Raw genomic sequence first — 113,057 nt, 5'->3', positions numbered from 1 at the left:
CGCCGGCTCGAGCACGAGCACGGCACCCGGCTCGGAGTCGGAGCCCCAGCCGGTCAGGTGCGCGAACGCGGAGTGCGCCCGGAACGGGTAGTCGGTGTCGTTCGCGCGCTGCTTCATGTCGCCGGCGGGGATCACGAGCCGCCGGCCCGGGAACTCCGCCGAGACCTTCGCCCGACGTGCGGCCGCGTACGCCGCCTGCGGGCGCGCCTCGGGCAGCCGCTCGTCGCGCTCGGCCCAGCCGCTGCTGATGAAGGCCTTGAAGCCCTCGGACTCCGGCGTGGTCGAACGGTTCGCGTTCCGGCCGGTCTCCTCAGCGGTGGTCTCGTCGGTGGGGGCCTCGTGGGCCGTCGCGGTCGCGTCGCCGGTGTTCGTCATGGTCTCCATTCTCGCACCGCCCCGCCGCCGTGCCGAGCGGTGGAGGATCAGCCGCCCGCCCGCGAGAGGGTCGCCACGATCGGCCGGTGATCGCTGCCCGCGCCGTCGAGCGCGTCGAGCACCCGGAACGCGTCGACCGACCAGCCCGGCGTCGCCAGCACGTGGTCGATGGGGCTGCCGAGCAGCTCGGGCAGGCTCGTCGGCCAGGTTCCGAGGCCGCCCGCTCCGCCCGCGACCGCCGAATCGGCGCATCGGCCGAGGTCGCCGCCGTCGACGCCGCGACCGGCGAAGTGGTCCACAGTGGCGTTGAAGTCGCCCGCCATGATGACGTCGTCGCCCGCGCACTGCTCGGCCAGCCAGTCGAGGTCGCTGCGCCAGTTGCGCAGCTCCCATCGGATCGGCGCGACGGCGTGCACGGCGACGATGCGTGGACCGTCGCCGTCCGCCGGTTCGGCGACCACCGAGGGCAGCGTGTTGGTGTTGCCCGGCGGGCCGGGCCACGGATCGTTCACCACGTCGTAGTCGCCGAGTTCGGGGGAGATGAGGATGGTCGTCGAGCGCGCCTTGGCGACCTCGTCGAAGAACTGCGTGTGCACCCACATCGGCCGACCGCCCTCGCGCATCGCGATCGCGATCTCCTCGCCGAGCGACTCCGTGGTCTCGGGGAGGACCACCACGTCGGCCTCCTGCTCGAGCGCGAGGCCGGCGATCGTCGAGGCGTCGGGGACCTCGCCGAGCGTGTTCCACGACAGCACGGTGACCGAGTCGGATGCCGCGACCGCGTCGCCGCCGCCCAGCCCGCGCACCGCGAGGATCCCGAGGTTGCCGAGCGCGAACAGCACGAGGATCGCCAGGACCGCTCCCAGGAGGCGACGCCCGGGGCCGAGGAGCAGGGCGATCGCGAGCACCGCGGCGAGGAGGCCGGCGCCGGCGGCGGCGACCCCGCGCAGTGCGACGACGTGCGCGGCGATCCACTGGTTCTGCAACCCGAACGCCTGCGGCCACAGCAGCGCCGCGGCGAGGGCCGTGGTGCCGAGCACGACGACCCAGCCGAGGATGCGGGGGAGCATTCAACACAGCGTAGGCGAGCGGGCGCGGACCGGGCGGAGCATCCACGGGGCGTCCGCTGGGAGTCCGCGGGGAACCGGCTGACTCCGCGCGCCTACGATGAGGGAATGGTCGACGCCCCGTTCGCCGTCGCAGCGGACCTGCACGCGCACACCACGATCTCCGACGGCACGGACACGCCGACGGAGCTCGTCGCCGCGGCATCCGCAGCGGGCCTCGCGGCGCTCGCCATCACCGACCACGACTCGACGGCCGGCTGGGCCGAGGCGTCAGACGCCGCCCGTCGCCGCGGCATCGCCCTCATCCCGGGCATCGAGCTCTCGACGCGCGAGCAGTTCACGAGCGTGCACGTGCTCGGCTACCTCGTCGATCCCGACGACGAGCCCCTCCTGGCCGAGATGTCGCGCATCCGCGACTCCCGGATGACACGCGCCGAGGCGATCGTGCGGCGCATCTCCGCCGACTACGACCTCACGTGGGACGACGTGCTCGCGCAGACCAGCGCCGGCGCGACGATCGGTCGACCGCACATCGCCGACGCGCTCGTCGCCCGCGGTCACGCATCGACCCGGTCCGACGCCTTCGCCGGCATCCTGCACTGGCGTTCCGGCTACGCGCAGCCGCACTACGCGCCCGACCCGCTCACGGGAATCCGCCTGATCCGCGCCGCGGGCGGCGTGCCCGTGCTCGCGCACCCCGGCACGCGCGGCGCCGAGGACGTGGTCCCCGACCGCCGGCTCGGCAGGTTCGCCGACGCGGGCCTGTTCGGCCTCGAGGTCGACCACCCCGAGAACACGGATGCCGCGAAGCCGCGCCTGCGCGAACTCGCACGCCGCCACGGGCTCGCGATCACGGGCTCGAGCGACTACCACGGGCGCGGCAAGGTCAACCGCCTCGGCCAGTACACGACCGCGCCCGAGGTCGTCGCGCGCATCCTCGCCGAGGGGCACGGGAGCGAGCCGGTCCTGCCGTGACGACCCGCTGAGGCGGGCGAGACGCGGAACGGGCCGGATGCCTCGTGGTGAGGCGTCCGGCCCGTTCCGACGTTCGTACGGGTTCGCGGCCGTCAGGCGGTGGGCGCCGTCGAGGGCGCGCCGGCGGCGCTGCCGCCCGAGCGACCGCCGCGGCGTCGACGGCGGCGACGCGGGGCCGCGTTGCCGTCGTGGTGCTCCTTGCCCTTGCCGTCGTGCGTGCCCGCGCCGGGCTCCTTCTCCTGGGTGGCGGAGTCCGAGGCGGCGGTGTCATCCGTCGCGGCGCCCTCGCCGACCGGCCGGCCGGACCGCGTGCGGCGGCGCGATCGCGAGCCGCGCTCGCCGGAGGCATCCGTTCGCCCGCCGTTCTCACGCCGGCCCGCGGTGCTCGACCGCGACGGCGCTGCGGTCGGAGCCGCGGGCTTCAGGCGGCCCTTCGTGCCCTCCGGGATGTCGAGGTCGGTGTAGAGGTGCGGGCTCGACGAGTACGTCTCGGTGGGCTCGGGCTGGCCGAACTCGAGCGCGCGGTTGATGAGCGCCCACTTGTGCAGGTCGTCCCAGTCGACGAACGTCACCGCGATGCCCGTCTTGCCCGCGCGGCCCGTGCGGCCGGCGCGGTGCAGGTAGGTCTTCTCGTCGTCGGGGATCGTGTGGTTGATGACGTGGGTCACGTCGTCGACGTCGATGCCGCGGGCCGCGACGTCGGTGGCGATGAGGACGTCCTTCTTGCCTGCCTTGAAGGCGGCCATCGCGCGCTCGCGCTGGTCCTGGTTCAGGTCGCCGTGCACGGCGGCCGCGTTGAAGCCGCGGTCGTTGAGCTCCTCCACGAGCTTGGCGGCCGCGCGCTTCGTGCGCGTGAAGATGACGGTCTTGCCGCGGCCGTCGGCCTGGAGGATGCGCGAGATGACCTCGTCCTTGTCGAGCGAGTGCGCGCGGTAGATGAGGTGCTTGATGTTCGCCTGCGTGAGGCCCTCGTCGGGGTCGTTCGCGCGGATGTGGATCGGGCGCGACATGAACCGGCGCGCGAGCGCGACGATCGGGCCCGGCATGGTCGCCGAGAAGAGCATGGTGTGGCGGGTCGGCGGGGTCTGCGCGAAGAGCTTCTCGATGTCGGCGAGGAAGCCGAGGTCGAGCATCTTGTCGGCCTCGTCGAGCACCATCTCGGTGACGTTCTTCAGCGACAGCAGGCGCTGGGACGCGAGGTCGAGCAGGCGCCCGGGCGTGCCGACGACGATCTGGGCCCCGGCCTTGAGCTGCTCGATCTGCCCCTCGTAGGCCTTGCCGCCGTAGATCGAGACGATCTTGGTGGGGCGGTTGGACGTCGCGAGCTCGAGGTCTTCGGTCACCTGCACGCACAGTTCGCGCGTGGGGACGACGACGAGCGCCTTGACGCCGGGCTCGGGGTCGTCGCCGAGGCGCTGGATGAGCGGGAGTCCGAAGCCGAAGGTCTTGCCGGTGCCGGTCTTTGCCTGGCCGATGATGTCCTGCCCGGTGAGGGCGAGGGGGATGGTCTGCTCCTGGATGGGGAAGGCATCGGAGATGCCCTTCCCGGCGAGGGCCTCGACGATGTCGGGCGCGATGCCGAGTTCGGTGAAGGTGGTCAAGTGTCTGCCTGTCCGTGATGCGGAAAACGGGTGCGCCCTGTTCCGATCGACAGGCGCACGGCCGCGGTTCCATCGCCCGCGGCGGGTCCCAGCCTATCCGAGCGGGCTGCGAGGCCCCGGATATGCTGTGCTCGTGGTCAATTGGTCGATGTCGCGCCGTCCCCGTCCGGAGACCCCGAGGCTGCGTCCGAGGGTCGCGCCGACCGACCTCACCCGCATCGACTTCACCGAGTTCACGCCCGAGCCGATCCCGTTCCTCGGACAGGCCGCGTACATCCAGCTCGAGTTCTTCGAGAGCCTCGCGAAGGCCGTCGCCACGGCCCCCGACCTGGCGTCGAAGGAGGGGCTGAGCGCGGCGGCGGGCGTCGCCCTGCGCAAGCACCACGAGCTCATCGCCGAGCTGCGCCGGCTCGACGCGGAGCCCGCCGACGTCATGGCGCCCTTCGCGCCGGCCGCCGACCGGTTCCGCCAGGTCACCTCGGGTGCCGACTGGTTCGAGCTGCTGCTCGGCATCCACATCACCTCGGGGATGCTCGACGACTACTTCATCCGCCTCGCGGAGGGGCTGCCGCACGAGCTCCGCGCACGGGTGCGCGCGATCCTGGGCGAGTCGCGCTCCGCCGAGGTGATCGAGCGCGAGCTCGAGCGCGCCATCGCGGCCGACCCGACGCTCGACGACCGGCTCGCGCTCTGGGCGCGGAGCCTCGTCGGCGACACGCTCCTCATCGCGCGATCCGCGGTGCGCGCAGCCGGGTCCGGCGAGCACGGACCCGACGTCGAACCGGTCTTCACCGAGCTCATCGCGGCGCACACGCGCCGGATGGACGCGCTCGGGCTCACGGCCTGAGGCGCCTTCGGGCGTGCGGTCCGAGGCGTGCCGGATGCCGCGGCCCGCGGTTCGCGCGAGGGGCTCGGATCAGCCTCGGGCGAGGCCGAAGCGGGCGAGGTGCGCGAACGTCCGGGCGTCGTCCTCCTCGCGGCGACGGCCGACGAGGTAGCCGGTTCCGGCCGCGGCGGCGGCGGATGCCACGAGCGAGATCACCCAGATCCATCCGCCGTCCCACGGCATGCCGAGCCAGGTCAGTGCGACCCACACGACCGCGGCGACGCCGGCGCCGACGGCGGGGACGAGCACGACGCCGCGGAACTCGCGGCGCGGGATCGCGTAGTGCGCGGCGAGGCCGAGGATGGCGCCGCCGAGCGCGACGAAGAGGAGCTCCATCAGCCGACGAAGCCGATCTTGCGCGACTCCTCGGTGCCGATCTCGACGTAGGCCAGGGCCGCCGCCGGCACCACGTACACCGCGCCCTTCGAGTCGGTCAGGCGCAGCACGGGCGACTGCCCGCTGAGCGCCGCCGAGACGGCCTGCTCGACCTCCGCCGCCGTCAGCGAGGTCTCGAAGCCGAGCTCGCGGGGGGAGTTCTGGATGCCGATACGAAGGTCCACGGTGCGCCTTTCTGTCGTTGACAGCACCCTACGACACGCGGGCGTCGCGCCCTGACGCGTTCACTGTCGGCGGACACGGATACCGTGGGCCGCATGCAGCACGAGACGACCACCGCACCCGCCGTCGTCGACCTCGTGCCGACGCTCGCGGCGGGCGGCCACGCCGCGGTCTTCGGGGCCCCGGGCTCGGGCAAGAGCCGTCTCGCCGTCGAGCTGGTCGCGCACCGGGTCGAACTCGGTCTCGACCCGACCGAGGTGCTCGTGCTGTCTGCCTCCCGGCGCACCGCGGCCGCGATGCGCGACGCGATCGCGCTGCGGCTCGACCGCACCACCCGCGGTGCGCTCGCGCGCACCGCGAGCGCCGTCGCCTACGACCTGGTGCGCGCGCGCACCGGGCGATCGGTCACCCTGCTCACGGGCGCCGAGCACGACCAGGTGATCGGCGAGCTGCTCGAGGCCCAGGCGATCGACGGCGGCGGCCCCGACTGGCCCGAGGCGCTCGCGCCCGACGTCCGCGAGCTGCGCGGGTTCCGTTCCGAGCTCCGCGACCTCATGATGCGCGCGGTCGAGCAGGGCGTCGGCCCCGACGGGCTCGCGCGGCTGGGCGTCGCGGCGTCCCGACCGGAGTGGACCGCGGCCGCGGCCTTCCTCGCCGAGTACGCCGAGGTGAAGGAGCAGCTGCGACCGACCCAGTTCGACTCGGCCGAGCTCGGCGCGTTCGCTGCGTCGATCGTGCGCCGCAGCGTCCACGATCCCGACGACGAGCGCGCGCTCGGCGCGCTCGCGGGCCTGCGGCTGCTCGTGGTCGACGACGCGCAGGAGGCGACCGAGGCCACCGCGGCACTGCTCGGCGCGTTCGCGGAGCGCGGCGTCGAGGTCGTCGCCCTCGGCGATCCGGATGTCGCGAGCAACGGGTTCCGCGGCGGTCGCGCCGACCTGCTCGGCTCGCTCGGCCAGGTGCTCGGGGGCGCCGCCGTGCGGCGCGTCGAGCTGCCGGTCGTGCATCGGGGCCGGCCGGCGCATCGCGAGCTGCTCGGGCAGGTCACCGCGCACGTCGGCACGGCGCTCGGCGGACTCCACCGGTCCGCGGCGGTGGCCGACGCGGGCGACGACGACCCGCTCGAGGCGATCGTCGGCATCGAGGCGTCGTCGCCCGGCGCCGAGGGGGCACAGGTCGCCGCCCTGCTGCGCGAGCGCCACCTGCTCGACGGCGTGCCGTGGTCGTCGATGGCGGTCGTGGCGCGTTCCGGCGCGGAGCTGCCCGCGCTCGCGCGCGCCCTCGCTGCGGCCGAGGTCCCCGTGTCCGGCGGTGCCGGGCGCACCGCGCTGCGCGACGCCCCGGGCTCGGCGGCCCTCATCGCCGCGGCGGCCGTCGTGCTCGACCTGCATCCGCTCGACCCCGAGACCGCGACCGCGCTGCTCACCGGTCCGCTCGGCCGCCTCGACCGCGTCGGGCTGCGCCGACTCCGACTCGCCCTCCGCCACGAGGAGCTGGCCGAGGGCGGCGTGCGGAGCGCCGACGAGCTGCTCGTCGAGGCGCTGGGCGCCGCGGGCGGCTTCGCGACGATCGACGCGCCGCCGGGGCGGCGTGCGTCGCGCCTCGCGCGACTCCTCGACTCGGCGCGGCGATCGGCCGCGCGCGGCGCGACGGTGGAGGAGCTCCTGTGGCTGCTCTGGCACGACAGCGGGCTCGAGGCCGAATGGGCCGGGCAGGCCGCGGGATCGGGCGTGCTCGCCGACGAGGCGAACCGGTCGCTCGACGCGGTCGTCGCGCTCTTCGCCGCGGCGCGGCGGTTCGTCGAGCGCGAGCCGGGCGCGCCCGCCCGCCGATTCGTCGACGAGGTGCTCCAGAACGCCCTGCCCGAGGATTCGCTCGCCCCGGAACGCGGGGCCGAGTCCGTCGTGCTGGCGACCCCGCCCGCGCTCATCGGCCGCGAGTTCGACGTGGTCGTGGTCGCCGGCCTCCAGGAGGGCGTCTGGCCGAACCTCCGGCCGCGGGGCACGCTGCTGCACGCCGGGGCGCTCCCGCGCGCGGTCGCTGCGGCCCGCGCGGGCGATCCGCTGCACGAGGAGGAGACCGCGGCATCCGTCCGCGCCGCGGTGCGCGCCGACGAACTGCGCCTGTTCGCGCTCGCGGTGTCGCGGGCCGCGCGCCAGGTCGTCCTGGCGTGCACGTCGAACGACGACGAGCAGCCGTCGGTCCTGATGGGGCTCGCGCCCACGCGACTGCCGGCACGACGCCGGCGGCCGCTGCACCTGCGCGGCATGGTGGGCGCGCTGCGGCGCGATGCGGGCGCGGGCGACCGCGAGGCGGCGGCGGCGATCGCGATGCTCGCCGAGCAGGGCGTGCCCGGCGCGCACCCCGACGAGTGGTACGGGATGGCCGAACCCACCACCACCGCGCCGCTCGTCGACCTCGACGGCGACCCCGAGGCGCTCGTCTCCGTGTCGCCGTCGCAGATCGACCGCGTCGAGGAGAGCCCGCTCGGCTGGTTCGTCGACCACGTCGCGCAGCCGCCCTCCGGGCTCGCCGCGTCGATCGGCACGATCGTCCACGCGGTCGTCGAGGAGGCGGCGCAGGCGGGCGACACCGACGTCGAGACGCTCTGGGCATCGGTCGAGCGACGCTGGCGCGACCTGCGGTTCGAGGCGGGGTGGGTCGCGGAGCGCGAGCGGCGCGGCGCACGGAAGATGACCGAGGGCGCCGCCGACTACCTCCGCAACGCGGAGGACGACGGGGTCGTCGTGCTCGGCGCCGAGGGGCGGTTCACGCTCGTGAGCGGGCGAGTGCGCGTCACCGGCACGATCGACCGGGTCGAGGCGTCGCCCGACGGCACGACGGTGATCGTCGACCTGAAGACCGGGCGCACCCCGCCCACCGCCGCGAAGACGGCCGAGCATCCGCAGCTCGCGGCCTACCAGCTCGCGGCCCGCGCGGGCGCGCTGCCCGACGCGGGGCGCCTCGGCGGGGCGAAGCTCGTCTACGTGGCGCGGCCCGTCGGCGGGCGGCTCTACACCGAGCGCGCCCAGCAGCCGTTCGACGACGATGCCGAGGCGGCGTTCCGCGACCGGCTCGACGCGGTCGCGCGGGTCATGGCCGGGGCCCGGTTCGACTCGCCGGTCGAGTTCGCGCACGGCTCGCGGTTCGGTCACTGGCAGTACCGGGTCCACCTCGTGCCGGCGGTGTGCGCGTGAGCGCGGTCCGGATCGGCGCCGACGAGATCGCCGCCCGACTCGGCCTGCACGCCCCGACGCCCGAGCAGCGCGCGGTCATCGAGGCCGACCCGCGCGGCCGGAGCATCGTGGTCGCGGGTGCCGGGAGCGGCAAGACCGAGACGATGGCGAACCGAGTGGTCTGGCTCCTCGCCAACGGCGCCGTCGACGTGCCCGAGGTGCTCGGGCTGACGTTCACCCGCAAGGCGGCCGGCGAGCTCGCCGAGCGCGTGCGCGAGCGCGTCGGGCAGCTCGTCGCCGAGGGCATCGCCGATGTGCGGCTCGATCCGCTCGAGTCGGCCGCGGTGTTCACGTACAACGCGTTCGCGGGTGCGATCCACCGCGAACACGCGATGCGGATCGGGCGCGAGCCCGACGCGTCGATCCTCGGCGAGGCGGCCGCGTGGCAACTCGCCCGCGGCATCGTGTCGGCGTCGGCCGACCCGCGACTGGTCGAGCTCGACGCGTCGCTCGACCGGGTGACGGGCGCCGTGCTCTCGCTCAGCCGCGCGCTCGCCGAGAACGTCGCCGACAGCCGCGACGTGCGCGCGTTCGCCCGCGAGTTCCTCGCGATGCACGACCTGCCGATCGAGGCGCCCCGCAAGCGGACCCCGTTCGACAGCTTCCTCTCGGCGCTCGGCGTGGTCGAGGCGCTGCCGCCGCTGCTCGAACTCGCCGACGCGTACGCGGCCGAGAAGCAGCGCCGGGGCGTCGTCGAGTTCTCCGACCAGGTCGCGCTCGCCCTGCAGATCTGCACGGCGCACCCCGAGGTCGTCGCCGGGCTCCGCGAACGGTACGCGACCGTGCTGCTCGACGAGTACCAGGACACGAGCGTCGTGCAGACGCGACTGCTCTCGACGCTCTTCCGCGACCACGCCGTCATGGCCGTGGGCGACCCCGACCAGTCGATCTACGGATGGCGCGGCGCGAGCGCCGCGAACCTCGCGCGCTTCGGCCGCGACTTCTCCGAGTCGGGAGAGGCCGTGGCCTACGACCTCTCGACGAGCTGGCGCAACCCGGTGATCGTGCTCGACGCGGCGAACGCGCTCATCGCGCCGCTCGACGGCGGGATCCCCAAGGCGCCGCTCCGTCCGTCGCCGTTCGCCGGCGCGGGCCGGCTCGAGGTCTCGTGGTCCGAGACGATCGACGATGAGGCGGCGGCCGTCGCCGACTGGCTGGCGCTCCGCATGCGTCCGGGCGGCCGGACCGGTGCACTGCTCTGCCGCACGTTCGCACACGTCGACCTCTTCGCGACGGCGCTCCGCGATCGCGGGGTCCCGGTGCACGTGCTCGGGGTCGCCGGGCTGCTCGACCAGCCCGTGATCGCCGACCTCGTGTGCGCGCTGCGCGTCGTGCACGATCCGACCGCGGGGTCGGAGCTCCTCCGACTCCTCGGCGGAGCTCGGTGGCGCATCGGTCCGGCCGACCTCGCCGCCCTCGGAGCGCTCGGGAAGTGGCTGGCCGATCGCGACCTGTCGACGCGGCGCCTCGCCGACGAGGTGCGCCGGGGCATCCGCGGGTCGATCGCGCCCGACGAGTCGCCGTCGATCGTCGACGCCCTCGACTTCGTGCTCACCGCACCCGACGACCATCGCGCCCTCGGCGGGCTCAGCGAGCAGGGCCTCGCCCGCCTGCGCCGCGCGGGCGCCCAGCTGCAGGCGCTGCGCCGGCGCGCGGGCCTCGGGCTCGTCGACTTCGTCACGCTGGTCCAGCAGGAACTGCTGCTCGACATCGAGGTCGCGGCGAACCCGGCGCAGCCGCTCGGCTCGGCGAGCCTCGAGTCGTTCGACGACCTCGTCACGAGCTTCGTCGACTCCGCCGAGCACGCGACGCTCGGCGCGTTCCTCGGCTGGCTGACCGAGGCCGAGCAACGGGACCGGCTGAGCCCGCGCCAGGACGAACCCGAGCCCGGGGCGGTGCAGGTGCTCTCGATCCACGGCTCGAAGGGGCTCGAGTGGGACGTGGTGGCGATCCCGCGCATGGTCGACGACGAGCTCCCGTCGAAGCCGCGCAGCAACCGCGGCTGGCTCTCGTTCGGATCGTTGCCCGACGAGTTCCGAGGCGATGCCGACGAGATCCCGCAGCTGACGTGGCGGGGCGTGCAGAGCCAGGCCGAGTTCGACGAGGCGGTGAAGGCCTACGGCGAGGAGAACCGGGAGCGGCACGCCGAGGAGGAACGACGGCTCGCCTACGTCGGCCTCACCCGCGCACGCTCGGAACTGCTGCTCTCGGGATCGTGGTGGGCGACGCAGCGCGCCCCGCGATCGCCGAGCCCGTTCCTGCGCGAGCTCGTCATGGCCGGCGTGGTGGACGGCGGTGCGCTGCCGTCGGCCCCGGCGGAGTCGGAGAACCCCCGTGCGTCCGACGCGGCGCGCGTGAGCTGGCCGCTCGATCCGCTCGGCGCCCGTCGTCCGGCCGTCGTGCGCGCCGCCGACGCCGTGCGCGAGGCCGCGGCACTGCCGACCGGCGCCGGCATCGGGCCGGTGCTCGCCGACGAGCTGCGGATGCTGCTGGAAGAACGTCGGCGCCGGACGGAGGCGCGCGGCACGGCCGGCGTGCTGACCCGCGTGCCCGCGTCGCGCTTCAAGGACTACGTCGACGACCCCGATGCGGTCGCGGCCGAGCTCGCCAGGCCGATGCCGCAGCGCCCGTACCGCGCCACGCGCATCGGGACCCTCTTCCACGCGTGGGTCGAGGAGCGTTCCGGCGGCGCCCCGGCCCTGCCCTCGGGTCCGGGCGGCGGTTCCGGTGCGCCGGGCCCGGCGGCCGCCGCGACCGACCTCGACGCGCTCGACTTCGCGTTCGACGACGCGGCCGCGGCCGACGAGCTCCTCGTCGATCCGGTCGACGCCCGCCTCGAGCGCCTGCGCGCCACGTTCGCCGCCTCCGAGTGGGGCGACCGCAGGCCGGTCGCCGTGGAACTCGAGCTGCACCTGCCGCTCGACGAGCAGGTGTTCGTGTGCAAGCTCGACGCGGTGTACGACGTCGAGCCGGGCTCCGGGCTCGGCCGCCGCGGCATCCGCGCGCAGGTCGTCGACTGGAAGACGGGTGCCGCGCCGCGCGACGCGCGCGAGCTCGAGCTGCGGCAGACCCAGCTCGCGCTGTACCGGCTCGCGTATGCGCGCTGGTCGGGGCTCCGCCCGGAGGAGATCGACGCCGTCTTCTACTACGTGGAGGACGACCTCGTGCTGCGGCCCGACGAGCTCTACGACGAGGCCGCGCTGCGCAGGGCCTGGGCCGGGGTGGCCGCGAGGGCCCGCGGCACGCGGCACGCGGGCGGGGAGTCGTCGGCGGTTCCGGAGGAGGTGCGCACCGCGATCTCGGGGCGCTGACCATCGGGCTTCCGCCTCCCGGGGCTTCCGACCGCGGAGCGGAGCGTCGCGTGCCGCCGGCTACGCCGACCGGTCCCGGGTCCCGCTCCCGCCGGCCGCGTCGGGCGACGTCCCCGCCGCCTCGGGCGCCGCGTCGCCCCAGTCGCTGAGGTCGAGCGGGATCGGCGCCGTGAGGCCTCGCTCGTCCCCGCCTGCGGCGCCGTCGTCCGCGAGGTGTCGGCGCAGCTCGGACACGTCGTAGCTGTCCGTCAGCATCGTGGCGCCCGACTCCTTCGGCAGCCCCTCGCGCGGCGTCTCGTCGAGCATCCGCTCGACGTCCGCGACGGCGAGCACCGGCCCGGTGTCGGTCGTCAGCGACTCGGACGAGTGGTCGTGCACGCTCGCCACGAGCCCGTCCAGGAGCCCCACGGCATCGTCGACGACCTCGTCGTCGTGCGTGTCGACGCCGTGCAGGAGCCACCGCGCGAGCTCGAGCTCGCCGTAGAGGAGCGCCCGCCGGGCGATCTCCGCGTCGGCGCCGCCCGCGCGCGCCTCGAGGTACGCGCCGAGGGTCCGCTCCGCGGACGCCCCGGTCGAGGTGAGGACCCAGTGCAGGTCGTGGGCCGGGTCGTCGTGGCCGAGCCCCGACCAGCCGATCACGCCGGTCACCCGGTTGCCGTCGACGAGGAACGAGTCGGCGCCGAGCTGGCCGTTGACCACGGTCGGCGCGAAGCGCCACAGGGTGTCGTCGTCGGTCGCCTCCTCCCACCGGCGGACGAGGGCGGCGGGCAGCCGGCCGGTGTCGGAGGCGCGGTCGATGATCGCGACCGCGGCCTCGCGGGCGTCGCCCGCCGAGCGGCGGGGGAGCCCGGCGTCGCCGATGAACCCCGAGGGCAGCGCGTGGATGGCGGCGATCGCACGCCCGACGTCGGCGGCGAGCTCGTCGGAGCCCGTGAGCTCGTCGGCCGTCCGCCCGGCCCCGGGGATGAACTCCGTCACGACGGCGCGCGTGGGGCCGATGGGCGCCTGGCCGACGAACTGCGGCACCGCGAACGGCAGCCGCGAGCGGATGCCCGGCGTGAGCGCGCGCAGCGCGACGAGGTCGGAGGACTGCTCGGACTCGGCCGTCTGCGACCGCGGGGCGCGGATCAGCAGGTGCCGTCCGTCGGTGGAGTGGAGCTCGACGGCATCGAACGCGCCGCCCGTTCCACGGGAGTGCGCCCGGGCCGCCCGCACCTCGAGTCCGGCCACCGCGGCCGTGGCCAACGCGGCTAGAGTGAGTGGGGGTCTGGCCATGGCACTCAGCCTAAGCAGGTCATCCGGCCTGCCCGGCGACCGCCACGCGTTCCCGACGACTCCGGCTCCGACGAGAGGTGCACCAGTGCTCCACCCCGACGCGCCGAATCCCGCCGACGTCGCGCACCCCGTCACCACCCCGCCGCTCGCTCGCGAGCACCTCGATCGCGACGCCGTGTCGCGCACCGCGACGGGTCGCGCCGACGCGTTCGACGCCGACCCGGACGCCCGGGTGCTCGCGGTGCACGCCGGCCGCGTGCTCGTCGTCGAGCCGGCGTCGGTCGACGATGCGCCGGGCCTCGGCCTGCGGCATCCGTCGACCCTGGCCGAGCCCGACGTGCGCTGCTACCTGGGGCGCACGCTCGATGCGGGGGCGGATGCCGCGGACGGCGCGCTGCCCGCCGGAAGCCCGATCGAGGCGTGGACCTACGACGCCGACGCCGCGGCCGCGATCGCCGACGAGCCGCGATGGGTCGGGCTCCGCGGCATCGCGACCTCCCTCGACGACCGCGACGCGGGCCTCGCGATCGAGGCGGTGGCGCTCGCGAACTGGCACGCGACCCATGCGTTCTGCCCCGGCTGCGGCAGCCCGACCGAGGTCGTGACCTCGGGCTGGGCGCGACGCTGCCTGGCCGAGGACCGCCTGCGCTTCCCGCGCACCGACCCGGCCGTGATCGTGCTCGTCACCGACGACGAGGACCGCGTGCTGCTCGGCTCCAACGCGATGTGGGAGCAGGACCGCTTCTCGGTGCTCGCGGGCTTCGTCGAGCCCGGCGAGTCGCTCGAGGCGGCGGTCGTGCGCGAGATCGGCGAGGAGGCCGGCCTCGCGGTCGACCGCGTCGAGTACCTCGGATCGCAGCCCTGGCCGTTCCCGGCGAGCCTGATGTGCGCGTTCCGCGCGCGCGTCGCGCACGGTGCGGCGACCACGGTCGTGCCCGACGGCGAGGAGATCCTCGAGCTGCGCTGGTTCGACCGCGACGGGCTCCGCGACGCGCTCGGCCGCGTCGCGCTGCCGGGTGAGACCTCGATCGCCCGCTGGATGCTCGAGGAGTGGTACGGGGGGCCGCTCGCCTCGTCGATGCCGTGGTCGACCTCATGACGGGCGACCCGCTCCTCACCGCCCTCGACGACGAGCAGCGCGTCGCCGCCGAGGCGCTCATCGGGCCGGTCTGCGTCCTGGCCGGCGCCGGCACGGGCAAGACCCGGGCGATCACGCACCGCATCGCCTACGGCGTGGCATCCGGCTCGTACGATCCCGCCCGGGTCATGGCGCTGACCTTCACCTCGCGGGCGGCCGCCGAGCTCCGCACGAGGCTGCGCGCGCTCGGAGCGGGGACGGTCGCCGCGCGCACCTTCCACGCGGCCGCGCTCGCCCAGCTGAACCACTTCTGGCCCATCGTCGTCGGCGGCCCAGCGCCCCGCGTGCTCGAGTTCAAGGGGCGGCTGCTCGGGCTCGCCGCCGAGCGGTCCCGGGTGAAGGTCGACACCGCGACGCTGCGCGACGTCGCCGCCGAGATCGAGTGGCGCAAGGTCGGCCTCGTCGGCATGGACGACTACCGCGTCCGGCTCGCGTCCCGCGGCGCGCCCGGCACGCTGACGGCGGAGCAGATGCTCGCGCTCCTCGAGGCGTACGAGGAGCTGAAGGACGAGCGCCGGGCGATGGACTTCGAGGACGTGCTGCTCGCCACCGCGGGCATGATCGAGTCCGAACCGGTCGTGGCGCTCCAGGTGCGCGAGGCCTACCGGCACTTCGTGGTCGACGAGTACCAGGACGTCTCCCCGGCGCAGCAGCACCTGCTCGAGCTCTGGCTGGGCGGGCGGCGCGACGTGTGCGTGGTCGGCGACGCGAGCCAGACCATCTACTCGTTCGCGGGCGCGAGCGCCGAGTTCCTCCTCGGCTTCGAACGGCACTACCCGGATGCCACGATCGTGCGGCTGGAGCGCAACTACCGGTCGACCCCCGAGATCGTCGAGGTCGCGAACCGGCTCATGCGCGGCCGGCCCGGTGCGCTCCGCCTCGCGGCGGCCGCGCCGGACGCCGGCGACCCGGCGACATCCGTTCCTGACGCTGCGGAGTCCGCGCTCGCGACCGCGCCTGGGGCCGGGCCTGCGGCCGCGCTGGCGGCGGAGCGCGTCCCGCACGGCCCGCGGCCCGAGGTGGTCGAGTTCCCCGACGAGCTCGCCGAGGCGCGCGGGGTCGCCACGCGCGTGCGGCAGCGCATCGACGCGGGGGTCGCGCCCGAGTCGATCGCCGTGCTGCTGCGCGTGAACTCGCAGTCCGCCCTCTTCGAGCAGGCGCTCGGCGACGTCGGCGTGTCGGTGCGGGTGCGCGGGGCGCAGCGCTTCTTCGACCGCCCCGAGGTGCGCGAGGCGGTGCACGCGATCCGGGCCGCCGCGCTCGCGATCGCCGACGAGCCGCTGTTCAAGTCGGTGAGCGACGTGCTGCGCTCGCTCGGCTGGACGCTCGAGCCGCCGGCCGGGCCCGGCGCGGTGCGCGACCGATGGGAATCGCTCAACGCCATCGCCCGGCTCGTGGACGACCAACCGGCCGGCACGACGTTCCGCACGTTCGCCGACGACCTCCGCACGCGCGCCGAGACCCACCACGAGCCGGCGGTCGCGGCCGTCACGATCGCGACCCTGCACTCGGCGAAGGGCCTCGAATGGGACGAGGTCCACCTGCCCGGCCTCGCCGAGGGCATGCTGCCCATCGCCTACGCGACCGGGTTCGAGGCCATCGACGAGGAGCGGCGACTGCTCTACGTGGGAATCACGCGGGCACGGCGACGGCTGTCGTTGAGCTTCTCGCGCTGGTCGTCCGGGCGGCGAGCGGAACGGGAGCCGTCGCGCTTCCTCCGGGAGCTCGACATCCGCACTCCGGGTGCATCGCGACCGGCGTCGGCCGCCGGGTCGCCGGCGCGGGCGCGTCGCTGACGACGACCGTCGCCGAGTCGAGCGCCGAGCCGCCCGTGCGCAGCAGGTCGTCGACGACGGATGCCGCGAGCGCGAGCGCCTCGTGCCTGGCGCGGCCCCGGTGCGGGGGTGGCGGTGCGACCGCGAGCTGGGCCGAGATCGCGGGCCACGCGGCATCCGCGTCGCGTCGCGCCAGGTGCACGCAGCGCACGCAGGGCCCGGAGCCCGGCCGGACGAACGGGCCGACCTCGGCGCCGCGTTCGTCGAACACGACGACGAGGTGCGGCACGTCGGCGGCGAGCCATGGCAGGTGGGTCGCCGGCGGCACGACGCGTTCGGCGACGAGCACCGCGGCCTCCGTCGTCGCGGGGTCGGCGTCGGCCGCGGCCACCGGACGATGCCCGAGCCGGAGGAGGGCGGTGCCGAGGTCGTCGACGAGCGCGGCCGGCCCGGAGAGGGCGACGACCCCGGACGTCGTCGGGTGCGGTCCGTCGAGGCACGCGGGCGCGAGTCGGTCGAGCAGTGCGTCGATCCGCTCGGGGTCGCCGTCGAGCGCGGCGCCGATGGTGTGCAGCGTCGACCGCGAGGCTCCGGCCGCGAGCGCGGCGAGGAGGCCGGTCTCGAGGCTGCCGGGGTCCTCCAGCAGGGCGACCGGGCGGACGCCGCCGAGCTGCAGCGTGCTCGGCGAGCGCCACACGAGGGGGAGGGCCGGGTCGAGTCGGGGCGTCATGCGGGAAGCATGCCGCAGGGGTCGACGGCGCGTCAGCGTGCGTCCACAGGTGCGACCCCGGGACCGGTCCGGCCCGACGCGGGGAACCCGCCCGTCAGGCCGGGCGCGGCCCGCCCTCGGGCGCCTCGCCTGGGTTGTCGTCGCCCGTGTCGTCGCCCGTGCCGTCGTCGCCGGCGGCATCCGCGGGCGGGAACTCGCCGCGCAGCAGGGCCTCGAGCGCCTCGTCGAACTCCGCGTCGGCGTCGCCGCCCGCCTCGCCGCCCGACGCGAGCCGCGCCGCGAGCGGCGCCGGGTCGTCGAGGTCGGCCGCGGTCGGCAGGAGGTCGGGGTGCGCCCACAGCGCGTCGCGTCCGCCGATGCCGACCGCGTCGGTGACCGCGCGCCACATGGCGGCGGCGTCGCGGAGGCGGCGGGGGCGGAGCTCGAGGCCGACGAGCGTCGCGAGCGCCGACTCGGCCGGCCCGCCGGTCGCCCGCCGGCGACGGATGGTCTCGGCGACGGCGTCGGACTTCGGCAGGCGGGACGTGGCATCCGCCGTGACGACGTCGACCCAGCCCTCGACGAGCGCGAGCATCGTCTCGAGGCGGCCGAGCGCCGCCTCCTGCTCCGGGCTCTTCGGCCGCAGCAGGGCGCCGTTCGCGACCGCGTCGCGCAGCTCGTCGGTGTTCGAAGGGTCGAAGCCCTCCGCGAGCTGCTCGAGGCGCTCGACGTCGACGTCGATGCCGCGCGCGAACGCGGTGATCGCGGTGATGAGGTGCAGGCGCAGCCACCGCGCGTGGCGGAACAGCCGCGCGTGCGCGAGCTCGCGCACCGCGAGGTAGAGCTCGACCTGGTCGGTCGGGATGTCGAGGCCCTCGCCGAACTCGACGACGTTCTCGGGCAGGAGGGCGGCCCGGCCGTCCTCCAGCAGGGGGAGCCCGACGTCGCCGCCGGATACCACCTCGGTCGAGAGCTGGCCGACGACCTGGCCGAGCTGCATCGCGAACATCGCGCCGCCGATGCCCCGCATCATCCGGCTCGCGCCCTGCACCATCGAGCGCAGCTCCTCGGGCGCCTGCTCGCTCATCACGCGCGTCAGCGAGTCGGCGATGCTCGTCGCGACCGGTTCGGCGAGCTGCGTCCAGATCGGCATGGTCGCCGCCGCCCACGAGCGCCGGGTGAGGAGCTCGGGCGTGCCCGGCAGGGCCGAGACCTCGACGGCCTCGTCGAGCCAGAGCGCGGCCAGGTCGAAGGCGCGGTCGAGTCGCTCCGTCTCGGCGGCGGCGATCTGGCGCTGACCGGTCGAGGCGCGCTGCTCGGCCTGGCGGAGCGCGAGCGACCAGTCGATGCCTTCCTCCTCGGAGCGCTGCATGGCCTGCTGGAGCTGGCTGAAGAGCGCCGCGATGCTCGCGGGATCGTTCGGCAGTCCGGCCGCACCGGCGAGCTTCGACGGGTCGATGCCGCCCGAACCGGACAGCAGCTCGCGCAGCATGTCGCGGAACTCGTCCTCGGGGTCGCGGTCGGGCTCCTGGTCGCGTTCGGCCACTCGGGCCACCTCCCTCGCTTCGCGCTCAACGCTACCGCCGGTCATCTGCGTCCTCGCCGGGAAATGGCCTAGGCTGACCCCTCGGGTGTCCGCCCGTCGCGAACAGCGCCGGGATCCCCCGCGGGCGCTCGGGAAGGACCACGGCGGATGACGCTCTTCGGCGGCCCTGGCGACGACCGGTCGGCGCCCGATCCGACGTCCGAACGCGTCGCCGTCGCGCGGCGCTCTCGTCGCGAGCGGATCGGCTGGACGGCGGTGGCGATCGCCGCGGTCGTCGGCCTCGGCTTCGCGCTGCTGCCCAGCCCGTACGTCATCCAGCAGGCGGGCCCGGTGTACGACACGCTCGGCACGACCGAGGTCGACGACGAGGAGGTCCCGCTGATCGAGGTCCCCGACGAGGAGACCTTCCCGACCGACGGCTCGCTCGACCTGCTCACGGTGTCGGTGATCGGGCGCCCCGGTGCGACCCCGGGGTGGCTCGACGTCGCCGCGGCCTGGGTCGACCCGCGCCGCGCCGTCCTGCCGGTCGAGGTGATCTACCCGCCCGGGATCAGCACCGAGGACCGCGACGCGGCGAACGAGGCGCAGATGGTCGACTCCCAGCAGGACGCCATCGCCGCGGCGCTCGTCGAGCTCGGCTACGACTTCCCGCGCGACGTCGTCGTGCAGGGCGTCGGCGAGGGGACCCCGGCCGAGGGCGTGATCGAGGAGGGCGACGTCATCCGCTCGGTCGACGGGGCGGAGGTGAACTCGGTCGACGAACTGCGCACGGCGCTCGGGGAGCACGGGACCGAGTCGCCCGCCGCGATCGGGATCGTCCGCGACGGCGAGGACCTCGAGGTCGAGGCGACCCCGGCCGACAACGGCGGCAACGCCGTGCTCGGCGTCGGCGTGCGCATGCGGTACGAGTTCCCCGTCGACGTCGAGATCCAGCTGAACGACGTCGGCGGTCCGAGCGCCGGGCTCATGTTCGCGCTCGGCATCGTCGACACGCTGACGCCGGGCGCGATGACCGGCGGGGAGAACGTGGCGGGGACCGGGACCATCGACTCCGACGGGACCGTCGGCCCCATCGGCGGCATCCGCCAGAAGCTCTGGGGCGCGCTCGACGCGGGCTCCCCGTGGTTCCTCGCACCCGAGTCCAACTGCGAGGAGGTCGTCGGGAACGTGCCCGACGGGCTCGAGGTCTTCGCGGTCGGCACGCTCGAGGAGGCCCGGGACATCGTCGAGACGGTCGGCGAGGGCGGGGACACGTCCGCCTTCCGGAGCTGCGACGCCGTCGTCGGCTGACCCCTCGCCGCGAGGCATCCGCCGGTCGTCGACGACGGATGCCGCGGGCCCGCGTTCGCCCGGAGCGGAGCCGCGCGGCCCGCCCCGCCAGCCCTTTCCAAGAAAGCCGACCGTAGGATGGGAATCCGATCCCGTCCCGACCCGAATGAGGCCGAGAGTGTCCACAGCACAGTCGCAGGAACCGAGGACGACGCGCCGCCGCGCGCCGATCGCGATCACGATCGGCATCGTCGGCGCCCTCGTCATCGCGTTCTTCGTGTTCGCCGGTATCTACGCGGACATCCGCTGGTACGACCAGCTCGGGTTCCTCGAGGTGCTGACGACCGAGTGGATCACGCGGATAGTGCTCTTCCTCATCGGCTTCGTCGCGATGGCCGTGCCGGTGTGGCTCTCCATCCAGATCGCCTATCGGACCCGTCCGGTGTACGCGAAGCTCAATTCGCAACTGGATCGTTATCAGGAGATCTTCGAGCCGCTCCGGCGCCTCGCGATGTACGGCATCCCGGCCGTCCTCGGCATCTTCGCCGGCGTCTCGACGGCGAGCCGCTGGGACTCGGTGCTCGCCTTCCTGAACCGCACGCCGTTCGGCTCGGTCGACCCGCAGTTCCAGTTCGACATCGGCTTCTACGTCTTCGAGCTGCCCTTCTACCGGTCGATCGTGGGCTTCGCGTCGGCGGTCGTCCTGCTCTCGGGCCTGCTCGTCATCGCGACGAACTACCTCTACGGGGCGATCCGCGTGAGCGGCCGCGAGGTCGTCATCTCGAAGGCCGCGCGCATCCAGATCGCGGTCACCGCCGGTCTCTACCTGCTGCTGCAGGCCGTGAGCATCTGGTTCGACCAGTACGCGACCGTGACCGAGACCGGTTCGCTCATCACCGGTGCCTCCTACACCGACGTGTTCGCGACGATCCCCGGTCGCCAGATCCTCTCGGTCATCGCCGCCGTCGTGGCCGTGCTCTTCTTCATCACCGCGATCCTCGGCCGGTGGCGACTGCCGCTCGTCGGCGCGGTGCTCCTGATCGTCTCGAGCCTGCTCATCGGCTCGCTCTACCCGTGGGTCGTGCAGCGCTTCCAGGTCGACCCGAGCGCGCGAGCGCTTGAGGCGCCGTACATCGACCGGAACATCGACGAGACGCGCGACGCGTTCGGCGTCGCCGACATCGAGGAGATCCCGTACGAGGCGGAGACCGATGCCGAGCCCGGCGCCCTGCGCTCCGACGCGGCGACCACCGCGAGCATCCGCCTCATGGACCCGGCGGTCATCAGCCCGGCGTTCCGCCAGCTCGAGCAGTTCCGCCAGTACTACCAGTTCCCCGAGATGCTCGACGTCGACCGCTACGAGATCGACGGGCAGTCGCAGGACACGGTCGTCGCGATCCGCGACCTCAACCTCGAGGGCCTGAACGACGCGCAGACGTGGTTCAACTCGCACCTCGTCTACACGCACGGCTACGGCCTGGTCGCGGCCGCCGGCAACCAGCGTTCGAGCGACGGCCAGCCGGTCTTCCTCGAATCGGGGATCCCGTCGAGCGGCACGCTTCCGGAGTTCGAACCGCGCGTCTACTTCGGCGAGAACTCGCCCGAGTACTCGATCGTCGGCGCCCCCGAGGGCACGGCGCCCATCGAGCTCGACTACCCGGCGGGCGGTGAGGGCGAGCCGCAGCAGACGACCTTCACCGGCGACGGCGGCCCCGTGCTCGACAACGTGTTCACGAAGCTCGTCTACGCGCTGAAGTTCCAGTCCGAGCAGATCTTCCTCTCCGACCAGGTCTCGAACGAGTCGCAGATCCTCTACGACCGCAACCCGATCGAGCGCGTCCAGAAGGTCGCGCCCTACCTCACGCTCGACTCCGACACGTATCCGTCCATCGTCGACGGACGCGTCGTCTGGATCGTCGACGGCTACACGCTCTCCGACCAGTACCCGTACTCGAACAAGGTCAGCTACAGCGAGGCCATCTCCGACAGCGAGGCCGTGCAGCAGCCGCTCGCGTTCGACGAGGTCAACTACATCCGCAACTCCGTCAAGGCCACGGTCGACGCGTACGACGGCACCGTGACGCTCTACGCCTGGGACGACGAGGACCCGATCCTGCAGACGTGGCAGAAGGTCTTCCCCAGCACGATCAAGGACATGAGCGAGATGTCCGGCGAGCTCATGAGCCACGTGCGCTACCCGGCCGACCTGTTCAAGATGCAGCGGGCCGTGCTCGGGCGCTACCACGTGACCGACCCGGTGACCTTCTACTCGCGCGAGGACGCGTGGACGACGCCGCTCGACCCGACGCAGAGCGCGGCGACCTCGTTCCTGCAGCCGCCGTACTACCTGACCATGCAGATGCCCGGCCAGGAGGCGCCGACCTACTCGATCTACTCGACGTTCATCCCCGAGGCGCGCGGCAGCGCGAGCCGCAACGTGCTGCGCGGGTACCTCGCGGTCGACTCCGACGCGGGCTCGACCGAGGGCGAACGTGCAGAGGGCTACGGCAAGCTGAGGCTGCTCTCGCTGCCGGAGGACGACAACGTGCCCGGCCCCGGTCAGGTGCAGAACACCTTCAACTCCGACCCGACGGTGTCGCAGTCGCTGAACCTGCTGAAGCAGGGCCAGTCCGACGTGATCAACGGCAACCTGCTCACCGTGCCCGTCGGCGGCGGCCTGCTCTACGTGCAGCCCGTCTACGTTCAGTCGACCGGTGAGACGAGCTATCCGCTGCTGCAGAAGGTGCTCGTGGCGTTCGGCGACGAGATCGCCTTCCAGGACACGCTCGACGAGGCGCTGAACGTGCTGTTCGGCGGCGACTCCGGCGCGGCCGCGGGCGACGAGGAGGTCGAGCCGACCACGCCCGACGGCGGCGAGACGGGCGGCGAGGGCGAGGCGCCCCCGACGACCGAGGACACCGAGCTGCAGTCGCTGCTGAACCGTGCCCGACAGGCCATCGAGGACAAGCAGCAGGCGCTGCAGGACGGCGACTGGGTGGCCTACGGTGCGGCGGACGCCGAGCTCGCCGAGATCATCTCGGAGCTCATCGTCCTCGCCGAGGACGGGGCCAGCACGACGGAGACGCCGTCGACCGAGGCGCCGTCGACCGAGGAACCGTCGAACGGCTGATGTCGGTCGATCTCGGCTCGGGGGACTGGCTCGAGGAGAACCGCGCGAACTGGGACGAGCGCGTCGCGCTCCACGTGGCGTCGCCGTTCTACGACCGGACGCGCCTCCGAGCCGGCGGCAGCGTGCTCGACCCGATCGCGCAGGCGGGCATCGACCGGATGTTCCCCGACGGCCTCGGCGGCGTGCGCGTGCTGCACCTGCAGTGCCACTTCGGCTCCGACACGCTGTCGCTCGTCAACCTCGGGGCCGAGACGATCGGCATCGACTTCTCGCGTCCCGCGGTCGAGGAGGCGCGGCGGATGGCGGGCGAGCTCGGCGTCGCCGACCGAGCGCGCTTCATCGAGGCGAACGTCTACGACGCGCGCCACCGGCTGCCCGACCCCGAGTCGTTCGACCTGGTGTTCACCACCTGGGGCACGATCGGCTGGCTTCCGGATGTCGCGGAGTGGGCGCGCATCATCGCCTGGTTCCTGAAGCCCGGCGGCCGCCTGTTCTTCGCCGACGGCCACCCCTCGGCCTACGTGTTCGAGGGCGACGCCGGTCCCGGAGGGATGCCCGCGTTCGCCTACCCGTACGTGAGCACCGGTCCGGACATCATCGACGACCCGAGCGACTACGCCGACCCCGAGGCCCGGCTGGTGAACGCCCGGACCTGGGAGTGGATGCATCCGCTCGGCGAGGTCTTCGCCGCGCTGCGCGACGCCGGGCTCAGGGTCGACCACTTCGACGAGCACTACGAGCTGCCGTGGCGGATGTTCCCGATCACGGTGCCCAAGGGCGACGGCATGTTCGGCTGGCCCGACCGCCGGTGGCTGCCGCTCGGCTACGAGCTCGATGCCTCGCGGCCGGCGACCTCGGTGGTCGAGTAGGCGCGCAGCGCCGTATCGAGACCCGCTCTCCGGTGGTCGAGTAGGCGCGCAGCGCCGTATCGAGACCCCCGAGTCCGGCGGTCGAGTAGGCGCGCAGCGCCGTATCGAGACCCCGACCCGCCCGGGATGCGGCCTCGATTCGACCGCCCTCCGAACGCGTGCTAGTGTTATCTCTTGTGCCGCGGGGTGGAGCAGTTCGGTAGCTCGCTGGGCTCATAACCCAGAGGTCGTAGGTTCAAATCCTGCCCCCGCAACCAAATCGAGAGGCCCCGGTCCGACTGGATCGGGGCCTTTCGCATGTCCACGGCGCGTCGGCCAGCCTCACGCCTTGGACCGTTCGAGCGCCGCGACGAGGGCGTCGAGCTGCGGCTTCTCCGTCTCCTCGACGGTGAGTGCCATGAATGAGGCCATGGCGAGGAGGACCTCGTAGCGGCCGGGCCGACCGCGCTTGGCGGGCTTGTGGGTGACCCGGATCTCGCGATACGTCGAGATCGGGTTCCGCGCGGCCTCGTCCATGCCGTTGTGCCGGAACTTCGCGACCGTGGCGCCGTCGTACAGGAGCCGTTCGCCGTTGGCGCCCTTGACCTCGATGGTGTCCATAGCTCACCTTCTCAGATGCGCCGGCGAACGGGCAGGCCCCGGTCCGAGGGGACCGGGGCCTGCCGACGAGGTCGGGACGGCGGTCGGGGCTAGCCCTTCCGGCCGTTGCCGGTGTTCGTCACCGTGAGCTCGTACCCCGCGTCCAGCGTGTCGAGGTCGCCGGTGGGCAGGTTCGACACGAGGGTCGCGAAGTCGCGGTTCTTGCCCTTCGCGCACGACGTGTCGAGGCCGGCCATCGTGATGTCGTCGCCCTCGAGGCGGTAGACGTGGTTGCCGGCCTCGTCGACGATCTCGTACTCGGAGTCCTCACCGGGGGTGAGGTCGCAGCTCGCGACGACCTGGAGCGTCCAGTTGTTGTCCTGGAGCCCCGTCGTCTCGATCCACTCGCCGTCGGCCGACGAGAGCGTCGCGGCCTCGCCGTCGACCATGACGTCGTCCACGAACCATCCGGTGTCGAGGTAGGCGGCGTCGGTCGAGTAGCGGAAGCGCACGTCCGTCGTCCCCGCGGGCAGGTCGGCCGAGAGGTGCACGTACTCGGGGTCGTCGACGAAGTACTCGCCGCCCGACGTGCCAGTGAGGCCGTTGCCCTCGGTGTTGTTGCCGTGCGGGTCGTCGTCCGTCGTGACGACGGCGCCCGAGTCATCCGTCAACGGCACGGTCACCCACTCGCCGCCGACGAGCGCCTCGACGAACCCGTAGTCCCAGCCCTCCTCGATGAAGCTCCAGCTCCAGAAGTCGAGCGTCGAGGCCGCGCCATCCGCCACGTCGACGTCGAGGACGTTGTCGGCCTGGCTCTCGTAGCCGCCGTACCAGTGCGTGTCGCCGGTGTGCGGCGCGATCTGCGTGGTGTCATCGCCGTCGAGCGCGACCGTGACCTGCGGGCCCGGGTTCCGGAACCGCTCGATCTGGATGCCGAACGGGAGCGCCGTGTCGGCCTGGCCGTTCTTCCGGCGGTCCCACTTCGCCTCGGGCTGCGCGCCCTGGTTCGACCCGCGGCCGTCCCAGAACTGGTCGTCGGCGATGTCGATCGTCCAGCTCGTCGAGGCCGGGTCGCCGAAGTCGACGGCCTTGATGTCGAAGCGCTCCGAGTCCTCGTCGTCGAGGTAGACGGCCACGGCCCAGTCCTCGTAGAGCTCGGTGGCCGAGCGCAGGTCGCTCCCGGTCGCCGCGTTGAACTCGGCGATCGCGGCGTCGACGCCGGCCATGCCGTCGGCCTGGTTCTCGAAGACGAGCTTGATCAGCAGGTCGCCGCCGGCGCCGTCGTACTCGAGGTCGGGCTCGTACGTGCCGTCGCCGTTGCCGCCCGCCTGCTCCCAGAGGTACTGGAAGTAGGTGTAGGCGGCGCCGTAGTTCTCGAGGCCGCCCGCCCATCGGGTCAGGGAGGTCTCGGCGTAGAACACCTGGTGGTAGGTCAGGTGCGAGCCGCCCACGTCGTAGCCGTTGAGGAACACCGCGAAGTCGGCGAGGCCCTCGTCGACCCAGCTGAGCTCGCCCGGGTCGCTGTAGTTGTGCAGCAGGTGCTCGAGCTCGTGCGCGATGACGCCCTCGTAGAGGGTCGCCTGGTCGTTCGCCGGGTCGTCGTCGCGCCACTCCGAGTCATCCGGCCCGACGCGGTTCGCCCAGTCGTAGGCATCGATCACGATCGTGTTCATGCCGGCCGAGTCGATGAAATCGGGTGCGAAGTAGCCGGCCGTGTAGCTCGTGACGTCGCAGTCGTAGTACTGCTCGTCCTGCACGTTGTAGACCACCATGACGAGCGAGTCGCTCTCGGGCACCGCCGGGTCGGCGGCATCCATCGGGCCGAAGTGCTCCTCGTCGACCGCGACGATCTGGTTCGCGAGCTGGTCGCCCATGTAGTCGACCTGGGCCTGCGTGATCGTGTAGTCGGCGACGTCGGCGTCGGCGCACGGGACGAACTCGTCGTCCGGCGCGGTGTGGTCGAATGCCGGGTCGAGGCTGTCGACGCCGACCGGCGCGCTGCCGTCGAGCGGTGTGCCCGCGGGCACGTAGATGTAGACCGGGGTGCCGTCCGGGGTCGCGCCCGCGTAGACGCGCGTGAAGTCCTGGTCGTAGGTCCCGCCGGCGGCGCTGTCGTTGATCGGCAGCGTGATCGTCGGTTCGCCGGGGAGGTTCTCGTGGTCGTCGGCCGAGGCCGGCGCCGCCGTCGCCGCGAGGAAGCTCGCGGCGAGGGCCCCCACGGCGAGTGCGCCGAGGGAGCGTCGTGGTGCTCTGAGCACAGGGTTTCCCATCTGTCGTGGCCCCGATGCCCGGAAGAGCGGGGTTGCTGGCCCGTCGGCGCAGGGACCGATCGTGCGCGGCGGCCGTTCGGGTCGCGCGCCTGAACCCCACCAGTCCAACAGGCGCCGCGGATCGACGGGAGGCACTTGCCATCGCGGCCCGGATCGGCTTGACTACGCCTCCCCGATCGTCGGCGCGGCAGGCGCGGCCCGCGCGCGGGGGCCGTAGAGTGCGGCATATGCCCGCCGACGCGGCCACGTTCCCCGCCTGGGTGACGGCGATCGCCTGGACGTCGCTCGTCATCGGCTTCGCATGCGCCGCGTGGGTCTGGCTCGACGTGCGGCGTCGACCGCAGCGGATGTCGGTGATGAACGTCGTCTGGCCGGTGAACATGCTCTTCGGCGGCATCCTCTGGCTGCTGGTGTACCTGCGGATCGGGCGGTCCGCCCGTCGCGGGGACGACCGCCCGCCGCGCAGGCGCAGCATGCCGGAGGCCGTCGCCGTGAGCACGAACCACTGCGGCGCGGGGTGCACGCTCGGCGACATCGTGGGGGAGTTCCTGCTGGTGCTCGTGCCGGTGCTCGCCGTGCTCACGGGCTACGGCTGGCTCTTCCAGGAGCGCATCTTCGCCGTGTGGGTGTGGGACTTCGTGTTCGCCTTCGCGATCGGCATCGCCTTCCAGTACTTCGCCATCGTGCCGATGCGCGGACTGGGCTTCCGCGACGGGCTGAAGGCGGCCGTCACGGCGGATGCGGCATCCATCTCGGCCTGGCAGGTCGGCATGTACGGCACGATGGCGATCGCCCAGTTCCTGCTCGCTCCGCTCTGGTTCGGCGGGATGATCCCGGTGCTCACCCCGGAATTCTGGTTCGCCATGCAGGTCGCGATGATCGCGGGCTTCTGCACGAGCTACCCCGTGAACTGGCTGCTCATCCGCGCCGGGGTCAAGGAGCGGATGTGACCGCCACGCGACGGGCCGGCCAGGCGCCACCGGCGACGCCGACGGGCGCGGCGGCGATCGGCGCGCTCGGCGTCGTGTTCGGCGACATCGGGACCAGCCCCCTGTACGCGCTGAGCGCCGCGCTCGCGCCGGCCGGATCGATCGATTCCACGACCGTCTACGGCGTGACGTCGATGGTCGTGTGGTCGATCACGCTCGTGGTGACGGTGCTCTACGTCGGGGTCCTGATGCGCTTCGACAACGACGGAGAGGGCGGGCTGCTGGCCCTGCTCGCCCAACTCCGCCGCGCCCACCCGACGGCGACGGTGCGGACCCTGGCCACGGTCGTGGCGATCCTCGGCGCGGCGATGTTCCTCGGCGACAGCATGATCACCCCCGCGATCTCGGTGCTCTCCGCCGTCGAGGGGCTCACCACGTTCGACCCGGACCTCGGGGCGGTCGTCGTCCCGATCACGGTCGCGATCCTCGTGGGGCTCTTCGTCGTGCAGCGGTTCGGCGCGGCGCGCATCGGCCGGGTCTTCGGACCGATCATGCTCGCGTGGTTCGGGCTGCTGGCCGTGCTCGGGTTCGTCGCCATCGCGGGCCGGCCCGACGTGCTGGTGGCGCTCTCGCCGCACTGGATCGTGCTGCTCGTCGCCGAGCACCCGTGGACGGCCTTCCTCGCGCTCGGCGGCGTGGTGCTCGCGATCACGGGCGCGGAGGCGCTCTTCGCCGACATGGGGCACTTCGGCCGGAGGCCGGTGACGATCGCGTGGCTCGCGATCGTCTTCCCGTGCCTGCTGGTGGCCTACGTCGGCCAGGCGGCGGCGGTCCTCACCGCGGGTGCGGCCGGGCCGAACTCCTTCTTCCTCCTCGTGCCGGGGTGGGCGACCGTGCCGGTCGTGATCCTCGCGACCGTGGCGACGGTCATCGCGTCGCAGGCGGTGATCTCGGGCGCGTTCAGCGCGGTGCACCAGGCCGGGCGGCTCGACCTCATCCCGACCGTCCGCGTCGTCCACACCTCGGCGTCGCACCGCGGGCAGCTCTACCTCCCCGCGGTCAACCTGCTGCTCGCCGTGGCCGTCATCGGGCTCGTCGTGGGATTCCAGAGCTCGTCGGCGCTCGCGTCGGCCTACGGCATCGCGGTCACCGTGACCCTGAGCTCGACGACGACCCTGCTCCTGCTGCTGCTGCGAGCCCGGGGACGCCTGTCGGCGCTCCGCGCCATCGGGATCGTCGCGATCCTCGGCGTGCTGCTCGCCTTCCTCGCCGCGAACCTGACGAAGGTCGTGACCGGCGGCTGGGTGCCGCTCGGGGTCGGCGTGCTGCTCGTGGTGACCATGTGGACCTGGTGGCGCGGGTCGCGCCGGATGGCCATCGCCCGTCGGGCGGACGAGCCCCTGCTCGCCGGCCTCGTCGACCACCTCGCCGCCGCGCCGCGCGTCCCCGGGACCACGGTGTACCTGGCCCGGAGCAGCGACACCGCGCCGGTGGCGCTCACCACGATCCTCGAGCGCTACCGGGTGCTCTCCGAGCACGTGATCGTGCTGGCGATGCGCACGACGACCTCCCCGTTCGGGGTCGAGGTCGAGAGCCGGCCCCTGGTGCCGGGCGTGACCGTCGTCGAGGCCGGCTTCGGGTACCGCCAGCGGGTGCGGGTCTCCGATGCCCTGGCGATCGCGGCCGCGCGCACGGACGCCGGGTTCGCGCCGGAGCAGCTCGAGGACGCGACCTACGTGGTCTCGTCGGATTCGCCCGTGGCCGACGCGGACTCGGCCCTCCCGCGGTGGCAGCAGCGCCTCTTCATCGCGCTCGAGCGCGTCCACGGTTCAGCGGTCGACCTCGCGCAGCTGCCCGCCGCGCGCACGGTGATCGTCGGGCGCGAACTCCGCGTCTGAGGTCGGCGGGCCCGCCTAGGCTGGCGTCATGCAGACGGATGCCGCGCCCCTCGCCGTCGCGGTCGCGCAGTTCGCGCCCGGCGACGACCCCGACGCCAACCTCGCCGAGATCGAGCGGCTCGCGGAGCTCGCCGCGCGCCGCGGCGCGCGGCTGGTGGTGTTCCCCGAGTACTCCAGCTACTTCACGCCCGAGCCGGGCCCCGACTGGGCCGAGGCGGCGCAACCGCTCGACGGGCCGTTCACGATCGCGCTGTCGGCGCTCGCCGATCGGCTCGGCGTGCACCTCGTCGTGGGCATGATCGAGCGCCCGGCGGGCGAGGAGCGTCGCGTGGCGAACACGGTCGTCGCCGTCGCGCCGGCCGAGGGCGTCGTCGCCGCGTACCGCAAGCTGCACCTGTACGACGCGTTCGGCCAGCGCGAGAGCGAATGGGTCGCCCCGGGCGAGATCGGCGATCCCGAGACGTTCGCGGTCGGCGGCATCCGCTTCGGCCTGCAGACCTGCTACGACGCGCGCTTCCCCGAGGTGACGCGACGCATCGTCGACGCCGGCGCCGACGTGGTCTGCATGCCGGCCGAGTGGGTTCGCGGGCCGCTGAAGGAGGCGCACTGGCGCACGCTCACGACGGCGCGCGCGATCGAGAACACGGCCTACGTGCTCGCCGCCGACCACGCCCCGCCGATCGGGGCGGGCAACAGCATGATCGTCGACCCGATGGGCGTCGAGGTCGCCACGATCGGCGAGCAGACGGATGTCGCGCTCGCCTGGCTCTCGACGGAGCGCATCGCCGAGGTGCGAAGGCGCAATCCCGCGCTCGCGCTGAGACGGTTCACGGTCGTCGTGCGCGAGGACGGCTGAGCGCTCGTGGCCGCCGGGCTGGCGGACCGCCCTGCCCGCACCGGCTGCCGACTCATCCCATCGCCGCGAGCCGCTCCGCGGCAGTCTCGAGCACCTCGCGCCGCTTGCAGAAGGCGAACCGCACGAGGCTCCGCACCTCGTCGCGGCGCTCCGGGTGCACGAACGCCGTGACGGGCACGCCGACGACGCCCGCGCGATGTGGGAGCTCGCGGCAGAACGCGTCGCCGTCGTGCGCGCCGAGCGGCGCGGCATCCGCCACCACGAAGTAGCCCGACGCCGGCACCGACGGCGTGAAGCCCGCGGCCGTGAGGCCCGCCACGAGCAGGTCGCGGCGTGCCGCGAGCTCGGCCGCGGCATCCGTGAAGTACCGGTCGGGCAGGTCGAGCCCCGCCGCGATCGCGGGCTGGAACGGCGCGCCGTTGACGAAGGTCAGGTACTGCTTCACCGCGAGCACGGCCGTCACGAGGTGCGCGGGGCCGGTGACCCAGCCGATCTTCCACCCCGTCGTGTTGAACGTCTTGCCGCCCGACGAGATCGAGACCGTGCGCTCCCACGCGCCCGGGTGGGTCGCGATCGGCACGTGCTGCCCGTCGAAGACGAGGTGCTCGTAGACCTCGTCGGTGACGATGAGCGCGTCGTGCCGGTGCGCGAGCTCCACGATGACGTCGAGCGTCGCCTCGTCGAGGAGCATGCCCGTCGGGTTGTGCGGCGAGTTGACCAGGATGACGCGCGTGCGGTCGGTCACGGCGGCGCGGAGGTCGTCGTGGTCGGGCCGCCAGTCGGGGAAGCGCAGGGGCACGGTGCGGTGGATGCCGCCCGCGCGCGCGATGACCGCCCCGTACGCGTCGTACGACGGCTCGAACGTGACGACCTCGTCGCCGTCGTCGACGAACGCCAGCAGGGTGGCCGCGAGCGCCTCGGTCGCGCCGGCCGTGACGAGCACCTCGTGCGCCGGATCGACCGACAGGCCGTACCAGCGGTGCTGGTGCCGGGCGATCGCCTCGCGGAGCACGGGCAGGCCCGGCCCCGGCGGGTACTGGTTCACGCCGGTCGCGATCGCCTCGCGTGCGGCGTCGAGCACCTCGCGCGGGCCGTCCTCGTCGGGGAACCCCTGCCCCAGGTTGATCGCTCCCGTCGAGACGGCGAGCGCGCTCATCTCGGCGAAGACGGTCGGGGCGACGCCGCCGTCGGGGGCGAGCAGGCCCGCTCCGGCTGCGGTCCGCTGCCACGGTGCGAGCGGTCGTGAGGGCATGGCATCCACGCTCACACCGTATGCCACGGTCCGGCGGCTACGCTGACTGCGGCGCCCGGGCGGTTCACGGTGGCGACATAGCTTCGACATAGGGACCGCCGATTCGCCGCACAGCTTGGAGCGGGATGCTGGCATCCGCTGGAAGGAGCGAAGATGACCGAGACCAACACCGGCGGGATCGAGCAGACCCCGGAGCAGCAGCCCGCGCCGACGGCGCAGGGTGCGGACGCCGCGGAGGCCACCGCCCAGGTCGAGACCCCCCGCGCCGAGGCGCCCGCCGAGCCCGTGACCGAGTCGGCCACGCCGGCGCCGCAGGCCGCCCCGGCCGCGCCCGCCGAGGCCGCTGCGCCGGCCGAGGCCGCTGCGCCCGCCGAGGCCGCCGCGCCCGCTGTGCCCGCCGCGCCCGCCGCGCCCGCGCCGCGCCCGACCGGCACCGTCTACACGCCCGGCCAGGCCCCGCAGCCGTACGTGGCGGGCCAGTACCGCCACGAGCCGGCCGCCGCGCCGACCGCGGGCCAGACGCAGCCGACCACGCCGATCGCCGGAGCACCCGGCACCGCGCAGGCCGGCGGCGCCGGAACCGTCCCGCCCGCCTTCGGCGGTGCCCCGGCCCCGGCGCCGGCCCAGGAGCCCGCGCCCAAGCAGCGCCGCGTCGGCTTCGGCGTCGCCGCCGCGATCGTGGCCGCCGCGCTCATCGGCGGCGCGTCGGGCGCCGGCATCACCGCGCTCATCACCAACGACGGCGACAGCGCCGTCGAGCAGACCTCGTCGGGCACGCAGCGCATCGTCGTGAACGACGACGGCTCGGTGAACCAGGTCGCAGCCGTCGCCGCGGCCGCGAGCCCGAGCGTGGTCACCATCGAGGTGAGTGGCGGCCAGTCGGGCGGCACGGGCTCCGGCATCATCCTGTCGGAGGACGGCTACGTCCTCACGAACACCCACGTCGTCACGCTCGACGGCGCGACCGGCGACGCGTCGATCCAGGTCAAGGCCGACGACGGCACGCTGTACTCGGCCGAGCTCATCGGCACCGACCCGCTGAGCGACCTCGCGGTCATCAAGCTGACGGATGCCTCCGGCCTCACGCCGATCGAGTTCGCCGACTCGAGCGAGCTCAACGTGGGCGACACCGCGATCGCGATCGGCGCGCCGCTCGGCCTCTCCGGGACCGTCACGAACGGCATCGTCAGCGCGCTGAACCGCAGCATCGACGTGGAGTCGTCGGCGGCGCCCGAGACCACGCCCGACGGCGGCGAGGGCGACCAGGGCGACCAGGGCGGCTCGGGCGAGAGCCCGTTCGACTTCTGGAACTTCGACGGCGAGCAGGGCGGCGGCTCGGGCTCGTCGAGCGGCGGCGGCCTGATCTCGATCCCGGTGATCCAGACGGATGCCGCGATCAACCCGGGCAACTCGGGCGGCGCGCTGCTCGACGGCGAGGGCAAGCTCATCGGCGTGAACGTCGCCATCCTCTCCGCCGGCGGCAGCTCGAGCGAGGCCGGCAACATCGGCGTCGGCTTCGCGGTGCCCTCGAACCTCGCCGAGCGCATCGCGAGCGAGATCATCGAGAACGGCTCGGCCACGCACGGCCTGCTCGGCGCCACGGTGACCTCGGCGCAGGCGAGCGGCGAGAGCTCGACGGTCGGCGCGCTCATCTCCGAGGTGAGCGCGGGCGGCGCCGCCGAGGCGGCGGGCCTGCAGTCCGGCGACGTCGTGACGGCGCTGAACGGCATCCCGATCACCGACCAGACCGACCTGACCGCGCAGGTGCGCGCCCTGGCCGGCGGCGCGGAGGCCGAGCTGACCTACACGCGCGACGGCGAGTCGAACACGGTGACCGTGACCCTCGGCACGTTCGAGGGCTGACGCCGAGCCCGCCTTCCCGGGCGATCGCTCCCACGGGGGCCGGACCAGCGGTCCGGCCCCCGTTCCCGTGCGCCGGGAACCCCGCGTCGGCACGGCGATCGCGAGGGTGCCTGCTGCTAGGCTCGATCGACCCTGTGCACGAGTGAGGACCATGCCCGACCAGCCCCATCCGGCGGACCTGTCGCCGCCGATCGGCGTCTCGTATGTCATGCCCGTGTTGAACGACGCGTCGCACGTCCGGGACGCGGTCGAATCGATCCTCGCGCAGGAGTACGACGGCCCGGTCGAGGTGCTGATCGCCCTCGGCCCGTCGATCGACGGCACGACCGAGCTCGTCGAGGCCCTGGCATCGCGCGACGCGCGCGTGCACGTGCTCGAGAACGAGGTCGGGTCGACGCCCGCCGGGCTCAACATCGGCATCCGCGCGGCCGTGCACCCGGTCGTGGTCCGCGTCGACTCGCACTCGATGCTGCCGGTCGACTACACGCGCATCGCGGTCGAGACGCTCGTGCGCACGGGCGCCGACAACGTGGGCGGCATCATGGACGCGCGCGGCGAGACGCCGTTCGAGCGTGCCGTGGCCCTCGCGTACACGACCCCCGTCGGCCTCGGCGGTTCGGCGTTCCACGTCGGCGGCCGCGAGGGTGCGGTCGAGACGGTCTACCTCGGGGTGTTCCGCAGGAGCGCGCTCGAGCGCGTCGGCCTTTTCGACGAGACGATCAAGCGCGGCCAGGACTGGGAGCTGAACCGGCGCCTGCGGCAGACGGGCGGAACGGTCTGGTTCACGCCGGAGCTCGCGGTCACGTACCGCCCTCGGTCGAGCCTCGAACGACTCGCCCGGCAGATGTTCTCGACCGGGCTCTGGCGCGGCGAGCTGGCGCGCCGGTTCCCCGCCGCGAACGGCCTCCGCTACTTCGTGCCGCCGGCCATGGTCGTCGGCGTCGTGCTCGGACTCGTCCTCGGGGTCATCGGCGTCGTGCAGGCCGCGATGGGCCAGGCGCCGTGGCTGCTCGTCGGCTTCGCCGTGCCGCTCGTCTACCTGCTCTTCGTGATCGCCGCGACGTTCGCGTACGCGCGGGGCCGAGGTGCGGCGACGGCCGGATGGTTCGTGCTCGTGCTGCCGTGCATCCACGTCGCGTGGGGGACGGGGTTCGTGCTCGGCTACCTCTCGCTGACGAGCAACATCGCCGAGCACACGGGAAGGTGAGCATGTCGGAGCCCATGCCGGAGCGGGGGATCCCGTCGAGCCTCGCCGAGCAGCGCGAGGTGACGCAGCCGCCCGAGGTGCGCGGCCGCAGGAACGCGGAGCACTGGACCGCCTCCCTGTACCTGCGCAACCTCTCGCCGTACCTGACGTGGCTGCTGCTGCACACGCGGATCTCGGCGAACGGAGTGACCGGGCTCATGATCCTCGTGGGCTGGTCGACCGCAGCGGCGCTGCTGATCCCCGGCATCTGGGGCGCCCTGCTCGCGGTCGTGCTCGGCCAACTGCAGATGCTCGTCGACTGCTGCGACGGCGAGGTCGCGCGCTGGCGTCGCACGTCGAGCCCCGCCGGCGTGTTCCTCGACAAGGTCGGGCACTACTCGACCGAGGCGCTGATCCCGCTCGCCCTCGGCATCCGCGCCGCCGCGTACCCGCTGGAGTTCCCCGCCGACTTCCTGTGGACGACGATCGCGGCCCTGCTGGCGCTCGTGATCGTGCTGAACAAGGCGCTGAACGACATGGTGCACGTGGCACGCGCCAACGCGGGCCTGCCGAAGCTCGCCGACACCCACGGCGAGACCGCGCCGCGCGGGGGCCTCATCGCGACCCTCCGGAAGGCCGCCCGGTTCGTCCCGTTCCACCGCCTGTACCACTCGGTCGAGCTGACCCTGATCGCGTTCGCGGCGGCGGTCGTGGGGCTGTTCGCCGGGCAGCCGCTCGTGGACCGCGTCGTCGTCGCGGCGCTGCTGCCCCTGGCGGTGCTGGCGCTCGTCGGCCACTTCGTCGCGATCATGGCCTCGCGTCGTGTCCGTGCCTGAGGCGACTCCGACGACGGCTCGACCCCGCGTCGGGGTCGTGGTGCTGACGATGGGCCGGCGTCCCGTCGAGCTCATGCGCGGCATCCGGAGCGTGCTCGACCAGCAGGACGTCGACGTCGACGTCGTCTGCGTCGGCAACGGCTGGGACCCGGCGACGGCCGAGCCGCCGCTCCCCGCCGAGGTGCGCACGCTGCACCTCCCCGAGAACCTCGGCATCCCGGCCGGCCGCAACCGGGGCGTGCCCGAGGTCGCGGGCGGCGTCCTGTTCTTCCTCGACGACGACGCGTACCTTCCGAGCCCGACGTTCCTGGCCGACGGATGCCGCCTGCTCGCCGCGCGAGCCGACCTCGGGCTCGTGCAGCCGCGCGTCGTCGACCCGACCGGCCTCGAATCGCCGCGGCGATGGATCCCGCGCATCCGGAAGGGCGATCCGGCGCACTCGAGCGACGTGTTCTCGTGCTGGGAGGGCGCGGTGCTCATGCCCAGGCCCGCGTTCGAGGCATCCGGCGGCTGGGCCGACCCGTTCTTCTACGCCCACGAGGGCATCGAGCTGGCCTGGCGCGTGTGGGACGCCGGCTACCGCGCCTGGTACGCGGGCGACCTCGAGGCCGCGCACCCGGTCATCGACCCGGCACGGCACGCGTACTACCACCGGCTGAACGCCCGGAACCGGGTCTGGCTCGCGCGCCGCAACCTGCCGGCGATCCTCGTCCCCTGCTACGTCGGCTCGTGGACGGCGATCCAGGTGCTGCGGTGGTTCCGCCGGCCCGCGGCGCTCCGCGCCTGGTTCGCCGGCTGGCGTGCCGGCTGGCGCGAGGACCCGGGTGAGCGGCGCCCCATGCGCTGGCGCACCGTGCTGCGGATGGCCCTCGCCGGGCGTCCCCCCGTCGTCTGACCCGCGTCACGAGCCGTGCGCGACGGCGGCTACCCTTGGACGGTGGAACTGAGGAGAGACGCGCGCCGCGCCGTGAAGCTCGTGCAGAACGTCCTTCGCTCGCGACGCGCGCAGCGACTGATCGCCGAGAAGCTCGCGGAGCAGGGGGCCCTCGAGCCGCACCGGTTCCGCGTCGGCGTCTACTTCGCCGATGGCAGGGTCAACCTGTACCAGCTGCGGCAGTGGTACAAGCCGCTCGCGCGCCTCGCCGAGCGGCACCCCGTGCTCCTGCTCAGCCGCGCGTCGGGCGCGGCGCTCGCGCTGCTCGACGAGTCGCCCCTGCCCGTCGCGTACGTCCGCCGGGTGGCCGACCTCGAGCACGTCATCCACGAGCAGGACCTGCACGTCATCCTCTACGTCAACCAGAACGCCAAGAACTTCCAGATGATGCGCTACGGGCGCCGCTGGCACGTGTTCATCAACCACGGCGAGTCCGACAAGATGTACATGACCACCAACCAGTTCAAGGCCTACGACTACGCCCTGATCGCCGGCGATGCGGCGCGCGCACGCCTCGAGAAGGTGCTCTGGGACTTCGACTTCGACAAGCGCGCCATCCCGATCGGCCGCCCGCAGGCCGACCACTACCTCGACGGCAGCCCGCTGCCCTACCCGGACGACGACCGCGAGGTCGTGCTCTACGCCCCCACGTGGGAGGGCGACCGCGGCGCGGCCGCCTACGGCTCGATCGCGTCGCACGGCGTCGACCTGGTCCGTGCGTTCGTCGCGAGCGGCCGGCACCGCGTGATCTACCGCCCTCACCCGCGCTCGGGCGTGGTCGACCACGACTACGGCGCCGCGAACGACGAGATCAAGCGCCTGCTCGAGCAGGCGAACGCCGCGGACCCGTCGGCCCACCACCTCGTCGACGAGGGCAACGACCTCGGCTGGCAGCTCGCGGCCGCCGACGTCGCGATCGTCGACATCTCGGCGATGGTCTACGACCGCCTCGCGGCGGGCAGGCCGCTCCTCGTCACCCGACCGGTGAACCCGCAGGCGCAGGTCGACACGGGCGGCTACCTCTCCGCGTGCGAATGGCTCGACCGCGCCGACGGCGAGGCGATGCTGGCCCGCGTCGACGAGGTCGCGCACGACGCGCGGGCGCTCGAGCGTCTCGGCTACTGGGTGGAGCGCTACTTCGGCGACACGACGCCCGGCGTCACGACCCGCCGCTTCCACGACGCGATCGACCACCTCATGGCCGAGTGGGAGCGCTTCGCGGCGCTCCACGCCACCGACCCCGAGGTCGACGACCACGACGCCGAGGGCGAGGCGGCCGAGCAGTCCGACGAGATCGAAGTCGACTGACCCGCGGTCGACCCGGTGCGGTCCGGCGGACCGGAACGTATGCTCGGGCCATGGCGCAGCTGATCACCGAGGCCGAGCTCGACGAGGTCGAGCTCCGCGTCGCCGACGGACGCGGCCACGTCGGGCGGGCCGACCTGCTCGAGCGGTGGGCGACGGATGCCTCGGCCTACGAGCTCGACGACGGGATCCGGCGGGCGCACCTCCTCCTGGTCGCGGCCGAGCACCTCGAGATGGCCGGCGAGCTCGAACGGGCGCTCGACGTCGCGCGACGCGCGGCCGAGGCATCCGACGCCCGACCCCACGAGGCGACCGGCACGATCGTCTCGGTCCTGCTCGCGCTCGGGCGGCGGGAGGACGCGGTCGGCGAGGCCGACGCACTGCGCGGTTCCGGCAACGGGGAATGGTGGCGGCACCTGCACGTCGCCGAGGCGTTCGAACTCGCCGACGAGTCCGAGCTCGCCGAACGCTGGTTCTCGATCACCCTCCGGCTCGTCGAGCGCGACCCCGAGCACGACGTCGCGGACCGCCTCATCGCCCTGAGCGGCCGCTTCCGCGTCCGACGTGACGCCGGCAAGCCCGAGGACGTGCTCGACGCCGAGACGAGCCAACTGCGCGAGCTGCTCGGGTACGAGCCGATCCGGTAGCCCGGGCGCTCAGTCCGCCGCGCGGTCGGCAGCGTCGCCGGCGACCTCGGCCGACGTCTCGATCCCGTCGTCGTCGGCGACGCCGGACTCGGCGGTGCCGTCCGTCCCGTCGCGCCGCGAGGCCCCGGCGGTCAGCCGTCCGAACGGCCGGCTCGCGACGCGCCCCGCGGTCGAGACCGCGCGCGCGAGCCGCCTGCCGGCCGAGGTGAGCATCGTCTCGTCGCCGCGCGGCTCGAGTTCGGCGGGGAGCGCGAACGGTGCGGGGCCGAAGGCCAGCCTGGACTGCTGGAGCACGCGGCGGCCGAGCACGTGGTTGCCGATGCCGCCGATCGCCGCGCCGATCCCGAACGGGATGGCGCGCCCGATGATGCCCGCGCCGCCGCGCACGGCGAACTGCTTGACGAACACGTGCCGCAGCCGGTCGACGACCGTGCCCATGACGGCGCGGGGGAGCGTGCTCGTGATGATCTCGCCGAAGTAGGCGTTGCGCGGCACGCCCGTGCCGGTCGCCTGCGCGGCGAACTGGCGCACGAGGTCGACGCCCTCGCGGCCCATCATGAGCGTCATCACGAGCGCGCGGGCGCGGTCGGGGTTCTCGACGTGCAGCCCGTGCACCTCGGCGACCGACTGCGCGAAGAGCGCGGTCGCCTCGAGGAAGCCCGCAGTCTCGACGCCCGAGAGGGCGAGCGTGATGCCCGTCGAGATGCCGGGCACGACGGCGGTCGCGCCCACGGCGGCGCCGCCGGTGGTGACGGCGGTCAGGTATCGCCGCTCGAGCACGCGCACGAGTTCCTCGGGGCTCGCCGTGGGGTGGTTCCGGCGGATGGCGCGGAGGTGCGCGAGCACGATCGGTCGCTGGATCGAGAGCAGCCGGTCGAAGCCGCGCTCGAGCCCGACGGCCCGATCCGCGGGGTCGGTCGTGGGCGCGCCGTCCGCGCCGTCGGGACCCGGCGCCCCCTCCTCGGGAGCACCGCGGCCCATCGTCGTGATCCGGTGCACGCGTTCGGACATGGCGTCGATCCTAGGCGGCCCGGATGGGAAGGTAACCGGGACCCGCCCTGCGGGGCGGGGGCTTGACGACGCGTCAGCGGGTGCCGTAGTCGGCGTTGTAGCGTTCGAGCACCGCGTCGATCCCCGCGTCGAGGACGAGCGCTCCCTTGTCGAGGTAGAGGCCCCGCGTGCAGAACCGGCGCAGGTCGCGTTCGTTGTGGGAGACGAAGAACAGCGTGCGCCCGCCCTCGAGGAGTTCCTCGATGCGGCGGTAGCACTTCTCGCGGAACGCCTTGTCGCCGACGGCCAGCACCTCGTCGACGAGCAGGATGGGCTCCTCGAGCTGCGAGATCACCGCGAAGGCGATGCGCACCTTCATGCCGCTCGAGAGGTGCTTGTAGGGGGTGTCGAGGAAGTCGCCGATCTCGGCGAAGTCGATGATCTCGTCGAACTTGCCGTCGATCTGCGCGCGACTCATGCCGTGCAGGCCCGCGGTCAGGTAGACGTTGTCGCGGACGGTGAGGTCGTCGACGAATCCGCCGGTGATCTCGATGAGCGGCGCCACGCCGCCGGTGATGCGAACGCTGCCCTCGTCGGGGATGAGGACGCCCGCGACGAGCTTCAACAACGTCGACTTGCCCTGGCCGTTCCGCCCGACGACACCGATCGCCTCGCCCGGCCGCACGTCGGCGTGCACGTCGCGCAGGGCCCAGAACTCGCCGGGGCGGGTGCGTCGACGGCGACCCGAGAGGAGGTCCTTGAAGGAGCGCCGGGCACGACGGTTGCGCCGGAACCGGACACCGAGGCCGTCGACGCGGATCGCGTACTCCTCCGTGGACGGCGCCGAAGCGGATGCGGCCGGCCCCATCAGATCTCCTTCAGCACCTGGCGCTCGGAGGACCGGAACACCCAGAGCCCGAGGGCGAGGAGCACGAGGGACATGGCGGCGGAGACGCCGACGTCGAACCAGTTGAGCTCGTCGGGGAAGAAGCCCGCGCGGTAGAGGCTGAACACGCCGCTCAGCGGATTGAACGCGGCCCAGAACTGGAAGCCGCCGGGCAGGTCGCTCGTGCCGTAGATGATCGGCGAGGCGTAGAACAGGAATCGCAGGATGAGCTTCACCGCCCGCTCGAGGTCGCGGAAGAACACGACGAGCGGCGCGACGATGAGGCTCACGGCGGCGGTGAGCACGGCCTGCAGGAGGATGCCGAGGGGGAAGAGCACGAGTTCCCACGAGACGGTCGCTTCGAACACGATCGCGAAGAACGCGAGCACGGGCAGGGCGAGGAGGAACTCGATCCCCTTCGACAGCACGATGCGGTTCACCCAGATGGTCCGCGGGATCATCGTCGAGCGGACGAGCTTCGCGTCCTTGAGGAATGCGCGGGTCGAATCGCCGACGGCGCCGTTGAACCACATCCACGGCAGCAGGCCCGCGAGCAGGAAGACGATGTACGGCTGCTGGCCGACCGTCCGGTCGAACACCTGCGTGAAGACGAACCAGTAGATGCCCGCCATCACGAGCGGGTCGAGCACCGACCAGAGATAGCCGAGCGCCGACGTCGAGTACCGGACCTTCAGGTCGCGCGTCGTGAGGAGCCACAGCGAATGCCGGTAGCCGTCCCATGGCGTCCGCGTGAACGGATGCGAGTCGGCGTAGCTCATCACGATCTCATCGTAGATGGCCGGAGGCCGGCCTCCGTACCGCTCCGATCGGCGCGCTGGCTCGCCGCCGGGCCGGAGATGTGAGAAGCGGATGCCGTTGCCGGCATCCGCTTCTCACGCTGTGTGGTGCGCAGGTCACACGAAGTGGTTCGCGCGCTCCAGGTCTTCCGCGAAGTCGATCTCGACCGCGTACAGGTCGGAGACGTCCATCGGCTCGACGAGGAGGCCGTTCTTCTCGATGGCCAGCTCGAGGCCGCGCTCGAAGTAGTCCTGGTCGCCGACGCGCTGCAGGTGGGCGAGGAACGTGCCCTTGTCGCGGCTCGAGATGTAGTTGATGCCGACGGCCTCGCCGAGCCCGCCCTTGACGGTCTTCGAGAGTTCCTTGATGTAGCCCTCGGCGGTCGTCGTGTACTTCACCTCTTCGTCGGACACCTTCGCGGTGTTGACGGTCACGAAGGACTGGTCGCGGGCGATGAACGCGAGCGCGCGGTCGAGGATCGCCGGGTCGAACACCACGTCGCCGTTCATCCAGAGCACCCCGCCGGGCTGCGACGCCTGCAGCGCACGCATGAGCGACTTCGACGTGTTCGTCTGGTCGTACTCCTCGTTGTAGACGAAGGACGCCTGCGGGAACGCCTCGATGATGTGCTCGAGCTTGTAGCCGACGACGATCGTCACGGCGGCGTTGCGGCCGAACGCGTGCTCGATGTTGTCGAACTGCTGGCGCATGATCGTGCGGCCGTCGCTCAGTTCGGTGAGCGGCTTGGGGAGGGAACGCCCGAGCCGGCTCCCCATGCCGGCTGCGAGGATCACGATCTGCGTGGTCACTGCATCTCCTTCGTCGATCGGGTGCCGGAGCCTCGATTCGGTTCGAGTTCACCGGGGATTCACCCGCAAGTTCACTTCTGGACACGCCGTTATGCCGGATCACAGGATACCGGACAGCCGGAGATGCCGCTGGGGGTTGCGATGAAGCCGTAGCAGGATCGTGATGCGACGCCCGGGTTCCGCCCAGCTTCGAGGATCCGCACGCCACGACGTGAATTCGCTGTGAGAGGTCCATGGCTGCGGGCAGGGGGGTTGGTAGGTTGTCGTGGTGACTTCCGTTTCGCGATCAGGTCCTGAGGACGAGACTCCCGAAGGCACGGACACGGGGGTGTCTGCTGGTCGGGGGGAATCCGTCGCGTCCGAGCAGGGGCGTGGCGAACCGGGCCGCGCCGGCGGGACGACCGCCGGCCGAGCCACCGCGGCGAAGTCCGCCGCCGCGCGTTCGAGCGCCGCGAAGGCGTCGACCACCAAGTCCGCCGCGGCGAAGTCGTCGACGAGGAGCACGGCGGCGAAGTCCGCGGCCACGCGAGCGACGGCCGCGAAGCGGGCGTCCGCCGCCCGCGCGACCACCGCCGCCGACGACGCGACGGGGACGACGGCGGCCGAACCGGTGACGCCCGCCGCGAAGCGCACGACGAGCGCGCGGAAGCCGGCCGCATCGTCGGGCACGGCGAAGCGACCCGCATCCGAGGCCGCCGCGAAGCGCACGTCGGCGAAGTCCGGCTCCGCGAAGGGTGCGTCGACGTCGGCGAAGTCCGGCACCACGAAGGGTGCGTCGGCGCCGTCGAGCCGTTCGGCGAAGGCGACCGGAACGACCGCGACCGGGTCGGCGACGCCGGCCCCGGCGGAGTCGGGTTCGGCGCCCGCCGACCGCGCGGACGCCACGAACGAGACCGGCGCGTCCGCGCAGAAGCGCGCCGCCGCCGCCCGCAGCGAATCGGCGAGCACGTCGGCGGCGAGGGGCAGGACGGCGAAGTCGGCCCGGGCCGCATCCACTGCGGCCGCGAGGGCCCGGGCGGCCGACGCTCGCAAGGCCGCGGCATCCGCCCGCGAGCGGGTCGCCGCGTCGGTCACGACCGACACGACCGAGGCCGAGCCCAGGTCGCGCCGCGCGACCGGCCCCGTCGACCCCGTCGTCGCGGAGCCCGAGGTCGCGGAGACTGCCGCGATGGACCCGGCCGCCTCGCCGGTCGCCGACGAGCCCCGCGCCGAGGTCGTCGCCGAGCCGACGCCCGCCGAAGCGCCCGCCGAGCCCGAGGCCGCCGCCACCGCTCCGGCCGAGGATGAGCCGGCCGACGTCGTGCGCGCCGCCGAGGTGACGCGCACGTGGCATCCGGGCGGACCCGACGAGACTCCGGCGACGAGCGGCGACCTCGCCGATGCCGACGCCGAGCCCGAGCGCGAGGCCGCTCCCGAGGCGGCGACCGAGGTCGCCGATGACGACACCGCCGCCGCGGTCGAGGAGTCTCCGAACGGCACGACCGACCTGACCGGCGAGGCCATCCTGCTCGTCGGCGCCGCCACGGCCGCCGAGACCGGCTCCGCCGTCGAGTCCGAACCGGCCGCGGAGACCGACTCCGCCGTCGAGTCCGACGCCGCCGTCGAGTCCGAACCGGCCGACGCGGCGATCGAACCGGCGCCCGTCGCCGACGACCACGAGGGCGAGCGCGGCGTCGCCGTCATTCCTCTGGGGACGATCGCGACCGGCACGACGCCGATGCCGCGGAAGAAGCGGACGATCCGGGTGGCCCGCGAGGCGCCCGCGCCGGAGGCGCCGATCGTGCTCTCGATCGACGGGCTCGTCAAGCGGTTCGGCGACACCACCGCCGTCGACGCGATCAGCCTCGGCATCCGCGCCGGCTCGTTCTACGGCATCGTCGGCCCGAACGGCGCGGGCAAGACCACGACCCTCTCGATGATCACCGGGCTCCTGCGCCCCGACGGCGGGTCGGTGCACGTCAACGGCATCGACGTCTGGAAGGAGCCGCGCGCGGCCAAGCGCATCACCGGCGTGCTGCCCGACCGGCTGCGCCTGTTCGACCGGCTCACCGGTGCCGAGATGCTCTACTACGCCGGCTCGCTGCGCGGACTCGACCACCGCACCGTGCTCGATCGCAGTGCCGACCTCGCCGACGCCTTCGGCCTCGAGGACGCCCTCGACCGGCTCGTCGCGGACTACTCGGCCGGCATGACGAAGAAGATCGCCCTCGCCTGCGCGATGATCCACTCGCCGCGCATGCTGGTGCTCGACGAGCCGTTCGAGTCGGTCGACCCCGTCTCGGCGGCGAACCTCACCGACATCCTCGAGCGCTACGTCGCGGGCGGTGGAACGGTGCTCCTGTCGAGCCACAGCATGGACCTCATCGAGCGCGTGTGCGACTCGGCGGCGATCATCGTGGGCGGGCGGGTCCTGGCATCCGGCACGCTCGACGAGGTGCGCCGCGGCGACACGCTCGAGGAGCGGTTCGTCGAGCTCGCGGGCGGACGCAAGGCAGCGGAGGGCATGGAATGGTTGCACAGCTTCTCCGACTGAAGCTGCGGCTGCTCGGGAACATCTTCAAGCGGAGCGCCTGGCAGGTCGTCGGCCTCGCGATCGCGATCGTCTACGGGCTCGGCATCTCAGTGCTGCTGTTCCTGATCCTCCTCGGCCTCCGCTCGGTCGAGGACGTGGCGTTCGTGCGCGACGTGCTCGTGGTCGGCGGTGCGGCGACCGTCGTCGGCTTCCTCCTGGTGCCGCTCGTCTTCGGCGTCGACGACACGATGGATCCGCGGCGCTTCGCGCTCTTCGGCATCCCCGACCGCACGATCGCGCTCGGGCTCGCGCTCTCCGCGATGATCGGCGTGCCCGCGGTCGCGCTCGCGATCGTGCTCACGGGGACCGTCGTGACCTGGTCGCGCGGGTTCGGCACGGCCGTGTTCGCGATCCTCGGCGCACTGCTCGCGTTCGCGACGTGCCTGCTCGCGGCGCGGCTGACCGCCGGCATCGCCGGGCTGCTCCTCGAGACGCGACGGGCGCGCGACGTCGGCACGGTGCTCGGCGTGCTGTTCGTGGTCATGATCGCGCCGCTCGCCGTGGCGCTGACGACGGTCGACTGGGCGGCCTCCGGCCGGCGCGCGATCGGCGCGATCGCCGGCGCGCTGTCGTGGACGCCGCTCGGCGCTGCGTTCGCCGTCCCCGGCGAGGCCGCATCCGGCGCCTGGGGTCTGGCGTTCCTCAAGCTCCTCATCGCGGGGGCGACCGTGTGGTTCGCCTGGGTCGCGTGGAAGGCGCTTGTCGCGAAAATGCTCGTCACGCCGGGTCGGCAGGCGAGCGTGCGCAGCTACCACGGCCTCGGCTGGTTCGGGCGCACGACGGGTGGTCCGACCGGGGCGATCGCGGCGCGGAGCACCACCTACTGGTTCCGCGACTCGCGCTACTGGGTGTCGCTCCTGATGGTTCCCATCGCGCCGATCCTCGTGATGCTGCCGCTCGGCATCGCCGGCGTCCCGTCGATGTACCTGGGCCTCATCCCGGTGCCGCTCGTGTGCCTGCTGCTCGGCTGGAGCCTCCACAACGACACCGCCTACGACAACACGGCCGTCTGGCTGCACGTCGTCTCGGGCGTGCGCGGCGCGGCCGACCGCTTCGGCCGACTCGTCCCCGTGCTCGTCGCGGGCATCCTGGTGATCGGACTGGGCAGCGCCGTCACGGTCTTCGTGCTCGACGACTGGCGCCTCCTGCCGTCGCTGCTCGGCGTGAGCACGGCACTGCTCCTCGCCGGGCTCGGCATCGGGTCGATCACCTCGGCCGCGATGCCCTACCCGGTCGTGAAGCCCGGCGACAGCCCGTTCCAGCAGCCGCAGTCGACCGGCGGGATCACGGCGCTCGTGCAGTCGTTCGCGATGTTCGCGGCGCTGCTCGTCGCGGCGCCCGCGATCGGGTTCGCCGCGCTCGGCATCTTCGACGACCCGTCCTGGCACGCGGCATCTCTCGCCGCGGGCGCCGGCCTCGGCCTGCTCGTGCTCGTGATCGGCGTGTTCGCCGGCGGGCGCGTCTTCGAGCGCCGCGCCCCTGAGATCGTCGCGGCGGCCGTCCGCGCCTGATCGCGGCGTAGACTGCTCGGCATGATCCGACCCGTGCACGCGAGCATCGCCGACCCCGACGCGCCCGGTGGCGGGACCTCGGTCCTCGACCGCGAACTCGAGAAGCTGCTCGAAGAGGAGCACATCGAGCCCGGCGACCACGAGCGGTTCTCGCACTACGTCAAGAAGGAGCAGATCCTCGAGTCGGCGATGACCGGCAAGCCGGTCCGCGCGCTGTGCGGCAAGAAGTGGACCCCGGGTCGCGACCCGGAGAAGTTCCCGGTCTGCCCGGCGTGCAAGGAGATCTACGAGCGGATGAAGAAGGGCTGACGCCCGCCGCCGTCCGGTTCAGCGACCCGCCGCTCAGCGGTACGTCGTCGGGATCACCGGCTCGCCGCGTCCCAGGCGGAACGCCTCGATCGGCAGTTCCTGCATCACCTCGGCGCGGTGCGCGCGTGCGGCCTCGACGCCCGCGTGGCCCGTGAACGCGGCATCCGCTCGCCCCTCGTGCATCAGCCGGACCATGAGCGGCCGCAGCTCGTCGTCGGCCGCGAACTCGGCCTCGCCGTCGGGGCCGTCGCCGACGAACACGAGCTCCTCGCGCGCGGTGCGCGTGGAGTCGATGCGGCGCGCGGCGTTCTTGCGCCCGCCGACGCTCAGCTTCTTCGTCGACGCCTTCGCGACGCTCACCCACTCGCCGTCGTCGCCCCGGCGCGCGACGAGCTTGTAGACCATGCCGGCCGCGGGAAAGCCCGAGCCGGTCACGACCGACGTGCCCACGCCGTAGGCGTCGACTGGGGCGCCCGAGAGGGCCGCGAGTGTGAACTCGTCGAGATCGCTCGTCACGGTGATGCGCGTGTTCACCGCGCCGAGCTCATCGAGCTGCTCGCGCACCGCGGCGACCACGGTCGGCAGGTCGCCGGAGTCGATGCGCACGGCGCCGAGCCCGGTGCCGGCCACCCGAACCGCGGTCTCGACGCCCGTCGCGATGTCGTACGTGTCGATGAGGAGCGTCGTGCCAGGCCCCATGGCCTCGACCTGCGCGCGGAACGCCGCCTCCTCGCTGTCGTGCAGCAACGTGAATGCGTGCGCGGCCGTGCCCATGGTCGGGATGCCCCAGGTGCGCCCGGCCTCGAGGTTGCTGGTCGCGTCGAACCCGGCGATGTAGGCGGCGCGCGCGGCGGCGACCGCCGACGCCTCGTTGGTGCGGCGCGAGCCCATCTCGGCGATCGGCCGGCCGAGCGCGACGGACACCATGCGCGCGGCGGCGCTCGCGACCGAGGAGTCGTAGTTCAGCACCGAGAGCACGAGGGTCTCGAGCATGACCGCGTCGGCGAACGGCGCCTGGATCGTGACGAGCGGCGAGCCCGGGAAGTACGCCTCGCCCTCGCGGTAGCCCCAGACGTCGCCGCGGAAGCGGTAGTCGGCGAGCCAGTCGAGCGTCTCGTCGCGGACCACGCGCTGCTCGCGGAGGAACTCGAGTTCGGCGTCGTCGAAGCGGAAGCGCTCGATGAGCTCGAGCAGCCGCCCGGTGCCCGCGACGATGCCGTACCGGCGCCCGTCGGGCAGGCGCCGTGCGAACGCCTCGAAGAGGCTCTCGCGGTGGGCGGTTCCGTCGAGCAGGGCGGCATCCACCATGGTGAGCTCGTAGCGGTCGGTGAACAGCGCAGCAGACCCGGTCACCCGGCCAAGCCTAGTGCGAGGGGGTCAGGATGCCGCGGCGGCGGCGCGCGGCGGGGCATCCGGCCGACGGGCCCCGGCAGCGGTGCGTGCGCGGGTGCGGGAGCGGAAGCCGACCGCGATCACGTTCGCGACGGTGACGAGCGCGAGCCCGACGAGCTGCCACGTCGCGAGGGCCTCGCCGAGGACGACGAGTCCGGCGAGGGCGGCGGCCGCCGGGTGCACGCTCTGCAGGACGGCGAACCGCTGCCGCGGCATCCGTCGTAGCACCATGAGGTCGATCGAGTAGGGGATCGCGGAGGAGAGCAGCCCCGCGATCGCGCCGACGCCGAGCACCAGCGCGATCGCGCCGGGCTCGAGGCTGAGGAGCACCACGACGAGGAGGGGCGCCGTGAGGACCGCCGCGACGGTGGTCGCGACCGCCGTGGCCTGCACGCCGGGCAGGGACCGGCCCGCGCGCTGGCTCAGCAGGATGTAGGCCGCCCAGGCGGCCGCCGCGGCGAGGGCGAACGCGATGCCGAGCGGATCGATACCGGGCACCGTGCCCGTGAGGAGCACGACGCCCGCGGCGGCGAGCACCGCGGCGACGAGGTCGATGCGGCGGCGGGATCCGAGGATCGCGAGGGCGAGCGGACCGAGGAACTCGATCGTGACCGCCGGGCCGAGGCCGATGCGCTCGACCGCGGCGTACAGGGCGAGGTTCATCACGACGAGCACGCCGCCGAGGAGCATCGCCGGTCGCAGCACCGACCACGTGAGGTCGCGACGGCGAGGGCGTGCGACGGCGAGCAGCGCGACGGCCGCCACCGCCTGGCGGAGGGCGACGACCCCGGCCGGGCCGACGAGGGGGAAGATCGTCGCGCCGATCGCCGCGCCGACCTGCACGGATGCCGCGCCCCCGACGACCGCGGCCGCGCCGCCGACCCCATCGCCCCTCACCTGTCCCATGGGGATGACGGTACGTGGCTATTGACGCGCTGAGAAATGCAATGCACGACCATTGATACGCTCACTGCATGGAACTGGAGCTGCGCCACCTCCGCGTCCTCATCGCCGTCGACGACGAGCGATCGTTCACGGCCGCCGCCGACCGGCTCGGGATGTCGCAGGCCGCGGTCTCGCGGTCGCTCGCGGCGCTCGAGCGTGAGGTCGGCGCGACGCTCATGCATCGGACCACGCGGCGCGTCGAGCCGACCGAGGCCGGCACCATGCTCGCCGGCGTCGCGCGGCGGATCACGGCGGAACTCGACCGCGCCGTCGCGTCCCTCCGCGGCGAGCGCGCCGTGATCCGGGTCGGGTACGCCTGGGCCGCGCTCGGGGCGCACACCACGGCAGTGCTCCGCGCGTGGAACCGCGCCCGCCCCGCGACCCCGATCCGCCTCGTGCGCATCAACTCGCGCGACGCCGGGCTCCTCGACGGGCACGTCGACCTCGCCGTCGTGCGGCACCCGGTGCTCCCGCCCGAACTCGAGTCGGAGGTCGTCGGGCGCGAGCAGCGGGTCGCGGCGCTGCCCATCGACCATCCGCTGGCCGACCGCGAGGCCGTCTCGCTCGCCGACCTCACCCCGTGGGAGGTCGCGGTCGACCGCCGATCGGGCACCACGACGCGGGAGCTCTGGGAGGCGCGGGGGGTCGCGGCGCCGCCCCTCACCTGGAGCGGCGACGTCGAGGAGTGGCTCGACCTCATCGCCGCCGGCGACGCGATCGGCGTCACCTCGGAGGCGACCGCCCACCACCTGCCGCGCCCCGGCGTGGTGTTCGTGCCGATCGACGACGCGCCGCCGATGGAGGTGCGCCTCGCGTGGCACCGGAACCACCGGCACCCGTCGTCGGGGCGCATCGCCCGCGCGGTGCGGGCGGCGTACGCGGCAGGCGCGACCGGGGGCGCGACCGGGGGCGCGATCGGGGCCGGCGCGCCGCCCGCCTGATCTAGGCTGGTGGCTCGTGAGTGATGCACCGATCGGGATCTTCGACTCGGGGGTCGGCGGCCTCACCGTCGCCCGCGCGGTGCGCGACCAGCTCCCGAACGAGTCGATCCTCTACGTCGGCGACCTCGAGCACTCGCCCTACGGGCCCAAGCCGATCGCCGACGTGCGCCGCTACGCGCTCGCCGTGCTCGACGACCTCGTCGCGCAGGGCGTGAAGATGCTCGTGATCGCCTGCAACACCGCGTCGTCGGCCATGCTCCGCGATGCGCGCGAGCGCTATGACGTGCCGGTCGTCGAGGTGATCCAGCCCGCCGTGCGGCGGGCCGTCGCGGCGACCCGCAACGGGCACGTCGGCGTGATCGGCACCGCCGGGACCGTGCAGTCGCGGGCGTACGACGACGCGTTCGCGGCCGCGCCGCACCTCGAGCTCTCGTCGGCCGCGTGCCCGCGCTTCGTCGAGTTCGTCGAGTCCGGCGTGACGACCGGGCCCGAGGTGCTCGCCGTCGCCGAGGAGTACCTCGCGCCGCTCCGCGCGGCGGGCGTCGACACGCTCGTGCTCGGCTGCACGCACTACCCGTTCCTCAAGGGCGCGATCTCGTACGTCATGGGGGAGGGAGTGAGCCTCGTATCGAGCGACGTCGAGACCGCGAACGACGTCTACCGCGTGCTCGTCTCGCAGGGTCTCGAGCGCCGATCGCCCGAACCGCCCCTGCACCGATTCGAGGCGACGGGCGGCTCGAGCGCCGCGTTCCTCGACCTCGCCCACCGGCTCATCGGCCCCGAGATCTCGCAGGTCGAGCTCGTGCAGACCGGTGCCCTCACGCTGCCCGCCGCCGCCGCGGCATCCGCCATCGACAGGAGACCGAAGTGACCGAGACCCCCGACCTCGTGCGCGCCGACGGCCGCACCCCCGACGCGCTCCGCGACGTCGTCATCGAGCGCGGCTGGAGCACGCACGCCGAAGGCAGCGCGCTCATCTCGTTCGGGAGCACCAAGGTGCTCTGCACCGCGAGCTTCACCAACGGCGTTCCGCGCTGGATGACCGGCAAGGGCAAGGGCTGGGTCACCGCCGAGTACGCGATGCTGCCGCGCTCGACGAACACGCGCAACGACCGCGAGTCGGTCAAGGGCCGCATCGGCGGCCGCACGCACGAGATCAGCCGGCTCATCGGCCGGAGCCTGCGCGCCGTGGTCGACATGAAGTCGCTCGGTGAGAACACCATCCAGATCGACTGCGACGTGCTGCAGGCCGACGGCGGCACGCGCACCGCGGCGATCACGGGCGCCTACGTCGCACTCGCCGACGCCATCGAGTGGGCCCGGGGCAGGAAGTTCATCGCCCAGAAGGCGACGCCGCTCATCGACACCGTGTCGGCGGTCTCGGTCGGCATCATCGACGGCACGCCCATGCTCGACCTCGCCTACGTCGAGGACGTGCGTGCCGAGACCGACATGAACGTCGTCGCGACCGGCCGCGGGCTCTTCGTCGAGGTGCAGGGGACGGCCGAGGGCGCGCCGTTCGATCGACGTGAGCTCGACGCGCTGCTCGACCTCGCCCTCGCTGGCACGACCGAGCTGGCCGCCATCCAGCGCGCGGCGCTCGAGGCGTCGCTCGGCGGGGCGGGCGCGGCGGGCGCCGGCGCGGGCGCCGCGAGCTGATCCGGGGTCGACGGATGCCGCAGCTGCTCGAGGTCGTCCTCGCTACGCACAACGCGCACAAGGTCGCCGAGTTCCAGCACATCCTCGGCGACGCCCTGCCGGGCCTCACCGTGCTGCCGTACGACGGGCCCGAGCCCGTCGAGGACGGCACGTCGTTCGACGAGAACGCCTTCATCAAGGCGCGCGCCGCGGCATCCCACACGGGTCGCATCGCGCTCGCCGACGACTCCGGCATCGCGGTCGACGTCATGGGCGGCTCGCCCGGCATCTTCTCGGCGCGCTGGGCCGGCCCCGGCCGCGGTGCGGAGGCGAACCTCGAGCTGCTGCTCGCGCAGCTCGGCGACATCCGCGACCCGCACCGGACCGCGCACTTCCACTGCACGATCGCCCTGGTGGTGCCGGATGCCGCGGGCGGCGAGGGGCACGAGTTCGCCGCCGTCGGCACGTGGCCCGGGCGCATCGCGACCGAGCGCGCGGGCGTGAACGGGTTCGGGTACGACCCGATCTTCCTGCCCGACGGTTTCGACGTGTCGGCCGCGGAGCTCGCGCCCGAGGTGAAGAACGCGCACAGCCACCGGGCGCGCGCGTTCCGGGCGCTGCTGCCCGAGCTGGAGCGCGTCGCGCGGTTCGGCTGACGCCGAACGGGTCCGCCGGCGTGAGCGTGCATACGGCTCATGTGCGCCGGCGTGCACATGACGAAACGCGAACGTCTCCACGCGTCACGAGGTCGATGCGCGTGCGCGTCGCCGAGCTCGACGCCGTCCGGGCGCCGGACAGCGCCGGACCGGCAGAGCGGGCGTGAGAACGGGTCTCGTTCCCATCAACGGCGGGCCGCGCCATCCGTGCCTACGCTTGAGGGGATGGGACACTCGCACGACCACGCCGCCGACGCGCATGCCGCCGGCCGCCGCCGCCTCGGGATCGCGATCGCGATCATCGCGGCGTTCGTCGTCGTGCAGGTCGTCGGCGGCCTGCTGACCGGCTCGCTCGCGCTGCTCGCCGACGCCGGGCACATGACGAGCGACCTGCTCGGCCTCGTCGTCGCGCTCGGTGCGGCGATCGTCGCCGCGCGGCCGGCGAACGACCGGCAGACCTACGGGTTCCGGCGGTTCGAGGTGTTCGGGGCGCTCTTCAACGGCGTGCTGCTCGTCGTCGTCGCGGTCGCGGTGACCGCGAGCGCGATCGGCCGGCTCGCCTCGGGCGCGACGGGCGAGGCCCACGAGGTCGCGGGCGGGCCGATGCTCGTGATCGCGATCGTCGGGCTCCTCGCGAACATCGCGGCGCTCCTCGTGCTGCGCGGCGGCGCGTCGCAGTCGATCAACCTGCGCGGCGCCTACCTCGAGGTGCTCGGTGACACGATCGGCTCGGTGCTCGTGATCGCCGCGGCGATCGTGATCGTGACGACGGGATGGGACGCCGCCGACCCGATCGCGTCGCTGCTCATCGCCGGGCTCATCGTGCCGCGGGCCCTCGTGCTGCTGCGCGACGTCATGCGCGTGCTCAGCCAGTCGGTGCCCGTCGAGACGGATGTCGCGGAGATCCGCGACCACATCCTCGGCACCGACGGCGTGGTCGCCGTGCACGACGTGCACGTCTGGGCGATCACGACCGGCGCCCACGTCTTCAGCGCGCACGTCGAGGTCGAGCCCGCCGTGTTCGCCGAGGGGCGGGTCGGCGCGCTGCTCGACGAGCTGGGCGGATGCCTCGACGAGCACTTCGATGTCGAGCACTCGACCTTCCAGCTCGAGCCGTCGGGTCGCGGGCGCCGCGAATCGACGACGCACGCCTGAGGGAACGCGCGGAGGGGCCGGATCAGCAGGCAGTGAGGGCTTCGACGCGGGCATCCAGCGACGCGGTCCCACCGAGGAGTTGCCAGTCCATGGCGCGGGCAGCCAGCGCCGCCTCGAGGCTTGCTCGTGGAATGCAGCGACTCGGCGTCAGGACGAGCGGAGCTCGGGTCGAGCCGCTGAGGGCGACCCCGCCGAGCGCGTCGGCGAAGCCGGTGCCGTTCGCCACGATCGCCGCGCCAGCCTCGGGCGCCCAGGCTGGGAAGCGCTCGACGACCCGTCGGTTCGTGTCGTAGCGATCGGCGCCGCCGATGCGCTCGGACGAGCTGTAGTTCGTGAAGTGCTCGAGCTGGTCCTGGAGCCAAGTAGTCACGGCGGCCTCGCCGCCGATGATCGCCATGCCGAGGAAGTTCGTGCCCCAGAGGAACGACCTCGTCTCCGGGTTCAACTCCGATGCCCGGCCGTCGATCAGGAGCAGGGGCGAGTCCCACAGCGCAGCGAGGGCTCCGCCGGAGAGCGCGTCGGGGAAGGCGCGACCGGTCGAGATGACGATCGACCGGCTCGGGATCCGCTCGCCGAACGCGTCCCGGATGATCGCCCGGGAGGTCGCGTAGCGGTCCGCACCCCACACCCTCGTCACCGTCGGCGCCGCCTCGGCGACCTGCGCGTACACGGCATCGCTCACGGCCGCCGGGCCACCGACGACCACGATGCGCTCCGGTGCGAGCCGCTCGAGCTCTGCTGCGATGACGCTCGGGAGAACGTCCTGGCGGGTGAGCAGCAGCACGCCGTCCTGATGCGCCGCGGCGGGTCCGGCGCTCAGGGCGTCCGGCCAGTTGAGGCCGTTCGCGAGGTAGACCACGGGGACACCGGGTGCGAAGCGTCGTGCGATCGCCGCGGACGTCGCGAACCGATCCGGTCCGGCGAGCCGCTGCACGGTTCGCTCGAGCGGGATCGGCCCGCCGTCGATGTTCCCCGTCACTGCACCGGCCGTGACATCGAACACGGTCGCGGAGTCGATCGCCGCTGCGCCCCCGAGGAACGCGTCGCGCAGGGTCGGGGGATTCCCGGCGTCGGCGAACTCGACGGTGTAGCGTCCCGCCGGAACGCGGCCCATGGCGTAGGTGCCGTCCGAAGCGGCCTCGGCCCAGTCGGCGAGCGTGGTTGCTCCGGTCTCCTCGTCGATGAGGTAGGCGTAGGCGGCCAGAGGGCCGGTCGGCGCGGCGCCGGATGACGGGACGGCAAGGGTTCCCGAGATCCCGCCGGCAGGGAGGAGCTCGATGTCGAGGCCGGAGACGCTCTCGGACTCGACGGTGACGGTCTGGGCGCGATCGGGGAAGGGCGTGTCCCCGAGCCAGGTGTCGGCGTAGGTCGTGGCGGCGGTCGCGGGCACCACCTGCACCGTGTACTCGCCCGATCCCACGTTGTTGAAGCCGTAGGCCGAGCAGCCGTTGGCCGTGAGGTACGCGCTCTCGTACGCACCGCTGTACCATCCGACGGGCACGAGGTCGACCCAGCACTCGGTGGACGGCCGCGTCCCGTCGGCGAGCAGCGGCCGGGTGATCGACCCGGAAAGGGTCCTGGTGGCCGTCGTGTCGGCGCTCGCGGAGGGCGCGGCGATCCCCGTGGAGAGCAGGATGGCAGCAAAAAGGGCGATGGTTCGGGTTCGCACGGCGGCAGGGTCCTCTGTTCGGTTCTGGCACCTCACACTATTGGGCGGATCTCGCTCAGAGGGGCGCCGTTACGGGATGGTTGCCTCCGGCAGGTTCGGCCGAGCTCGCGATGCAGGTTCGAGCGCCGGCGCGAACCCTTGACGTCCAGTTCGCCGGAATGTATCGTGACGCGATATACCGCAGTTCGATACATTCGACGATCGAGGAGACGATGAGCGCCGAGACCCAGCCGAAGGACCTGCTCCCGCTGACCGAGCCGGTCTTCCACATCCTGCTCTCGCTCGCCGACGAGGAGCGGCACGGGTACGGCATCATGCGCGAGGTGCGCGAGCGCACCGAGGGGTCGATCGTGCTCGCGCCCGGCACGCTCTACGGCGCGATCAAGCGACTCCGTGGGCTGGGGCTCATCGAGGAGGCGGCGACGCGGGTCGACCCCGAACTCGACGACGAGCGGCGCAAGTACTACCGCATCACCGGCCTCGGCGAGCGCGTCGCGTCGGCCGAGGCCGCTCGGGTGGCGGCGCTCGCCCGCCAGGCGGCCCTCAAGCGACTGCTCACGGGGTGGGGTGAGGTCTGATGTCCACGCCGGGCATCGAGGGGCGCCTGTTCGGTGCCGCGATGCTGATGCTGCCGGGGGAGTTCCGCTCCGAGTACGGGGAGGAGATCCGGGTGCTCGCCCGCGACACCGTGCGCGAGGCGCAGTCGCAGGGTGCCGGGTCCGCGCGGTCGGCGCGGACGCGGATCGTCGCCGACCTGCTGCTGGCGGCGATGCGGGAACACGCACGGAAGGAGTCCGTCATGCACTTCAACCTCGCCGGCCTCGGGGCCGGCATCGCGACGGCGATCGGCCTGCCCATGATCGTGGCGAGCTACTCGAGCTACGGGTTCTGGGGCCTGGTCCGCGGGACCGGCGCCGTGGTCGGATTCGACTCGAGCGACGTCGCCGTGCACCCGACGATCGTGCTCGTCGGCGCCCTGCTGACCGCGATCGGGCTGCTCGCGCTCGTGCATCGGCTCTCCGCCGCCGCAGCCGCGACCGTGTCGACGTTGCGCATCGCGGCTGTGGTCGGCTGCGCGATGGTCGGCCTCGGGGGCGCCGCCATGTTCGCATACGCCCTGCCGACCGTCTCGCCGTGGCGGGGTGCGTCCGACCTCGTCGGCAGCATCCTGCTCGGTGCCGGATTCCTCTCGATCCTCGGCGTCCTCATCGCCGCCGGCGTCATCGCCGTCCGCACTCGCGCCCTCGGCGCGCTCAGCTTCGCGCCCCTCGCGGTCGTGGGCAGCCTCGCGCTGCTGCTGGGCGTCGCACTCCTCGGCTTCGCGAGCGGCGTGTCGATGGAGGTGTTCCTCCGCGGACCCGCGATGGTGATCGCGGTGTGGCTCGTGCCCGTGACGTCGGTCCTCCTCGGCGCCGGCCTCGCGCTCACGCCTGCCCCGTCCGGGGCGCAGTCGAGGCCGCGCGAACCGCGCCCGGCGTGACCCGGCCGCCGGGTCACGCCCGGCGCCGCGAACGGCGCCCCGCCATGACCGCGCAGAGCGCGCCGATCGCCAGGAACACCGTGCCGAGCAGCGCCCCGGTCACGCTCGGCCCGTCGTGGTCGATGAACAGGAATGCCGGCTCGGCGACGCCCGTTCCGCGCTGCACCCAGTAGCCGACCGACTGCACCCATGACAGGCCGCCGACGGCGAAGGCGGCGATCGCGCCGGCGATCCACCACGTGCGTCCGTTGCGTTCGGTCATCCCGACCACCTCCACTGCGGCGGATGCCGCGTCTCGGTCTGGTCGGAGTCTATGTCGCGCGACGGTATATCGCAATGCGATATAGAACGGATGCCGCGCACCGGCCGCCCTCGAACGAGGGCGATCGGCACGCGGCATCCGCCTGCTCGGTCGACGCCTCACGGCTCGAGCTGGCCTGAGGCCGACGGGTCGTACCTCAGCGCCGGCCATCGCCGATCGGGTGGGCGGCGGCGAAGACGCCGTCGGGGTCGACGGTGCGCCGCACCTCGACGAGGCGTGCCCAGGCGTCGGCGTCGAACCCGGTGGCGACGTCGATCCCGCGGTCGGCGAAGTTGAGGAACGCGGTGCCGTTCGCCCAGGGAGCGAGTGCGGCCGCGACCGAACTCGTGACCGATTCGCCGATCGCCGCCATCTCGGGCGTCGGGGCCGGCGAGAGGGCGAACAGCGCGTAGGCGCCGTCGAGGCGTGCGAGCGCGCCGTCGCCGGACCGCGCGAGCGCACCGCCCAGGTGACGCAGCTCGGCGCAGATGAGCGGGATCTCGACGTCGGCGCCGGCGACGGCCACGAGCGCGTCGATCGCCGCATCCGGCAGTTCGGTCATCATCGCGTGATCGCTCACGCCGGGGACCGGGTCCGGCGGGTCCATGTGCACGTCGACGAGGCCCGCCGCCGGCATGCGCCCGAACGTGTCGACCTCGGGTGCGAGCGCGCGGAGCGGAGCGAGCAGCTCCGCCGCCCGTTCGTCGTCCTCGAGGATCGCGCCGTCGATCACGACGAGGCTGCGACCGCTCAGGAACGGGGGCATCGCCGGGTCGGGCGGGAAGCGCAGGAAGCGCAGCGACGTGGTCGCGGACTCCGGCAGGTCGGCCGTCCAGCGCGCCCAGGCCCGGGTCACCTCGGACCCCTTCGAGAGGTCCCAGAGCAGCATGCCCGCGACGACGTCGGCGACCGGGATGAGGTCGATCTCGACCGCGACGACGACGCCGAAGTTCCCGCCGCCACCGCCGCGGAGCGCCCACAACAGGTCGGGGCGCTCGTGCTCGCTCGCTCGGACGATCGAGCCGTCGGCGATCACGAGCTCGACGGCGCGCACGTGCGACGACGCCAGGCCGTGCGCGCGACCGTAGAACGACAGGCCGCCGCCGAGCGCGTAGCCGGCCACCGCGACGTCGCCGGCGCTGCCGTGCAGCGCGGCGAGGCCGTGCGGGGCCGCGGCCTCGACGACGTCGCGCCACAGCGTGCCGCCGAGCACCCGGGCGGTCCGGGCGATCGGGTCGACGGTCACGCCGGTCAGCTCGTGCAGGCGCACGAGCACGACGTCGTGGAGCGAGCCGGTTGCGAGCGCGGCGGCACCGTGGCCGGTGCTCTGCGGCGCGATGCGCAGCCCGAGCGCGGTGGCCGCAGCGACGACGCGGGCGACCTCGTCGGCCGTGCGGGGCACCGCGACGGCCGCGGGGCGTTGCACGACGGCGAGGTTCCAGGGGACGGTCGCCACGTCGTAGCCGGGATCGCCGGGCAGGAGCACGGTTCCGGCTTCGCGGAGCGTCGAGGTGTCGGTGAGCGAGGGGTTCATGTCCAGTCCTTCTGTTCAGGGGTACGGGTGGCGGGTGCCACGCCGGATGCCGCGCCGGATGCTGCGCCGGATGCTGCGCCGGTGGCCACGTCGGCCGCGAGGCGCACGAGCATGCCCGGCGGTTCGAGGTGCGTCGCGGAGACCCAGGCCACCACCGGCGACGCGGGGCCGGTTCCGAACCGCTCGAGCACCAGCGCGACCAAGTCCGAGGCCGTCCCCGGCTCGATCGCGTGGATTCGCACCTGCGTCACCGCCCCGGGCCCCAGCCCGCGTTCGGCGAGCGCCGCCTCGAGCCGGACGAGTGCGAGGCACAGCTGCGCGGTCGCGTCGTCGGCGTGCAGCAGCTCGCCGCGGTCGTCGACGGACCCGGTCTCGATGGTCGTGGTGGTGGTCACGTCGGACATCGTGCGCGGCCGGCCGGGCTCGCCGGTATCCCGCGCGACGGGGGAGTTCGGGTTCCCAGCGCGCGGGCCCGGCGCGATTCCCAGTGATCTGGGATACCGGTCCGGCGCGGCGAGGCGCATACTGAACGCGTGATTCCCCAGTTGACCGGGGCCCGCGTGCGTGGCGACCTCGACGTGCTCTCGCGCGCCGGGCTGGATCTCGACGACTTCATCGGCGAGGCGACGGACTCCGTGCGCCGCGCCGTGCCCTGGGTCGGCGCGTGCGTCGGAACCCACGACCCCGCGACGATGATGCTGACGAGCGCCCGGAAGTACGGTGCGCTGACGGCGCACAACGAGCACGACCGGCTCTTCGGGATCATCGAGTACGGCTCCGAGGAGCCGACGTCGTTCCGGTCGCTCGCCGTGAGCGACCAGAAGGCGATCGGCATGCGCGCGACCGAGGCGGCCGAGATCGATCGATCCGAGCGGATGGCCCGACTCATGCGTCCGCACTACGGGTTCGCCGACGAGGCCCGGCTGCTGTTCCGCGACGGCACGGCCGTCTGGGGATGCCTCGCGATCTTCCGCGGCAGCGACGATCCGGCGTTCACCGCCGACGAGGTCGGGTTCCTGGGCTCGCTGTCGGAGTCGTTCGCGCGGGGCGTGCGCTCGGGCATCCTCACCCGCCTCGCGCACGATTCGGTGCCGCTCGGCGAGACCGGCGGTCCGGCCGTCGTCATCGTCGACGCGCGCGACGAGGTCGCGCAGATCAGCGTCGGAGCGGAGGAACGGCTCGAGCAGCTGCGCGGCAACGCGCACGGCGGCGACCCGCTGAGCCTCGTGACCTCGCTCGTCGGCGCCGCGCGCCGCACGCTCGCGTCACCCGATGCGCCGCCCGCCCGCGCGCGGGTCCGCACCGGTTCCGGCGTCTGGCTCCTGCTGCACGCCTCGCCGCTGCGCGGCGCCGCGGGTGCGACCGGCGACGTGGTCGTCACCATCGAGGAGGCGAGGCCGCCCGAGATCGTCTCGCTCGTGGTCGCCGCGTTCGGCCTCACGCAGCGCGAGCGCGACGTCACGCGGCTCGTGCTGCAGGGCGTGGAGACCAAGGAGATCGCCTCGACGCTGCACGTGTCGGCCTACACCGTGCAGGACCACCTGAAGTCGGTGTTCGACAAGGCCGGGGTCCGCAGTCGCCGCGAGCTCATCTCGCGGGTCTACTTCGACCAGTACGTCCCGCGCATGGGCGAGACCGTCGGCGCCACGGGGTGGTTCGCGGGCTGATCGGCCTCAGCGACCGTCGTGCGGCGGCCGGTCGTCGCCGTGGCCGTCGCCGTGGTGCGGGTGGTCGCCGTCGAGGTGCGGCGGGCGGTCGAACACGTCGGGGTCGAGCACGAGCTCCTCGGCCTCCTCCTCGTCGGTCACGACGTCCTCGCCCGCGGCCTCGGCCTTCTTCGCCTTCCGGCGCTCGCTGAAGTAGTGCCACGCGGTCACGAGCGCGGTGCCGCCGACCGCCACGAGGAGGATCAGGTCGATGTACTCGCGCACGAGGAACGCGACCGGCGGGATGAAGCTGACCGCGTACCCGAACATCGTCAGACCGAAGCCCCAGATCACCGCGCCGATGAAGTTGTAGAGCGTGTACTTCGCGCGATTCATGTGCCCCACGCCGGCCGCGACCGGAGCGAACGTGCGCACGATCGGCACGAAGCGGGCGAGGATGATCGTGAGCCCGCCGAACCGTTCGAAGAACGCGTTCGTGCGTTCGACGTTCTTGACGCTGAAGAGCCCGCTCTCCTTCCGTTCGAACACCTTCGGGCCGCCGCGATGCCCGATCTCGTAGCCGACCTCGCCGCCGACGAACGCGGACAGGCCGATGAGCAGCGCGACGATCCACACCGAGACGCCGAACACGCCGTTCGGCGGCACCAGCTCGGGGTTCGACAGCAGGCCCGAGATGACGAGGAGCGTGTCGCCCGGCAGGAGGAACCCGACGAGCAGGCCGGTCTCGGCGAAGACGATGAAGCAGACCACGAGCAGCGCCCACGGGCCTGCGCCCTGGATGATCGTCTCCGGGTCGAGCCACGGGATGAGCGCGGTGTGGATCACGGCGTGGTGCTCCTGTCGTCGGACCTGGCGGCGGCCGGCCCCGGTCTGCTGGGGTGTCCGAGCAGTCTAGCGAGCGGATGCCTCGCGGCGATCGGGGCAGCCCCCGAATCCGCCGTGAGGACGACGTGCCGGCGCGCGCGCACCCCGGGAGACCGGCCCGACCCTTGCGGTCGGCCCGATGCCGCACTAGCTTGTGCCGCGTTGCCGAGGCCTTGGGGGAAGTCCGATGCGCACGCCGTTCATTCTCGTCACCGCTGCGATCCTCGCGGCACCGATCCTCGTGGGTCCCGCGCCGGGCGCCACCGCCGCCGGAACCGACCTGCACGGCTCACTTCAGACCGTCGCCGCGGGCGGAAGGCCCGGGGGCTGGAACGGCTGGGAAGTGGCGGCATCCGTCACCGGTCATGGCGCGCCGATCGCGACCGTGACGGCTGATGCCGCCGGCGCGTTCGACCTCGACATCGACGTGCCCGTACCCGCGGACGGCATCCTGTGGCTGATCGCGCGAGCGCCGGCGGACGCGGCCCGACCGGACGCGCCGACCGCGGTGCTCGCGTCGGCGCTGACGGGCGTGCCCGCCCAGTCGGTGGTCGTCAACGAGCGCACCACCATCGCGACCGCATGGGCCATGGCGCAGTTCGTCGACGACGACGGCATCGACGGCACGGCGCCGGGGCTCCGCAACGCGGCGGGGATGGCCGCGAACCTCGCCGACCCGGCGACCGGTCGGGCGGCGGCGATGCTCGCGGGCTCGCCGAACGGCGACGAGACCTCGACCCTCGCGGCGTTCGGATCGTTGACCGCCGCGCTCGCGTCGTGCGTCGTCGATCCGTTCGGCCATCCCGCGGCGCACCCCGGCGGCACCTGCGCGACGATCATCGACATCGCCGGCGAGGCGGACGATCCGGCAGTCCCGTCCGACGTGTTCCGCGCGTTCGCAGAGATCGCGCGCAATCCCGCCGTCGCCGCGCCGGCCCGGCTCTTCGAGCTCTCCACCCTCGTGCCGCTCTCCGGAACGACGCCGGTGCTGACCGTGCCGCCCGCGGCGTGGACGCTGGCGATCCGGTTCGACGGCGACGGGCGCTCGCTCGACGGCCCGGGGAACTTCGCGATCGACCACGAGGGCAACCTGTGGGTCAACAACAACTACCAGTACCGGCCGCAGCCCAAGGCCCCCGCGTGCGGGTCGGACGCCCTGTTCAAGTTCTCGCCGACCGGCGGGTTCGAGAAGTTCACCGGCGGCGGACTCTCGGGTGCGGGGTACGGCATCGAGCTGGACGAGCGCACGGGCGAGGTGTGGGTGTCGAACTTCGGCTTCTCGGCGCCCGAGCCGTTCTGCAAGAAGAAGCGGCAGCCGCCGCACGACACGGCCTCGCTGTTCAGCCCCGACGGGGTGGCGCTCTCCGGGGCCGGCGGCTTCACCGAAGGCGGGCTCGACTGGCCGCAGGGCATCGAGGTCGACTCGCAGCGATCCGTCTGGTTCGCGAACTGCCACGCCGACACGCTGACGCTGTACCCCGGCGGCGATCGCAGCGCGGCGCGAGCCGTGCCGGCCTCCGAGCTGCAGCTCGTGGAGCCCTTCGACGTGGTCGACAACGGCGACCGCATCTTCGCGTCGGGCATGGTGAACTCCGCGGTCCAGATGCTCGACTACGACGGGAACGTGCTCCCCGGGTCGCCGGGTGCGAATGCCGCCTTCGCCAACCCGATGGGTCTCGCCGCCGACGGCGCGGGCAACGTGTGGGCGGCCAACTCGTTCCTCGTCGAACTCCCGTGCCCGACGGTTCCGGGCAGTGATTCGACCGAGCTCGACCTCTCCGGCGTGCTCGGCGCCGAGTTCGACGCGGTCGGGGCGTACACGGGCGTGGGTCCGAACCCGTACCTCGGATCCGTGGCGATGATCGCCCCGGACGGCAGCAGCGTCACCAAGTACGACGGCGGCGGCACGACGCTGCCGTGGGGGATCACGACCGACGGCGACGGCAACGTGTGGGTCGCGAACTTCGCGGGCAAGCGGCTGTCGGCCTTCTGCGGGGCGGATGCGTCGACCTGCCCGCCCGGCGTCGCCACGGGCGACCCCATCTCACCGGACCTCACCGGGTTCTTCTTCGACGGCCTGGTGCGCAACACCGGCGTGGCCGTGGACCAGTCCGGCCACGTCTGGGTCGCGAACAACTGGATCGAGATCCCGATCCAGACGAACCCGGGCGGCCACGAGATCGTCGCCTTCCTCGGGCTCGCCGAGCCGGTCGAGGTCCCGGCGCCGGACCTGGCCGGCTGAGTCGCGACCGGGGCGGTGCGGCCGTGAGCGGCCGTGCCGCGGCATCCGCTCGCCGTCAGTCGACGCGCCGGAAGCGGGGGACGAGCCCGACGCCCACCTCGACCTGCTCGGTGAACATCGCAGCGGGCCGCACCCAGACGCCCCCGTCGCCGTAGAGCTGGCGGTAGACGACGACCCACTCCTCGGTCTCGCTGTGGCGGGCGAGCGTCAGCACCTCGTAGCGGGCGCCCTTGACGTGCTCGTACGTGCCGGGGGAGATGGCGGGCGGCTCGTTCGGAGAGGTCACGGGCTCATCGTACGGACCGGGCACCGTCCGCAACGTTCGCTGCGCGCACCGGGTCGACGTACGCCGCGCGCGTCAATCCCCTTCACCGGCCGCAGCATCCGCCCGAGACTTGGCGCGTGGCGACGGCGCTCTGGTTCGGGATCGTGGCCTCGAGCGCGCTCGTCATCGGGGCGGTGGTGGGCGCACGGGTCCGACTGCCGAAGCGCGTGCTCGCGATCCTGCTGTCGTTCGCCGCCGGCGCGCTCATCACGGCGCTCGCGTTCGAGCTGTTCGAGGATGCGTACGAGCGCGGCGGGATCGTCCGCGCGGCGCTCGGCCTGCTCGTCGGCGCGATCGTCTTCGCGGTCCTGAGCGCCCTCCTCGACCGCTGGGCGCAGCCCGGGCGGCAGGCGCGACCCGCCGCCGAGGTCGAGGGCAGCGTCAAGCTCGACACGGATGCCGCGGCATCCGATCGCCCGGCCTCGGCCGCGACGACCCGCGGTGCGGCGGGACTCGCGCTGCTCGCCGCGGTGACCCTCGACGGCGTGCCCGAGAACCTCGCGCTCGGCGTCTCGCTCGGCGAGGCCGGGACCGGCGGGTTCGCGCTCCTGGCGGCGATCTTCGTCTCGAACCTGCCCGAATCGCTGGTGGGCGCGTCGTCGATGCGCAGCCAGGGGCGCTCGACCCGGAGCATCGTGCTCTTGTGGAGCGCGTGCGCCGCCCTCCTCGTGCTCGCCGTCGTGATCGGGGCCGGGCCGCTCGCGAACTCCGACCCCGAGACGATCTCCCTGCCGCTCGCGTTCGCCGCCGGCGCCGTGATCGCCTCGCTCGCCGACACCCTGATGCCCGAGGCGTACGAGCACGGCGGCCCGGCGGTCGCGCTCAGCACCGCAGCGGGGTTCGTGCTGTCGTTCGTGCTCTCGCTCGCGTGAGGACGGGCGGGCGAGCCCCGATGCGAGTCGAGCCGAGCCGAGTCGAGCCGAGCTGAGTGCGGAAGGAGGGACTTGAACCCTCACGCCCGAAGGCACAGGAACCTAAATCCTGCGTGTCTGCCGATTCCACCACTCCCGCGAGTGCCCGTTCAGTCTAGGCGGCGGTGGGGCGCCGACCCGGCACGGAGGCGCGGACGCCAGAGGCATCCGCCTCTTGTCGTCGCGCGCGCCCTCGGCCAGACTGCCGCCCATGGGGGCAACGGATCACACGACCGCGCGCCGCGACGTCATGGTGATCTTCGGCATCACCGGCGACCTCGCACGCGTCAAGACCTTCCACTCGCTGTACCGACTCGAGGAGCGGGGGCTGCTCGACTGCCCGATCGTCGGCGTCGCGTTCGAGGACTGGACGAAGGACCAGCTGGCGCAGCGCGCCCGCGAGAGCATCACCGCGCAGGAGGGCGACCTCGACGAGGCCGTCTTCGCGCGCCTGATGGACCGCATGTCGTATGCGCACGGCGACTTCGGCAAGCCCGAGACGTACGACGGCGTGAAGCAGGCGATGGGCGGGGCGGAGCATCCGCTCTTCTACCTCGAGGTGCCGCCGAACCTGTTCGCGACCGTCGTGAAGGGCGTCGCCGGCGCCGGGCTCGCGACCAACGCGCGGTTCGTGATCGAGAAGCCGTTCGGGCACGACCTCGCCTCGGCGAAGGCGCTCGCCGCCGAGCTGCACTCGGTCGTCGACGAGTCGCAGCTGCTTCGCGTCGACCACTACCTCGGCAAGGTCGGCCTCGAGGAGATCCCGTTCCTGCGCTTCGCGAACACGCTCCTCGCGCCGGTCTGGAACCGCGACTACATCGACCACGTGGAGATCTCGATGACCGAGGCGTTCGGCGTCGACGATCGCGGCCACTTCTACGACCCGGTCGGGGCGCTCCGCGACGTCGTCGTGAACCACCTGATGCAGGTCGTCGTGGCGGTCGCAATGGAGGCGCCGGACTACGGGGATCGCTCGTCGCTCGGTCGGCGGCGGACCGAGCTGCTGCGCGAGATCGTGCCGGTCGATCCGGCCCGGTACGTCCGCGGGCAGTACCGGGGGTACCGTGACGTCGACGGCGTGGCCGCCGACTCGACGACCGAGACGTTCGCGGCGCTCGAGCTTCGCATCGACAACCCGCGGTGGGAGGGCGTGCCGTTCTTCATCCGCACGGGGAAGAAGCTCCGGGCGACCGAGACGGAGGTGCGCGTCGTCTTCCGCGAGGCGCCGTCGCTCGGGTTCGGCCTGCGCGGCGAGGCACCGCCGACGAACGAGCTGGTCGTGCGGCTCGGTCCGACCTTCGGCGTCCGCGTGGCGCTCGCGGCACAGCGCGTGGATGCCGCGACCCCCGAGCTGGCCGAACTCGACGTCGGCTTCGCGGCGACACCGGGGGAGTCGCCGACGCCGTACGAGGTGCTCTTCGAGGCGGCGCTCGCCGGCGGCGGGATGCGGTTCGCCAGCCAGGACACGATCGACGCCGAGTGGGCGGTCATCCAGCGTCTGCTGGACGCGCCGCCCCCGGTGCAGCCGTACGAGCCGGGCACCTGGGGGCCGTCGGCCGCCGACGCGCTCATCGACGGGCGGGGCGGATGGCCCGAGCCCTGGCTCGACGGATGAACCGCGTCGCCGGTCGCGCGGCGCCTCCTGAGCTCAGCCTGCCGTCGCGCCGCCGTCGCCGGCGAGCCGCTGCACGAGCTGCGCCTTGCGCCGGATCGCCTGCTCGTCGGTCGGCAGGTCCCAGATCGTGACGTGATCGTCGGGCCCGACCGTCTCGACGCCCGTCGAGGTCACGATCTCGATCTCGTCGTGCTCGACGCCGAACAGGTCGGCGCCGGTGCGCGCCGACCACCGCACGATCGTCCCGATCGACTCCCCGTCGGGCCGGGCGAGCACGTGACCCACGTGCTGCGGGCCGAGGCTCCTGGCCGACAGCCGACGGAGCGGCCGGGGTTCGCCTCCCGTCGGGTTCGGCCAGCACACCCGGCACGAGCGCACGCCGGCCAGGTCGCGCGCGGCCCGGCGCGTGATCAACGTCGGCAACGGCATCCGGTACGCCGGGTTCGACGCGAGGCGCCGCCGGTGCGGTGCGGTCCACTTGGACGGCCGGTCCAGGTGCGACTCGATCGAGGCGCACTCCAGGCGGTGCAGCATCTGCTCGCTCGAGGGGCTGCTGCGGGTCACGGCGAACTCGGCGCCCGAGGCGAAACCGCGTCGGAGCTCGGCGACCTCGTCGGCGACGATGCGCGCGACGAGCTCGTCGACGGCGTCGCTCCGATACGACGCGTCCTCACCGGTGGGGGGCGCGTCGACCTCCGGGCTGCGTGCAGGTTCGGGTCCGGTCATTCGCGTTCGCTCCGTTCTCGTCGCCCCCCGCGGCCGTGTCTCGTGGCCGAATGTAGTCAGGGAACCCCACCCGGGCGAGCGGCGAGCGCGGGCGTGTCGGACCGGTGGCACCCGAACGCGGGGTCCCTCGAGCGCCGAGCCGAGGCATCCGCTCGCTTCGCACCGCGAGTGCGATTGACTGGGGCCATGACGCATCGGCAGCGTGGGCGACGGGCGGGTTCGACGTGAGCGGAGGCGGTGGCGGGGGCTTCCGGCCGGGCAGCGGGATCCCGGGCGACGGCGAGCCGACGCGGCGGCCGTCGCTCGCCGCGATCATCGGCATCGCGCTCGCCGTGTTCGCGTTCCTCCTGCCCTCGTGGTGGGCGCTGCCCGTCGCGGCGATCGCGATCGTGCTCGGGGTTGTCGGGCGCCGCCAGTTCCGCGCCGACCCGGTCACGGGGCCGGGCTGGCTGTCGCTCACGGCGATCATCCTCGGCGCCTTCGTGCTCCTCGGCCAGATCGCGATCCTCGCCACCGCCCTCCTCTCGACGCCGGCCTGAGGCCGGACCGCCCCGGACGGGGGACAGTCCCGGGCTCGTCCGCGTCGATAGGGTGGCCGGGAAGCGACCAGCGACGACGACGCGGACGACGGGGAGGAGGACTCCGTGGCCCAGCTCGGCTCGATCCTCGTGATCTCCGACGACGCCGACGCGATCGCGGACCTCAGCGGCATCCTCGCGGAGGACCGCTACACGGTGGTCACGGCGCAGGGCGACCTGGCGCACGCGCACGCGGCCCTCGCGCACGGCCCCGACCTGATCGTCCTCGATGCCGGCCTGCGGGGTGCCGACGCGTTCGCGCTCGCCGCCGAGCTGCACCGGGCCGACGAGACGCACGACCTGCCGGTCATCTTCATGGCGGCCGACGCCGACGTCGAGACGCGCGTGCGCGGGCTCGAGGCCGGCGACGACCTGATCGGCATCCCGTTCGACGCCCGCGAAGTCCTCGCCCGCATCGAGCGCCAGGTCACGGTGTCGAAGGTGCGGATGGCGCTGCGCGAGTCCGAGGCGAAGTTCCGCTCGGTCATGGAGTCGGCGATCGACGCGATCATCTCCGCGGACGACGAGGGGATCATCCGGAGCTGGAACAGTGCGGCCACCGCCCTGTTCGGCCACACCGAGTCCGAGGCGATCGGGCAGCGGCTCGAACTCGTGATCCCCGAGCGGTTCCGCGACCTGCACCGCACCGGCATCCACCGCGTCAGCACCGGCGGCGAGACCCACGTCATCGGCTCGACCGTCGAGCTCGCCGCCATCCGCCGCGACGGCTCGGAGTTCCCGATCGAGCTCTCGCTCGCGACCTGGTTCCTCGACGAGGACCGCTACTACACCGGCATCATCCGCGACATCAGCGAGCGCAAGCAGGCCGAGCAGAAGTTCCGGTCGGTCACCGAGTCGGCGATCGACGCGATCATCTCCGCCGACCACACGGGCCGCATCATGTCGTGGAACTCGGCGGCCACGCGGATCCTCGGCTACACCGAGGAGGAGGCCGTCGGGCAGCAGCTCGAGCTCGTGATCCCGCCCGAGTTCCACGAGCTGCACCGGGCGGGCATCAAGCGCTACACCGAGACCGGCGAGGCGCACGTGATCGGCACCACGGTCGAGCTCTCCGCGATCACGAAGTCGGGCGAGCAGATCCCGATCGAGCTGTCGCTGTCGACGTGGACGGTGCACGAGGACCGCTACTACACGGGCATCATCCGCGACATCGGCGAGCGCAAGGCGGCCGAGGAGGCACTCCTGCAGAGCGAGCAGCAGCTCCGGGAGCGCACCGACGAGCTCCGCGGCAAGAACTCGGTGCTCGAGCAGACGCTCGCGCAGATCGGCCAGATGCAGGACCAGCTGATCCTCCAGGAGAAGATGGCATCGCTCGGCAAGCTGAGCGCCGGCATGGCGCACGAGTTGAACAACCCGGCATCCGCGGCCCAGCGAGGCGCCTCGCAGGCGATGGCGGTCTTCGCGAAGCTGCAGGAGGCGCAGCTCCAGCTCGGCCGTCTCGGGCTCTACGGGTCGAAGCTCGAGCACCTCCGCGCGCTCGACCGGCTGGCCGTCGACCGCGCCGACGCGCCGCTCGAGCTCGGGGCGCTCGAACGCAGCGACCGCGAGGCCGAGGCCGAGGACTGGCTCGACGAGCACGGCGTAGCCGACGCCGGCGAGCTCGCGCCCTCGGTCGTCAGCCTCGGGCTGTCGGTCGACGACCTCGACGACCTCGCCGCGACGTTCGTCGGCGAGGAGGCGTCGGTCGTCGTCGAGTGGCTGGGCCTGAAGTTCCTCATCTACACGCTGCTGTCGGAGGTCGCGGTCGGCACGACCCGGATCGTCGACCTCGTGAAGGCGCTGAAGACCTACACCTACATGGACCAGACCCCGGTTCAGGACGTCGACGTGCGGCGCGGCCTCGACAACACGCTGATCATCCTGCACAACAAGCTCAAGGCCGGCGTGCACGTGGTCCGCGAGTACGACGCCGACCTGCCCGCGATCCAGGCGTACGCCAGCGAGCTGAACCAGGTGTGGACCAACCTCATCGACAACGCGATCGACGCGATGGGCGGGCGTGGGAACCTGACGGTCCGCGCCCGGCGCGACGACGACGTGGTCGAGGTGCAGATCGAGGACGACGGACCGGGCATCCCGCCCGAGAACATGGTCGTGCTCTTCGACCCGTTCTTCACGACGAAGCCGGTCGGCGAGGGCACCGGGCTCGGCCTGCCGATCTCGCGGAACATCGTCGTGAAGAAGCACCACGGCGACATGACGGTCGACTCGGTGCCGGGGCGGACGTGCTTCACGGTGCGCCTGCCGATCGATTCGACGCCCGGCGACGAGCCGGACGGCGGGGAGGACTGAGCCGTGGCGAAGCCGGTGATCATGACGGTCGACGACGAACCCCAGGTGCTCAACGCGGTCGCCCGCGACCTGCAGGCGCGCTACCGCGACGACTACCGGATCGTGAAGGCGGCCTCGGGCCGGGAGGGCCTCGACGCGGTGGGGGAGTACCTCAAGCGCGGCACGCCCGTGGCGCTCCTCCTCGTCGACCAGCGGATGCCGGGCATGACGGGCACCGAGTTCCTCGAGCAGGCGCTGAAGCTCGTGCCCGACGCCAAGCGCGTGCTGCTGACCGCCTACGCCGACACGAACGCCGCGATCATGTCGATCAACGCGCTCGAGCTCGACTACTACCTGCTGAAGCCGTGGGACCCGCCGGAGGAACGGCTCTACCCGGTGATCGACGAGCTGCTCGACGACTGGCGCGCCTCGTCGCCGCCGGTGTACGAGGGCATCCGCGTGGCCGGCACCCTGTGGTCGCCGACGACTCACGCCGTGAAGGACTTCCTCGCGCGCAGCCAGATCCCGTACCAGTGGCTCGACATCGAGAAGAACGAGGGCGCGCGCGAACTCGTCGAGGCCTCGACCACCGGGACGCGGAGGCTGCCCGTCGTGTTCCTGCCCGACGGCACGACCCTGTTCTGCCCCGACCTGCACGAGCTCGCCGAGCGCATCGGCCTGCGGGCGCCGGCGCAGCAGCCCTTCTACGACCTGGTCGTCGTCGGCGCCGGGCCCGCGGGGCTCGCGGCCGCGGTGTACGGCGCGTCCGAGGGCCTGCGCACCGCGGTCGTCGAGCGCGAGGTGCCCGGCGGGCAGGCCGGCACGAGCTCGCGCATCGAGAACTACCTCGGCTTCCCGAACGGCATCAGCGGCGCCGACCTCGCGCGGCGCGCCGTGACGCAGGCGAAGCGGCTCGGCGCCGAGATCCTGAGTCCCCAGGCGGTGACCGGCATCCGGCTCGAGGACTCGTACAAGATCGTCGCGCTCGACGACGGCAGCGAGCTGCGCTGCCGCGCGCTCGTGCTCGCGACGGGCGTGTCGGCGCGCACGCTCGGCGTGCCCGGCGAGGAGCGGCTGCTCGGGGCATCCGTCTACTACGGCGCCGCGGCCTCAGAAGCGGTGGCGTACAGCGGATGCCGCGTGGCCGTCGTCGGCGGCGCGAACTCGGCCGGCCAGGGCGCGATGTTCCTGTCGCGGTACGCGGCCGAGGTCACGATCCTGGTCCGCGGCGAGGGACTCGAGTCGTCGATGTCGCGGTACCTCATCGACCAGATCGAGGCGGCGCCGAACATCACGGTGCGCCCCTTCTCGCGCGTGGTCGCGCTCACCGGCGACGACCACCTCGAGGCGATCACGGTCAGCGACATGGCCACCGGCGGCGAGGAGGAACTGCCGGCCGACGCGATGTTCGTCTTCATCGGCGCGGTGCCCGGCACGGGCCTCGTGCGGGACCTCGTCGAGCTCGACGACCACGGGTTCGTGCTCACCGGGCAGGACCTCGTGCACGACGGTCGCCGCCCTCACGGCTGGAGGCCGAAGCGCGACCCGTTCCCGCAGGAGGCGAGCGTGCCCGGCATCTTCGCCGCGGGCGACGTGCGGCACGACGTGATGCGACGCGTCGCCTCGGCGGTCGGGCAGGGGTCGGTCGCCGTGAGCCTGGTGCACAAGTACCTCGAGACGGTGTGAGGCGGGGCGGGTCCGTTCCCGGCGTGGGCGGCGCGCGTTCGCAGGACGACGGGGCGCATGCGGCCTCGGCGACGGTCGTGAGGGGTCTCGTCCTGCGAACCGGTCGCGGCCGGCGGGGCCGACGCGGCCGACCGGCTCCGTAGTGGATCGAGTTCGCAGGACGAGACGCCGAATGCCTCGCTGTGCGGGCGGATGACGCGTCTCGTCCTGCGAACCGGCGCGGCCGTGCCGGCCACCGAGCACGGGGTGCCTGCCGGAGGCTCGCGTTCGCATGATGGGATGCGGTTCGCGTCCGCCGGCGCGGGGACGGCGCGTGTGATCCTGCGAACTCGTCCGCCGCCGAGCGCGTCCGCCGCGCCATGATGGAGGCATGGCGACCGACCCGGTGGCGGAGGCGGCCGACGCGCTGTACGGGCTCGTGCCCGAGGAGTTCACGGCGGCCCGCAACGAGCGTGCGGCTGACGCGCGCACCGCGGGAGGCACCGCGCTCGCAAAGCAGATCGGCGCCCTGCGTCGTCCGTCACCCCCGGCGTGGATCGTGAACCGCCTCGCGCGCGATGAGCCCGACCGCGTGGGCGACCTCGTGGGCCTCGGCGGCGAGCTCGCCGACGCGCAGGCCGCTGGCGACGGGCGGGCGCTCGGCGCACTCGTCGCCGAGCGGCGCGAGCTCATCGCCGACCTCGTCCGGCTCGCGGTGTCGCTGGCGGACGCCGCCGGTCGCGAGCCCTCGCGCGCCGTGCTCGACGAGGTCGAGCAGACGCTGGTCGCCGCGAGCGTGTCCGAGGAGGCGGGCGCTGCCGTCGCGAGCGGTCGGCTCGTGCGCGCGCTGCGCGCGGTCGGCATCGAGGTCGACCTCGCCGGTGCCGTCGGCGGCGACGAGCCCGGCGCGCCGCGCCGCCTCGGGAAGCGCCCGGTCGAGCGGGCTGACACGCGGGCCGAGAAGCGCGAGGGGCGAGCGGATGCAGCCTCCCGCGGCGGCGCACGCGAGACCGCCGCCGAGCGGGCCGCTGTAGCGGCCCGACGGGAACGCGACCGGCTCGACGAAGCCCTGCGGCAGGCGCGCGAGCGCGCCGACGACGACGAGCACGCGCTCGCCGAGGCATCCGCTCGCCTCGAGGCCGCCGTGCGCCGGTTCGACGACCTCGAGACCGAGCGCGACGAGCTCGAGCGGCGCCTCTCGGAGGTGCGCGACGATCTCCGCCCGGCCGAGCGCGAGCTGCGCATCGCGACGCGCGCCCGCGAGGCGGCGGCCGCCGAGGCCGCGCGGTCGGCCCGCGCCCGCGACGAGGCCGAGGCCGCGCTCGGGCGGCTCGACCGCTGAGTCGATCCGAGGGCGCGGCACGCCGCGCGGGGGAGTAGCGTGAGGCCCGGTTCCCCCTGACCCGGAGACGGGAGTGGGCCATGGCCGAGAGGAACTGGGAATGCCGGATCGGCATCCACAAGTGGGTGCTGCAGCACGAACCGGAGACCGGCGACAGCTACTACGAGTGCGACCGCTGTGGGAAGGTCCGTTCGCCGGACGGGTACATCCCGCCGATGTTCGACGGCTGACGAGCGACCGCGACGGATCGGTGTGGATGAATGACCGGGCGGTCCGCTCCGCGCCACGCTCTCACGTTGACAGGCCGACAGCGATGATCAGGCCGGCTCCGCTTTGTCGAGAGCCTCGGAGATCCCCGGCGACTTGTCACCGTGGTGATGGATGACCTTCCACCCGTCGCCCTCACGGTAGTAGATATTGGTGACGCGGGAGTTCACCGTGAGCTGCGTGCCACCGACGCCGAATGCGGCGTGTTCGACGCCCACCTCGTATGCCGTGTCCCCGTGCACACGAAAGAGTTGATCTGTGATCTCCACAAGACCACCTGTGGACGACCGGGCCACGCGCTCGAACGACCCCTTGATGTCGTCCCAGCCCACCTGACGATCGCCGATCGGGTGCATCGTCGTCGCCTCGGGGCTGTGCACCCAGATATCGGTCAACGAACCGGCGTCCCCGGACAGCATCCGATTCAATGCCGCATAGAACGCCTTCGAGGCGGCGCGCACATCGTTTTCGGCGGTCATTTCCCTGCTCCTGGATACATGCGTGTCGAGCCATGAGATGACGATGACCCCGCCGACGCTGATCCACGACACGAGATCCATCGTGCCTCCTCTTGCGATGTCCCAGGCGTCGGTCGTCGATCACGCGTCGCGCGCAGGTTATACCCCGGCGCAGCGACGATGCGACGGGCGAAGATCCCGATCCTCCTCGCCGACCCGCCTGTGTGGATAACTTCCGGGCCGGATGCGCGACGATCTCCAAGATGGAGCGCATGTCGGACCCCGTGCGCACCATCGCCGAGCGGGTGCGTGGGCGGGTGCTCCGCGAGGGCGTCGACCTCGCCCGCGACGAGGCGGTGGCGGCGCGGTTCGCCGCCGAAGAGGTGCGCCGGTACTCCGAGCGGGCGCTCGCCGGCGCGCATGCTCCCCTCGCAGACGAGCAGGGCGCTGCGCGCGAGGTCGTGGCATCCATCACCGGCTATGGACCGCTGCAGCCGTTCTTCGACGATTCGAGCGTCGAGGAGATCTGGATCAACTCGCCGACCCGCGTGTTCGTGGCGCGCGGCGGCGTGGCCGAACTCACGACGGTCGTCCTCTCCGACCGCGAGGTGCGCGACCTCGTCGAGCGGATGCTGCAGCACTCGGGCCGCAGGGTCGACCTGAGTTCGCCGTTCGTCGACGCGTCTCTGCCCGACGGCTCGCGGCTGCACGTCGCGATCCCCGACGTCACGCGCGCCCACTGGGCGGTGAACATCCGGAAGTTCCAGCAGCGCATCCGGTCGCTGCAGCGACTCGTCGAGCTCGGTTCGATCACGAGGCCAGCCGCCGAGTTCCTGCGGATGGGCGTGCTCGCGGGCGCCAACGTGCTCGTCTCGGGTGCCACGCACACGGGCAAGACGACGATGCTCAACGCCCTGCTCGCGGCGACGCGCACGGGGGAGCGGGTCGTCACCGTCGAGGAGACCTTCGAACTCGACCTCGACGTGCGCGACCTCGTCGCGATGCAGTGCCGCCAGCCGAACCTGGAGGGGTCGGGCGAGATCACGTTGCGGCGGCTCGTGAAGGAGGCGCTGCGGATGCGGCCCGATCGGCTCGTCGTCGGCGAGGTGCGCGAAGCCGAGAGCCTCGACCTGCTCATCGCGTTGAACTCGGGCCTGCCCGGCATGTGCACGATCCACGCGAACTCCGCGCGGGACGCACTCGCGAAGCTCTGCACGCTGCCGCTGCTCGCCGGGCGGAACATCGACTCCGGCTTCGTGGTGCCGACCGTGGCATCCTGCATCGACCTCGTCGTCCACCTCGCCATCGATCGCGACGGACGGCGGCGCGTCGCCGAGATCGCCGTGACCACCGGCGAGACCGAGGGCGCCCGAGTCGAGGCCGAGGCGATCTTCCGATTCGACCGGTCGGCCGGCGAACTCGTGCGCACGGGAGCGCATCCGGTCCGGCTCGAGAAGTTCGAGGCGGCCGGGCTCGACCCGGCGATCGTCCTGGGCGCGGCGGCGTGAGCCTCATCCTCGGTGCCACGCTCGGCGCCGGCCTCGTCCTGGTGCTGTCGCCGTGGCTCTGGGCCGCGCGACCGGAGGGCGTCGGAGCGTCGGTCGGCGGCGCTGCGGAGCGGGGAGCGCCGGCCGCGATCCGCGACGAGCTCGCCCTCGCCGGCATCCCCGGGGTGCCGATCGCGGTCGTCGTCATCGTGGGCATGGTCATGGCCGCGCTCGCCGCGGCCGTCGCACAGGCGGTGTTCGGCGTGCCGCTGCTCGCGCTCATCGCGGCGCTCCTCGGCGCCGGCGCGGTTCCGCTCGCCATCAGGTCGCGTGCGAACCGGCGCCGCGCCGCGAACCGCGCGATCTGGCCCGATGTCGTGGACCACCTGGTCTCGAGCGTGCGCGCGGGGATGAACCTCCCGGACGCGATCGCCGCGCTCGCGGACCTCGGCCCGGCGGCGACCCGCACGGCGTTCGCGGGATTCGACGACGAGTTCCGTCGCACGGGCGACTTCGGCTCGGCCCTCGACGCGCTGAAGGCGCGCCTGGCCGATCCCGTCGCCGATCGGATCCTCGAGACGCTGCGGATGGCGCGGGAAGTCGGCGGCACCGACCTCACCGCCGTGCTCCGCGGGCTCGCCGCCTACCTCCGCGAGGACGCCGCACTGCGTGCCGAGGTCGTCGCCCGCCAGGGGTGGATCCGGAATGCGGCGCGCCTCGGCGTCGCCGCGCCGTGGCTCCTGCTGTGCGTGCTGGCGACGAGGCCCGAGACGCTCGACTCCTACGATTCCCCGGCCGGCACCGTGCTCATCCTGTGCGGCGTCGCCGTCACGCTCGTCGCGTACCGGCTCATGCTCGGACTCGGTCGCCTCCCCGAGGAGCGTCGATGGTTCAGTTGAGCGCGACGCCGATCGTCGCGGTCGCGCTCGGCGCGATCCTCGGGCTCGGACTCTGGCTCGTCGCGGCATCCGTCCCTCGCATCGGCCGGCCCCGGCTGGTCGACCGCGTCGCGCCGTACATCACCGACATCTCCGCCGAGGCGCGCGCGATGCGCGCCAGGCCGGCGTCCGATCCGGGCTCGGTCATCGGCATGCTCGTGCTCCCCGCGGCCCGGCGTGCCCGCGGCATCCTGTCGTCGATCCTCGGCGGCAACGACACGGTCGCACGGCGCCTCCGGCAGGCCGGCGCGGATGCCACGGTCGAGCGATTCCGCGGTCGACAACTCGTGTGGGCGTCCGTGGGGTTCGCCCTCGCCGCGCTGGTCGCCCTGTTCGCCCCCACGATGGAGTCCACCCCCGCAGTGGTGCGCTGGACCGTCCCGCCCTTCGGAGCGGTGGTCGGCGCGGTCGCGGCCGACTGGATGCTGCAGCGCGCGGCGCGTCGCCGACTCTCACGGATCACGAGCGAACTGCCGACCGTGCTCGAGTTCCTCACGCTCAGCCTCACCGCGGGCGAGGGCATGCTCGACGCGCTCCGGCGCGCCGCACGGACGGGCTCCGGTGAGCTCGCGCGCGAGTTCGCCGGCGTGGTCGCGGCAGTCGGCACGGGCGTGCCGCTCGGCCTCGCGCTGGCCGACGTCCGCGACGGACTCGAGCATCCGGCGCTCTCGCGCGCGATCGACCAGGTGCTCGGTGCGCTCGATCGCGGCACGCCGCTCGCCGACGTCCTCCGGGCTCAAGCGGGTGACGCGCGCGCGGAGGCCAAGCGCACGATCATCGAGCTCGCCGGTCGCAAGGAGATCGCGATGCTCGTCCCGCTGATCTTCCTCATCCTGCCGGTCACCGTCGCCTTCGCGCTGTTCCCCGGCTACCTCGTGCTCCAGGCGGGCTTCTGATGCGCCGTCGCACCCCGCCACCCGATGAAAGGACCTCGCATGCCGCGCTGGATCGCCCGACGCCTCGCCGACGAACGGGGGGACGTGCCCGGATGGGTGCTCATCACGCTCATGACCGCGGGGCTGGTGATCGTGATCTGGGGGCTCGCCGGCCCAGCCCTGTCCGGGGTCTTCGACCAGGCGATCGATCGGGTCGTCGGCTTCTGACTCGACTGGCCGACGAGCGCGGGTCCGCGGTCGCGGAGTTCTCGCTCGTCGGCGTCCTGCTGACCGCGCTGCTCCTCGCGGTCGTGCAGCTCGCGCTCGCCCTCCACGTGCGCAACACGGTGCTCGACGCCGCGGCGGAGGGCGCCCGCTACGCGGCACTCGCGGGGTCGTCGCCCGCCGCGGGCGTCGAGCGGACGCGCCGGCTGATCGACGCGGCCATCGCCGCCGACTACGCCGCGGACGTCTCGGCCGTCACGGCCACGGTCGGCGGGGTTCCCGCGATCGCCGTGACGGTCCGGACCGCACTGCCCGTCATCGGCCTGCTCGGCCCCGAACGCGCACTGGAGGTGACGGGCCATGCCGCGGTCGAGGCGCTCGACTGACGAGCCCGGATGGGGACTCGCCGACGAGGGCGGGTCCGCGTCGCTCGAGTTCCTCACGGTCGGCATGATCCTCCTCGTCCCGCTCGTCTACCTCGTGCTGGCGATGTCCGCCGTGCAGTCGGCCGCGCTCGGCGTCGAGGGTGCGGCCCGGCAGGCGGCTCGCGTCGCCGTGGTGCGGGCGGAGGCCGGCGAGCCCGCGGCATCCGTCGAACGCACCGTGCGCGTGGTCCTCGCCGACTACGGGGTCGATGCCGGCGAGGCATCCGTCGACGTCGACTGCGGCGGACCGTGCGGGACGCCGGGGGCGCGCGTGACCGTCGCGGTGCGGGCCGCGGTCGCGCTGCCGCTCGTGCCGCAGGTGCTCGCGTCGAGCGGGATCGGGTCGGTGCGCATCGAATCGCACGCGACGCAGACCGTGTCGCGGTTCGCGAGTGCACCGTGAGGTCCCGGGCGACGGCGCCGCTCCGAGGCGAGGAGACCGGGTCGACGCTGCTGCTCACGATCTTCTACGGCGTGCTGGCGCTTGCCCTGGTGCTCGTCGTGACGTCGGCGACGTCGCTGTACCTCGAGCGCAAGCGGCTGTTCACGCTCGCCGACGGCGCGGCGCTCGCGGCCGCCGAATCGTGGCGCCTCGACGAGGTGCGGCTCGAGGGCGACGTGCTCGTGTTCGGCCTCGACGAGGCATCCGTCGCTGCGGCCGCAGCCGGCTACCTCGGCGACGCGGCGCACTCGCTGCGCGGGCTCGAGCTCGTGCGGGCCGACTCGAGCGACGGGCGCAGCGCCAGCGTGACCCTCCGGGCCGTCTGGCACGCGCCGATCTCGACGGACCTCGTGCCGGTGACCGTGCCGATCGAGGTGACCGCCGACGCGCGGTCGGTGTTCCACTGACCGGGACGGTCGACCTGACGTGGACCAGCCGAGCTACGGTGCGCCGCCGCCGCCGGCCGGCTCGCCCAGCGCCTCGACGAGGTCGTCGCGGGCGAGGAGGAACTGCTCGGTGCCGAGGTAGTCGCCGTGCGTCGCGATGCGCCAGAGGTAGCTCGCCGGCGCGGACTCGGTGACGCCGCGGTCGACCGGGTTGTGCTTCTCGGGGTAGCCGTACACCGGGAAGCCGAGGTAGTCGGTCCGGCGCCAGAGGCTCCGCCAGCGCGGCACCTCGCGGTCGTGCGCGCCGAGGATGCCCGTGAGCGATCGCTCCGGATCGGCCTTCGGGGCGGGCAGCCCGACGCGGAACTCGTCGAGCACCTGCGAGCGCCACGGATCCGACCGCCAGAGCGACGGGCCGCGCGTGCCGGGCACGCCGAGGTCGTCCGGGCCGAACACCGACGGGAAGAACCGGCTGAAGTACGCGCGCAGCTGCGTGCCGTACGAGAGCAGTGCCGTGCGATCGACGAGCTCCTCGCCCTTCATCACCCCGGCCGGCACGCGATCGCCGCGCATCGCCATGAGCGTCGCCGCCGAGATCGTGGAGCCCATCGAATGGGCGGTGAGGATGACGCCGCGGCGACGCCGCGCCGACGGGTCGTTGAGCCAGGCCCGGGTTCGCGCCGCGAGCTCGGGCACGACGCGTTCGCCGAAGCACGGCGGCGCGAACGGGTGGCCTGCGCGCGGGAAGAACGCGACGACGTCCCAGAACACCCCGAGCGGGCGCTCGCTGCTCGAGGCGGCGTGCGCGACGACCGCGGCGACGGCGGCCAGGGCGACGGCGACGAGCACTGCGGTCGACGCGGCGCGGATCCCCGCGGGGCCGTTCTCGCCGAGGCGGTCCACCGCGAACGCCCGGAGGCCCTCGTAGACGACGGCCGACGACAGGCTGAGGAAGCCGATCGCGGCGAAGACCGCGAGCCAGCCGAAGAGCGGCTCGCCGCGATGGAGCAGGTGGGAGCTCCTGCGGACCGTGAGACGTCTCCGGTTCCGGGCGGCGGGCACCGCGACCCGCGGGGCGTAGGTGCTCGGGTCCGGCGTCTCGAGCCCGCCGCGATCGTGCGCGGGCGCACGCTCCTCGTCGCCGTCGGACGGCGTCGACCAGGCCAGCTTCGGCAGGCTGAACCGCGCGAAGCGCACCATGTTCACGATCAGCGCCGCGATGATGACGGCGAGCATCAGCGCGGCGATCGCGGTGAGCACGACGGCGAACCGCTCGTACGCGTCCGGGACGTCGAGCGACAGCTCCGGCTGCGGCTCGGGCGGTGTGCGCCAGATGTACGAGGTGTCGGCCTTGTCGGTCGAGGTGCCCAGCCATGAGGCCACGCCGAGCACCAAAAGGCTCGAGAGCGCCATCGACGCGAAGAGCGCCAGCAGCATCGCGACCGCGGCGCCCTGGCCGCGCCACGCCTCGAACCGGTGGTTCGCCGGCGTCGTCCACGCGTTCACGAGATGGAGCAGCACGCACAGCGCGGCGCCGCCGACCCAGAGCCACCGCTCGTCGCCCTCGCGGGCGTGGCTGCCGAGCAGCAGCGCCGCGCCGCCCACGAGGAGGACCGCGCTGATCACCCGACGCACCCACGAACGGTTCTTCCAGCCGGCACCGGCGAGTGCGAGGAACAGGGCGAGCACGATCAGGGCGATCGGCGTGCCGATGAGGCCGAGGAAGACCTTGCCGTCGCCCTCACCCTCGGTCGTCCGGAAGGCGAGCCACATCCACACCCCGTAGCCCGCGACCGATGCGACGAGGCATGTCATCGACGCCATCCGCTTCGCAGTGGTGCGACCGTCGGACGTCGTGTGCGAGGCGAGCGCGACGAGGACGACGATCGCGACGAGCAGGGCCGCCGCGCCGATCGCGAACCACGCCGCGAGCGGGTTCCCGAAGCCGGCGGCGAGGCACTCGCCCGTGATCGACGACGATCCGTCCGTCCAGCAGTCGCCGACCGCGAGGTACGCCGAGTCGAGGGCGAGGAGGAAGAGCACGAGCGCGATCGCGCCCGACACGTGCAGCCACTCTGAGGTCTGCCCGATGCGGGACTCGGTCCAGAAGCCGCGCGTGGCGAGCAGCGGACGGCTCCGCTCCTGCTGCAGCAGGTCCAGGTCGGTCCCGAACTGCTTCACGCGTTCCTCGTACGCGACTCGGCCGCGACGTGCGATCACGTAGAGCACGATCACGGTGGCGATCGGCGCCAGGCCGAAGAGCGCGGCCCGCCGGTCGCGCTCGAGGTCGACGAGGCCGTCGAACACCGACGGCAGCGCGGCGCACACCTGTCCGTCGCGGAAGCACTGGACGCCGACGAGGTCGATCGCGACCGAGCAGAACGCCGCGACCGCGATCAGCGTCAGCAGGAGCCCGAAGACGCGAACGGTGGCGGCGCCGAAGTCGCCGTTCCACTTGGGCGTGCCGGCGGTGTCGCCGGGCTGCGGGTCGATGCGCCGCGTCCAGTACCCGAGGTTGGCGAGCGCGTAGGGGAGCAGTAGGAACCATCCCACGTGCACGAACGCGCGGCCGATGGCCGCGAGCGCACCCCCGCCGGTGCGGGCCTGCGCGCCCCACGAGAACGCCTCGATCGAGCGGATGCCGCGTGCCGGGCGTTCCCCGCGCTTCCGCCAGAACGACCCGAGATCGTCGCCGAAGACCTTCTCGATCTCGTCGGGCGAGGACTCGAGCATCTCGGCCGGCGGAGTGTTGCGGACGCCGTGGATCCGGATCTCGAGGATGTCCGCCTTGCCCGGACCCGCGAGCGCATCGAAGAACCTGCCGAACATGGACCCCTCCCCCCAGAGGTGGCCGCCGCAGCGTCGACCTGAGCGAATGCTAGCGATGATGGATTCCCGGGACTGGCCCTCGAACGGGTCACATGCGCGCCGCTCGTCGCCCGGGTCGACGCCGATCTCAGGGTCCGCCCGGGTGCGACAGCTTCGCCGATGGGCGAGAGTAGACGAGGAATCCTCGAGGTGGTGATCGAGATGTCCATCGTCCGACGCACCGCGGTCGGAGTCGCCCTCGGCGCGCTCGCGGTCATCGGGATCGGGCAGGCCGCGCACGCGGGCGAGCCCTCCGACGCGGTCGTGTTCCTCGTCGACACGTCGTCGTCGATGGAGGGGGCGCCGCTGGCGCAGGCGCAACGCGCACTGGCGCGATCGCTCGATGCCGTCCCCGACGACCGGGCGGTGGGCCTCCGCACGTTCGCCGGCGGATGCGACGACCCGCCGGCGACGCTCGTCGACCCCGCCGTCGGGAATCGCGAGGAACTCCGGCGCGCGGTCGACGGCCTCTTCGCGTCCGGCGGCACACCGACCGGTCCCGCGCTCCTGACGGCGGCGCGGGCCCTCTCGGGCGGATCCGGCACGATCGTCCTCATCAGCGACGGATTCGCGGAGTGCGACCCGCCGCCGTGCGTGGTGGCGGCGGCACTCATGGAACAGGGGTTCGACATCCGCATCAACACCGTCGGCTACGCGTTCGACGGCGAACCGCCGAGCGAACTCACGTGCGTCGCCGAGGCCACCGGCGGGCGTTACTTCGACGCCGACGACGAGGAGTCGCTCGTGGCCGTCCTCGGCGAGGCGAGCGGAGGCGGCGGCGGCGGGGCACCGCCGGTGCCGTTGCTCATCGTCGGCGTCGTCGGGGTCGGCATCGTGGTCTGGGCGGCCGCGCGGCCGACCGCGCCGTGGAACCAGCGGCGCCTGGTACGTCGACGGGTCCGGGTGGCGGCCACCGCGGGACGCGGCGTCACCTGGTCGCCGAGCCGGGACGCGGACGGCGAGGCGCCGACGCGATCCGTGCGACTCGAGGTGCGACCGGGTCGCTGGGAGGCCCGCATCGTGGAGGGAGACGACCGTGGATAGCGTGCAGCTGAGCGTCCGGGACCTCGTGCTCGAGCCGGGGCGTGCGTCGGTGAGTCCGGAGGTGGCGAGGATCGCCGCCGATCGCGACGTGGGCGGGACGGTGGCGAAGGTCGTCGCCCGCATGGCCACGGCCGGGAAGGACTACCTCGCGGGGGAGGTCGGCAGGGTCGCCGACGGCCTGCTCGACCTCGACGTCACCGACGTCGTCGCACACGCGTGGGATCGCCATCGGGCGATCACCGAGGCGAAGGAGTGGTCGGCGAAGAACCCCGACGGCGAGATGGTCGTCCCGCTCGTCACGCACACCGTGAAGTGGAGCTACGAGCCGGCGGTCGAGGTGACGGTCGATGCGGTCCCGATCACGAGCATCGGGCTCGCGGTCGCGGTCGACACGACCGTGAAGGGCGCGGTGATCGCGTTCCGGCGCGGCGAGGTCGCCGACGTGCGCACCGGCACGGTCGAGGTGCGCGCGAAGCTCGAGTGCGAGGGCGTGAAGCTCGCCGAGCGCACCGGGTCGTTCGGTCTACCGGCGCTCCTCGGCTTCAGCGGCGCGCCGCCGGCCCGTCCGGAGGCGCCTCGCGCCGCGGTGCCGCCCGCGGTCCCCGCTCGGTACCGCCCGGGCGACATCGTGAACGGCCACCGGCTCAATGCGGATGCCACGGGCTGGGAGCCCGTCGACCGGTACCGGCCGGGCGACGTCGTCAACGGCTACCGCCTCAACGACGCCGGTTCCGCCTGGGAACCGGTCCGCGCGCGCTGAGAGGCGCCGGCGCGTCGCATCGCGTGGCGACGTCCGGGATCAGGTGCGGGTCATCGCCACCAGGAGGCCGACGACGACGAGCAGCACCGGGATGCCGATCGCGGCCAGGACGACCGCGCGGCGCAGTCGGTACATCGGGTCGTGGTCCCACATCGCGTTGGGCTGCATCCCCGTGCGGATCACGCGGCGATACCGCGAGCCGCAGTCGACGCATTCCCAGATCGTCCCCACCCGGTGGTCGCTCGCCGCGGGGAGCGGACATCGATGCGGATTCACGGGTGACGAGCGATCGGCGGTCGGCATGCGCCTCACCATAGGGCTCGGCGGGTCGCCGTGGGGGCGCGGTCGCGGGGCTGTGGATACGCCGGAACGGCCGGCGACCGAAGGTCGCCGGCCGCCCCGTCTCGGTGTCCCGAACGGGTTGCGCGCGTCAGTCCAGCAGGTGGCTCAACGCGGCATCCATCCACTCGGCCCGGGTCGCGGCATCCGTGATGCCCTCGAACCCGAAGCCCGCGTAGAGCGAGCCCGGCGTGGCCACGACCGCGGCCTCCGGGAACCCGCCCGCCGTGGTGCGGATGAAGTTGTTCGGGTTGGGCGAGCTGCCCTCGGGCGGGCCCGTGATCTCCCAGCCGCCGAGGTCCGCCTCGAACGAGGTCGTGCCCTCGCCCGTCGAGACCTCGATGTCGTCGAAGAACACGCCGAGACCCTGCGTCGCCCAGTCGCTGGCGTACGAGAGCGCGACCTCGACCTGGCCGCCGGCCCACGGGCTGAGGTCGACCTCCCACTGCTGCCATCCGCCGGAGTTGCCGGATGCGGCGTTCCACTCGCCGCTCGACCCGGTCGGCTCGCACGTGCCCGGCGTCTGGTAATGGTCGACCTGCGGGTGCAGCTCGTTCCAGCCGGAGAGGCAGCTGTCGCCCGTGTCCTGCGACGTGTGCCCGTTGGCATCGGGCAGTGTCGTCCAGTCGTCCTGACCCGGGGTGTGCGCCTCGACGAACGTGAAGTCCCAGTGGGCCTCGGTGTCGTACGACGTCCAGAACGACAGGGTCGCGCCGCCGGCCGGCACGTCGATCGTGCGCATGACCTGCTTGTACGACACGTCGCCCAGCTGCGAGTACAGGTAGTAGTCACCCGTGTGCGGCTCGAACGGACCGCCTGCGCGGTCCCAGCGGGCGGAGACCCAGCTGTCGAACTGCGGGTAGTCCGACGTGGGCAGCACGCCGCTCGTCGTGATGAACGAGTTCGTGTGGATCTGGTTCTGCGCGCTGTCACCGCCGTTGAAGCCCCAGCTGAGGCCCTCGAGCGGCACGTCCACGCCGAGCGCGTCGAGCACGTCGCCCTGCTCGTCGAGGCCCGCCGAGTCGACCGCCACGTAGGCGCCGAGCCAGTACTGCAGCACGTCGTTCGTCGCGTCGCCCGAACCGAAGAGCGCCTTGCATCGGGCCAGCACGGCCGGGTCGGCGCGGCACTCGGCATTCGCCGACGTCGGGTCGAAGTACTGCGTGCCGAGGTTCGGCGTGTACTGGCTGCCCGCCCAGTCGCCCGTGTAGAGCACCTGGCCGCCCTCGTTCATGAAGTCGCGGACGTTCAGCAGCTCGTCCATCGCGAGACGCGAGGCGTTGCCGCCGCCCCAGCCCGGCTCGCGCGTCACGATGTCGTCGCCCGTGTACCAGACGACGGCGTCGTAGTGCGAGAGCACGCCGAGCGCATCCGCAGCGATCCGGCCGTTGGCGTCGACGTCGTAGACGTCGTAGCTCGCACCGTTCTCGTCGAGCGCGTCGGTGTAGTACGACAGGTAGTTCGGGCCACCGGCCTGCCCCGGCGAGGCGCCGGTGTAGTCCTCGGCCGCGAGCACCAGCACCTCGGCACCCGACTCCGAGACGGCCTCGTAGGTGAACGAGTCGCTCGTCTCGCCGCCGCCCTCGAACCAGACCTCGACGGAGTCACCGGGGTCGGTGCCCGTCACCATGCCGGTCATCACGCGGTAGTGGACGTCAGTGCCGCCGCCGTAGCGATCGCCGCCGTCCCACTCCGACGTCGGCGCGCTCTGCGCCGCGCCGCCGTTGATCGAGTACTTCGCCGTGACGTCGCCGAGGCTGCGCTTCGCGAGCACGCGCACCTCCTGCGGGTCGCCGTAGGAGTGCTCGAACGTGAAGTTCGACTGCGGGAGCCCGACCTTGTAGTCGTCGTCGCTCTGCAGGTAGAACGGCTCGGTCTCGATGCCGAGGTGCGACACCGGGTTCGCGGGGTCCTTGGCCGACTTCGCGACATCCGTCGAGAACGGCAGGATCCGCTCGAACTCCGCCTGCACCAGCGCCTCGTCGTCGGGGAAGACGAAGCCGCCTCCGCTGCCGCCGTCGCTCAGCTCGGGCGTCCACGCGAGCGTGCCGTGCGCGGAATGCGCGAAGTCGGTCGTCTCGCCGTTCGTCACGTAGAGCACGTCGGAGGACAGGCCCGGCTCGAAGCCGTCGATCGACGGGTTGTCGAGGTTGCCCGACAGCGCGTAGTAGATCGGGTCGTCAGCGCTCGGCGTGCCGATCTGCCATCCCTCCGGGTAGAGCAGCCACTCGCCGAACGAGTGCCAGTTGACCTGGAACTCCGGCTTCGCGCGATCGAAGAGCGACATCATCGCCTGCGTCTCCGGCTCGGAGGCCGGCGACGGACCGCGGTAGGTCTCGCTCGCGGTCTGCGACGACGAGCCCTCCTCGTCGTACCCGAAGTGCTCCTCGTAGTTTCGGTTCGGGTCGACGCCGTCGCCCCGGTTGACCTCGCCGTTGCCGTCGTTGTCGCGGAGGTTCTTGCGCCACAGCCGCTCGCTGTCGAACGTGTACTGGTACCCGTCGGGGTTGGCGACGAGCAGGAACCAGAGCTCGGTGGACTTCAGGAGGTCCTTGACCTCCTTGTCGTTCGCCCGCCACTCGTCGATGTACCAGTTGAGCAGGCGCCGGTTGGTCTCCGCCGCGATCCACTCCCGCGCGTGCTGCGTCGAGCTGTAGAGCACCGCCGGACGCGAGCCGTCCTTCTGGCCCTTCGCGCCCTGCGTGAGCTTGAGGGCGATGATCTCGCGACCCTCGTAGGTGTGCCCGAGGACGACCAGCTTGACCAGCTGCGGGTTGTCCTTGGCGAGCTGGTACATCTGGTCGCGATAGCCACCCGGCTCGTCGTACGAGCGCCAGACGTCGTAACCCGAGGCGGCCTGCTCCTGCGCCGACTGCTTCGCGGACTTGCCGTTCTTGCCCTTCGTCAGCTTCACGTCGATGCCGCGCTCGGAGAGCCCCTTGGCCTCGGCCTCGGAGAGGATGAGCTGCATCTCGACGCCGCGACCGGACGCCTTGCTCGCGGCGATGTCGAGCCCGGAGGCGGCCATGTCGGCCGCCTGCTCCGCGCTGACCTCCGCGGTGTACATGTCGAGTTCGCCGACGTCGTCCTCCGCGGCGTTCGCGCCGATGGGACTCAGCATCGCCGCGGCGAGCGCCGCGGCGGCGGTTCCGAGGGCGATCCGGGTTCGGGTGGAACGGTTTCCAGTCATGACGACCCCTCCGGTCCGGCTTCCGGCCAGAGGGGATTGGTGACGACGACGTTGTGCGTACCAAGCTCGCCACGCTTCTGGCGCCTGCGGACCCTACGGGCCACCTTGGCCGCGTGCCTCTCGGGCTGTCAAGACTCAGCCCGAGGATTCGTCGATTCCGCCGCCGGACGATCGATTCCGCCACCATCCGGGCAGTTCGGCGACGGAATCGAGCACCGCGTCGGGTTCGATCGCACCATCGAGATCGGCCGGGTCGAACTTCCCGGTCCGCACCAGCACGCCCGTCAGTCCCGCGCGCTGCGCACCCTCGACGTCGGACCTGATGTCGTCGCCCACCATCACCGCTTCACCCGGCGCCTCGGCGAGCGAGTCGACCGCGGCGCGATAGAAGGCGGCGGCCGGCTTGCCGAGCACCACGGCCTCGCGCCCGGAGGCGTACTCGATTCCGCGCACGAACGCGCCCACGTCGAGCCGCAGTCCGTCCTCGGCGCGCCAGTAGCGCGTGAGGCCGAGGGCCACCAGCGGGATGCCGGGATCCGCCGCGAGCAGGCGGAAGGCGCGGTTCATCGTCGCGAAGTCCCATCCGCTGCCGAGGTCGCCGACGACGACCGCGTCGGGGAAATCGGAGGGACCGGCCGCGCCCACGCCGAGCTCCACGAACTCGGCCGCGGTCGCCTCGGGCACGAAGAGCGCCGGATGGCGGCAACCCTCCGCCTCGAGCCAGGCCGCCGCCGCGACGACCGGCGTGAGCACCTCGGCGACGCCGACCTCGATCCCCATGCCGCGGAGCTTCGCGACGATGTCGCGCCGGGGGCGCGAGGTCGTGTTCGTCACGAACCGATGGGGGATGCCGCGCTCGACGAGCCACGCGACCGCCTCGGCGCCGCCCGGCACCGGCTCGTCGCCGACGTAGAACACCCCGTCGAGGTCCAGCAGCACGCCGCGGGTGCTCATGCGCCGGCCCGTCCCTTCAGCCCGGTGCCACCCGCGATCGAGCGCATGACGAGCGAGTCGACGACCGGCAGCGACGAGGCGCGCAGCGTCCACCGCCTGAGCAGGAGCCGGAGCCGGTCGGGCGGCAGGAACGTGTTCGCCGCCCGGCGCCCGGCGGCCTGCTTCTCCTCGACGACCGGACGCCACCGGCGCTCGACCTCGCCGAGCGCCGCCTCGACCGCGGCGGCGTCGCGGCACGGCCCGACGAGGTCGGCGAGCAGTTCGGCGCCGGCGATCGCCATCGACGCGCCCTGCCCCGCGAGGAGCGAGACGGCCTGGCATCCGTCGCCGGCGAGCACGGTCGTGCCGCGGTGCCACTGCGGGAGCACGACCTGCGCGACCACGTCGTCGTACGGGTGCGGCGGGCAGCGCTCGAGCAGGCGGTCGATCGGAGGCCACAGCCCGCCGAACACGCGGCGCAGGCGCGTCGGCGCGTCCTCGTCGGGGTCGAGGCCGTCGTGCGCGTCCCCGCGGTACGCGAGGAACGCCGCGACCCGGCCGTCGCGCAGCCCGTAGATGCCGGCCTGGCGGTCGACCGTGTCGGTGAGCACGAACCGCCCGTCGAACTCGGCGTGCAGGTCGGGCGCGCCGTCGATCACGTACGCGGCCGCCCGGAGCCCGAGCGGGCGGACGAACTGCGACTCGTCGCCGAACAGCGCCGCGCGCACGCTCGAATGGATGCCGTCCGCCCCGATGACGAGATCGGCGCCGGCGAGTCGCCCGCCGAGCCCGCCGCCGAGCCCGCCGCCGCCGTCGCCCGCCTCGGCCGGGTCGTAGGTGACGCCGTAGTGCACGCGCACCGAGTCCGCGGGCGCGTCGGCGAGCGCGTCGAGCAGCACGAGCTCGAGGTCGGGGCGCATGAGGCTCAGCAGGCGCCCGCCGAGGGCCTCCGCGAACCGGTCGTAGTCGATGCTCGCGGTCCGCCGGCCCGACCGCGCGTCGACGTACTCGACCGCGCCGATCCGGTAGGCGACCTCGCGCAGCCGCGGCAGGAGGCCCATCCGCTCGGCCGCGTCGAACCCGAGGCCGAAGAAGTCCATCATGTAGCCGTCCGCACGCGGGCCGTCTGCCCGTTCGAGCACGTCGACCTCCCAGCCCGCGAGCGCCAGCTGCCGCGCGCTCGCGAGGCCCGCCATCCCGGCCCCGATGACCGCAGCCCTCACCGTGCCTCCGCTCCGGCGATGCCGAGTCCACCGCCCGGTGCCGACGCTACTCCGGCCGAGCGGGCGATCCCGGGTCGTCCGGCCCGCGCGGTGCGACCCCGTCGAGGCTCAGGTGTCCGCGGCGGGCGTCCAGGCCTCGTCGGGCTCGGGCGGTTCGGGCGACGGATGCCGCGGCGCGCGCGGCACGTACCGCGGGATCCACCGCCACAGCAGGCCCGCTCCGACCAGGCCGACCACGCCCATCGCCGCGGCGGCCGCCATCAGCGAGAGCGCCGACGTGATCGCCGAGATCGCGAGCGGCGCCGCCGCGCCGCCGGCGTCGGCGATCGTGCGGAACGCGCCGAGGAACGGCGCCGGGTTCGACGCGGGCGCGAGGTCGGCGCCGAGGGTCAGGACGACGCCCGACGAGAGCCCGTTCGCGACGCCGAGCAGCATCGTGGCCGCCGTGAACCACGCGACCGCGCCGGGCACGTCGTGCGTGACCGACAGCACGAGGTGGCCGACCGCGAGGCCGACGAGCCCGGGGATCGCGCTCCAGAGCCGGCCGTGCCGGTCCATCACGTGGCCGCTGACGTAGAACAGCGCGAAGTCGACCGCCGCCGCGATGCCGATGACGAGCGCTGCGGCATCCGGCCGCATGCCCAGCGAGACCGCCCAGAGCGGCACGATCACGATGCGACTCGCGCGGACCGCCGCGAGGAGCCCCACGCCGGTGCCGACCCGCCCGAGCACCCCGCGATACGCGACGATCGCGTGACGGATGCCGCCCGCGGCATCCGCTCGGCCCTGCTCGGCGGTCGCGGCGCCGACCCCGTTCTCGGCGGAGGCCGCCCGCACCCGCACAGCGGCGCCGAACACCCGCTCGGGGTCGGGCAGGACGAGGAGCACCGCGACGACCGCCGCGCACGCCACGACGAGGACCCAGAACACGGCCGTCGCCGAGCCCGTCCAGGCGATGATCGCGGCCGCCGTGAACGGGCCGATCGCCCAGCCGCCGCGGAAGACGCCGGCGAGCGTCGACAGCGCGCGGGCGCGCACACGTGCCGGCACGTAGCTCGTGAGGAAGGCGTGGCGCGCGAGCCCGAACACGGCCGCCGCGAGCCCGAGCAGGAACATGCCGACCGCGAGCGCCCACCCGGTCGGCACGGCGAGGGCGAGGAGGGTGCCGGTCGCCGCGAGCGCCGACGCCCCGATCATCGCCGCGCGCTCGCCGATGCGGGCCACGAGCCATCCGGCCGGCAGGTCGCCGACGAGCCCGCCGACCATGAGCATGGCCGCGATGAGCCCTGCGAGCGCGAGCGAGGCGCCGCGATCGACCGCGACGACCGGGATCACGGGGATGAGCGCGCCCTCGCCGAGCGAGAACAGCAGCGTCGGCAGGTAGGCCGGGAGGACGATCGACCGCCACGAGAACGGGTGGGCGGTGTCGGCGGTCATCGCCTGCGATCGTACGCCCGACCGCCGGCACGGGCTCGCGCAGGCCCGTCGCGTCCCGGGCGACTAGGCTGGTCGGGCCATGTTGGATCTTGACCTCACGCAGGAGATCGCCTCCCTGCGCACCACCTTCAGCGACATCCGCGCCGTCGTCGACGTCGACGCCCTCCGGGCCGACATCGCGCGGCTCTCCGAGGAGGCCGGCGAGCCGTCCCTCTGGGACGACCCCGCCAACGCGCAGCGGGTCACGAGCGCGCTCAGCCACCGCCAGTCCGAGCTCAAGCGCGTGACCGACGTCGAGCGGCGCATCGACGACCTCGAGGTGCTCGTCGAGCTCGCGAACGAGATGGAGGACGAGGACTCCGCCGTCGAGGCCCGCAAGGAGCTCGCCGCCCTCGAGGAGACCGTCAGCCAGCTCGAGGTGCAGACGCTCCTCGACGGCGAGTACGACGCGCGAGGCGCGGTCGTCACCATCCGCTCGGGCGCCGGCGGCGACGACGCCACCGACTTCGCCGAGATGCTCATGCGCATGTACCTGCGCTGGGCCGAGCGCCACAAGTACCCGGTCAAGGTCATGGACACCTCGTACGCCGAGGGCGCGGGCATCAAGTCGGCGACCTTCGAGATCGACGTGCCCTACGCCTACGGCACCCTCTCGGTCGAGGCCGGCACCCACCGCCTCGCGCGGATCAGCCCGTTCGGGTCGGCCGACAAGCGGCAGACGAGCTTCGCCGCCGTCGAGGTCATCCCGGTGATGGAGGAGGCCCAGGAGGTCGACATCCCCGAGAGCGACATCCGCGTCGACGTCTTCCGCTCGTCGGGCCCCGGCGGCCAGTCGGTGAACACGACCGACTCGGCCGTGCGCCTCACGCACATCCCGACCGGCATCGTCGTCTCGATGCAGAACGAGAAGTCGCAGATCCAGAACCGCGCCGCGGCCATGCGCGTCCTCCAGACGCGACTGCTGCTGCTGAAGCGCGAGGAGGAGGCCGCGAAGAAGAAGGAGCTCGCGGGCACCATCACCGCGAGCTGGGGCGACCAGATGCGCTCCTACTTCCTCTACGGCCAGCAGCTCGTGAAGGACCTGCGCACGGGCTACGAGGTCGGCAACCCGGCGACGGTGTTCGACGGCGACCTCGACGGCCTGATCGCCGCCGGCATCCGCTGGCGCAAGCAGAAGGACGACTAGGCCGGAGCCCGGGTCGGGTCGCGGCCCGACGTTTTCCGGTGTCGTTGGCCCGTTTCGGGCCGAGGCCGCCTACGCTCGAACCCGATGATCCGTTTCGACTCCGTCACCAAGTCCTACCCGGGACAGACCCGACCCGCCCTCGACGACATCACGGTCGAGATCCTGCGCGGCGAGTTCGTGTTCCTCGTCGGCGCGTCGGGGTCGGGCAAGTCCAGCTTCCTGCGCCTGATCCTCAAGGAGGACCGCCCGACGGCGGGCAAGATCCACGTCCTCGGCCAGGACCTGCGCGCGATCTCCACGCGCAAGGTCCCGTACTTCCGCCGCAACCTCGGGGTCGTCTTCCAGGACTTCCGCCTGCTGTCGAACAAGAACGTGTTCGAGAACGTCGCGTTCGCGCTGCGGGTCATCGGCAAGTCGCGCGGGTTCGTGCAGTCCGCGGTGCCCGAGACGTTGAAGCTCGTGGGCCTCGACGGCAAGGGCAAGCGGATGCCGCATGAGCTCTCCGGCGGCGAGCAGCAGCGCGTCGCGATCGCGCGCGCGATCGTCAACAAGCCGCAGATCCTGCTCGCCGACGAGCCGACGGGCAACCTCGACCCGGTCACGAGCGCGGGCATCATGACGCTGCTCGAACGGATCAACGCGTCCGGCACGACCGTGATCATGGCCACGCACGAGGCGGGCATCGTCGACCAGATGCAGCGACGGGTGATCGAGCTGAGCTCCGGCGAGGTCGTGCGCGACGAGCGCAGCGCGGGCTACGCGGTCGCCGGCGACCTCGCCGCACCCACCACGTCGGTCGTGGGCGCGATCCCGGCGGGCGACGCGGTGCCGTCCGATCGCGCGGCGGCGGCGCTCGCCGCGGTCGGCGCGGAATCGGGCGTCGCGCACGAGGCCGAGGGGGCCGAGCCCGGTGCGGTCGAACCCGCCGAGCCGACGCCCGTCCCGGCCGGCGCCGCGGCGGACGGCACGACGGCCGACGCCCTCGTCGCCTCGATCCGCGCCGAGGAGGCCCTCCACGCGGCCGAGCACGCGGACGTCCGCGCAGACGCCGAGGCCGGCGCCGACGCCGATGCCGAGGCCGTCGAGCCGGCCGCGTCGACGGATGCCGCGGCATCCGTCGACGAGACCGCACCGACCACGGCGAAGCGACCCGCGTCCAGGAAGAAGCGTCCGGCCCGTCGCCCCGCTGCGAAGGCCGAAGCCGCCGCGCAGGCCGCGGACGAGGCATCCGTCGACACCCCGATGGACACGGGCACCGTCGGCGTGGCCGCGCCCAAGGTCACCCGCAAGGTCATGCAGGATGCGCCGCCCCTCTACGTCGAGCCCGAGGAGCGCGACGCGGTCACCGACGAGGCCGCCGAGATCACGGCCGCCGCGACCATGCCCGTCGAGCCGCTCGCCGAGCACGCGGCGGAGGCCGGCGCGACCGCCGAGGACGGCGACGGCAGGGGCGGGCCGCCCGGCAGGCCGGCGGCGCCCGTGAGCACGAAGTCCGCGCACCTCACGCTCGCCGAGCGTCTCGGCCTGCGAAGCCCGGCCGGCCCGCGCGCCGGCGACGACGACCAGGAAGTGGGGCCGGTGAAGTGAGGGTCGGTCTCGTGCTCGCGGAGGCGGCGAACGGCCTGCGCCGCAACGCCACCATGGTCATCTCGGTCGTGCTCGTCACGTTCGTCTCGCTCACGTTCGTCGGCACCGCGGCGCTGCTGCAGTTGCAGATCGCCCAGATGCGCGGCTACTGGTACGACCGCGCGCAGGTGGCCGTGTATCTCTGCACGGCCGTGTCGACCACCGAGGGCTGCCTCGACGGCGAGGCGACGCCCGAGCAGAAGGAGGCGGTCGAGGCGCAGCTGCGCGGCGACACGCTCGCGCCGTTCATCGACGAGTACTACTTCGAGGACCGCGACCAGGCGTACGCCAACTTCCAGGAGCAGTTCGCCGGCACGCCCGCCGCCGACTACGTCACGCCCGACGTGCTCAACGAGACGTTCTGGGTGAACCTCACCGACCCGTCGCAGTCCGCGGTGCTCGTCGAGAGCCTCGCCGGGCTCTCCGGCGTCGAGCAGGTCGTCGACCAACGCCGCTACCTCGACCAGATCTTCGACGTGCTGAACGCCGGGAGCTACACGGCGATCGCGGTCGCGGCGGTGATGCTCGTCGCGGCGGCGCTGCTCATCGCGACGACGATCCGGCTCTCGGCGTTCTCGCGCCGGAAGGAGCTCGGCATCATGCGGCTCGTCGGCGCCTCGAACCGCTTCATCCAGACGCCGTTCGTGCTCGAGGGCATCTTCGCGGGGCTGCTCGGCTCACTGCTCGCGGGCGGCGCGGTCGTCGCGATCGTGTACTTCTTCGTGCAGGGCTACCTCGCCGACTCGCTGTCGTTCACGTTCGTCGGGCTCGACGACGCGCTGCTCGTCGTGCCGCTCCTCGTCGCCGTCGGGGTGCTCCTCGCGGCGGTCTCCGCCGCGATCGCGATCCGCCGCTACCTGCGCGTCTGACCGGGTCGAGCCGTGCCCGGGCCGGCCCGCGGGCCTCGGATGCCGCGACCGCCGCTAGACTGAAGGGCTTGCCGGCGATCGCCGGCGGCATCCGTCATCGAAGCGAGGAGTGGACCGTGCCCAGGGAACGCGGTGAGAAGGTCGTGGCGACCAACCGCAAGGCGCGCCACGACTACCTGATCGAGGACACCTACGAGGCCGGCATCGTGCTCTCGGGGACCGAGGTGAAGTCGCTCCGGCAGGGTCGGGCGTCGCTCGTCGACGGGTACGCCTTCATCGACGGCGGCGAGATCTGGCTCGACGCGGTGCACATCCCCGAGTACACCGAGGGCACGTGGAACAACCACGCCCCGCGACGCAAGCGCAAGCTCCTGATGCACAAGCAGGAGATCGTGAAGATCAGCCACAAGACCAAGGAGGGCGGTTACACGCTCATCCCGCTGTCGCTGTACTTCAAGGACGGGCGCGCCAAGGTCGAGCTCGCGGTCGCGAAGGGCAAGCGCGAGTACGACAAGCGGCAGGCGCTCCGCGAGCGGCAGGACAAGCGCGAGGCCGAGCGCGCCATGGCGAGCCGCCGGCACCTTGGGGAGTAGCGCCTTCCGAGGTTCCTGACGGGACTCGGGGTTAGACTCCGGCGCGTGGAGATCTCGACGCGCATCCCGGTGCCGGGCACGTACAACTTCCGCGACGTGGGCGGGTTGCCCGCGCGCGGCGGCACGGTCCGCCCGGGCCGGCTCTTCCGTTCCGACGGGCTGCACCGGCTCGGCGACGACGGACGGGAGGCGCTCCGGCGGCTCGAAGTGGGCGTGATCGTCGACCTGCGCGACGACAACGAGGCCCGGGCCATGCCCGACGACCTCGCCGGCCTCGACGTCGAGGTGCTGCGGCTGCCCGTCTTCGAGGGGTCCGGGGCGTCGCAGGGCGGGCGGGGCATCTCGCTCGAGGCGCTCTACCAGCGCATCGTCACCAAGCACTCGGCCGTCGTGGTCGAGGCGCTGCGCGAGATCTCGAGCGCCGGTGAACGTGCCGTCGTCGTGCACTGCACCGCGGGCAAGGACCGAACCGGCATCGTCGTCGCGCTCGCGCTGCTCGCCGCGGGCGTCGAGCGCGAGGCGGTCATCGTCGACTACGCCCTCACCGAGGGGCACCTCGCGGGCGAGTGGCTCGAGGAGATGGTCGCGCTCATCGGCGACTACGGCGTGCCCGACACCCCCGAACTGCGCGTCCTCATGGGCGGCAGCCCGCGCGAGGCGCTCGAGTCCGCGCTCGACGAGGTGGAGCGGAGCCACGGCACCGTCCGCGAGTACCTCCTGGCGTCGGGTCTCGACCACGACGACCTGGTCGCGCTCGAGGCGTGGCTGATCGACCGCGACTGAGGTCGCGCGCGACCGTCGTCGCGACCGCGGCGGCGGGTCAGCCGGCCGTGAAGCGCGCGTCGACGGATGCCTCGACGACGAGCTTCGCCGGGGCGAACTCCGGCGCGGGGCCGGCATCCGAGGCGTCCATCGCCATCGCGCGCATCGCCACCGCCTTGTGCGCCCGAGGGATCGGCTGCGCCTGGAGCAGGCCGTGGTCGGCGAGCTCCACCGGCGTCGGGGCGCCGAGACCGAGCGCCTCGGCGTAGACCGCGGCCTTGCGGACCGCATCGGCGACCGCCGCACGCTGCGCCGCCTCCTGCACGCGCGAGCGCGAGGCATCCGTCAGCCGCCATTCGACGCCCTGCACGGTCACGTCGGAGGCCGCGGAGGTCGGACCGACCCAGGCGCCGAGCGCCTCGAGGTCGCGGAAGACGACCTCGAGCTCGGCGGAGGCCTGGTGCACGAGCGGAAGCTGCCGGCCCTGCTCGTTCCACGGGCGATGCGACCAGACGCGCAACTGCCCGGCCGACCACGACTCGAGCGCTCCCGCGCCGTCGAGTTCGCGGATCGCGGCGAGCAGCCGCTCGTGGGTCTCGCCGACGGCGGCGAGCACGCGATCGCGGTCGGGGCCGCTCGACGACACGGCGAGCGAGACCGCGCCGAGTTCGGGTTCGACGCGCTCCTCGGCGCGCCCGGTGACGGCGATCGTGGTCGGCAAAGGGGACCTCCCGGCGGTGCGGCCGCGCGGAACGCGGGCGTCGGTCGGCCGCGCACGGGCGCGGCAGACCTCAGCATACGTCCGCACCCCGGACGTCGCCGGGCGCCCGCGGCGGGAGCCGCCGGCGGGCGCCCGACGATGCCTCAGGCGATCGCGCGTTCGGGGAGCACCCCGGCACCGTCGAAGAGGCGCTCGAACACCGCACCGCGATCGAACTGCAGGGCGTAGGCCCGCGCCCGCTCGGCGCGCAGCGCGCGCTCCTCCGGCGAGAACGCGAGCGCCCGGTCGATCGCGTCGGCGATGGCATCGGGGTCGTCGACCGGCACGATGATCGCGTGCTCGCCGACGGCCTCGCCGATGCCGCCCGTGTCGGTCGTGATCACCGTGCCGCCGCCCGCCAGCATCTGCTCCGCGAGCGCGATCCCGAACGTCTCCACGAACTCGGGCCGAGGCTTGCTCGGCAGCACGTAGGTGGCGCAGCCGGCCATCAGGTACGGCTTCTCCGCGTCGTCGACGTCGTCGAGGAACACGATCCGGTCGGCGACGGGCGAGACCGCCGCGCGGGCGCGGAACTCCTCGGCCGCCGGGCCGCGCCCCACGATGACGAGCTTCAGCCGGTCGTGGGCCGCAGTGCGCTCGAACCCCGCGATGAGGTCGTCGACGCCCTTGGCCTCGGTGAGCCGCGACAGGAACAGCACGTAGCCGTCCGGCTCCAGCCCGCGTGCGGCGAGCACGCCGCGCACGATCGCCGGGTCGAGGTCGAGGTACTGCGACGTGTCGATCGCCGGGTACGAGATGCGGATCCGGTCCCGGCACTGCTCCGCGAAGCGGGTGCCGTGGAACGCGTCGATCTCGGAGGCCGCGGCGACGATGAGCTCGCGCGTGTACTCGGAGACCGCCACGCAGTGGTCCTGCGCGAGGTAGCTCGAGAGGATGTGCGCGGCTGCGCCGAACCGGCCCTCCTCCACGCACGAGCGCACGACGTTCGTGACATCCGACCCCACGGCCTCGGCGATCGTCGTCACGTTCACCGGAAGGCCCGTGCTCCACGCCGCGCGCACCGCGTCGGTCACGGCCACCGTGTGCGGGCTGAGGTAGAGCGACAGGCACACCGTCGGCACCCCGTCGGTGAACAGCTCGACGAGGCGGCCGGTGATCCCCGCGAGGTAGCGGCCGTCGGGCACCTTGTAGTCGCCCACGGGCTCCGGCCGTTCGACGATGATGCCGGGGCTGTACGGCAGCATCCGATCCAAGGGTTTCAGCGGCAGCCCCGCCGCCTCGAGCCGGTCGATCGGCCAGGTCACGATGCGCACCTCGTCGAACCCGCGCTGCAGCGCGGCCTCGGCGAGGTTGCGGCCCTCGACCGAATGGCCGCAGATCACCGGATCGGCGCGGTTGACGATGACGAGGCGGTTGCGAGGCGGAGCGTTCATGGCTCCTCCTTTCCTGTGGGGCGCGAGGTGCGCGTCCTGATCGGGCAGGTCTGGTGGTGGCGGGATGAGGCGGGGTCAGCGTTCCGGGTATGACGGCGGGCGCGACATCCGCCCCCACTCGCTCGGTTCGGGGCCGAGTCGGAGCAGCAGGCTGCCGCCGCGGTGCAGTTCGTCGCCGCGGAGCCAGGTGCGTTCGAGCGGGTCGCCGTTGAGCTCGGCCGACTGCACGTACTGCGTGGGGCCGTCGCGGCGCGGTTCGACGAACCCGGCGGTCTCGATGCGGAACGCGTCGCCGCCGACGCGCAGCTCGGATTCGGCGAACGCCGGGGCGTTGACGAGGAAGAGGTTCTGCCCGGCCACGGGGAACAGGCCGAGGCTCGCCCACACGTACCAGGAGCTGATGCCGCCCGAGTCGTCGTTGCCGGGCAGGCCCCCGCGACCCGTGCCGAACTGCTGGTGCACGGCGGCGTGGACGATCTCGGCGGTGCGGTCCGGGCGACCTGCGTAGTGATACGCCCAGGGCGCCTCCATGTCGGGCTCGTTGTTCAGGCCCTCGAAGCGGCCGAGCGAGTACCCGGCCGCGAGCTCATCGAGCCCGGGCGCGACGCCGGGCTGCCGGACGGGCTCGGCGCCGAACCCGAAGAACGCGTCGAGGGCCGCCACGAAGCCCTCGTCGCCCCCGGAGAGCTCGATCCGGCTCCGCATGTCGTGCAGCAGCCGGAACGAGTAGTTGTACCGGCTGCCCTCGTAGAAGGTCGAGTCGTGGAGCAGCCCCGTCTGCGCGTCGAACGCGTTGGTCCACCGGGTCGCGAGCGCCGTGAACTCCTCGGCGAGCGCGCGGTCGCCGACCCGCGCCGCGACCTTGGCGGTGCACCAGTACCCGTACGCGAGGTCGAGCGTGTGGCTGATCGGGTGGGCGTGCCCGCGGAGCAGGAAGTCCTCGCCGTAGGTGCGGCGGAGGTCGGCGTGCATGTGCACGAGCGCCCACTCCCAGTCGATGCCGGGCAGGCCGAGCTGGCAGAGGTCGGCGAGGAAGGTCTGCGCGAGCGCGCTGCCCTGGCGGGAGAACCGGTCGCTGCCGCGCGCCATCCGGTACCCGATCGGGAAGTTGCCCTCCTCCTCGCAGATGGTGAGCAGTGCGTTCGCGAGCTCGACCGCCCGCTCGGGGAACAGCGTCGTGATGAGCGGCAGCTGCGTGCGGTAGATGTCCCACATCGTGCAGAGGTCGAACACGAACGGGCCCTCGGTCGGCCAGAACGGGCTCTCCTCGGGCGCGAGGCACGGCTTGATCAGCGAGTGGTAGAGCGCCGTCGAGAACACCGTCTGGCGCTCGGTCGACGGGGTGTCGACCGTGATCGCCTTCAGGTGCTTGCGCCACGCCTTCTTCGTCCGGTCGCGCCGGTGCGGGAACCGCGCGGGGCCGGTGCCCTCGTCGGCGCGGAGGTTCGCGCGCGCCTGCTCGACCCCGCGCAGCGAGAACCCGATGCGCACCTCGATGCTCTGCCCGGGTTCGCTCGGGCCGGCCCACATGAGCCCGAACGGCCGCAGCGTCGTCGGGCGGATGTGGTCGAAGGCCAGCCGCGTGCCGCCCGGCATCAGTCGCCGGTCGTACCAGAGCATCTGCCGCCAGGTGTGCGCGTCGCACTCGATGTAGACGGCGAGCGGCGCGCCCTCGACGACGATCTCGCCCTGCGCGATGCCCGGCGCGACCTGCTCGAGCTTCGCCCGCAGCGGGATCGTCTCGCCGTGGGGGATCGACAGGCCGCCGAGCGAGAAGTCGATCACGATGCGCGCGTTCGGATTCCTCGGGAACGTGTAGCGGTGCACGGCCGACTTCGGCCCGACCGTGAGCTCGGCGCGGATGCCGGAGTCGAGCGTCGTCGCGTAGTACCCGGGCTCCGCGGCCTCCTCGAGGAGCTCCCACGTGCGGCCGAGCACGTCGAGGGGCTCGAGCATCGGGGTGACGCGGAAGTAGTTGTAGTACTTGCGGATCGCGCCGGTGCCGGACTGCTGGAAGTGCGTGAACCCGGATGCCACGCCGCCCTCGTGGATCATCGGCGGCACGCCTTCCGTCGCGAGGTCGTACCGTCCGTACCCGGTCGGGTACGCCCCCGAGTACGCGCACGCGGAGACCATCCCGAGCGGGTAGGTCGCTCCGGGGTGCGTGTTGCCGACCTGCGGCTTCGGCCACCACCACGTCGCGGCCAGTCCCGTCTGCGGGGGAAGGTCGACGGCCTCGGTGCCGATGAACGGATCGACCCGCGCGATCATGCGGCTCCGGCGCCGGTCTCGGAACGTCCCATGCGGGGACGCTACGTGCTGGCGGCGCCGCGCGGGTTACAGTCACATGAACGATTCCGGCGCGGCATCCGGAATGTGCCGCAGGGCGCTCCTGTTGTATCCTGTAGGGCCGCGCACCCTCGAGGGTGGAGCGCGGTTGGCAACTCAACAGCGTGCGATGACGACCCGCCTTCCGACCTCCGGTCGGAGCGCGTCTCATGGGGATGATCGGTTTCGACATCGCCTGCGAGACCGCGTGAAGCGGGCCGAGGATGCAGGGTTATCTCGAAAACGCTCCCTGCGAACCAATAACTGCCAATAAGTCGCAGAACGACTACGCCCTCGCTGCCTAAGCGAGTCCGTTAGTCCGTCAGCCCGGGTTCGTTCCCGCCCCGGTCGCTGGCGTCATCTAGGGAACTCGCTGTGCGACGTCGCCTGAGCGTCGTACGGGACTCTTTCAGGCTGGGCCCGTCGACCTGGCTGCCTGTGGCAAGGGTCGGGGCCGAGCAGAACGCCTCACAGGATGCGCCCGGAGAAACCGTGGAATCCCAGCGATGGACGGGGGTTCAATTCCCCCCATCTCCACCACCGGTCGTCGTCGCACGCTCGCGAGTACCACGAAGGCCGCCCCGCGGGGCGGCCTTCGTCGTGCACGCGTCGTCGGCGACGGATCACGGGCAGCCCTCCATGAGCTGGATCCCGTGCTCCGCCTGGCGCTTCTCGCTCACCTGGCCGAGCGAGTCGCAGATGGCGTTGACGAGCAGGGCGTACCCCTCGCCGTTCTGGTAGTTGCCGTTCTCACCCGGCAGGCCGAAGTCCTGGACCGTCCCCGGCGGGACGAAGACCCACACCTCGGGCGCCCCGGGGAAGACGCTCGGGAGCCATCCCCAGTTGCCGCGGATGACGGGCGCGTCGCATTCGCTGCCGCAGGCTGCGGGCGGCTTGCTGACATTGATGCAGTCGAGGGCCTGAGCCGAGGTGGGAATGAGGACGAATGCGGCGGCGAGGCCGGCCGCGGCCAGGGTTCTCTTGAGCATGATTCCTCCGTTGCTTCAGCGGTACGGGAAACTGCCGGATCGCCACAGACACTACTCGGACCCGAGGAAGTGTCAATATCTGCAGGACGTTCCGCTGCAGGCGGCCGTCGTCGCCCATCGGCTCGCTGAGCCGCAGGCCCTCAGCGGCCGCGTGCGGCGTTGACGTGACCGAGCGCGGAGATGCGGCGGAACCACGAGCCGCGTGCCGGTTCGGTGGACTCGATCGCTGCGGCGGAGGCAGCGGCGCTCACCGCGCCATCCGCAGCGTCGAGCTCGGTGTCCGGTTCGCCCGCTTCCGCCTCCCGCTCCGCCTTCCAGATCAGGTAGGCGGCGTACGGGTCGTTCTCCGGATCCAGCGGTTGCTGGTCGACGACCTGGTGCCGTCGGCGTGCGATCAGCCGCATCTCTTCCCCCTCGAGGCCCCCCGGCCCTCACGACAAGGGTACGTGACGACGGCGACACTCCGGTCACGATGGCGCGGATCGTGCCCGAAACGCGATATCGGCGGTGGCGACGCACCGTCCTCGAGCGGCGACGTGTCCGGTGCGCGTCACCCGAGGTGGGGGAGCACCTCGGCGGCGATGAGCTCGACGTGATCGAGGTCGCGCTGGTCGACGAGCTGGAGGTACACGCGGTCGGCGCCGAGGTCGGCGAGTCGCCGGAGCTTCTCGACCGCGACCTCGGGGGTGCCGGCGACGTTGACCTCGGCGAACGTGTCGGGGTCGGCGTGGATCGCGGCGAGCCGAGCGAGGTAGGACGCGTCATCCGTCGCCACCACCGTCGGCAGCGCGACGCTCAGGCGCATCGTCGCCGGGTCGCGGCCGATCGCCTCGCACGCGGCGCGCACGCGCGCGAACGACGCGGCGATCTCGTCCTCGTCGGAGAAGCCGCGGTTGTACTCCGTGGCGAACCGCGCCGCGAGCGAGGGCAGCCGCGTGGGCCCGCCGCCGCCCATGATGAGCGGCACCGGCGACTGCACGGGCTTCGGCAGCGCGGGCGCGTCCACCAGCTCGTAGTGGTCGCCCGCGAACGAGAAGCGCTCGCCCACCGGCGTCCGCCACAGCCCCGTGACGACCTGCAGCTGCTCCTCGAGGAGGTCGAAGCGCCGGCCGGGGAAGGGGATGCCGTACGCGGCATGCTCCGCCCCGAACCAGCCGGCGCCGATCCCGAGCTCGACGCGGCCGCGCGACATGTCGTCGACCTGGGCGACCTGGATCGCGAGGAGGCCGGGGTGCCGGAACGTCACCGGGGAGACGAGGGTGCCGAGCCGGATGCGCTCGGTCTCGCGGGCGATGCCGGCGAGCGTCGTCCAGGCATCGGTGGGTCCGGGCATCGGGTCGCCGGGGCCCATGTGCAGGATGTGGTCACTGCGGAACCAGCCGTCGAACCCCAGGCGCTCGGTCTCCTGCGCCTGGGCGAGCTGCTCGTCGTAGCTCGCGCCCTGCTGGGGCTCGGTGAAGATGCAGACCTCGAGCTCGCGGCTCATCGCAGGGCCTCGAGGACGGCGTCGTGGAGCAGGCCGTTGGTCGCGAGCGCGCTGCCGTTGGCGGCGCCGGTCTCGCCGGTGACCGAGGTGAGCCGCCCGCCGGCGCTTTCGACGATCGGGATGAGCGCGGCGAGGTCCCACTGCTTCACGTCGAACTCGCCGACGACGTCGACGAGTCCCTCCGCGAGCAGGCAGTACGACCACAGGTCGCCGTACGCGCGGTCGCGCCACACGCGCTCGCCGAGTGCGAGCAGCCGCTCGAGGTAGCCGGCCTCGCGCCACTGCGCGATGCTCTGGAAGCTGAGGGAGGCGTCGCCGAGGTCGGCCACGTTCGACACGCGGATGTCGCGAGGCGTCGCGCCCGGCGCATCCGTCGTCTGCGCGCCGGCACCGCGCGCGCCCCACCAGCGTCGCCCGATCGCCGGCATCGACGCGACGCCCACGACCGGCTCGCCGTCGACGGCGAGCGCGATCAGCGCGCCCCACACGGGCACGCCGCGGAGGAAGTTCGAGGTGCCGTCGATCGGGTCGATGATCCACCGGCGCGAGCCCGTGCCCTCGGTGCCGTACTCCTCGCCGAGGATGCCGTCGCCCGGCCGGCGCTCGGCCAGCACCTCGCGCACCGCGCGCTCGACCGCCAGGTCGGCCTCGGTCACGAACGTGCGGTCGGGTTTGGTGTCGATCCGGAGGTCGACGGCGCGGAAGCGGGCCATCGCCGCCGCGTCGGCGAGGTCGGCCAGTTCGAGGGCGAGGGCGAGGTCGTCGGCGTACGAGGCATCCGTCACCGGTTCAGCCTATCGACCGGCCACGACGGGTTCCGGGCGGGCGGCGTGCCCGAGTCGACGTCGATTTCGCGTTCAGGGCGGTCACCTGATACCGTTGTTCCTCGGTTCGGGGTTCGAAAGAAGCCGGCCGAAACGCACCTCTAGCTCAATCGGCAGAGCAACTGACTCTTAATCAGTGGGTTCAGGGTTCAAGTCCCTGGGGGTGCACCAGCAGGCCCCGGCGAGTGATCGCCGGGGCCTTCGTCGTTCCCGGCGGGCGGTGGCTCCCGAGCGCGCCCGAGCTCCGGCCGTATCGTTGACCGGAGCCACGCGGATCGGACGACGGGAGGACGATGGACGCGTCCCCGGCGACCGACGAGACCGGTCGCGTCGCGCCCTCGTTGCGCGCGCGTGCGGCGCGCGTGCCCGACTGGGCGTGGGCCGTGGCCCTCGCCGTGCTCGGCTCGGTCGTGTCGTGGCTCCGCATCGAGCCCGCGGCGCGGGCCGCGCTGTGGGCCGAGGACGGCACGTACTTCCTCGGCGACGCGCTCGCCGCGGACCCCCTGAGCGTCCTCCTGCAGCCCTACCAGGGGTACCTGCACCTGGTGCCGCGCCTCATCGCCGGGGTCACCGTCGCGGTGGTCCCCGTCGAGGGGTACGCGATCGCGATGACGGTCGGGTCGTGCCTCGTCGTGGGTGCGGTCTCGGCGGCGGTGTTCGTCTGCGCTCGCGACGTCGTGGCCTGGCGTCCGGCCCGCATCGTGCTCGGAGCGCTGACCTTCCTCGCCCCGGCTGCCGGGTGGGAGGTGCTCGGCAACGCGGCGAACCTGCACTGGTACCTGCTCTGGCTCGCGCCGTGGCTGCTGCTGGCCGCGCCCCGCCGGCGATCGACCGCGATCCTGCTCGGGGTCGTGGGCCTCGCCGCGGCCCTCACCGAGATCCAGATGCTGCTGTTCCTGCCGCTGCTCGCCTGGCGGTTCCGCGATCCCAACCGCTGGATCATCGGTGGAGGAGTCCTCCTCGGATCGGCCATGCAGGTGGCCGCGCTCCTGCTCTCACCCCGCGATCCCGGAGCCGAATCCTCCCCGCCGCTGCTGTCGACGGTGCAGGGGTACCTCTACCACGTGCCGATGGAGGCGATCCTCCCGTCCCGGCAGTGGAAGGCGGCGTGGGTGCTCCACTTCGGCTGGTGGGGCGCGGCGCTCGTGCTGCTGCCGTTCCTCGTCGCGCTGGTGTGGGTGCTGTGGCGCGGCGTCGCGGTCGAGCGCATCGCGGCGGCCGCGCTCGCGGCGGGGTCGGTCGTCGCCTGGTCGGCGGCCTACGTGCTGAACTCGAACCCCGACTACTTCTTCTCGCTCGTCCCGGTCGAGCTCGCCGTGCACATCCACCTCACCCGGTACGGCGTCGTCCCGGCGCTCTACGTGCTCGCGATCGTGGTCCTCGCGACCTCCGTGTCCTGGCGCGCGGGGGTCCTGCGACGCACGGCTGCCGCCGTGCTCGTCGGCGTCGTGGTCGTGACCGTCGTCAGCGTGCTGGTCCCGCAGCCGTCGTCGCGCTCCGGGGGCCCCGATTGGGGCTCGGCGGTGCCGCCGGCCCGGGATGCCTGCACGATCGACGGCGCACCCGATGAGACGACGATCGCGATCGCCCCCGAGGGATGGCGCGTCGAGGTGCCCTGCGTCCGACTCGACGGGTGATCACGCCCGATGCGGGACGTGGCATCCGCCCTTCGCCTCACCAGAACGAGAACGGGTCGACGCCGATGAGGCGCAGCACCTCGTACGTCGACCCGACGAAGCAGTACGTGCCGAGCAGGGCGCCGAGCAGGGTCTCGCGGAGCGAACCGGTGTCGCCGAGCACGGGCAGGGACACGTAGCCGTTCGGCAGCCAGACGCGGTTGAGCACGGGCACCGGGCGCAGCGCCCGGGGCGGTCGGATGCGCCACGGCCAGATGAGGCCGGGCAGGCCGCCGGTCGTGAGGAGGTCGCCGAGGAGGTGCGCGACGAAGCCGACGAGCACCGCGAGCGGGAACCACGCGACCTGCTCGGGCGCGAACACGACGATGAAGGCGCCGAGCAGGGCGCCCACCGCCCAGGCGGCCGGCCACGAGCGGATGAGGCCGCGCGCCTTCAGGCCGAACGCGGTGAGCGCGGCCGTGCCGGCGCCGGCGCCGATCGCGAGCGTGCCGAGCGGGTCGACGGGGAGGGCGACGAGCGTGAGCGCCCACGCCGCGGCGAACGTCACGAGCACGCCGACGGGCGAGTGCGCCCCCTGCCGGTGGCCGCCGGATGCCGCTCCCACGACGCCCGTCGCGAGCCGGCCGAGCACGGGCACCGAGTGCGCGATCGTGGCGCTGTGGTGGTCGGCGTCGGGCAGCAGCGCGGCGCCCGCGCAGACCGCGGTGCCGGCGAGCACGCCGACGGGGTCGAGCGGGTACGCACCGGCGGTGACGATCGGCATCGTTCCGGTGATCGCGAGCCACGCGGCGGCGCCGCTCGTGGCATGGGTGATGCCCATCATCGAGGGTGGTGCTCCAGGGGGTCGGGTCGGGGGCGCGGCCGGGCGCGGCCGGGCGAGCGGCGGGGAGAGGGTCCGCCGTCGACCAGTCTGCCGGGGGCCGCGGACATCCCCCCTCCGCGCGTCGGCGGTGTCCGCGATCGACCGACCATCACGTGCGGCACGCCCGCGAGCGGCCCTAGACTGCCGCGTGAACGCGCCGGCCGGACCGAGCGATCCGAGTCGGCAGAGCGACGGGGGATGGCTGATGCAGATCGCGATGGTGGGACTCGGTCGGATGGGCGCGAACATCGTGCGCCGCCTCATGCGGGACGGGCACGAATGCGTCGTCTACGACGTCGACCCGGGCGCCGTGGCGACGCTCGCGGGCGAGGGCGCGACCGGCGCCGAGAGCATCGCCGACCTGGCGACGAAGCTCGACGCCCCGCGCACCGTGTGGCTCATGGTGCCCGCGGGGATCACCGGGAAGCTCGTCGACCAGGTGGCGGCGGTGCTCGACGCGGGCGACGTCATCATCGACGGCGGCAACTCCAACTACCGCGACGACGTCCGCCGCGCCGAGGCGCTGACGTCCTCCGGCATCCACTACGTCGACGCCGGCACGAGCGGTGGAGTGTTCGGCCTCGAACGCGGCTACTGCCTGATGGTCGGCGGTCCCGACGAGGCGGTCACTCGCATCGAGCCGATCCTCCGCTCGATCGCGCCCGGGCCGGGCGACATCGAGCGCACGCCCGGGCGTACGGGGGAGCTGTCCCCGGAGGAGCGCGGCTACCTGCACTGCGGCCCGTCCGGGTCCGGTCACTTCGTCAAGATGGTCCACAACGGCATCGAGTACGGGATCATGGCGGCGCTCGCCGAGGGGCTGAACATCCTGAAGAACGCGGATGCCGGGCTCCGCCCGGAGGAGCACTCGGCCGAGATCGCGCCGCTCGAGGAGCCCGAGTTCTACCGGTTCACGATCGACACGCCGGCCGTCGCCGAGCTCTGGCGGCGGGGGTCGGTGATCTCGTCGTGGCTGCTCGACCTGACCGCGGCGGCACTCGTCGAGAACCCGACGCTCGACGGACTCGCCGGCCGCGTCTCGGACTCCGGCGAGGGCCGATGGACGGTCAAGGCAGCGGTCGACACCGGCGTGCCGGCGCCGGTGCTCGCGGCCGCGCTGTTCGAGCGCTTCGCCTCGCGCGAGGACGATCGCTACGCCAACCAGCTGCTCTCCGCGATGCGGCTGCAGTTCGGCGGGCACCGGGAGCTTCCGGCCGGCGACGTCCTCGAGACGGGCAGCGAGAGCGCGGACGCCTAGTCGTCGACGCCGCGCGCCATGAGCGCCTCGCCGAGGTGGTCGGCGGTGCGGAGCGTCCGCACGATGACCGGCACCGCGAGCGCGGTGAGCGACCCCTCGGCGCCGCGCGCCTTGCGCGCCTCGAGCACCTCGCGCACGAGGTCGGCGAGCAGGGGCACGCAGCGGATGGCGAGGGCGAGCGCCAGCCCGACGCGGTCCGGGTCGATCCACCGCGCGAACGGGCGCAGCAGCACCTGCATTGCGTCGAGGGTCGCCATGACCGGAGTGGTCAGCGTGTAGACGGCCGCGAGTGCGACGGCGAGCACGAGGCGCACGCCCATGGTCGCGGCGGCCTCCCACCCGGCGAAGATCCACTGCACGGGCACCGCGAACGCGAGCACCCAGAGGATCGGTGAGACCTGGCGCCAGGCGACGCGCACCGGGATCCGGGCGAGCGAGAAGAGCCCCAGCGTCGCGGCGGCGACGATGCCGAGGGCGGGCAGCGAGCCGACGAGCGCGGTCGCCGTCACCGTGGCCGCGAGCAGTGCGAGCTTCGCGAGCGCCGGCATCCGATGGATGACCGAGGAGCCCGGGTGGTACACGCCGATCATCGCCGCTTCACCCGATCAGGGCCCGGTAGGCGTCGAGCGCGTGCTCCGGCGGGCCGTCGGCGACGATCCGGCCGGCCTCCATCACGATCACGCGATCGAAGGATTCGAGGAGCTCGAGCTGATGGCTGACGACGACGAGCTGCTCGTCGAGCGTCGCGAAGTGCTCGGCGATGCGGCGCGCGTTGCGCGCGTCGAGCAGTGTCGTCGGCTCGTCGGCCACCACGATCGCGGGTTCGCCGACGAGCACGGCGGCGAGGGCGAGCAGCTGCTTCTGCCCGCCCGAGAGGCGGTGCGCCGGCCGGTCGGCGAGATCGGCGAGCCCGAAGCGGTCGAGCACCGCGTCGACGCGTGCGGCCGCGGTCGCGGCATCCAGCCGGTGCCGTCGGAGCGTGAACGCGACGTCCTCGCGGACGGTGGGCATCACGATCTGCGTGTCGGCGTTCGTGAACACGAACCCGACCCGGCGGCGCACCTCGCGGCCATGCCGGGCGACGTCGAGGCCGTCGACGGTGACCGTGCCCGAGGTCGGCGTGACGAGCCCGTTGACCATGCGCGCGAGCGTCGACTTGCCCGAGCCGTTGGCGCCGACGATGCCGATGCGCCGCTCGGTGAGCTCGAGCGTCACGTCGTCGACGACGAGCCCGTCGTCGAAGCGGTGGCTGACGCCGTCGAAGCGGATGGCGCTCATGCGACGCGCTCCACGATCATCGCGACGCCCTGCCCGCCGCCGATCGAGCACGCCGCGAGGCCGGCGCGGGCGTCGTCGTCGGCCGCCATGCGGGCCGCGAGGCGCACCAGCAGGATCGCGCCCGACGCACCCCACGGGTGGCCGAGCGCGATCGCGCCGCCGTCGCCCGAGAGGGTCTCCTCGTCGAGCCGCAGTTCGTCGCTCACGGCCAGTACCTGCGCGGCGAACGCCTCGGTGATCTCGACGAAGCCGAGGTCGGCGGCCGTCATCCCCGCGCGCTCGAGCGCGCGGCGCCCGGCCCAGGCGGCGCCGAGGCCCGGCAGGGCGGGGTCGCCCGCGGCGACGGCCGTCGCGCGGATGCGGAGGGCGGGCAGGTCGAGGTCGCGTGCGAGGTCGGCGGTGGTCACGGCCATGGCCGCGGCACCGTCGGAGAACCCGCATGAGTTGCCCGCCGTGACGGTGCCGATGGCCGCCTCGCGGGCGGATGCCGCGCGGCCGAGATCGAACGCCGGAGCGAACCGCGCGAGCATCGCGACATCCATCGACGCCCGCGGCCGGTCGTCGCGCGCGACGCCGTCGATCGCCACGACCTCGGCGTCGAACCGCCCGGCATCGCGGGCGGCGGCGGCTCGGGCGTGCGAACGCGCGGCCCAGGCATCCTGCCGCTCGCGGGTGATGCCGCGCACCTGCGCGAGGTGCTCGGCCGCCGGACCCATGTCGGGGTCGGGCAGGCCGGCCGGCGCGAACGGCGCGCGCGCGTACCGCTCGCCGGTGCCGGGCCACACCCGGTGCGGTGCGGTCGACGCCGACTCGGCGCCGCCGGCGAGCACGAGCCCGGCGTCGCCCGCGCGCACGCGCGACGCCGCCTGGATCACCGCGTCGAGCCCCGACCCGCACTGCCGGTCGACGGTCACGCCCGGCACGTGAGCACCGAGGCCCGCGCGCAGCGCGGCCACCCGCGCGAGGGCGCCGCCCGGACCCATGCAGTTGCCGACCACGACGTCGTGGACGGCCACGCCCGCGGGCGCGACCTCGGCGGCGACGGCGGCGAGCACGGGCGCCGCGAGCGCGTCCACGGTGTGCCCGGCGAAGCCCCGCCCGGCGGTGCCGATCGCCGTGCGTCGCGCCGCGACGATCACGGGCGCCTGGTCGCGGGTCATGCGTTCCTCCCGTCGATGAAGGGCCGCGGATGCCCCGTCCCGAGCCGCCCGGCGACGATGTCCTCGCGCAGCCGCCCGCGTGCGGGCTTGCCCGACGGGGTGCGCGGGAGTTCTGCGGCGAACCAGCGCCGCGGCAGCTCGATCGGGCTGAGCGCGGCGCGCGCGGCATCCGCCACGGCCTCGAGCCGGGCGCCGGGCTCGAGCTCGACGACCGCGGCGATGCGCTCGCCGAGCAGGTCGTGCGGCTCGCCCACGACGGCCGCGTCGCGGACGCCGGGCAGCGCGGTCAGGTGCGCCTCGACGTCCTCGGCGAGCACGGTCGCGCCCGCCGTGATGATCGCGGACTCGCCGCGTCCGAGCACCCGGATGCCGCCGCCGGACGTGCGCTCGACGAGATCGCCGACCGTCGCGAATCCCTCGGCGTCGCGACGCATCCGCCCGCCCACGACGTCGAGTGCCAGGTACGGCGATCGCGCCCACAACTCGAGCCCCGCGTCGGCCGGTCGCAGGTCGACCTCGACGCCGGGGAACGGCGCGAGGCCGCTGTCTGCTCCGCCGCCGTCGCTCGCGGCGTGACGGGCGGCGAGCACGAACGACAGCTCGGCGGCACCGTAGTACTCCACGAGACGGATGCCGCGCGCCGCCGCCTGCTCGCGGAGCCGGGCCGGGAGGGCCGCGCCCGCGACGATCGCCGTGCGTGGCGGTGCCGCGTCGGCGGCGAGGAGCCGCGCGAGGCGCGTCGGCGTCGCGTGCACCGCCGTCGCCGTGCTCAGGTCGTCGGTCGCCGTGGCGCCGATCCAGAGCGCGTGCAGTGCCGCGTAGAGGTGCATCGAGACGGCGAGCGGGCCGGTCACCGCGATGCGGTCGTCGGGACCGAGGCCCGCGAGTTCGGCCAGTGGATCGGCGGACGCGAGCCACGACTCGACCGTGCGCGCGATGATCCGCGGCCGGCCGTCGGACGCGGTGGAACCCGAGGTCGTGAGCGCCAGCCCGGTGCCGTTCGGAAGGTCGTCGGCGATGCGGTCGGCGTCGGCCTGCGTGCCGCCGACGAGCACCGGCCGGCCACGGTCGAGGCAGGCGAGCACGGTCGTGATGGCGGCGACGGGGTCGGCGTCGGCGCGACATCCGACCGGCCCCTGCCCTGCGGGCAGCTCGGCGCGGGCGACCGCACGCGCGAGCTCGTCGGAGCGGACGTTCCGTCCGCTGAACGAGAGCGCGATGCGGTCGCCGGATGCGCCGAGCCGGTCGATCACGTGGCGGCGGCCTCCGAGGCGGCGCGCTTCCACGGCCACGGGCGCGGCTCGATGAGCCCCGGCCAGGCGCGGTGCACGCCCTTGGCGACGAGCACGGTCACGACGACCTTCAGGATGTCGCCGGGCAGGAAGATCGCGGAGCCCGCGATCGCGACGCCCAGCGGGGTGCCGGTGATCGCGGCGAAGACCGGCACGCCGACGAGGTAGATCACGACGATGCCGCCGAGTGCGGTCGCGCCAAGCGCGGGCAGGATGCGGTAGCGGGGAAGCAGGCGGGCGGTGAGCCAGCCGATCACGAGCGCGCCGAAGATCCAGCCGATCAGGTAGCCGACCGAGGGGCCGACGAAGACGCCGAGGCCGCCCCGTCCGCCCGACAGCAGCGGCAGGCCCGCCGCGACGAGCACGAGCAGCAGGAGCACGCTGAGCGCGCCCTTGCGCGCGCCGAGGATCGCGCCGGCGAGCATGACGCCGAGCGTCTGGAACGTGATCGGCACCGCGGTGCCGCCGAGGTACAGGGCGCCGGGCAGGCCGAGCGCGGCGATGAGCGCGGCGAAGACGGCGATCTGCGCGAGGTCGCGGGCGGAGGTGCGGACGCGGCGCCGTTCCGGCGCGGCGACGGGGCTGGGTGCGGCGGTCATGCGGTTCCCATCGGTCGGCGTGAGGGGGCGGGGATGCCCGTGTCGTTCACGCTACGAACCGCGGGGGAGGCGCCGCGCGAGGTGGCCGTACAAGAAACGCCGACCGATTTTGGAGCGCCGAGGTCGCCGTCGGGCGCGGGCCTGCGAGTTGCATCGACCGACTATCGGCTCGCGGTCGTCATTCCAGGTTGTCGTCACCATTGGCGAGTGCGAAACCCCGTTGCACCCACCAAAGCTGACGACACTCCGCGCACCACTACTCCTGCCCGAGGAGCGAGACCTGTAGGTATCCGATCACGCGCACGGCTTGCTCGATACTTGGCTCATGCTGCAACGACCCCTCGGACCCCGCGCTGCACACAGACTGTTCGTCGTCATCCTGTGGGCAGCACCCATCCTCGTCACGCTCGCGGGCTTCGCCCTGCTCGCGTGGGGCGGCAATCGGCAGTGGGTGGCATACGTGGCGTTCGGACTTGCCGCGATAAGCGCGATCGCGGCCGTTCGTGAGCAGCGGAAGGCGCAAGCACGACTCGACAGCGCGCCGAACGACTAGGTCGAACCGCGATTCGAGCCCGGCTTCAGCACCAGGCGGTCATCGTGCGCGCGCCGTCGGCATTCCTCCGCGAAGGCGCGCGCCGCGTTCGGGTCAGCTCCGAAGGACGCGTACTCCTCATCGCTCAGCGCGTAGTACTCCTCGTAGTCCGTGAGGCTGCTCGACACGGGGATCGAGAGGTAGGCGGTGCCGGAGTCCTGCTCGACGCCGAGCGAGTAGCGCTCGGCCCGGTCGACGAACGAATCCACGAACCTCATCGAACGACGGAACCGATCACGTCACGCAGCGCGCGCGGGCTCCTCGACGGCGAGTTCGGCGACGTTGTCGGCGTCGACCGCCGGCTCCGCGGCATCCGCTTCGTCGACCTCGACCGGGTCGGCCCACATCACGAGCGGGGCGGGCGTCCAGCTGAGCGCGTGCGACGTCTCGTCGGCGGGGACGACGACGGCGACCTGCTCGCGCTCCTCGAGGATCGCGCGGGTGACCTCGGCGGCGATCTGGTGGGTGAGCATCGCCTGGAAGATGCGGTCGGAGTCGTCCGCCGAGCGGCGGACGAGGGACCATTGGCCGTCCGGGCCGATGAACCGCGACAGGCGGGCGTTGACGAGCTCGAAGATGTGCTCGCCACGGAGGTCTGCGGCGGTTGCGCGAGGAGAGGGCGCGGGTGCGGTGTGGGCTGCGGCCTGTGCGGCGAGCCGTGCGCGGCGCCAGCGGCGGAACATCGGTGTCCTCTCGGTCGGAACGGGTGTCGGACTACGTCGGACGGCGTTTCGTCCAGTGTCCGTCACGCGGCGACCCCCCGGGCTCGGACACGCCGCAGGGGCGTCGAGCCGTCGGACGCGGACGGTGCGGGTCGGTCGAGGCTACTCGGCCAGCTCGCGGCGCTTCTGCTCGTCGGCGACCGTGCCGATCGCGATGGCGAGCGTGGCGGCCCACGAGACCCACATGAGCACGAGCCTCCAGTCGCGTGGCCCCGCCTGCGTCGCGCGGATGACTCCGACCGCGCCGAACAGCGAACTCAGGACCGCTCCACTGAAGAGGTACTTGCGCATTCCGCAACGCTATCGCGTCCGGATCGGCTCGCGCGACCGGTTGACGCGAGCCGCGCAGGCTGTGAGATCACCACGAGTCTGACCGATCGTGCAGACTCTGACCGATCGGTCAACTAGCGTCGATCGCATGCCCACCGATGCGAGAACGACGTCGCGCGTGCGCGCCGCCGACGAGTTGAAGCACGCCGCACTCGAGCAGTTCGCGACGGTCGGCTTCGCCGGCACGTCCCTGCAGCACATCGCCGACGAGGCCGGGTACGCCAAGTCGAGCGTGCTCTACCACTTCGCCTCGAAGGAGGCCCTGCTCGAAGCCGCGATCGAACCCGCCGTGGCGGGCTTCGAGGACGTGCTCGCGGTCTTCCTCGCCGGCCGCGGCGGTCGCAGCGATGCACGGCGCCGCGAGCTCGTCGACCGGGTCGTCGACCTGCTCCTCGAGCACCGCGAGGCCGTGCACGTCTTCCTCACCCAGGGGCAGAGCCTCTCGGGCCTGCCCGTCATCGACCGGGCGAACGTGGCCGTGCGCCGCCTCGCCGCCGCCGTCTGCGAGGAGCGCGAGAGCGTCGACGACCAGGTCCGCTTCGGCATCGCGATCGGCGGCGCGGCGTTCCTGCTCACCGCAGGTCGGACCTTCGCCGACGAGTCGACGCTCCCGACCGACGACGAGCTGCGCGACGCGCTCCGCCGCATCATCGCCGACATCCTCACCCCAGCTCGAACCCCCAGCAACTGAGAGAGAACCGTGGCCCTCCTCCTCCACCGCATCGGACGCTTCGCCTACCGCCGCGCCTGGGTCGTCATCGTCGCCTGGGTGATCGCCCTCGGCGGCCTCGTCGGCGCCGGCATCGGCCTCGGCGGCCAGCTCCAGGAGTCGTACGCGATCCCCGGCACCGAGTCCCAGGACGCGATCGACCAGCTCGCGGCCGTCTTCCCCCAGACCGCCGGCGCGTCGGCGAAGGCCGTCGTCGAGGTGCCCGACGGCGACTCGGTCGAGAACGCCCCGTACCGCGACGCCATCGAGGAGACGGAGTCCGAGCTCGAGGACGTCGACGGCGTCGCGAGCGTGCTCGGGCCGTTCGACGAGTACGCCGGCGACCAGGTCTCCGACGACGCGCGCACGGCCTACATCCAGGTGCAGTTCGACGGCCAGGTCACGGATGTCACGCA

The 113,057-nt window shown here is 73.0% G+C and carries 103 protein-coding genes, 3 tRNA genes and 1 other RNA gene (2 of these 107 running past the window's edge); 59 read left to right on the top strand and 48 right to left on the bottom strand.

Translation table 11 applies throughout. From position 1 onward, the window contains the following. Positions 1–375, bottom strand: partial view of an aminopeptidase P family protein gene (locus GLX25_RS16815; RefSeq protein WP_205719925.1) — the start only. The gene continues 1,203 nt to the left of window position 1, outside the view; the window shows 375 of its 1,578 coding nt (coding positions 1–375); its start codon is at positions 373–375; its stop codon lies beyond the left edge, outside the window. Between the two features lie 47 nt (positions 376–422). Beyond that, positions 423–1,445: an endonuclease/exonuclease/phosphatase family protein gene (locus GLX25_RS16810; protein WP_155843686.1), complete on the bottom strand. Its 1,023-nt coding sequence runs from the start codon at positions 1,443–1,445 to the stop codon at positions 423–425. A 105-nt stretch (positions 1,446–1,550) separates the two neighbouring features. Here GLX25_RS16810 and GLX25_RS16805 point away from each other — a divergent pair, with 105 nt between their 5' ends. Continuing rightward, complete coding sequence (locus GLX25_RS16805; protein ID WP_155843685.1) at positions 1,551–2,417, top strand: PHP domain-containing protein; 867 nt, start codon at positions 1,551–1,553, stop codon at positions 2,415–2,417. 92 nt (positions 2,418–2,509) lie between these two features. Here GLX25_RS16805 and GLX25_RS16800 read toward each other — a convergent pair whose 3' ends face one another. Next, positions 2,510–4,018 carry a DEAD/DEAH box helicase gene (locus GLX25_RS16800; protein WP_155843683.1) on the bottom strand — a complete coding sequence of 503 codons (1,509 nt, stop codon included), beginning with the start codon at positions 4,016–4,018 and terminating at the stop codon, positions 2,510–2,512. Between the two features lie 133 nt (positions 4,019–4,151). Here GLX25_RS16800 and GLX25_RS16795 point away from each other — a divergent pair, with 133 nt between their 5' ends. Then, entirely contained in the window at positions 4,152–4,865 is a 714-nt protein-coding gene (locus GLX25_RS16795; RefSeq protein ID WP_271192478.1) for a ferritin-like fold-containing protein, read from the top strand. Positions 4,866–4,934: 69 nt separating this feature from the next. Here GLX25_RS16795 and GLX25_RS16790 read toward each other — a convergent pair whose 3' ends face one another. After that, positions 4,935–5,240 carry a hypothetical protein gene (locus GLX25_RS16790; protein ID WP_155843681.1) on the bottom strand — a complete coding sequence of 102 codons (306 nt, stop codon included), beginning with the start codon at positions 5,238–5,240 and terminating at the stop codon, positions 4,935–4,937. Beyond that, positions 5,240–5,464: a DUF3107 domain-containing protein gene (locus tag GLX25_RS16785; RefSeq protein WP_166548935.1), complete on the bottom strand. Its 225-nt coding sequence runs from the start codon at positions 5,462–5,464 to the stop codon at positions 5,240–5,242. Before GLX25_RS16785 ends, GLX25_RS16790 begins: the two co-directional genes overlap by 1 nt. A 93-nt stretch (positions 5,465–5,557) precedes the next feature. Here GLX25_RS16785 and GLX25_RS16780 point away from each other — a divergent pair, with 93 nt between their 5' ends. Next, on the top strand, positions 5,558–8,659 hold the full coding sequence (locus tag GLX25_RS16780) for a UrvD/REP family ATP-dependent DNA helicase (protein ID WP_155843678.1): 3,102 nt from the start codon (positions 5,558–5,560) through the stop codon (positions 8,657–8,659). Continuing rightward, entirely contained in the window at positions 8,656–12,009 is a 3,354-nt protein-coding gene (locus GLX25_RS16775) for an ATP-dependent DNA helicase (RefSeq protein ID WP_166548934.1), read from the top strand. The genes GLX25_RS16780 and GLX25_RS16775 overlap by 4 nt, the downstream gene beginning before the upstream one ends. 60 nt (positions 12,010–12,069) lie before the next feature. Here GLX25_RS16775 and GLX25_RS16770 read toward each other — a convergent pair whose 3' ends face one another. Beyond that, positions 12,070–13,284 carry a phosphotransferase gene (locus GLX25_RS16770; protein ID WP_155843677.1) on the bottom strand — a complete coding sequence of 405 codons (1,215 nt, stop codon included), beginning with the start codon at positions 13,282–13,284 and terminating at the stop codon, positions 12,070–12,072. Between the two features lie 85 nt (positions 13,285–13,369). Between GLX25_RS16770 and nudC the strand changes: the two genes are divergently transcribed. Together nudC and GLX25_RS16760 are read left to right on the top strand one after the other, a co-directional pair. Continuing rightward, entirely contained in the window at positions 13,370–14,383 is a 1,014-nt protein-coding gene (gene nudC / locus GLX25_RS16765) for an NAD(+) diphosphatase (protein ID WP_271192476.1), read from the top strand. Then, a complete protein-coding gene (locus GLX25_RS16760) occupies positions 14,380–16,218 on the top strand; it encodes an ATP-dependent helicase (RefSeq protein WP_155843925.1) in 1,839 nt (612 codons plus the stop codon). Before nudC ends, GLX25_RS16760 begins: the two co-directional genes overlap by 4 nt. An 803-nt stretch (positions 16,219–17,021) precedes the next feature. Here GLX25_RS16760 and GLX25_RS16755 read toward each other — a convergent pair. Beyond that, positions 17,022–18,398 carry a zinc-dependent metalloprotease gene (locus GLX25_RS16755; RefSeq protein ID WP_155843924.1) on the bottom strand — a complete coding sequence of 459 codons (1,377 nt, stop codon included), beginning with the start codon at positions 18,396–18,398 and terminating at the stop codon, positions 17,022–17,024. A 201-nt stretch (positions 18,399–18,599) separates the two neighbouring features. Between GLX25_RS16755 and GLX25_RS16750 the strand changes: the two genes are divergently transcribed. The 4 genes from GLX25_RS16750 to GLX25_RS16735 all read left to right on the top strand — a co-directional run bounded on the left by GLX25_RS16750 (position 18,600) and on the right by GLX25_RS16735 (position 23,977). Continuing rightward, positions 18,600–19,742 (top strand): YlbL family protein, encoded by a 1,143-nt coding sequence (locus GLX25_RS16750; RefSeq protein ID WP_155843673.1) that lies wholly within the window; start codon positions 18,600–18,602, stop codon positions 19,740–19,742. A gap of 145 nt (positions 19,743–19,887) precedes the next feature. Next, positions 19,888–22,851 (top strand): UPF0182 family membrane protein, encoded by a 2,964-nt coding sequence (locus tag GLX25_RS16745; protein ID WP_155843671.1) that lies wholly within the window; start codon positions 19,888–19,890, stop codon positions 22,849–22,851. Beyond that, on the top strand, positions 22,851–23,720 hold the full coding sequence (locus tag GLX25_RS16740; RefSeq protein ID WP_155843670.1) for a class I SAM-dependent methyltransferase: 870 nt from the start codon (positions 22,851–22,853) through the stop codon (positions 23,718–23,720). The genes GLX25_RS16745 and GLX25_RS16740 overlap by 1 nt, the downstream gene beginning before the upstream one ends. Positions 23,721–23,900: 180 nt before the next feature. Further along, positions 23,901–23,977, top strand: a tRNA-Met gene (locus GLX25_RS16735). Positions 23,978–24,041: 64 nt separating this feature from the next. On the opposite strand, the gene GLX25_RS16730 is transcribed toward GLX25_RS16735, so the two are convergent. Beyond that, positions 24,042–24,320: a hypothetical protein gene (locus GLX25_RS16730; protein WP_155843668.1), complete on the bottom strand. Its 279-nt coding sequence runs from the start codon at positions 24,318–24,320 to the stop codon at positions 24,042–24,044. Between the two features lie 89 nt (positions 24,321–24,409). Further along, positions 24,410–26,518: a M6 family metallopeptidase gene (locus tag GLX25_RS16725; RefSeq protein ID WP_155843666.1), complete on the bottom strand. Its 2,109-nt coding sequence runs from the start codon at positions 26,516–26,518 to the stop codon at positions 24,410–24,412. A 278-nt stretch (positions 26,519–26,796) separates the two neighbouring features. Between GLX25_RS16725 and GLX25_RS16720 the strand changes: the two genes are divergently transcribed. From GLX25_RS16720 to GLX25_RS16710, 3 genes are read left to right on the top strand one after another with little or no spacing between them, the layout of a single operon-like run. Beyond that, positions 26,797–27,519: a DUF4396 domain-containing protein gene (locus tag GLX25_RS16720; protein ID WP_155843664.1), complete on the top strand. Its 723-nt coding sequence runs from the start codon at positions 26,797–26,799 to the stop codon at positions 27,517–27,519. After that, positions 27,516–29,396 (top strand): KUP/HAK/KT family potassium transporter, encoded by a 1,881-nt coding sequence (locus GLX25_RS16715; RefSeq protein WP_166548933.1) that lies wholly within the window; start codon positions 27,516–27,518, stop codon positions 29,394–29,396. Before GLX25_RS16720 ends, GLX25_RS16715 begins: the two co-directional genes overlap by 4 nt. Before the next feature lie 28 nt (positions 29,397–29,424). Then, positions 29,425–30,252 (top strand): carbon-nitrogen hydrolase family protein, encoded by an 828-nt coding sequence (locus tag GLX25_RS16710; protein WP_155843660.1) that lies wholly within the window; start codon positions 29,425–29,427, stop codon positions 30,250–30,252. A gap of 52 nt (positions 30,253–30,304) precedes the next feature. On the opposite strand, the gene GLX25_RS16705 is transcribed toward GLX25_RS16710, so the two are convergent. Then, the gene (locus GLX25_RS16705; protein WP_155843923.1) at positions 30,305–31,504 is read right to left on the bottom strand and encodes an aminotransferase class I/II-fold pyridoxal phosphate-dependent enzyme; all 1,200 of its coding nucleotides are present in this window, start codon (positions 31,502–31,504) and stop codon (positions 30,305–30,307) included. Between the two features lie 153 nt (positions 31,505–31,657). Between GLX25_RS16705 and GLX25_RS16700 the strand changes: the two genes are divergently transcribed. From GLX25_RS16700 to GLX25_RS16675, 6 genes are all read left to right on the top strand, one after another. Then, entirely contained in the window at positions 31,658–33,367 is a 1,710-nt protein-coding gene (locus GLX25_RS16700; protein WP_155843659.1) for a S1C family serine protease, read from the top strand. A 151-nt stretch (positions 33,368–33,518) separates the two neighbouring features. Beyond that, positions 33,519–34,574: a glycosyltransferase family 2 protein gene (locus GLX25_RS16695; RefSeq protein WP_240898395.1), complete on the top strand. Its 1,056-nt coding sequence runs from the start codon at positions 33,519–33,521 to the stop codon at positions 34,572–34,574. A gap of 2 nt (positions 34,575–34,576) precedes the next feature. Further along, positions 34,577–35,389, top strand: coding sequence for a CDP-alcohol phosphatidyltransferase family protein (locus GLX25_RS16690; protein WP_240898394.1), 813 nt, complete (start codon positions 34,577–34,579; stop codon positions 35,387–35,389). 49 nt (positions 35,390–35,438) lie between these two features. Then, entirely contained in the window at positions 35,439–36,284 is an 846-nt protein-coding gene (locus GLX25_RS16685; protein ID WP_155843920.1) for a glycosyltransferase family 2 protein, read from the top strand. A 42-nt stretch (positions 36,285–36,326) separates the two neighbouring features. Further along, entirely contained in the window at positions 36,327–37,631 is a 1,305-nt protein-coding gene (locus GLX25_RS16680; RefSeq protein WP_166548932.1) for a CDP-glycerol glycerophosphotransferase family protein, read from the top strand. Positions 37,632–37,681: 50 nt separating this feature from the next. Next, positions 37,682–38,275: a hypothetical protein gene (locus GLX25_RS16675; protein WP_155843657.1), complete on the top strand. Its 594-nt coding sequence runs from the start codon at positions 37,682–37,684 to the stop codon at positions 38,273–38,275. A 9-nt stretch (positions 38,276–38,284) separates the two neighbouring features. Here GLX25_RS16675 and GLX25_RS16670 read toward each other — a convergent pair whose 3' ends face one another. From GLX25_RS16670 to GLX25_RS16650, 5 genes are all read right to left on the bottom strand, one after another. Continuing rightward, entirely contained in the window at positions 38,285–39,286 is a 1,002-nt protein-coding gene (locus GLX25_RS16670; RefSeq protein WP_155843655.1) for a hypothetical protein, read from the bottom strand. A 73-nt stretch (positions 39,287–39,359) separates the two neighbouring features. After that, on the bottom strand, positions 39,360–40,133 hold the full coding sequence (locus GLX25_RS16665) for an ABC transporter ATP-binding protein (RefSeq protein ID WP_155843653.1): 774 nt from the start codon (positions 40,131–40,133) through the stop codon (positions 39,360–39,362). Continuing rightward, positions 40,133–40,930 carry an ABC transporter permease gene (locus GLX25_RS16660; protein ID WP_155843918.1) on the bottom strand — a complete coding sequence of 266 codons (798 nt, stop codon included), beginning with the start codon at positions 40,928–40,930 and terminating at the stop codon, positions 40,133–40,135. Before GLX25_RS16660 ends, GLX25_RS16665 begins: the two co-directional genes overlap by 1 nt. A 135-nt stretch (positions 40,931–41,065) precedes the next feature. Next, positions 41,066–41,758: a phosphocholine cytidylyltransferase family protein gene (locus GLX25_RS16655; protein WP_166548931.1), complete on the bottom strand. Its 693-nt coding sequence runs from the start codon at positions 41,756–41,758 to the stop codon at positions 41,066–41,068. A 99-nt stretch (positions 41,759–41,857) separates the two neighbouring features. Beyond that, entirely contained in the window at positions 41,858–42,832 is a 975-nt protein-coding gene (locus tag GLX25_RS16650) for a hypothetical protein (protein WP_155843651.1), read from the bottom strand. Positions 42,833–42,926: 94 nt separating this feature from the next. Here GLX25_RS16650 and GLX25_RS16645 point away from each other — a divergent pair, with 94 nt between their 5' ends. Genes GLX25_RS16645 through GLX25_RS16635 form a run of 3 tightly spaced genes read left to right on the top strand, consistent with a single transcriptional unit; the run spans position 42,927 to position 46,150 of the window. Beyond that, on the top strand, positions 42,927–44,291 hold the full coding sequence (locus GLX25_RS16645; RefSeq protein ID WP_155843649.1) for an ABC transporter ATP-binding protein: 1,365 nt from the start codon (positions 42,927–42,929) through the stop codon (positions 44,289–44,291). Further along, entirely contained in the window at positions 44,267–45,841 is a 1,575-nt protein-coding gene (locus GLX25_RS16640; protein ID WP_155843648.1) for a hypothetical protein, read from the top strand. The genes GLX25_RS16645 and GLX25_RS16640 overlap by 25 nt, the downstream gene beginning before the upstream one ends. A 21-nt stretch (positions 45,842–45,862) precedes the next feature. Next, positions 45,863–46,150 (top strand): DUF3039 domain-containing protein, encoded by a 288-nt coding sequence (locus tag GLX25_RS16635; protein ID WP_155843646.1) that lies wholly within the window; start codon positions 45,863–45,865, stop codon positions 46,148–46,150. A gap of 33 nt (positions 46,151–46,183) precedes the next feature. On the opposite strand, the gene GLX25_RS16630 is transcribed toward GLX25_RS16635, so the two are convergent. Continuing rightward, complete coding sequence (locus GLX25_RS16630; protein ID WP_166548930.1) at positions 46,184–47,503, bottom strand: nicotinate phosphoribosyltransferase; 1,320 nt, start codon at positions 47,501–47,503, stop codon at positions 46,184–46,186. A gap of 24 nt (positions 47,504–47,527) precedes the next feature. Further along, the gene (locus GLX25_RS16625; protein WP_155843644.1) at positions 47,528–48,448 is read right to left on the bottom strand and encodes an EamA family transporter; all 921 of its coding nucleotides are present in this window, start codon (positions 48,446–48,448) and stop codon (positions 47,528–47,530) included. Between the two features lie 68 nt (positions 48,449–48,516). Here GLX25_RS16625 and GLX25_RS16620 point away from each other — a divergent pair, with 68 nt between their 5' ends. The 5 genes from GLX25_RS16620 (at position 48,517) to GLX25_RS16600 (ending at position 52,877) form a co-directional block, all read left to right on the top strand. Continuing rightward, positions 48,517–49,428 (top strand): LysR family transcriptional regulator, encoded by a 912-nt coding sequence (locus GLX25_RS16620; protein WP_155843642.1) that lies wholly within the window; start codon positions 48,517–48,519, stop codon positions 49,426–49,428. Positions 49,429–49,444: 16 nt separating this feature from the next. Then, positions 49,445–50,299: a glutamate racemase gene (gene murI, locus GLX25_RS16615; RefSeq protein ID WP_166548929.1), complete on the top strand. Its 855-nt coding sequence runs from the start codon at positions 49,445–49,447 to the stop codon at positions 50,297–50,299. Beyond that, complete coding sequence (gene rph, locus GLX25_RS16610) at positions 50,296–51,087, top strand: ribonuclease PH (protein ID WP_166548928.1); 792 nt, start codon at positions 50,296–50,298, stop codon at positions 51,085–51,087. The genes murI and rph overlap by 4 nt, the downstream gene beginning before the upstream one ends. A gap of 23 nt (positions 51,088–51,110) precedes the next feature. Next, the gene (gene rdgB / locus GLX25_RS16605) at positions 51,111–51,722 is read left to right on the top strand and encodes an RdgB/HAM1 family non-canonical purine NTP pyrophosphatase (protein ID WP_155843915.1); all 612 of its coding nucleotides are present in this window, start codon (positions 51,111–51,113) and stop codon (positions 51,720–51,722) included. A 225-nt stretch (positions 51,723–51,947) separates the two neighbouring features. Further along, positions 51,948–52,877 carry a cation diffusion facilitator family transporter gene (locus GLX25_RS16600; RefSeq protein ID WP_155843640.1) on the top strand — a complete coding sequence of 310 codons (930 nt, stop codon included), beginning with the start codon at positions 51,948–51,950 and terminating at the stop codon, positions 52,875–52,877. A 22-nt stretch (positions 52,878–52,899) separates the two neighbouring features. On the opposite strand, the gene GLX25_RS16595 is transcribed toward GLX25_RS16600, so the two are convergent. Then, the gene (locus GLX25_RS16595; RefSeq protein ID WP_155843638.1) at positions 52,900–54,546 is read right to left on the bottom strand and encodes a cell wall-binding repeat-containing protein; all 1,647 of its coding nucleotides are present in this window, start codon (positions 54,544–54,546) and stop codon (positions 52,900–52,902) included. A 212-nt stretch (positions 54,547–54,758) separates the two neighbouring features. Between GLX25_RS16595 and GLX25_RS16590 the strand changes: the two genes are divergently transcribed. Further along, positions 54,759–55,124, top strand: a complete 366-nt coding sequence (locus tag GLX25_RS16590) for a PadR family transcriptional regulator (protein WP_155843636.1) — start codon at positions 54,759–54,761, stop codon at positions 55,122–55,124. Further along, positions 55,124–56,026 (top strand): hypothetical protein, encoded by a 903-nt coding sequence (locus tag GLX25_RS16585; protein ID WP_155843634.1) that lies wholly within the window; start codon positions 55,124–55,126, stop codon positions 56,024–56,026. The genes GLX25_RS16590 and GLX25_RS16585 overlap by 1 nt, the downstream gene beginning before the upstream one ends. 13 nt (positions 56,027–56,039) lie before the next feature. Here the strand turns inward: GLX25_RS16585 and GLX25_RS16580 are convergent, their stop codons facing one another. From GLX25_RS16580 to GLX25_RS16570, 3 genes are all read right to left on the bottom strand, one after another. Next, entirely contained in the window at positions 56,040–56,288 is a 249-nt protein-coding gene (locus tag GLX25_RS16580; RefSeq protein WP_155843632.1) for a hypothetical protein, read from the bottom strand. A 196-nt stretch (positions 56,289–56,484) separates the two neighbouring features. Then, positions 56,485–57,861, bottom strand: coding sequence for an FAD-binding oxidoreductase (locus GLX25_RS16575; RefSeq protein WP_155843630.1), 1,377 nt, complete (start codon positions 57,859–57,861; stop codon positions 56,485–56,487). Next, positions 57,858–58,256 carry a RidA family protein gene (locus GLX25_RS16570; protein WP_155843628.1) on the bottom strand — a complete coding sequence of 133 codons (399 nt, stop codon included), beginning with the start codon at positions 58,254–58,256 and terminating at the stop codon, positions 57,858–57,860. The genes GLX25_RS16575 and GLX25_RS16570 overlap by 4 nt, the downstream gene beginning before the upstream one ends. A 138-nt stretch (positions 58,257–58,394) precedes the next feature. Between GLX25_RS16570 and GLX25_RS16565 the strand changes: the two genes are divergently transcribed. Then, positions 58,395–59,528: a response regulator transcription factor gene (locus GLX25_RS16565; RefSeq protein ID WP_166548927.1), complete on the top strand. Its 1,134-nt coding sequence runs from the start codon at positions 58,395–58,397 to the stop codon at positions 59,526–59,528. A gap of 6 nt (positions 59,529–59,534) precedes the next feature. Here the strand turns inward: GLX25_RS16565 and GLX25_RS16560 are convergent, their stop codons facing one another. Further along, positions 59,535–60,353 carry a DedA family protein gene (locus GLX25_RS16560; protein ID WP_166548926.1) on the bottom strand — a complete coding sequence of 273 codons (819 nt, stop codon included), beginning with the start codon at positions 60,351–60,353 and terminating at the stop codon, positions 59,535–59,537. A 226-nt stretch (positions 60,354–60,579) separates the two neighbouring features. Between GLX25_RS16560 and GLX25_RS16555 the strand changes: the two genes are divergently transcribed. Continuing rightward, positions 60,580–62,634, top strand: a complete 2,055-nt coding sequence (locus GLX25_RS16555; protein WP_155843626.1) for an NHL repeat-containing protein — start codon at positions 60,580–60,582, stop codon at positions 62,632–62,634. 55 nt (positions 62,635–62,689) lie between these two features. Here GLX25_RS16555 and GLX25_RS19205 read toward each other — a convergent pair whose 3' ends face one another. After that, entirely contained in the window at positions 62,690–62,920 is a 231-nt protein-coding gene (locus GLX25_RS19205; protein WP_271192399.1) for a DUF1653 domain-containing protein, read from the bottom strand. 116 nt (positions 62,921–63,036) lie between these two features. On the opposite strand from GLX25_RS19205, the gene GLX25_RS16545 reads away from it, so the two are divergent. Further along, positions 63,037–63,831, top strand: a complete 795-nt coding sequence (locus GLX25_RS16545) for a ZIP family metal transporter (RefSeq protein ID WP_166548925.1) — start codon at positions 63,037–63,039, stop codon at positions 63,829–63,831. A 57-nt stretch (positions 63,832–63,888) separates the two neighbouring features. Here GLX25_RS16545 and GLX25_RS16540 read toward each other — a convergent pair. Then, a tRNA-Leu gene (locus tag GLX25_RS16540) sits at positions 63,889–63,970 on the bottom strand. 111 nt (positions 63,971–64,081) lie between these two features. Between GLX25_RS16540 and zwf the strand changes: the two genes are divergently transcribed. Next, a complete protein-coding gene (gene zwf / locus GLX25_RS16535; protein ID WP_155843622.1) occupies positions 64,082–65,485 on the top strand; it encodes a glucose-6-phosphate dehydrogenase in 1,404 nt (467 codons plus the stop codon). Between the two features lie 33 nt (positions 65,486–65,518). Here zwf and GLX25_RS16530 read toward each other — a convergent pair whose 3' ends face one another. Next, a complete protein-coding gene (locus GLX25_RS16530) occupies positions 65,519–66,211 on the bottom strand; it encodes a hypothetical protein (protein WP_155843620.1) in 693 nt (230 codons plus the stop codon). A 224-nt stretch (positions 66,212–66,435) separates the two neighbouring features. On the opposite strand from GLX25_RS16530, the gene GLX25_RS16525 reads away from it, so the two are divergent. The 5 genes from GLX25_RS16525 to GLX25_RS16505 all read left to right on the top strand — a co-directional run bounded on the left by GLX25_RS16525 (position 66,436) and on the right by GLX25_RS16505 (position 72,318). Next, entirely contained in the window at positions 66,436–66,750 is a 315-nt protein-coding gene (locus GLX25_RS16525; protein WP_155843619.1) for a hypothetical protein, read from the top strand. Positions 66,751–66,855: 105 nt separating this feature from the next. Then, positions 66,856–69,102, top strand: a complete 2,247-nt coding sequence (locus GLX25_RS16520; protein ID WP_155843617.1) for a hybrid sensor histidine kinase/response regulator — start codon at positions 66,856–66,858, stop codon at positions 69,100–69,102. Between the two features lie 3 nt (positions 69,103–69,105). Further along, a complete protein-coding gene (locus GLX25_RS16515) occupies positions 69,106–70,767 on the top strand; it encodes an FAD-dependent oxidoreductase (RefSeq protein ID WP_166548924.1) in 1,662 nt (553 codons plus the stop codon). A gap of 370 nt (positions 70,768–71,137) precedes the next feature. Continuing rightward, the gene (locus tag GLX25_RS16510) at positions 71,138–72,088 is read left to right on the top strand and encodes a coiled-coil domain-containing protein (RefSeq protein ID WP_155843615.1); all 951 of its coding nucleotides are present in this window, start codon (positions 71,138–71,140) and stop codon (positions 72,086–72,088) included. 80 nt (positions 72,089–72,168) lie between these two features. Continuing rightward, positions 72,169–72,318 (top strand): hypothetical protein, encoded by a 150-nt coding sequence (locus tag GLX25_RS16505; RefSeq protein ID WP_155843613.1) that lies wholly within the window; start codon positions 72,169–72,171, stop codon positions 72,316–72,318. 87 nt (positions 72,319–72,405) lie between these two features. Here GLX25_RS16505 and GLX25_RS16500 read toward each other — a convergent pair whose 3' ends face one another. Further along, positions 72,406–72,915 carry a YybH family protein gene (locus tag GLX25_RS16500; protein ID WP_155843611.1) on the bottom strand — a complete coding sequence of 170 codons (510 nt, stop codon included), beginning with the start codon at positions 72,913–72,915 and terminating at the stop codon, positions 72,406–72,408. Positions 72,916–73,085: 170 nt separating this feature from the next. Here GLX25_RS16500 and GLX25_RS16495 point away from each other — a divergent pair, with 170 nt between their 5' ends. From GLX25_RS16495 to GLX25_RS16465, 7 genes are read left to right on the top strand one after another with little or no spacing between them, the layout of a single operon-like run. Beyond that, entirely contained in the window at positions 73,086–74,321 is a 1,236-nt protein-coding gene (locus tag GLX25_RS16495; RefSeq protein WP_205719924.1) for a TadA family conjugal transfer-associated ATPase, read from the top strand. After that, the gene (locus GLX25_RS16490; RefSeq protein ID WP_166548923.1) at positions 74,318–75,199 is read left to right on the top strand and encodes a type II secretion system F family protein; all 882 of its coding nucleotides are present in this window, start codon (positions 74,318–74,320) and stop codon (positions 75,197–75,199) included. Before GLX25_RS16495 ends, GLX25_RS16490 begins: the two co-directional genes overlap by 4 nt. Next, complete coding sequence (locus tag GLX25_RS16485) at positions 75,187–76,134, top strand: type II secretion system F family protein (RefSeq protein WP_155843607.1); 948 nt, start codon at positions 75,187–75,189, stop codon at positions 76,132–76,134. Before GLX25_RS16490 ends, GLX25_RS16485 begins: the two co-directional genes overlap by 13 nt. A 39-nt stretch (positions 76,135–76,173) precedes the next feature. Further along, entirely contained in the window at positions 76,174–76,341 is a 168-nt protein-coding gene (locus GLX25_RS19015; protein WP_240898393.1) for a hypothetical protein, read from the top strand. Next, positions 76,272–76,724, top strand: coding sequence for a TadE/TadG family type IV pilus assembly protein (locus tag GLX25_RS16475; RefSeq protein ID WP_309299138.1), 453 nt, complete (start codon positions 76,272–76,274; stop codon positions 76,722–76,724). The genes GLX25_RS19015 and GLX25_RS16475 overlap by 70 nt, the downstream gene beginning before the upstream one ends. Beyond that, entirely contained in the window at positions 76,699–77,166 is a 468-nt protein-coding gene (locus GLX25_RS16470; protein ID WP_155843603.1) for a TadE family protein, read from the top strand. Before GLX25_RS16475 ends, GLX25_RS16470 begins: the two co-directional genes overlap by 26 nt. After that, positions 77,163–77,612: a pilus assembly protein TadG-related protein gene (locus tag GLX25_RS16465; protein WP_166548922.1), complete on the top strand. Its 450-nt coding sequence runs from the start codon at positions 77,163–77,165 to the stop codon at positions 77,610–77,612. Before GLX25_RS16470 ends, GLX25_RS16465 begins: the two co-directional genes overlap by 4 nt. A gap of 33 nt (positions 77,613–77,645) precedes the next feature. Here GLX25_RS16465 and GLX25_RS16460 read toward each other — a convergent pair whose 3' ends face one another. Then, on the bottom strand, positions 77,646–80,420 hold the full coding sequence (locus tag GLX25_RS16460; RefSeq protein ID WP_155843601.1) for a hypothetical protein: 2,775 nt from the start codon (positions 80,418–80,420) through the stop codon (positions 77,646–77,648). Between the two features lie 201 nt (positions 80,421–80,621). Here GLX25_RS16460 and GLX25_RS16455 point away from each other — a divergent pair, with 201 nt between their 5' ends. Then, positions 80,622–81,503, top strand: a complete 882-nt coding sequence (locus GLX25_RS16455; RefSeq protein WP_240898444.1) for a vWA domain-containing protein — start codon at positions 80,622–80,624, stop codon at positions 81,501–81,503. Then, positions 81,496–82,263 (top strand): hypothetical protein, encoded by a 768-nt coding sequence (locus GLX25_RS16450; protein ID WP_155843598.1) that lies wholly within the window; start codon positions 81,496–81,498, stop codon positions 82,261–82,263. Before GLX25_RS16455 ends, GLX25_RS16450 begins: the two co-directional genes overlap by 8 nt. Positions 82,264–82,302: 39 nt before the next feature. On the opposite strand, the gene GLX25_RS16445 is transcribed toward GLX25_RS16450, so the two are convergent. The 5 genes from GLX25_RS16445 to GLX25_RS16425 all read right to left on the bottom strand — a co-directional run bounded on the left by GLX25_RS16445 (position 82,303) and on the right by GLX25_RS16425 (position 89,385). Beyond that, a complete protein-coding gene (locus GLX25_RS16445; protein ID WP_155843596.1) occupies positions 82,303–82,446 on the bottom strand; it encodes a hypothetical protein in 144 nt (47 codons plus the stop codon). A 247-nt stretch (positions 82,447–82,693) separates the two neighbouring features. Next, on the bottom strand, positions 82,694–85,792 hold the full coding sequence (locus GLX25_RS16440) for a M14 family metallopeptidase (protein ID WP_205719922.1): 3,099 nt from the start codon (positions 85,790–85,792) through the stop codon (positions 82,694–82,696). A 135-nt stretch (positions 85,793–85,927) separates the two neighbouring features. After that, positions 85,928–86,746 carry a TIGR01458 family HAD-type hydrolase gene (locus GLX25_RS16435; protein ID WP_155843594.1) on the bottom strand — a complete coding sequence of 273 codons (819 nt, stop codon included), beginning with the start codon at positions 86,744–86,746 and terminating at the stop codon, positions 85,928–85,930. Continuing rightward, on the bottom strand, positions 86,743–87,948 hold the full coding sequence (locus tag GLX25_RS16430) for an FAD-dependent oxidoreductase (protein WP_166548920.1): 1,206 nt from the start codon (positions 87,946–87,948) through the stop codon (positions 86,743–86,745). Before GLX25_RS16430 ends, GLX25_RS16435 begins: the two co-directional genes overlap by 4 nt. 108 nt (positions 87,949–88,056) lie before the next feature. After that, on the bottom strand, positions 88,057–89,385 hold the full coding sequence (locus GLX25_RS16425) for an MFS transporter (protein WP_155843592.1): 1,329 nt from the start codon (positions 89,383–89,385) through the stop codon (positions 88,057–88,059). 79 nt (positions 89,386–89,464) lie between these two features. On the opposite strand from GLX25_RS16425, the gene prfB reads away from it, so the two are divergent. From prfB to GLX25_RS16400, 5 genes are all read left to right on the top strand, one after another. Further along, positions 89,465–90,571: a peptide chain release factor 2 gene (gene prfB, locus GLX25_RS16420; protein ID WP_155843590.1), complete on the top strand. Its 1,107-nt coding sequence runs from the start codon at positions 89,465–89,467 to the stop codon at positions 90,569–90,571. An 84-nt stretch (positions 90,572–90,655) separates the two neighbouring features. Continuing rightward, positions 90,656–92,158, top strand: a complete 1,503-nt coding sequence (gene ftsE, locus GLX25_RS19440) for a cell division ATP-binding protein FtsE (protein ID WP_205719921.1) — start codon at positions 90,656–90,658, stop codon at positions 92,156–92,158. After that, positions 92,155–93,066: a permease-like cell division protein FtsX gene (gene ftsX / locus GLX25_RS16410; RefSeq protein ID WP_166548919.1), complete on the top strand. Its 912-nt coding sequence runs from the start codon at positions 92,155–92,157 to the stop codon at positions 93,064–93,066. The genes ftsE and ftsX overlap by 4 nt, the downstream gene beginning before the upstream one ends. Positions 93,067–93,182: 116 nt before the next feature. Further along, positions 93,183–93,659: an SsrA-binding protein SmpB gene (smpB, locus tag GLX25_RS16405; protein WP_166548918.1), complete on the top strand. Its 477-nt coding sequence runs from the start codon at positions 93,183–93,185 to the stop codon at positions 93,657–93,659. 45 nt (positions 93,660–93,704) lie between these two features. Next, the gene (locus GLX25_RS16400) at positions 93,705–94,442 is read left to right on the top strand and encodes a tyrosine-protein phosphatase (RefSeq protein ID WP_166548917.1); all 738 of its coding nucleotides are present in this window, start codon (positions 93,705–93,707) and stop codon (positions 94,440–94,442) included. Positions 94,443–94,479: 37 nt separating this feature from the next. On the opposite strand, the gene GLX25_RS16395 is transcribed toward GLX25_RS16400, so the two are convergent. The 3 genes from GLX25_RS16395 to GLX25_RS16385 all read right to left on the bottom strand — a co-directional run bounded on the left by GLX25_RS16395 (position 94,480) and on the right by GLX25_RS16385 (position 98,846). Further along, a complete protein-coding gene (locus tag GLX25_RS16395; RefSeq protein ID WP_166548916.1) occupies positions 94,480–95,142 on the bottom strand; it encodes an SIMPL domain-containing protein in 663 nt (220 codons plus the stop codon). A gap of 143 nt (positions 95,143–95,285) precedes the next feature. Beyond that, positions 95,286–96,575, bottom strand: coding sequence for a glycosyltransferase (locus GLX25_RS16390; RefSeq protein ID WP_155843585.1), 1,290 nt, complete (start codon positions 96,573–96,575; stop codon positions 95,286–95,288). 75 nt (positions 96,576–96,650) lie between these two features. Then, a complete protein-coding gene (locus tag GLX25_RS16385) occupies positions 96,651–98,846 on the bottom strand; it encodes a glycoside hydrolase domain-containing protein (protein WP_155843583.1) in 2,196 nt (731 codons plus the stop codon). A gap of 229 nt (positions 98,847–99,075) precedes the next feature. Here GLX25_RS16385 and ssrA point away from each other — a divergent pair. Next, positions 99,076–99,443, top strand: a transfer-messenger RNA (tmRNA) gene (ssrA, locus tag GLX25_RS16380). Between the two features lie 83 nt (positions 99,444–99,526). Here the strand turns inward: ssrA and GLX25_RS16375 are convergent. From GLX25_RS16375 to GLX25_RS16360, 4 genes are all read right to left on the bottom strand, one after another. Next, on the bottom strand, positions 99,527–99,892 hold the full coding sequence (locus GLX25_RS16375) for a hypothetical protein (protein ID WP_155843581.1): 366 nt from the start codon (positions 99,890–99,892) through the stop codon (positions 99,527–99,529). Between the two features lie 140 nt (positions 99,893–100,032). Beyond that, positions 100,033–100,296, bottom strand: a complete 264-nt coding sequence (locus tag GLX25_RS16370) for a hypothetical protein (protein WP_155843580.1) — start codon at positions 100,294–100,296, stop codon at positions 100,033–100,035. 146 nt (positions 100,297–100,442) lie between these two features. Continuing rightward, complete coding sequence (locus tag GLX25_RS16365) at positions 100,443–101,378, bottom strand: LLM class F420-dependent oxidoreductase (protein ID WP_155843578.1); 936 nt, start codon at positions 101,376–101,378, stop codon at positions 100,443–100,445. Next, entirely contained in the window at positions 101,375–102,163 is a 789-nt protein-coding gene (locus GLX25_RS16360; protein ID WP_166548915.1) for an inositol monophosphatase family protein, read from the bottom strand. Before GLX25_RS16360 ends, GLX25_RS16365 begins: the two co-directional genes overlap by 4 nt. Before the next feature lie 134 nt (positions 102,164–102,297). Between GLX25_RS16360 and GLX25_RS16355 the strand changes: the two genes are divergently transcribed. Beyond that, positions 102,298–102,373: transfer RNA gene (locus GLX25_RS16355), tRNA-Lys, on the top strand. A gap of 122 nt (positions 102,374–102,495) precedes the next feature. Beyond that, positions 102,496–103,839, top strand: coding sequence for a hypothetical protein (locus GLX25_RS16350; RefSeq protein ID WP_155843576.1), 1,344 nt, complete (start codon positions 102,496–102,498; stop codon positions 103,837–103,839). A 37-nt stretch (positions 103,840–103,876) separates the two neighbouring features. On the opposite strand, the gene GLX25_RS16345 is transcribed toward GLX25_RS16350, so the two are convergent. Then, complete coding sequence (locus GLX25_RS16345) at positions 103,877–104,662, bottom strand: metal-dependent hydrolase (protein WP_166548914.1); 786 nt, start codon at positions 104,660–104,662, stop codon at positions 103,877–103,879. A 244-nt stretch (positions 104,663–104,906) separates the two neighbouring features. On the opposite strand from GLX25_RS16345, the gene gnd reads away from it, so the two are divergent. Beyond that, a complete protein-coding gene (gene gnd / locus GLX25_RS16340; protein WP_155843572.1) occupies positions 104,907–105,959 on the top strand; it encodes a phosphogluconate dehydrogenase (NAD(+)-dependent, decarboxylating) in 1,053 nt (350 codons plus the stop codon). Here the strand turns inward: gnd and GLX25_RS16335 are convergent. The 5 genes from GLX25_RS16335 to GLX25_RS16315 are packed head-to-tail and all read right to left on the bottom strand — an operon-like array spanning position 105,956 to position 110,288. Next, positions 105,956–106,549 (bottom strand): energy-coupling factor transporter transmembrane component T family protein, encoded by a 594-nt coding sequence (locus tag GLX25_RS16335; protein ID WP_155843570.1) that lies wholly within the window; start codon positions 106,547–106,549, stop codon positions 105,956–105,958. The genes gnd and GLX25_RS16335 overlap by 4 nt on opposite strands. A gap of 7 nt (positions 106,550–106,556) precedes the next feature. Further along, on the bottom strand, positions 106,557–107,237 hold the full coding sequence (locus tag GLX25_RS16330; RefSeq protein WP_155843568.1) for an energy-coupling factor ABC transporter ATP-binding protein: 681 nt from the start codon (positions 107,235–107,237) through the stop codon (positions 106,557–106,559). After that, the gene (locus tag GLX25_RS16325) at positions 107,234–108,397 is read right to left on the bottom strand and encodes a thiolase family protein (RefSeq protein WP_155843566.1); all 1,164 of its coding nucleotides are present in this window, start codon (positions 108,395–108,397) and stop codon (positions 107,234–107,236) included. Before GLX25_RS16325 ends, GLX25_RS16330 begins: the two co-directional genes overlap by 4 nt. Then, positions 108,394–109,689 (bottom strand): class I adenylate-forming enzyme family protein, encoded by a 1,296-nt coding sequence (locus tag GLX25_RS16320; protein WP_155843564.1) that lies wholly within the window; start codon positions 109,687–109,689, stop codon positions 108,394–108,396. The genes GLX25_RS16325 and GLX25_RS16320 overlap by 4 nt, the downstream gene beginning before the upstream one ends. Next, positions 109,647–110,288, bottom strand: coding sequence for a biotin transporter BioY (locus tag GLX25_RS16315; RefSeq protein WP_155843562.1), 642 nt, complete (start codon positions 110,286–110,288; stop codon positions 109,647–109,649). Before GLX25_RS16315 ends, GLX25_RS16320 begins: the two co-directional genes overlap by 43 nt. 325 nt (positions 110,289–110,613) lie before the next feature. Here GLX25_RS16315 and GLX25_RS16310 point away from each other — a divergent pair, with 325 nt between their 5' ends. Beyond that, positions 110,614–110,841 carry a hypothetical protein gene (locus GLX25_RS16310; protein ID WP_155843561.1) on the top strand — a complete coding sequence of 76 codons (228 nt, stop codon included), beginning with the start codon at positions 110,614–110,616 and terminating at the stop codon, positions 110,839–110,841. Here the strand turns inward: GLX25_RS16310 and GLX25_RS16305 are convergent. The 3 genes from GLX25_RS16305 to GLX25_RS16295 all read right to left on the bottom strand — a co-directional run bounded on the left by GLX25_RS16305 (position 110,838) and on the right by GLX25_RS16295 (position 111,893). Beyond that, positions 110,838–111,098, bottom strand: a complete 261-nt coding sequence (locus GLX25_RS16305) for a hypothetical protein (protein ID WP_155843559.1) — start codon at positions 111,096–111,098, stop codon at positions 110,838–110,840. The two genes, GLX25_RS16310 and GLX25_RS16305, sit on opposite strands and share 4 nt — an antisense overlap. A gap of 21 nt (positions 111,099–111,119) precedes the next feature. Next, complete coding sequence (locus GLX25_RS16300) at positions 111,120–111,563, bottom strand: hypothetical protein (RefSeq protein ID WP_155843557.1); 444 nt, start codon at positions 111,561–111,563, stop codon at positions 111,120–111,122. Between the two features lie 141 nt (positions 111,564–111,704). Continuing rightward, positions 111,705–111,893 carry a hypothetical protein gene (locus GLX25_RS16295; protein ID WP_155049931.1) on the bottom strand — a complete coding sequence of 63 codons (189 nt, stop codon included), beginning with the start codon at positions 111,891–111,893 and terminating at the stop codon, positions 111,705–111,707. Between the two features lie 127 nt (positions 111,894–112,020). Between GLX25_RS16295 and GLX25_RS18625 the strand changes: the two genes are divergently transcribed. Together GLX25_RS18625 and GLX25_RS19435 are read left to right on the top strand one after the other, a co-directional pair. Then, a complete protein-coding gene (locus GLX25_RS18625; RefSeq protein WP_205719920.1) occupies positions 112,021–112,623 on the top strand; it encodes a TetR/AcrR family transcriptional regulator in 603 nt (200 codons plus the stop codon). A 9-nt stretch (positions 112,624–112,632) separates the two neighbouring features. Next, positions 112,633–113,057, top strand: partial view of an MMPL family transporter gene (locus GLX25_RS19435; RefSeq protein WP_271192398.1) — the 5' end (the start) only. The gene runs 2,470 nt beyond the window's last position; only the first 425 of its 2,895 coding nucleotides appear in the window; its start codon is at positions 112,633–112,635; the stop codon falls past the right edge of the window.

Source organism: Agromyces luteolus, assembly GCF_009729855.1.
Taxonomy (GTDB): domain Bacteria; phylum Actinomycetota; class Actinomycetes; order Actinomycetales; family Microbacteriaceae; genus Agromyces; species Agromyces luteolus.
The sequence above is the reverse complement of the archived record's forward strand: the minus strand, read 5'-3'. Positions and strand labels throughout refer to the sequence as shown.

What these genes read in the sequence shown, in the direction of transcription:
- GLX25_RS16810 (WP_155843686.1), bottom strand. Translation starts at nt 1,445, where the DNA reads ATGCTCCCCCGCATCCTCGGCTGGGTCGTCGTGCTCGGCACCACGGCC.
- GLX25_RS16805 (WP_155843685.1), top strand. Translation starts at nt 1,551, where the DNA reads ATGGTCGACGCCCCGTTCGCCGTCGCAGCGGACCTGCACGCGCACACC.
- GLX25_RS16790 (WP_155843681.1), bottom strand. Translation starts at nt 5,240, where the DNA reads ATGGAGCTCCTCTTCGTCGCGCTCGGCGGCGCCATCCTCGGCCTCGCC.
- GLX25_RS16780 (WP_155843678.1), top strand. Translation starts at nt 5,558, where the DNA reads ATGCAGCACGAGACGACCACCGCACCCGCCGTCGTCGACCTCGTGCCG.
- GLX25_RS16770 (WP_155843677.1), bottom strand. Translation starts at nt 13,284, where the DNA reads ATGGCCAGACCCCCACTCACTCTAGCCGCGTTGGCCACGGCCGCGGTG.
- GLX25_RS16760 (WP_155843925.1), top strand. Translation starts at nt 14,380, where the DNA reads ATGACGGGCGACCCGCTCCTCACCGCCCTCGACGACGAGCAGCGCGTC.
- GLX25_RS16755 (WP_155843924.1), bottom strand. Translation starts at nt 18,398, where the DNA reads ATGCTGCGCGAGCTGCTGTCCGGTTCGGGCGGCATCGACCCGTCGAAG.
- GLX25_RS16750 (WP_155843673.1), top strand. Translation starts at nt 18,600, where the DNA reads ATGACGCTCTTCGGCGGCCCTGGCGACGACCGGTCGGCGCCCGATCCG.
- GLX25_RS16745 (WP_155843671.1), top strand. Translation starts at nt 19,888, where the DNA reads ATGAGGCCGAGAGTGTCCACAGCACAGTCGCAGGAACCGAGGACGACG.
- GLX25_RS16740 (WP_155843670.1), top strand. Translation starts at nt 22,851, where the DNA reads ATGTCGGTCGATCTCGGCTCGGGGGACTGGCTCGAGGAGAACCGCGCG.
- GLX25_RS16730 (WP_155843668.1), bottom strand. Translation starts at nt 24,320, where the DNA reads ATGGACACCATCGAGGTCAAGGGCGCCAACGGCGAACGGCTCCTGTAC.
- GLX25_RS16720 (WP_155843664.1), top strand. Translation starts at nt 26,797, where the DNA reads ATGCCCGCCGACGCGGCCACGTTCCCCGCCTGGGTGACGGCGATCGCC.
- GLX25_RS16710 (WP_155843660.1), top strand. Translation starts at nt 29,425, where the DNA reads ATGCAGACGGATGCCGCGCCCCTCGCCGTCGCGGTCGCGCAGTTCGCG.
- GLX25_RS16705 (WP_155843923.1), bottom strand. Translation starts at nt 31,504, where the DNA reads ATGCCCTCACGACCGCTCGCACCGTGGCAGCGGACCGCAGCCGGAGCG.
- GLX25_RS16700 (WP_155843659.1), top strand. Translation starts at nt 31,658, where the DNA reads ATGACCGAGACCAACACCGGCGGGATCGAGCAGACCCCGGAGCAGCAG.
- GLX25_RS16695 (WP_240898395.1), top strand. Translation starts at nt 33,519, where the DNA reads ATGCCCGACCAGCCCCATCCGGCGGACCTGTCGCCGCCGATCGGCGTC.
- GLX25_RS16690 (WP_240898394.1), top strand. Translation starts at nt 34,577, where the DNA reads ATGTCGGAGCCCATGCCGGAGCGGGGGATCCCGTCGAGCCTCGCCGAG.
- GLX25_RS16685 (WP_155843920.1), top strand. Translation starts at nt 35,439, where the DNA reads ATGGGCCGGCGTCCCGTCGAGCTCATGCGCGGCATCCGGAGCGTGCTC.
- GLX25_RS16675 (WP_155843657.1), top strand. Translation starts at nt 37,682, where the DNA reads ATGGCGCAGCTGATCACCGAGGCCGAGCTCGACGAGGTCGAGCTCCGC.
- GLX25_RS16670 (WP_155843655.1), bottom strand. Translation starts at nt 39,286, where the DNA reads ATGTCCGAACGCGTGCACCGGATCACGACGATGGGCCGCGGTGCTCCC.
- GLX25_RS16665 (WP_155843653.1), bottom strand. Translation starts at nt 40,133, where the DNA reads ATGGGGCCGGCCGCATCCGCTTCGGCGCCGTCCACGGAGGAGTACGCG.
- GLX25_RS16660 (WP_155843918.1), bottom strand. Translation starts at nt 40,930, where the DNA reads ATGAGCTACGCCGACTCGCATCCGTTCACGCGGACGCCATGGGACGGC.
- GLX25_RS16645 (WP_155843649.1), top strand. Translation starts at nt 42,927, where the DNA reads ATGGACCCGGCCGCCTCGCCGGTCGCCGACGAGCCCCGCGCCGAGGTC.
- GLX25_RS16640 (WP_155843648.1), top strand. Translation starts at nt 44,267, where the DNA reads ATGGTTGCACAGCTTCTCCGACTGAAGCTGCGGCTGCTCGGGAACATC.
- GLX25_RS16635 (WP_155843646.1), top strand. Translation starts at nt 45,863, where the DNA reads ATGATCCGACCCGTGCACGCGAGCATCGCCGACCCCGACGCGCCCGGT.
- GLX25_RS16625 (WP_155843644.1), bottom strand. Translation starts at nt 48,448, where the DNA reads ATGGGACAGGTGAGGGGCGATGGGGTCGGCGGCGCGGCCGCGGTCGTC.
- GLX25_RS16620 (WP_155843642.1), top strand. Translation starts at nt 48,517, where the DNA reads ATGGAACTGGAGCTGCGCCACCTCCGCGTCCTCATCGCCGTCGACGAC.
- GLX25_RS16600 (WP_155843640.1), top strand. Translation starts at nt 51,948, where the DNA reads ATGGGACACTCGCACGACCACGCCGCCGACGCGCATGCCGCCGGCCGC.
- GLX25_RS16590 (WP_155843636.1), top strand. Translation starts at nt 54,759, where the DNA reads ATGAGCGCCGAGACCCAGCCGAAGGACCTGCTCCCGCTGACCGAGCCG.
- GLX25_RS16585 (WP_155843634.1), top strand. Translation starts at nt 55,124, where the DNA reads ATGTCCACGCCGGGCATCGAGGGGCGCCTGTTCGGTGCCGCGATGCTG.
- GLX25_RS16580 (WP_155843632.1), bottom strand. Translation starts at nt 56,288, where the DNA reads ATGACCGAACGCAACGGACGCACGTGGTGGATCGCCGGCGCGATCGCC.
- GLX25_RS16575 (WP_155843630.1), bottom strand. Translation starts at nt 57,861, where the DNA reads ATGAACCCCTCGCTCACCGACACCTCGACGCTCCGCGAAGCCGGAACC.
- GLX25_RS16555 (WP_155843626.1), top strand. Translation starts at nt 60,580, where the DNA reads ATGCGCACGCCGTTCATTCTCGTCACCGCTGCGATCCTCGCGGCACCG.
- zwf (WP_155843622.1), top strand. Translation starts at nt 64,082, where the DNA reads ATGGGGGCAACGGATCACACGACCGCGCGCCGCGACGTCATGGTGATC.
- GLX25_RS16530 (WP_155843620.1), bottom strand. Translation starts at nt 66,211, where the DNA reads ATGACCGGACCCGAACCTGCACGCAGCCCGGAGGTCGACGCGCCCCCC.
- GLX25_RS16510 (WP_155843615.1), top strand. Translation starts at nt 71,138, where the DNA reads ATGGCGACCGACCCGGTGGCGGAGGCGGCCGACGCGCTGTACGGGCTC.
- GLX25_RS16505 (WP_155843613.1), top strand. Translation starts at nt 72,169, where the DNA reads ATGGCCGAGAGGAACTGGGAATGCCGGATCGGCATCCACAAGTGGGTG.
- GLX25_RS16500 (WP_155843611.1), bottom strand. Translation starts at nt 72,915, where the DNA reads ATGGATCTCGTGTCGTGGATCAGCGTCGGCGGGGTCATCGTCATCTCA.
- GLX25_RS16495 (WP_205719924.1), top strand. Translation starts at nt 73,086, where the DNA reads ATGTCGGACCCCGTGCGCACCATCGCCGAGCGGGTGCGTGGGCGGGTG.
- GLX25_RS16485 (WP_155843607.1), top strand. Translation starts at nt 75,187, where the DNA reads ATGGTTCAGTTGAGCGCGACGCCGATCGTCGCGGTCGCGCTCGGCGCG.
- GLX25_RS19015 (WP_240898393.1), top strand. Translation starts at nt 76,174, where the DNA reads ATGCCGCGCTGGATCGCCCGACGCCTCGCCGACGAACGGGGGGACGTG.
- GLX25_RS16470 (WP_155843603.1), top strand. Translation starts at nt 76,699, where the DNA reads ATGCCGCGGTCGAGGCGCTCGACTGACGAGCCCGGATGGGGACTCGCC.
- GLX25_RS16460 (WP_155843601.1), bottom strand. Translation starts at nt 80,420, where the DNA reads ATGTTCGGCAGGTTCTTCGATGCGCTCGCGGGTCCGGGCAAGGCGGAC.
- GLX25_RS16455 (WP_240898444.1), top strand. Translation starts at nt 80,622, where the DNA reads ATGTCCATCGTCCGACGCACCGCGGTCGGAGTCGCCCTCGGCGCGCTC.
- GLX25_RS16440 (WP_205719922.1), bottom strand. Translation starts at nt 85,792, where the DNA reads ATGACTGGAAACCGTTCCACCCGAACCCGGATCGCCCTCGGAACCGCC.
- GLX25_RS16435 (WP_155843594.1), bottom strand. Translation starts at nt 86,746, where the DNA reads ATGAGCACCCGCGGCGTGCTGCTGGACCTCGACGGGGTGTTCTACGTC.
- GLX25_RS16425 (WP_155843592.1), bottom strand. Translation starts at nt 89,385, where the DNA reads ATGACCGCCGACACCGCCCACCCGTTCTCGTGGCGGTCGATCGTCCTC.
- prfB (WP_155843590.1), top strand. Translation starts at nt 89,465, where the DNA reads ATGTTGGATCTTGACCTCACGCAGGAGATCGCCTCCCTGCGCACCACC.
- ftsE (WP_205719921.1), top strand. Translation starts at nt 90,656, where the DNA reads ATGATCCGTTTCGACTCCGTCACCAAGTCCTACCCGGGACAGACCCGA.
- GLX25_RS16390 (WP_155843585.1), bottom strand. Translation starts at nt 96,575, where the DNA reads ATGAACGCTCCGCCTCGCAACCGCCTCGTCATCGTCAACCGCGCCGAT.
- GLX25_RS16385 (WP_155843583.1), bottom strand. Translation starts at nt 98,846, where the DNA reads ATGATCGCGCGGGTCGATCCGTTCATCGGCACCGAGGCCGTCGACCTT.
- GLX25_RS16375 (WP_155843581.1), bottom strand. Translation starts at nt 99,892, where the DNA reads ATGCTCAAGAGAACCCTGGCCGCGGCCGGCCTCGCCGCCGCATTCGTC.
- GLX25_RS16370 (WP_155843580.1), bottom strand. Translation starts at nt 100,296, where the DNA reads ATGCGGCTGATCGCACGCCGACGGCACCAGGTCGTCGACCAGCAACCG.
- GLX25_RS16365 (WP_155843578.1), bottom strand. Translation starts at nt 101,378, where the DNA reads ATGAGCCGCGAGCTCGAGGTCTGCATCTTCACCGAGCCCCAGCAGGGC.
- GLX25_RS16350 (WP_155843576.1), top strand. Translation starts at nt 102,496, where the DNA reads ATGGACGCGTCCCCGGCGACCGACGAGACCGGTCGCGTCGCGCCCTCG.
- GLX25_RS16345 (WP_166548914.1), bottom strand. Translation starts at nt 104,662, where the DNA reads ATGATGGGCATCACCCATGCCACGAGCGGCGCCGCCGCGTGGCTCGCG.
- gnd (WP_155843572.1), top strand. Translation starts at nt 104,907, where the DNA reads ATGCAGATCGCGATGGTGGGACTCGGTCGGATGGGCGCGAACATCGTG.
- GLX25_RS16335 (WP_155843570.1), bottom strand. Translation starts at nt 106,549, where the DNA reads ATGATCGGCGTGTACCACCCGGGCTCCTCGGTCATCCATCGGATGCCG.
- GLX25_RS16330 (WP_155843568.1), bottom strand. Translation starts at nt 107,237, where the DNA reads ATGAGCGCCATCCGCTTCGACGGCGTCAGCCACCGCTTCGACGACGGG.
- GLX25_RS16325 (WP_155843566.1), bottom strand. Translation starts at nt 108,397, where the DNA reads ATGACCCGCGACCAGGCGCCCGTGATCGTCGCGGCGCGACGCACGGCG.
- GLX25_RS16315 (WP_155843562.1), bottom strand. Translation starts at nt 110,288, where the DNA reads ATGACCGCCGCACCCAGCCCCGTCGCCGCGCCGGAACGGCGCCGCGTC.
- GLX25_RS16310 (WP_155843561.1), top strand. Translation starts at nt 110,614, where the DNA reads ATGCTGCAACGACCCCTCGGACCCCGCGCTGCACACAGACTGTTCGTC.
- GLX25_RS16305 (WP_155843559.1), bottom strand. Translation starts at nt 111,098, where the DNA reads ATGAGGTTCGTGGATTCGTTCGTCGACCGGGCCGAGCGCTACTCGCTC.
- GLX25_RS16300 (WP_155843557.1), bottom strand. Translation starts at nt 111,563, where the DNA reads ATGTTCCGCCGCTGGCGCCGCGCACGGCTCGCCGCACAGGCCGCAGCC.
- GLX25_RS16295 (WP_155049931.1), bottom strand. Translation starts at nt 111,893, where the DNA reads ATGCGCAAGTACCTCTTCAGTGGAGCGGTCCTGAGTTCGCTGTTCGGC.
- GLX25_RS18625 (WP_205719920.1), top strand. Translation starts at nt 112,021, where the DNA reads ATGCCCACCGATGCGAGAACGACGTCGCGCGTGCGCGCCGCCGACGAG.